General features: G+C 73.6%; 99 protein-coding genes and 1 tRNA gene (2 of these 100 running past the window's edge). 39 read left to right on the forward strand and 61 right to left on the reverse strand.

Annotated elements, in window-relative coordinates; all coding sequences use genetic code 11:
- Positions 1–1,789, forward strand: the 3' portion of a protein-coding gene (locus ACHZ99_RS01725; RefSeq protein ID WP_420302486.1) for an ATP-dependent RNA helicase. 887 nt of this gene lie to the left of the window's left edge; only the last 1,789 of its 2,676 coding nucleotides appear in the window; its start codon lies beyond the left edge, outside the window; it ends in the stop codon at positions 1,787–1,789.
- Positions 1,790–1,856: 67 nt separating this feature from the next.
- Here the strand turns inward: ACHZ99_RS01725 and ACHZ99_RS01730 are convergent, their stop codons facing one another.
- The 3 genes from ACHZ99_RS01730 to ACHZ99_RS01740 form a co-directional block, all read right to left on the reverse strand.
- Entirely contained in the window at positions 1,857–3,284 is a 1,428-nt protein-coding gene (locus ACHZ99_RS01730; RefSeq protein ID WP_420303176.1) for a lytic transglycosylase domain-containing protein, read from the reverse strand.
- A gap of 396 nt (positions 3,285–3,680) precedes the next feature.
- Complete coding sequence (locus tag ACHZ99_RS01735) at positions 3,681–4,463, reverse strand: transcriptional regulator (RefSeq protein ID WP_420302487.1); 783 nt, start codon at positions 4,461–4,463, stop codon at positions 3,681–3,683.
- A 76-nt stretch (positions 4,464–4,539) separates the two neighbouring features.
- Positions 4,540–4,612 (reverse strand) — tRNA-Leu (locus tag ACHZ99_RS01740).
- Between the two features lie 89 nt (positions 4,613–4,701).
- On the opposite strand from ACHZ99_RS01740, the gene ACHZ99_RS01745 reads away from it, so the two are divergent.
- On the forward strand, positions 4,702–5,376 hold the full coding sequence (locus tag ACHZ99_RS01745; RefSeq protein WP_420302488.1) for an ANTAR domain-containing response regulator: 675 nt from the start codon (positions 4,702–4,704) through the stop codon (positions 5,374–5,376).
- A gap of 138 nt (positions 5,377–5,514) precedes the next feature.
- Here the strand turns inward: ACHZ99_RS01745 and ACHZ99_RS01750 are convergent, their stop codons facing one another.
- The 13 genes from ACHZ99_RS01750 to ACHZ99_RS01810 form a co-directional block, all read right to left on the reverse strand.
- Complete coding sequence (locus ACHZ99_RS01750) at positions 5,515–6,231, reverse strand: ABC transporter ATP-binding protein (protein WP_420302489.1); 717 nt, start codon at positions 6,229–6,231, stop codon at positions 5,515–5,517.
- Positions 6,228–7,139 carry an ABC transporter ATP-binding protein gene (locus ACHZ99_RS01755; protein WP_420302490.1) on the reverse strand — a complete coding sequence of 304 codons (912 nt, stop codon included), beginning with the start codon at positions 7,137–7,139 and terminating at the stop codon, positions 6,228–6,230. Before ACHZ99_RS01755 ends, ACHZ99_RS01750 begins: the two co-directional genes overlap by 4 nt.
- Before the next feature lie 5 nt (positions 7,140–7,144).
- Positions 7,145–8,938, reverse strand: coding sequence for a branched-chain amino acid ABC transporter permease (locus ACHZ99_RS01760; protein ID WP_420302491.1), 1,794 nt, complete (start codon positions 8,936–8,938; stop codon positions 7,145–7,147).
- A 5-nt stretch (positions 8,939–8,943) separates the two neighbouring features.
- A complete protein-coding gene (locus tag ACHZ99_RS01765) occupies positions 8,944–9,873 on the reverse strand; it encodes a branched-chain amino acid ABC transporter permease (RefSeq protein ID WP_420302492.1) in 930 nt (309 codons plus the stop codon).
- 108 nt (positions 9,874–9,981) lie between these two features.
- Positions 9,982–11,223 (reverse strand): branched-chain amino acid ABC transporter substrate-binding protein, encoded by a 1,242-nt coding sequence (locus ACHZ99_RS01770; protein ID WP_420302493.1) that lies wholly within the window; start codon positions 11,221–11,223, stop codon positions 9,982–9,984.
- Positions 11,224–11,388: 165 nt separating this feature from the next.
- A complete protein-coding gene (locus ACHZ99_RS01775) occupies positions 11,389–12,102 on the reverse strand; it encodes a hypothetical protein (RefSeq protein WP_420302494.1) in 714 nt (237 codons plus the stop codon).
- A 205-nt stretch (positions 12,103–12,307) separates the two neighbouring features.
- The gene (locus ACHZ99_RS01780; protein WP_420302495.1) at positions 12,308–13,663 is read right to left on the reverse strand and encodes a sulfate adenylyltransferase subunit 1; all 1,356 of its coding nucleotides are present in this window, start codon (positions 13,661–13,663) and stop codon (positions 12,308–12,310) included.
- Between the two features lie 2 nt (positions 13,664–13,665).
- Positions 13,666–14,592, reverse strand: a complete 927-nt coding sequence (cysD, locus tag ACHZ99_RS01785) for a sulfate adenylyltransferase subunit CysD (RefSeq protein ID WP_420302496.1) — start codon at positions 14,590–14,592, stop codon at positions 13,666–13,668.
- Positions 14,589–15,158, reverse strand: a complete 570-nt coding sequence (gene cysC, locus ACHZ99_RS01790; protein WP_420302497.1) for an adenylyl-sulfate kinase — start codon at positions 15,156–15,158, stop codon at positions 14,589–14,591. The genes cysD and cysC overlap by 4 nt, the downstream gene beginning before the upstream one ends.
- Positions 15,151–16,332 (reverse strand): glycosyltransferase family 4 protein, encoded by a 1,182-nt coding sequence (locus ACHZ99_RS01795; protein ID WP_420302498.1) that lies wholly within the window; start codon positions 16,330–16,332, stop codon positions 15,151–15,153. The genes cysC and ACHZ99_RS01795 overlap by 8 nt, the downstream gene beginning before the upstream one ends.
- Positions 16,329–17,693: a sulfotransferase family protein gene (locus ACHZ99_RS01800; protein WP_420302499.1), complete on the reverse strand. Its 1,365-nt coding sequence runs from the start codon at positions 17,691–17,693 to the stop codon at positions 16,329–16,331. The genes ACHZ99_RS01795 and ACHZ99_RS01800 overlap by 4 nt, the downstream gene beginning before the upstream one ends.
- Before the next feature lie 399 nt (positions 17,694–18,092).
- Positions 18,093–18,545 (reverse strand): PaaI family thioesterase, encoded by a 453-nt coding sequence (locus ACHZ99_RS01805; RefSeq protein ID WP_420302500.1) that lies wholly within the window; start codon positions 18,543–18,545, stop codon positions 18,093–18,095.
- 29 nt (positions 18,546–18,574) lie between these two features.
- Positions 18,575–20,902 (reverse strand): FdhF/YdeP family oxidoreductase, encoded by a 2,328-nt coding sequence (locus ACHZ99_RS01810; RefSeq protein WP_420302501.1) that lies wholly within the window; start codon positions 20,900–20,902, stop codon positions 18,575–18,577.
- Positions 20,903–21,049: 147 nt separating this feature from the next.
- On the opposite strand from ACHZ99_RS01810, the gene polA reads away from it, so the two are divergent.
- Positions 21,050–23,725: a DNA polymerase I gene (gene polA, locus ACHZ99_RS01815; protein WP_420303177.1), complete on the forward strand. Its 2,676-nt coding sequence runs from the start codon at positions 21,050–21,052 to the stop codon at positions 23,723–23,725.
- Between the two features lie 584 nt (positions 23,726–24,309).
- On the opposite strand, the gene pyk is transcribed toward polA, so the two are convergent.
- The 5 genes from pyk to pepN all read right to left on the reverse strand — a co-directional run bounded on the left by pyk (position 24,310) and on the right by pepN (position 32,314).
- The gene (pyk, locus tag ACHZ99_RS01820) at positions 24,310–25,743 is read right to left on the reverse strand and encodes a pyruvate kinase (RefSeq protein WP_420302502.1); all 1,434 of its coding nucleotides are present in this window, start codon (positions 25,741–25,743) and stop codon (positions 24,310–24,312) included.
- Positions 25,744–25,877: 134 nt separating this feature from the next.
- The gene (locus tag ACHZ99_RS01825) at positions 25,878–26,582 is read right to left on the reverse strand and encodes an SIMPL domain-containing protein (protein WP_420302503.1); all 705 of its coding nucleotides are present in this window, start codon (positions 26,580–26,582) and stop codon (positions 25,878–25,880) included.
- Positions 26,579–27,997 carry a lysine N(6)-hydroxylase/L-ornithine N(5)-oxygenase family protein gene (locus ACHZ99_RS01830; protein WP_420302504.1) on the reverse strand — a complete coding sequence of 473 codons (1,419 nt, stop codon included), beginning with the start codon at positions 27,995–27,997 and terminating at the stop codon, positions 26,579–26,581. The genes ACHZ99_RS01825 and ACHZ99_RS01830 overlap by 4 nt, the downstream gene beginning before the upstream one ends.
- Complete coding sequence (locus ACHZ99_RS01835) at positions 27,987–29,477, reverse strand: pyridoxal phosphate-dependent decarboxylase family protein (protein ID WP_420302505.1); 1,491 nt, start codon at positions 29,475–29,477, stop codon at positions 27,987–27,989. The genes ACHZ99_RS01830 and ACHZ99_RS01835 overlap by 11 nt, the downstream gene beginning before the upstream one ends.
- A 218-nt stretch (positions 29,478–29,695) precedes the next feature.
- Entirely contained in the window at positions 29,696–32,314 is a 2,619-nt protein-coding gene (gene pepN, locus ACHZ99_RS01840) for an aminopeptidase N (protein WP_420302506.1), read from the reverse strand.
- 125 nt (positions 32,315–32,439) lie between these two features.
- On the opposite strand from pepN, the gene ACHZ99_RS01845 reads away from it, so the two are divergent.
- Positions 32,440–33,300, forward strand: coding sequence for a hypothetical protein (locus tag ACHZ99_RS01845; RefSeq protein ID WP_420302507.1), 861 nt, complete (start codon positions 32,440–32,442; stop codon positions 33,298–33,300).
- A 37-nt stretch (positions 33,301–33,337) separates the two neighbouring features.
- On the opposite strand, the gene ACHZ99_RS01850 is transcribed toward ACHZ99_RS01845, so the two are convergent.
- Entirely contained in the window at positions 33,338–33,697 is a 360-nt protein-coding gene (locus ACHZ99_RS01850) for a chorismate mutase (protein ID WP_420302508.1), read from the reverse strand.
- Between the two features lie 56 nt (positions 33,698–33,753).
- Between ACHZ99_RS01850 and ACHZ99_RS01855 the strand changes: the two genes are divergently transcribed.
- The 5 genes from ACHZ99_RS01855 (at position 33,754) to ACHZ99_RS01875 (ending at position 39,130) form a co-directional block, all read left to right on the forward strand.
- Positions 33,754–34,779, forward strand: coding sequence for a DMT family transporter (locus ACHZ99_RS01855; protein WP_420302509.1), 1,026 nt, complete (start codon positions 33,754–33,756; stop codon positions 34,777–34,779).
- Positions 34,780–34,907: 128 nt separating this feature from the next.
- Positions 34,908–35,867, forward strand: a complete 960-nt coding sequence (locus ACHZ99_RS01860) for an ATP-binding cassette domain-containing protein (protein WP_420302510.1) — start codon at positions 34,908–34,910, stop codon at positions 35,865–35,867.
- A complete protein-coding gene (locus ACHZ99_RS01865) occupies positions 35,864–36,694 on the forward strand; it encodes an ABC transporter permease (protein ID WP_420302511.1) in 831 nt (276 codons plus the stop codon). Before ACHZ99_RS01860 ends, ACHZ99_RS01865 begins: the two co-directional genes overlap by 4 nt.
- Complete coding sequence (locus ACHZ99_RS01870; RefSeq protein ID WP_420302512.1) at positions 36,684–38,465, forward strand: sensor histidine kinase; 1,782 nt, start codon at positions 36,684–36,686, stop codon at positions 38,463–38,465. Before ACHZ99_RS01865 ends, ACHZ99_RS01870 begins: the two co-directional genes overlap by 11 nt.
- Positions 38,462–39,130 carry a response regulator gene (locus ACHZ99_RS01875; protein WP_420302513.1) on the forward strand — a complete coding sequence of 223 codons (669 nt, stop codon included), beginning with the start codon at positions 38,462–38,464 and terminating at the stop codon, positions 39,128–39,130. Before ACHZ99_RS01870 ends, ACHZ99_RS01875 begins: the two co-directional genes overlap by 4 nt.
- Positions 39,131–39,169: 39 nt before the next feature.
- Here the strand turns inward: ACHZ99_RS01875 and ACHZ99_RS01880 are convergent, their stop codons facing one another.
- The gene (locus ACHZ99_RS01880) at positions 39,170–40,072 is read right to left on the reverse strand and encodes a helix-turn-helix domain-containing protein (protein WP_420302514.1); all 903 of its coding nucleotides are present in this window, start codon (positions 40,070–40,072) and stop codon (positions 39,170–39,172) included.
- A 160-nt stretch (positions 40,073–40,232) separates the two neighbouring features.
- On the opposite strand from ACHZ99_RS01880, the gene ACHZ99_RS01885 reads away from it, so the two are divergent.
- Positions 40,233–42,005, forward strand: coding sequence for a glycoside hydrolase family 35 protein (locus tag ACHZ99_RS01885; RefSeq protein ID WP_420302515.1), 1,773 nt, complete (start codon positions 40,233–40,235; stop codon positions 42,003–42,005).
- A gap of 30 nt (positions 42,006–42,035) precedes the next feature.
- On the opposite strand, the gene ACHZ99_RS01890 is transcribed toward ACHZ99_RS01885, so the two are convergent.
- Positions 42,036–42,506 carry a PPOX class F420-dependent oxidoreductase gene (locus ACHZ99_RS01890; RefSeq protein ID WP_420302516.1) on the reverse strand — a complete coding sequence of 157 codons (471 nt, stop codon included), beginning with the start codon at positions 42,504–42,506 and terminating at the stop codon, positions 42,036–42,038.
- 80 nt (positions 42,507–42,586) lie between these two features.
- Here ACHZ99_RS01890 and ACHZ99_RS01895 point away from each other — a divergent pair, with 80 nt between their 5' ends.
- Positions 42,587–43,504 carry a hypothetical protein gene (locus ACHZ99_RS01895; RefSeq protein WP_420302517.1) on the forward strand — a complete coding sequence of 306 codons (918 nt, stop codon included), beginning with the start codon at positions 42,587–42,589 and terminating at the stop codon, positions 43,502–43,504.
- Positions 43,505–43,546: 42 nt separating this feature from the next.
- Here the strand turns inward: ACHZ99_RS01895 and ACHZ99_RS01900 are convergent, their stop codons facing one another.
- The 19 genes from ACHZ99_RS01900 to hisI all read right to left on the reverse strand — a co-directional run bounded on the left by ACHZ99_RS01900 (position 43,547) and on the right by hisI (position 65,897).
- Positions 43,547–44,374, reverse strand: coding sequence for a carbohydrate ABC transporter permease (locus ACHZ99_RS01900; RefSeq protein ID WP_420302518.1), 828 nt, complete (start codon positions 44,372–44,374; stop codon positions 43,547–43,549).
- Entirely contained in the window at positions 44,371–45,363 is a 993-nt protein-coding gene (locus ACHZ99_RS01905; protein ID WP_420302519.1) for a carbohydrate ABC transporter permease, read from the reverse strand. Before ACHZ99_RS01905 ends, ACHZ99_RS01900 begins: the two co-directional genes overlap by 4 nt.
- Positions 45,364–45,394: 31 nt before the next feature.
- Positions 45,395–46,699 carry a sugar ABC transporter substrate-binding protein gene (locus tag ACHZ99_RS01910; protein ID WP_420302520.1) on the reverse strand — a complete coding sequence of 435 codons (1,305 nt, stop codon included), beginning with the start codon at positions 46,697–46,699 and terminating at the stop codon, positions 45,395–45,397.
- Between the two features lie 284 nt (positions 46,700–46,983).
- Entirely contained in the window at positions 46,984–48,552 is a 1,569-nt protein-coding gene (locus tag ACHZ99_RS01915) for a PQQ-dependent sugar dehydrogenase (RefSeq protein ID WP_420302521.1), read from the reverse strand.
- A gap of 267 nt (positions 48,553–48,819) precedes the next feature.
- Positions 48,820–50,280, reverse strand: a complete 1,461-nt coding sequence (locus ACHZ99_RS01920; protein WP_420302522.1) for a glutamate synthase subunit beta — start codon at positions 50,278–50,280, stop codon at positions 48,820–48,822.
- Entirely contained in the window at positions 50,273–54,868 is a 4,596-nt protein-coding gene (gltB, locus tag ACHZ99_RS01925) for a glutamate synthase large subunit (protein ID WP_420302523.1), read from the reverse strand. The genes ACHZ99_RS01920 and gltB overlap by 8 nt, the downstream gene beginning before the upstream one ends.
- Positions 54,869–55,204: 336 nt before the next feature.
- On the reverse strand, positions 55,205–55,930 hold the full coding sequence (locus tag ACHZ99_RS01930; protein ID WP_420302524.1) for a VIT1/CCC1 transporter family protein: 726 nt from the start codon (positions 55,928–55,930) through the stop codon (positions 55,205–55,207).
- Positions 55,931–56,212: 282 nt separating this feature from the next.
- Positions 56,213–57,256: a prolipoprotein diacylglyceryl transferase gene (gene lgt, locus ACHZ99_RS01935; RefSeq protein ID WP_420302525.1), complete on the reverse strand. Its 1,044-nt coding sequence runs from the start codon at positions 57,254–57,256 to the stop codon at positions 56,213–56,215.
- A gap of 97 nt (positions 57,257–57,353) precedes the next feature.
- Positions 57,354–58,127, reverse strand: a complete 774-nt coding sequence (locus tag ACHZ99_RS01940) for a DsbA family protein (protein ID WP_420302526.1) — start codon at positions 58,125–58,127, stop codon at positions 57,354–57,356.
- A gap of 39 nt (positions 58,128–58,166) precedes the next feature.
- Positions 58,167–58,496: a hypothetical protein gene (locus ACHZ99_RS01945; protein WP_420302527.1), complete on the reverse strand. Its 330-nt coding sequence runs from the start codon at positions 58,494–58,496 to the stop codon at positions 58,167–58,169.
- A 92-nt stretch (positions 58,497–58,588) separates the two neighbouring features.
- A complete protein-coding gene (trpA, locus tag ACHZ99_RS01950) occupies positions 58,589–59,419 on the reverse strand; it encodes a tryptophan synthase subunit alpha (protein ID WP_420302528.1) in 831 nt (276 codons plus the stop codon).
- Positions 59,416–60,657 carry a tryptophan synthase subunit beta gene (gene trpB / locus ACHZ99_RS01955; protein ID WP_420302529.1) on the reverse strand — a complete coding sequence of 414 codons (1,242 nt, stop codon included), beginning with the start codon at positions 60,655–60,657 and terminating at the stop codon, positions 59,416–59,418. The genes trpA and trpB overlap by 4 nt, the downstream gene beginning before the upstream one ends.
- A complete protein-coding gene (gene trpM / locus ACHZ99_RS01960) occupies positions 60,632–61,276 on the reverse strand; it encodes a tryptophan biosynthesis modulator TrpM (protein ID WP_420302530.1) in 645 nt (214 codons plus the stop codon). Before trpM ends, trpB begins: the two co-directional genes overlap by 26 nt.
- 6 nt (positions 61,277–61,282) lie before the next feature.
- Positions 61,283–62,092, reverse strand: a complete 810-nt coding sequence (gene trpC / locus ACHZ99_RS01965) for an indole-3-glycerol phosphate synthase TrpC (protein ID WP_420302531.1) — start codon at positions 62,090–62,092, stop codon at positions 61,283–61,285.
- A gap of 154 nt (positions 62,093–62,246) precedes the next feature.
- A complete protein-coding gene (locus ACHZ99_RS01970; RefSeq protein ID WP_420302532.1) occupies positions 62,247–62,729 on the reverse strand; it encodes a DUF2752 domain-containing protein in 483 nt (160 codons plus the stop codon).
- A gap of 193 nt (positions 62,730–62,922) precedes the next feature.
- Positions 62,923–63,147 (reverse strand): HGxxPAAW family protein, encoded by a 225-nt coding sequence (locus tag ACHZ99_RS01975; protein ID WP_420302533.1) that lies wholly within the window; start codon positions 63,145–63,147, stop codon positions 62,923–62,925.
- A 92-nt stretch (positions 63,148–63,239) separates the two neighbouring features.
- Entirely contained in the window at positions 63,240–63,851 is a 612-nt protein-coding gene (locus ACHZ99_RS01980; RefSeq protein WP_420302534.1) for a TIGR02234 family membrane protein, read from the reverse strand.
- A 79-nt stretch (positions 63,852–63,930) separates the two neighbouring features.
- Positions 63,931–65,523 (reverse strand): anthranilate synthase component I, encoded by a 1,593-nt coding sequence (locus tag ACHZ99_RS01985; protein WP_420302535.1) that lies wholly within the window; start codon positions 65,521–65,523, stop codon positions 63,931–63,933.
- Positions 65,520–65,897 (reverse strand): phosphoribosyl-AMP cyclohydrolase, encoded by a 378-nt coding sequence (gene hisI / locus ACHZ99_RS01990; RefSeq protein ID WP_420302536.1) that lies wholly within the window; start codon positions 65,895–65,897, stop codon positions 65,520–65,522. Before hisI ends, ACHZ99_RS01985 begins: the two co-directional genes overlap by 4 nt.
- 115 nt (positions 65,898–66,012) lie before the next feature.
- Between hisI and ACHZ99_RS01995 the strand changes: the two genes are divergently transcribed.
- Positions 66,013–66,678, forward strand: a complete 666-nt coding sequence (locus tag ACHZ99_RS01995; RefSeq protein WP_420302537.1) for a hypothetical protein — start codon at positions 66,013–66,015, stop codon at positions 66,676–66,678.
- Positions 66,679–66,733: 55 nt separating this feature from the next.
- Entirely contained in the window at positions 66,734–67,366 is a 633-nt protein-coding gene (locus tag ACHZ99_RS02000; RefSeq protein WP_420302538.1) for a TIGR03085 family metal-binding protein, read from the forward strand.
- 18 nt (positions 67,367–67,384) lie between these two features.
- On the opposite strand, the gene ACHZ99_RS02005 is transcribed toward ACHZ99_RS02000, so the two are convergent.
- Positions 67,385–68,077: a response regulator transcription factor gene (locus tag ACHZ99_RS02005; RefSeq protein WP_420302539.1), complete on the reverse strand. Its 693-nt coding sequence runs from the start codon at positions 68,075–68,077 to the stop codon at positions 67,385–67,387.
- Positions 68,078–68,163: 86 nt separating this feature from the next.
- On the opposite strand from ACHZ99_RS02005, the gene ACHZ99_RS02010 reads away from it, so the two are divergent.
- The 3 genes from ACHZ99_RS02010 to ACHZ99_RS02020 all read left to right on the forward strand — a co-directional run bounded on the left by ACHZ99_RS02010 (position 68,164) and on the right by ACHZ99_RS02020 (position 71,973).
- On the forward strand, positions 68,164–68,835 hold the full coding sequence (locus ACHZ99_RS02010) for a M15 family metallopeptidase (RefSeq protein ID WP_420302540.1): 672 nt from the start codon (positions 68,164–68,166) through the stop codon (positions 68,833–68,835).
- Between the two features lie 176 nt (positions 68,836–69,011).
- Entirely contained in the window at positions 69,012–69,911 is a 900-nt protein-coding gene (locus ACHZ99_RS02015) for an endonuclease/exonuclease/phosphatase family protein (protein ID WP_420303178.1), read from the forward strand.
- A 193-nt stretch (positions 69,912–70,104) separates the two neighbouring features.
- Complete coding sequence (locus tag ACHZ99_RS02020) at positions 70,105–71,973, forward strand: glycoside hydrolase family 3 protein (RefSeq protein WP_420302541.1); 1,869 nt, start codon at positions 70,105–70,107, stop codon at positions 71,971–71,973.
- A 63-nt stretch (positions 71,974–72,036) separates the two neighbouring features.
- Here the strand turns inward: ACHZ99_RS02020 and ACHZ99_RS02025 are convergent, their stop codons facing one another.
- Positions 72,037–72,930 carry a LysR family transcriptional regulator gene (locus ACHZ99_RS02025; RefSeq protein WP_420302542.1) on the reverse strand — a complete coding sequence of 298 codons (894 nt, stop codon included), beginning with the start codon at positions 72,928–72,930 and terminating at the stop codon, positions 72,037–72,039.
- A 94-nt stretch (positions 72,931–73,024) separates the two neighbouring features.
- On the opposite strand from ACHZ99_RS02025, the gene ACHZ99_RS02030 reads away from it, so the two are divergent.
- The 9 genes from ACHZ99_RS02030 to ACHZ99_RS02070 all read left to right on the forward strand — a co-directional run bounded on the left by ACHZ99_RS02030 (position 73,025) and on the right by ACHZ99_RS02070 (position 83,971).
- Positions 73,025–73,756: a succinate dehydrogenase gene (locus ACHZ99_RS02030; protein ID WP_420302543.1), complete on the forward strand. Its 732-nt coding sequence runs from the start codon at positions 73,025–73,027 to the stop codon at positions 73,754–73,756.
- A 2-nt stretch (positions 73,757–73,758) separates the two neighbouring features.
- Entirely contained in the window at positions 73,759–75,708 is a 1,950-nt protein-coding gene (locus tag ACHZ99_RS02035) for a fumarate reductase/succinate dehydrogenase flavoprotein subunit (RefSeq protein WP_420302544.1), read from the forward strand.
- A complete protein-coding gene (locus ACHZ99_RS02040; RefSeq protein ID WP_420302545.1) occupies positions 75,705–76,448 on the forward strand; it encodes a succinate dehydrogenase/fumarate reductase iron-sulfur subunit in 744 nt (247 codons plus the stop codon). The genes ACHZ99_RS02035 and ACHZ99_RS02040 overlap by 4 nt, the downstream gene beginning before the upstream one ends.
- Positions 76,449–76,638: 190 nt before the next feature.
- Positions 76,639–77,529: a ketopantoate reductase family protein gene (locus tag ACHZ99_RS02045; RefSeq protein WP_420303179.1), complete on the forward strand. Its 891-nt coding sequence runs from the start codon at positions 76,639–76,641 to the stop codon at positions 77,527–77,529.
- Positions 77,530–77,896: 367 nt separating this feature from the next.
- Positions 77,897–79,267 (forward strand): glycoside hydrolase family 6 protein, encoded by a 1,371-nt coding sequence (locus tag ACHZ99_RS02050; RefSeq protein WP_420302546.1) that lies wholly within the window; start codon positions 77,897–77,899, stop codon positions 79,265–79,267.
- A gap of 337 nt (positions 79,268–79,604) precedes the next feature.
- The gene (locus ACHZ99_RS02055; protein ID WP_420302547.1) at positions 79,605–81,635 is read left to right on the forward strand and encodes a glycoside hydrolase family 48 protein; all 2,031 of its coding nucleotides are present in this window, start codon (positions 79,605–79,607) and stop codon (positions 81,633–81,635) included.
- Positions 81,636–81,796: 161 nt separating this feature from the next.
- Entirely contained in the window at positions 81,797–82,909 is a 1,113-nt protein-coding gene (locus tag ACHZ99_RS02060; RefSeq protein WP_420303180.1) for an LLM class flavin-dependent oxidoreductase, read from the forward strand.
- On the forward strand, positions 82,906–83,556 hold the full coding sequence (locus tag ACHZ99_RS02065) for an FMN reductase (RefSeq protein ID WP_420302548.1): 651 nt from the start codon (positions 82,906–82,908) through the stop codon (positions 83,554–83,556). The genes ACHZ99_RS02060 and ACHZ99_RS02065 overlap by 4 nt, the downstream gene beginning before the upstream one ends.
- A 1-nt stretch (position 83,557) precedes the next feature.
- Positions 83,558–83,971 carry a tetratricopeptide repeat protein gene (locus ACHZ99_RS02070; protein ID WP_420302549.1) on the forward strand — a complete coding sequence of 138 codons (414 nt, stop codon included), beginning with the start codon at positions 83,558–83,560 and terminating at the stop codon, positions 83,969–83,971.
- 363 nt (positions 83,972–84,334) lie between these two features.
- Here the strand turns inward: ACHZ99_RS02070 and ACHZ99_RS02075 are convergent, their stop codons facing one another.
- A complete protein-coding gene (locus ACHZ99_RS02075) occupies positions 84,335–85,507 on the reverse strand; it encodes a thiolase family protein (RefSeq protein ID WP_420302550.1) in 1,173 nt (390 codons plus the stop codon).
- Positions 85,508–85,620: 113 nt separating this feature from the next.
- Between ACHZ99_RS02075 and ACHZ99_RS02080 the strand changes: the two genes are divergently transcribed.
- Positions 85,621–86,271, forward strand: coding sequence for a TetR/AcrR family transcriptional regulator (locus tag ACHZ99_RS02080; RefSeq protein WP_420302551.1), 651 nt, complete (start codon positions 85,621–85,623; stop codon positions 86,269–86,271).
- Between the two features lie 49 nt (positions 86,272–86,320).
- Positions 86,321–87,424 carry an ABC transporter substrate-binding protein gene (locus ACHZ99_RS02085; protein WP_420302552.1) on the forward strand — a complete coding sequence of 368 codons (1,104 nt, stop codon included), beginning with the start codon at positions 86,321–86,323 and terminating at the stop codon, positions 87,422–87,424.
- A 39-nt stretch (positions 87,425–87,463) separates the two neighbouring features.
- Here ACHZ99_RS02085 and hisF read toward each other — a convergent pair whose 3' ends face one another.
- The 8 genes from hisF to hisD are packed head-to-tail and all read right to left on the reverse strand — an operon-like array spanning position 87,464 to position 93,291.
- The gene (gene hisF, locus ACHZ99_RS02090; protein WP_420302553.1) at positions 87,464–88,297 is read right to left on the reverse strand and encodes an imidazole glycerol phosphate synthase subunit HisF; all 834 of its coding nucleotides are present in this window, start codon (positions 88,295–88,297) and stop codon (positions 87,464–87,466) included.
- The gene (locus ACHZ99_RS02095) at positions 88,294–88,716 is read right to left on the reverse strand and encodes a RidA family protein (protein WP_420302554.1); all 423 of its coding nucleotides are present in this window, start codon (positions 88,714–88,716) and stop codon (positions 88,294–88,296) included. Before ACHZ99_RS02095 ends, hisF begins: the two co-directional genes overlap by 4 nt.
- Positions 88,716–89,456 (reverse strand): bifunctional 1-(5-phosphoribosyl)-5-((5-phosphoribosylamino)methylideneamino)imidazole-4-carboxamide isomerase/phosphoribosylanthranilate isomerase PriA, encoded by a 741-nt coding sequence (gene priA / locus ACHZ99_RS02100; protein ID WP_420302555.1) that lies wholly within the window; start codon positions 89,454–89,456, stop codon positions 88,716–88,718. Before priA ends, ACHZ99_RS02095 begins: the two co-directional genes overlap by 1 nt.
- Positions 89,456–90,094: an imidazole glycerol phosphate synthase subunit HisH gene (hisH, locus tag ACHZ99_RS02105; RefSeq protein ID WP_420302556.1), complete on the reverse strand. Its 639-nt coding sequence runs from the start codon at positions 90,092–90,094 to the stop codon at positions 89,456–89,458. The genes priA and hisH overlap by 1 nt, the downstream gene beginning before the upstream one ends.
- A complete protein-coding gene (locus tag ACHZ99_RS02110; protein WP_420302557.1) occupies positions 90,091–90,255 on the reverse strand; it encodes a hypothetical protein in 165 nt (54 codons plus the stop codon). The genes hisH and ACHZ99_RS02110 overlap by 4 nt, the downstream gene beginning before the upstream one ends.
- Positions 90,255–90,848: an imidazoleglycerol-phosphate dehydratase HisB gene (hisB, locus tag ACHZ99_RS02115; protein ID WP_420302558.1), complete on the reverse strand. Its 594-nt coding sequence runs from the start codon at positions 90,846–90,848 to the stop codon at positions 90,255–90,257. The genes ACHZ99_RS02110 and hisB overlap by 1 nt, the downstream gene beginning before the upstream one ends.
- Positions 90,845–91,951, reverse strand: a complete 1,107-nt coding sequence (locus tag ACHZ99_RS02120; RefSeq protein ID WP_420302559.1) for a histidinol-phosphate transaminase — start codon at positions 91,949–91,951, stop codon at positions 90,845–90,847. The genes hisB and ACHZ99_RS02120 overlap by 4 nt, the downstream gene beginning before the upstream one ends.
- Positions 91,948–93,291, reverse strand: a complete 1,344-nt coding sequence (hisD, locus tag ACHZ99_RS02125; protein WP_420302560.1) for a histidinol dehydrogenase — start codon at positions 93,289–93,291, stop codon at positions 91,948–91,950. The genes ACHZ99_RS02120 and hisD overlap by 4 nt, the downstream gene beginning before the upstream one ends.
- 161 nt (positions 93,292–93,452) lie before the next feature.
- On the opposite strand from hisD, the gene ACHZ99_RS02130 reads away from it, so the two are divergent.
- From ACHZ99_RS02130 to ACHZ99_RS02155, 6 genes are all read left to right on the forward strand, one after another.
- A complete protein-coding gene (locus ACHZ99_RS02130; protein ID WP_420302561.1) occupies positions 93,453–95,054 on the forward strand; it encodes an oxidoreductase in 1,602 nt (533 codons plus the stop codon).
- A gap of 30 nt (positions 95,055–95,084) precedes the next feature.
- Positions 95,085–95,822 carry an LON peptidase substrate-binding domain-containing protein gene (locus ACHZ99_RS02135; protein ID WP_420302562.1) on the forward strand — a complete coding sequence of 246 codons (738 nt, stop codon included), beginning with the start codon at positions 95,085–95,087 and terminating at the stop codon, positions 95,820–95,822.
- Positions 95,823–95,839: 17 nt separating this feature from the next.
- Positions 95,840–96,343, forward strand: coding sequence for a Cys-tRNA(Pro) deacylase (ybaK, locus tag ACHZ99_RS02140; protein ID WP_420302563.1), 504 nt, complete (start codon positions 95,840–95,842; stop codon positions 96,341–96,343).
- 363 nt (positions 96,344–96,706) lie between these two features.
- Positions 96,707–97,711 (forward strand): ABC transporter ATP-binding protein, encoded by a 1,005-nt coding sequence (locus ACHZ99_RS02145; RefSeq protein WP_420303181.1) that lies wholly within the window; start codon positions 96,707–96,709, stop codon positions 97,709–97,711.
- The gene (locus tag ACHZ99_RS02150; protein ID WP_420302564.1) at positions 97,708–98,676 is read left to right on the forward strand and encodes an ABC transporter permease; all 969 of its coding nucleotides are present in this window, start codon (positions 97,708–97,710) and stop codon (positions 98,674–98,676) included. The genes ACHZ99_RS02145 and ACHZ99_RS02150 overlap by 4 nt, the downstream gene beginning before the upstream one ends.
- A 77-nt stretch (positions 98,677–98,753) precedes the next feature.
- Complete coding sequence (locus ACHZ99_RS02155; RefSeq protein WP_420302565.1) at positions 98,754–99,434, forward strand: hypothetical protein; 681 nt, start codon at positions 98,754–98,756, stop codon at positions 99,432–99,434.
- 103 nt (positions 99,435–99,537) lie between these two features.
- Here ACHZ99_RS02155 and ACHZ99_RS02160 read toward each other — a convergent pair whose 3' ends face one another.
- The gene (locus tag ACHZ99_RS02160; protein ID WP_420302566.1) at positions 99,538–100,806 is read right to left on the reverse strand and encodes an NYN domain-containing protein; all 1,269 of its coding nucleotides are present in this window, start codon (positions 100,804–100,806) and stop codon (positions 99,538–99,540) included.
- 236 nt (positions 100,807–101,042) lie between these two features.
- Here ACHZ99_RS02160 and ACHZ99_RS02165 point away from each other — a divergent pair, with 236 nt between their 5' ends.
- Entirely contained in the window at positions 101,043–101,234 is a 192-nt protein-coding gene (locus tag ACHZ99_RS02165; RefSeq protein WP_420302567.1) for a hypothetical protein, read from the forward strand.
- A 6-nt stretch (positions 101,235–101,240) separates the two neighbouring features.
- A complete protein-coding gene (locus tag ACHZ99_RS02170) occupies positions 101,241–101,423 on the forward strand; it encodes a hypothetical protein (RefSeq protein ID WP_420302568.1) in 183 nt (60 codons plus the stop codon).
- A 45-nt stretch (positions 101,424–101,468) separates the two neighbouring features.
- On the opposite strand, the gene dnaE is transcribed toward ACHZ99_RS02170, so the two are convergent.
- Complete coding sequence (gene dnaE, locus ACHZ99_RS02175; RefSeq protein ID WP_420302569.1) at positions 101,469–105,011, reverse strand: DNA polymerase III subunit alpha; 3,543 nt, start codon at positions 105,009–105,011, stop codon at positions 101,469–101,471.
- 155 nt (positions 105,012–105,166) lie between these two features.
- On the opposite strand from dnaE, the gene ACHZ99_RS02180 reads away from it, so the two are divergent.
- Both ACHZ99_RS02180 and ACHZ99_RS02185 read left to right on the forward strand, forming a co-directional pair.
- On the forward strand, positions 105,167–105,838 hold the full coding sequence (locus ACHZ99_RS02180; protein ID WP_420302570.1) for a hypothetical protein: 672 nt from the start codon (positions 105,167–105,169) through the stop codon (positions 105,836–105,838).
- Between the two features lie 64 nt (positions 105,839–105,902).
- Positions 105,903–106,694 carry a DsbA family protein gene (locus tag ACHZ99_RS02185; RefSeq protein WP_420302571.1) on the forward strand — a complete coding sequence of 264 codons (792 nt, stop codon included), beginning with the start codon at positions 105,903–105,905 and terminating at the stop codon, positions 106,692–106,694.
- Positions 106,695–106,715: 21 nt separating this feature from the next.
- Here the strand turns inward: ACHZ99_RS02185 and ACHZ99_RS02190 are convergent, their stop codons facing one another.
- On the reverse strand, positions 106,716–107,309 hold the full coding sequence (locus tag ACHZ99_RS02190) for a dienelactone hydrolase family protein (protein ID WP_420302572.1): 594 nt from the start codon (positions 107,307–107,309) through the stop codon (positions 106,716–106,718).
- Positions 107,310–107,361: 52 nt separating this feature from the next.
- Here ACHZ99_RS02190 and ACHZ99_RS02195 point away from each other — a divergent pair, with 52 nt between their 5' ends.
- Positions 107,362–108,444: a mechanosensitive ion channel family protein gene (locus ACHZ99_RS02195; protein WP_420302573.1), complete on the forward strand. Its 1,083-nt coding sequence runs from the start codon at positions 107,362–107,364 to the stop codon at positions 108,442–108,444.
- On the opposite strand, the gene ACHZ99_RS02200 is transcribed toward ACHZ99_RS02195, so the two are convergent.
- The 4 genes from ACHZ99_RS02200 to ACHZ99_RS02215 form a co-directional block, all read right to left on the reverse strand.
- The gene (locus ACHZ99_RS02200; protein WP_420302574.1) at positions 108,400–110,001 is read right to left on the reverse strand and encodes a Na+/H+ antiporter; all 1,602 of its coding nucleotides are present in this window, start codon (positions 109,999–110,001) and stop codon (positions 108,400–108,402) included. The genes ACHZ99_RS02195 and ACHZ99_RS02200 overlap by 45 nt on opposite strands.
- Before the next feature lie 22 nt (positions 110,002–110,023).
- The gene (locus tag ACHZ99_RS02205) at positions 110,024–110,965 is read right to left on the reverse strand and encodes an RluA family pseudouridine synthase (protein WP_420302575.1); all 942 of its coding nucleotides are present in this window, start codon (positions 110,963–110,965) and stop codon (positions 110,024–110,026) included.
- 35 nt (positions 110,966–111,000) lie between these two features.
- Positions 111,001–111,744, reverse strand: a complete 744-nt coding sequence (gene lspA, locus ACHZ99_RS02210) for a signal peptidase II (RefSeq protein ID WP_420302576.1) — start codon at positions 111,742–111,744, stop codon at positions 111,001–111,003.
- Positions 111,745–111,857: 113 nt separating this feature from the next.
- Positions 111,858–112,859 (reverse strand): TraR/DksA family transcriptional regulator, encoded by a 1,002-nt coding sequence (locus ACHZ99_RS02215; protein WP_420302577.1) that lies wholly within the window; start codon positions 112,857–112,859, stop codon positions 111,858–111,860.
- Between the two features lie 515 nt (positions 112,860–113,374).
- Here ACHZ99_RS02215 and ileS point away from each other — a divergent pair.
- Positions 113,375–115,092, forward strand: the 5' portion of a protein-coding gene (gene ileS / locus ACHZ99_RS02220) for an isoleucine--tRNA ligase (RefSeq protein ID WP_420302578.1). 1,474 nt of this gene lie beyond the right edge of the window; the window shows 1,718 of its 3,192 coding nt (coding positions 1–1,718); its start codon is at positions 113,375–113,377; its stop codon lies off the right edge, out of view.

Consider the following 115,092-nt stretch of genomic DNA (forward strand, 5'->3'; position numbering starts at 1 on the left):
CTCCACCGCCGTCGCCGAATCAAGCCTCACCGTCCCCGGCGTACGAACCGTCGTCGACGCCGGACTCGCCCGCGAACCACGCATGGACCACGCCCGCGGCCTCGGCGCCCTCACGACCGTACGAGTCTCCGCCGCCACCGCCGCCCAACGACTCGGCCGGGCCGGACGAGAAGCCCCCGGACTCGCCCTCCGCTGCTGGCCCCAGGCCGAAGACGACCGGCTCCCCCGCCACCCCTCACCCGAAATCGCTGTCGCCGACCTCACCACCTTCGCCCTCCAGACCGCCTGCTGGGGCGACCCCGACGCCACCGGCCTCGCCCTCCTCGACACCCCGCCACCCGGCGCCATGGCCGCCGCCCGCGACGTCCTCCGCGCAATCGGCGCCGTCGACACCACCGGCCGCCCCACCCCCCGCGGCACCCACCTCGCCCGGCTCGGCCTCCACCCCCGCCTCGGCCGCGCCCTCCTCGACGCCGCCGCCGAAGCCGACCCCCGGGCAGCCGCGGAAGCCGTCGCCCTCCTCAGCGAAGAACCGCCACGCTCATACGGCGACGACCTCGCCGCCGCCTGGCGCCGCGCCCGCCGCGGCGGCGACCCCTACGCCCCCCGCTGGCGCCGCGAAGCACAACGCCTCCGCCGCGCCCTCGCAACCACCGGACCCAGCCCCGCAGCCCACGCCGAACCACCCGGCCCCGACCCCCGGCCCCGCGACCCCGCCGAACGCAGGAACGCCACCCCACCCCCGGAACCCGCCCGAGACACCCCGCCACCCCACACCACCGCACCCCAGACCAGCACCCCCGAGACCAGCCGCACAACCGGCGACGACGCCGTCGCCGGACTCGTCGCCGCCCTCGCCTTCCCCGAACGCGTCGCCCGCGCACGCGGCCAGGACTCCTACCTCATGGCATCCGGCACCCGCGTCGAAACCGGCACCGCATCCACACTCCGCGGCCAGCCCTGGCTCGCCGTCGCCGCCGCCGACCGCCCCCTCGGCGCCGCCGGAGCCCGGCTACGCCTCGGCGCCCCCATCGACGAGGCCACCGCCCTCCGCGCCGCCGAAACCCTCCTCGACACCACCGAAGAAATCACCTGGTCCACCACCCGCCACGACGTCACAGCCCGCCGCGTCACCCGCCTCGGCGCCGTGGAACTCCACACACAACCCCTCCCCCACCCCGACCCCACCCGCCTCCGCGCCGCCCGCCTCGACGGACTCCGACGCACCGGCACCACCCTCCTGACCTGGACCGACTCCGCCCACGCACTCCGCCGCCGGCTCGCCTTCCTCCACCACACCCTCGGCGCCCCCTGGCCCGACGTCACCGACGACGCCCTCCTCGCCCGCGCCGACGACTGGCTCGACGACGACCCGCGCCACACCGACGCCCGCCGCGTACTCCAAGGACTCCTCCCCTGGACCCACGGCGAAGCCACCCGCCTCGACGAACTCGCCCCCGAACGCATCGACGTACCCAGCGGCTCCCACATCCGCATCGACTACACCGACCCGCAGCAACCCGTACTCGCCGTCAAACTCCAAGAACTCTTCGGACTCGACGAGACACCGCGGATCGCCGACGGCCGCGTACCACTCCTGGTACACCTGCTCTCCCCCGCCGGCCGCCCCGCCGCCGTCACCGCCGACCTCAAGTCCTTCTGGCGCCACGGCTACCCCGCGGTCCGCGCCGAACTACGCGGCCGCTACCCCAAACACCCCTGGCCCGACGACCCGGCCACCGCCACACCCACACGCCACACCACCCGCCGCACGCACACGGACCGCTGAAACACCGACCGCCCGGCCACCAACCGGCAGCCGGGCGGGAGTACGGGCGGGAGACACCCGGCGGCGCCTACTCCACCGTCAACTCCAGCGTCAGCGTCACGCCCTCGTTCGTCGTCAACAGCAGCAGGAACGTCCCCGCCGCATCACCCGCGTGAATGGTCGGCAACGCCACCGTGCCGTCATCGGCCGTCGTCAGATTCAGCTTCCGGACAGGATTGCCGTCCGCGTCCGTGAAGTACGGGCCCTTGTCGTTCTGCTCGCCCGCCTCCGTGACCATCGCCGCCGTCACCGGCGCCTTCACGGCCGGACCGCCCCGATACGTCACCTTCGCCTCGACAGCACCGAACTCGCCGCCCGCCGCCGCCGTCAACGCCGCGTCACCCATACGCGCCAGCCCGTACGACGCCTCCACCTCGGCCGCGAAGTCCACCGGGCTCACACCACTCCCCGCCGTCGCGCGGATCGTGAACTCCCCCGTCAGCTTGCCCGCACCGACCACCGGCGCAGTCGCATAACCCGACGAGTTCGTCGTCACCGACGCGGTCTTCCCACCACCGTCGAACACCGCGCCCGTCTGACCCTGAATACTGAACGTCACCGTCTTGGCCGACACCCCCGCACCCCGCGACGTCACCGCCCGCACCTTCGGACGCTCGGCAAAGTCGGCACCGGTATACGCGGTGGACGACTGCGCACTCGCCACCCGCAGATCCGCAATCGTCGGCACCGGCTCACCCGGAGTGTCGTCCCCGTCATCCGGCGGCGAGGGCTCCTCACCCCCGGGATCCTTACCGTCACCGCCGACGTTCCCGTCGACGTTCCCGTCGCCCTTGCCACCGCCCTTGCCGTCCTCGCCGTCCTTGCCCGGCTTGCCGTTCCCCGAACGGTCCGGCGGCGGAGTCGGCGTACTGATGCCGTCGCTCCGGTCACCCGGATCGGCCCCGGAACCATCCGGCACCGGGTCGGCGCCACCCTCCTTGTAGAAGTCGTACCAGGTCAGAACCGTACGCAGATACGACTCCGACTGGTTGTACCCCAGGATCGCCGCTTCCAGATCCGCCTGCGACGACAGATCACGCCCACCCGCACACAAATACCGCCCCGCCGCAAGCGCCGCGTCATAGACGTTGTCCGGGTCCCGCTCCCCGTCATCGTTGCCATCGCTGCCCCACGTCGCCCACGTCGACGGAATGAACTGCATCGGACCCACGGCACGGTCATGACTCGTGTCCCCGTCGTACTCGCCGCCGTCCGTGTCCGTGATGTTGGCGAACCCGTTCCCGTTCAGCACGGGCCCCAGGATCGGATTGTGCGTCGTACCATCCGACGTCACATCCCCGCCACGCGCATGCCCCGACTCCACCCGGCCGATGGCCGCCAGCAGCTCCCACTCCAGATTGCACCCGGGACTGCTGCGCGCGAGCCGACTCTCCGCCCGCTTGTACGCGTCCAGCACCGTCGCCGGGATACCGGACTCGTCGGCCTCGTCCCCCAGATCGTCCCCCGGCAAGGGATTGGCGCTCTCCAGCGGCGGCAAGTCGGTGTAGTAAGGAGAACCACCCGTGATCGAGTCCTCCCCGCCCCCCGGCGCCTGATCGGGAGCACTCTTCCCCGGAGCCTCCGACCCCGCCTCCAGCCCCGGCGCCTGCGACGCGGTCAACGCCGCCATCGCGGCAGCGGCCACCGCCGCGGTCATCGCACCCTGGCGCAGTCGTCGTCGCGTCGGCGCAGACATCGCCTAGCCGTCCCCTCCCGTAGGTCTGCAGGCTCCCCCGCACAGCAATGCTCGCGACCATACGTCAAGTTGATGCCGCGTTCTACTGCCTGTGGATGAACGGTGACAGCGCCCGAACGCCGCCCGGACACCTCCAGGACACCGGGGAGGTGAGGGTCAGTACTTGGGCCCGACGTGGGCGTCCATGAGGGCGACGGAGGCGCGTCTGGCGACGGAGATGTTCTTGACACCGCGAGTCCGCTGTCTGCCGTGCGCCCACTCGACCCCGACCCGGTCGAGGGTGTCGGTGAACAGTTTGCGGATGTCGTCGGACTTGTTGCTGAAGAAGTAGCGCGGGTACTCGTAGCGCTTGCGTTGACCCGCGACGAGGCGCGTGGTCCAGTTCGTGATGCGGCAGCCGTCGGAGTGGATCAGCCCGCGGATGAAGGGCCAGGGGTGGCGGTCGAGGATCTCCTGCTGCCAGGCGTCGGTGGCGATCCGCCGCTCGTGCTTCTTGCCTGCACCGTGCTGGGGAAACAGGCACGGCCAATGGACGCTCCAGCTGGTCACTGCCACACACCCCTCGCGTTGCACGCGGCAGACCTTGCTCTCGGGCCGGACTGCGCGGATGGCATCGGCACAGGCGGCAATAAGCCCCGGCCACGCGTCCGCACAGGCGATTCGCAGGGAGAAGTTGCCACGGTGATGGCGGCTGACGCAGCCATCACCCAGGTACAGCCCGAACAAGTAGGCGTACGCCCCGGGTGCCGTGGGCATACCCGGCTGCGGTCGGCAGCGCACGCACTGCTCCCGCTTCACCACGGAGGGGAGCGGGTCGAGCCGGATGAGCCAGCTGCGGATCGACGCCCGGGACACCCCCAGCTGCTTGCTGACGGAGTTCAGACTGCGTCCCTCAGCGACCAGGTTCAATGCGCGCCTGCGCGTCTCAAGATCGTACACACATACGAACATGATCGAAGCGCTGGCCTGGGCGAGCGGAAATCCCCGCCCATCACCGGATCGCATGAAGATCAAGTGCCCCGGGTGGGATTCGAACCCACGCTGTCGGTGGTTTGAGCACCGGGCCTCTACCTCTGGGCTACCGGGGCATACCGGAGTGCGGCGACGCCTAGCTTACAAGAGGTCGGTACCCTCGTGGGTGCCCCTACCGCAGCCAGGCAATACCCCGAGGAGCCCCGTGAGCGCCCCCGAGACCCCCGAAACCCCGGAGGACATCGCCGCCGCCACCGCCGGCGGCGACGAGCACGTGCCGCCGCAGACCACCCGGGTGGTCATCGCCGAGGATGAGGCTCTCATCCGGCTCGATCTGAAGGAGATGCTGGAGGAGGAGGGCTACACCGTCGTCGGGGAGGCGGGGGACGGGGAGACCGCGGTGCGGCTGGCGCGGGAGCACCGGCCGGATCTGGTGATCCTGGATGTGAAGATGCCGGTGCTCGACGGTATCTCCGCCGCCGAGCAGATCGCCGCCGACTCGATCGCGCCGGTGCTGATGCTGACCGCGTTCTCCCAGCGGGAGCTGGTGGAGCGGGCGCGGGATGCCGGGGCCATGGCGTATCTGGTGAAGCCGTTCAGCAAGGGTGATGTGGTGCCGGCCATCGAGATGGCTGTTTCGCGCTATACGGAGCTGAAGACGCTGGAGAGTGAGGTCGCCGACCTTACGCAGCGGCTGGAGACGCGGAAGCTGGTGGACCGGGCGAAGAGCATTTTGCAGACGGAGTACGGGCTGTCGGAGCCGGCGGCGTTCCGGTGGATTCAGAAGACGTCGATGGACCGGCGGTTGTCGATGCAGCAGGTGGCCGAGGCGGTCATTGAGGATGATGCGGAGAAGAAGGCGAAGAAGAAGCAGGGTTAGTCGTGGGGGCGCCCGTGGCGCCTGCTCCCTCACGACGCCCCCACGACGCCCCGCGACGCCCCTCCCGCGACGGCATGCGGCCCGCGCCCCCCTCCCCGGGGCGCGGGCCGCTGCCGTTTGTGTGGTGTCGGCGTGGGTTCAGTCTTCGCCGAGGTATGCCTTTCGTACGGATTCGTCGTGGAGGAGTTCGTCTCCGGTGCCCGAGAGGACGATCTTGCCGACCTCCATGACGTGACCGTGGTCGGCGATGGAGAGTGCGGCCTGGGCGTTCTGTTCGACGAGCAGGATGGTGGTGCCCTGGGACTTGAGTTCCTTGATCGTCTCCATGATCTTCTGCATCATGATCGGCGAGAGGCCCATGGAGGGTTCGTCGAGCATGAGCAGTTTGGGGCGGGACATGAGTGCTCTGCCCATGGCGAGCATCTGCTGTTCGCCGCCGGAGAGGGTGCCGGCCGCCTGTTTGCGCCGTTCGCCGAGGATGGGGAACAGGTCGTAGCACATCTTGATGTCCTGCTCGATGCCGGCCGCGTCTTTGCGGAGGAAGGCGCCGAGTTGCAGGTTTTCGGTGATGGTGAGGCGGGGGAAGAGCCGGCGGCCTTCCGGGGAGTGGGCGAGGCCCATGGCGACGATTTTGTGGGCGCCGATGCCGTTGAGGGGGATGCCGTCGAAGAAGATTTTGCCGCCGACGGGTTTGAGCAGTCCGGAGAGGGTGCGGAGGGTGGTTGTTTTGCCGGCGCCGTTGGTGCCGATGAGGGTGACGGCTTCGCCCTGCTGGACGCTGAAGGAGATGCCTTTGACGGCTTCGATTTTGCCGTAGGCGACTTTGAGGTCGTCGACCTGGAGTAGCGGGGTCACGCGTCGCCCTCCTTGCTTGTCTGGGGGTTGCTGTGGCTCCCGGTGCTCTTGGAGGCGGCGTCCTCGGCGGCGGCGACTTCTTCGACGGCTTCGTCCTCGGGGATGCCTTCGAAGGGGGTGCCGAGGTAGGCGGCGACGACGCGGTCGTCGCTTTGGACGACTTCGGGGGTGCCTTCGACGAGTTTTTCGCCTTGGACGAGGACGGCGACGCGGTCGCAGAGTCCGAAGATGAACCGCATGTCGTGTTCGATGACGAGGACGGAGATGCCTTGGTCGCGGACGGCGAAGACGAGTTCGCGGGTGGCCCGGGTTTCTTGTGGGTTCATGCCCGCGGTGGGTTCGTCGAGGAGCAGGAGCCCGGGCTGGCTGGCGAGGGCTCGGGCGATCTCCAGTTTGCGTTGTTCGCCGTAGGGGAGGTTGCGGGCGAGGTGGTCGCGTTTGGCGGCCAGTCCGGTGAATTCCAGCAGTTCCATGGCGTGTGCTTCGGAGGTCGCTTCCGCGCGTTTGAAGCCGGGGCCGCGCAGGAGCGCGGACCAGAGTCCTTCGCGGGTGCGCGTGTGCCGGCCGACGAGGACGTTTTCGAGGACGGTCATGTTGGCGAAGAGCCGGATGTTCTGGAAGGTGCGTGCGATGCCGGCTTCGGTGACCCGGTGGGAGCGGCTGGGCAGGACCGTGCCTTTGTAGGAGACGGTGCCTTCGGTGGGGGTGTAGAGCCCGGTCATGCAGTTGAAGAGGGTGGTTTTGCCGGCGCCGTTGGGGCCGATGAGGCCGACGATCTCACCTTGGTCGACGGTGAGGTCGACGTCGCGTACGGCGGTGAGGCCGCCGAAGCGCATGGTGACGCCGCGGGCGTCGAGGACTGTGGCTCCGGTTGCGGGTCCCTTGGCGGGGATGGTTTCGCTGGCCATCGGTGTCACACCCCCGCCTTGTTGAGGTCGCTGTTTTCCTTGGGCACGTCGAGTTGGCCGGTGTCGTGGAATTCGAGTTGCTTGCGGCGGTCGGCGATGAGTCCTTCGGGGCGGAAGCGCATGAGGAGGATGAGCGCCACGCCGAAGAGGAGGAGTTGGTATTCCTGGACGAATTGCAGTTTGGCGGGGATGAGGTAGAGCAGTGCGGCGCCGATGAGGGGGCCGCTGACGGTGCCCATGCCGCCGAGGATGACGGCTGCGAGCAGGAAGGCGGAGTTGGGCGGTACGGCTTCGACGAATTGGTACTGCTCGGGGGTGACGGTGTACTGGACGTGTGCCTGGACGGTGCCGGCGACGCCGGCGAGGGTGGCGCCGAGTGCGAAGGCGAGGAGTTTGAGCCGGAAGGCGTTGATGCCCATGGCTCGGGCTGCGGTTTCGTCTTCGCGGATGGCGACCCAGGCGCGGCCGATGCGTGACTGGTCTGCTCGCCGGAAGATGGTGACGACGATGATGGTGCAGACGAGCATCAGCAGGAAGTAGTTGGAGAACCGGCCGAGTTCGAATCCGAGGATGGTGTGTTCTTCGCCGAGGTTGAAGCCGAGGATTTCGACTTCCGGGATGTTGGGGATGCCGTTGGGCCCGTTGGTGATGTCGGGTCCGGAGGTGCCGTCGAGGTTCTGGACGCCGATGCGGAAGATTTCTCCGAATCCGAGGGTGACGATGGCGAGGTAGTCGCCGCGGAGCCGGAGGGTGGGGGCGCCGATGAGTACGCCGAAGACCAGTGATGCGGCGGCGCCGGTGAGGACGGCGGCCCAGAAGGGGAAGGTGACGCCGATGCTGGAGGTGGGTGCGCCGGAGACGAGGGCGGCGGTGTAGGCGCCGACGCCGAGGAAGGCGACGTATCCGAGGTCGAGGAGGCCGGCGAGGCCGACGACGACGTTGAGGCCGAGGGCGACGGTGGAGAAGATGAGGATGTTGGTGCCGATGGTGGCGTAGGCGTCGTTGCTCTGGGTGAACGGGAAGACGAACGCGGCGACGAAGGCCGCGGTGACGGTGACGTTGCGGTGTTTGGCGGTGAGCTGGCCCAGCCGTCCGGTGAGGCCGGCGCGGCCGAGGGCGGGGAAGAGGAAGGCGACGAGCACCATGAAGCCGACGAACAGTTCGGGGTATTCGGTGTCGATGCCGAAGGTGAAGAGGTAGAGGCCGACGGCGAAGGAGGCGGAGATGATGAGGATCTCCGCGGTGCCGGGGAGGTCTCTGAGCCGCTCGGGGGCGGGTGCCTTGAGCGAGTGGACGATGCGTTCCCAGGGGTTGGCCGGGGGGTTGTCGGGGTTGTCGGGGAGGTCGGAGGGGAGGCCGAGGGCGCCGATGGCTCCGATGAGGGCCATGGTGACGGCGATGTAGCCGCCGGGGTCGACGTTGATGAGGCCGCCGAGGTTTTTGATGATGGCGCCGACGGTGTAGCCGGTGACGCCGAGGGTGCCGAGGGCGAGGAGTCGTACGGCGCCGTTGGGTCCGCCGGGGGTGAGCCAGCGCAGTCCGCGGAGTCCTTGTCCGGAGAGCAGGAACGCCAGGGTGAGGAGTGCTCCGGTGAGGGTGAGCAGCTGGAGGCCGCCGGGGTATCCGTAGACGGTGAGGTTGCCGGGGAATTCCTCTGTGTAGGTCCAGGAGAGGAAGGTGGAGATGAGGGTGCCTGCGGCGCCGGCGTAGGCGAGGGCCCTGGCGGTGCCGGGGGGCAGGGGCAGTGCGCCGGGGGTGGGCGCGGGTGCGGGAGCGGTGTTCTTGGTCATCGTGGTCATGGTTCTCACGCCCTGTCCGAGACGCGTTCGCCGAGGATTCCCTGTGGCCGCAAGAGCAGGACGAGGATCAGCAGCGCGAAGGCCCAGACGTCCTTCCAGGAGCCGCCGCCGAGTTGCTCCATGCCGGGGATGTTCCCGACGTACGCGGTGGCCATGGCTTCGGTGAGGCCGAGGACGATGCCGCCGATCATGGCGCCGTAGATGTTGCCGATGCCGCCGAGTACGGCTGCGGTGAACGCCTTGAGGCCGGCGATGAAGCCCATGCGGAAGTCGACGTTGCCGTAGCGGAGTCCGTGGGCGATGGCCGCGATGGCGGCGAAGGCGCCGCCGATGGCGAAGGCCATCACGATGATGCGGTCGGTGTTGATGCCCATGAGCTTGGCGGTGTCGGGGTCCTGCGAGGTGGCCTGCATGGCGCGGCCGGCGCGGGTCTTGGAGACGAAGAAGCCGAGGGCGATCATGCAGACGGGGGCGGCGATGAGGAGGAACAGGTCGCCGCGCTGGATGGAGAAGGAGCCGAAGTCGATCCGGGAGCCGCCGAACTCGGGGAAGGGCCGGGCCTTGGTGGCGTCGGGGTACCAGGCCCAGATGGCCTGCTGGAGGGCGATGGACAGGCCGATCGCGGTGATGAGGGGCGCGAGGCGGGGGGCGCCGCGCAGGGGGCGGTAGGCGAAGCGTTCGGCGCCGACGGCTATGAGGACGGAACAGGCGACGGCCATGAGGATCATCAGCGGCAGGGCGACGGCGAGGCTGGTGCCGTCCGGCATCCAGAGCCACATCGTCAGGGCGCCGAAGCCGCCGATCATGAATATCTCGCCGTGGGCGAAGTTGAGGAGCTGGACGATGCCGTAGACCATCGTGTAGCCGATGGCGATGAGCCCGTACAAGGCGCCGAGTAGCAGGCCGTTGGCAAGTTGCTGCGGCAGATCGTTCACCGCGGGGCCTCCGAGTGGGTGTCAGATATGGCCGCGCGGGGGGCGCTGTGTGCGCCCCCCGCGCCGCTTGCGGTTTGTGTGATCAGTGGGCGGTGGTGGTCGCCCCGGTCAGCCTTCGAACTCGCCGCTGGTCAGCGGAACGTGCTTGCCGTCCTGGACCTGGTACAGCGACAGCTGCTTGTTGGTGGTGTCGCCGTACTCGTCGAAGGCGACGCTGCCGGTCACACCCTCGAAGGAGACGTTCTGCATGGCTTCGGTGATGGCCAGGCGGGCCTCGTCGGTGTCGCCGGGCAGCTCGCCGTCGTTCTCCTCGACGACGGCCTTGACGGCCTGGATGATCGCCCAGGTGGAGTCGTAGGAGTAGCCGCCGTACGCCTCGTACGCGTCCTCGTAGCCGGCCGCCTCGTAGTTCTTGATGAACTCCTTGGCGGTGTCGAGCTCCTCCAGCGGGGCGCCCACGGAGCTGGCGATGTCGCCCTCGGCGTTCTTCTTGGCCAGCGAGATGTACTCGGCGCTGAACAGCGCGTCGCCGCCGACGGTGGGGATCTTCGCGCCGGTCTCCTTGATCTGGGCGGCCAGCGGGGCGCCGGCGGGGTACTCGCCTCCGTAGTAGACGAAGTCGGCGCCGGAGTTCTTCACCTTGGTGGCGACGGCGGAGAAGTCCTTGTCGTCGGGGTTGACGTGGTCGGTGCCGACGACCTTGCCGCCGAGCTTCTTGAACTCCTTGGCGAAGGTGCCGGCGAGGCCGGCGCCGTAGGTCTTCTTGTCGTCGATGACGAAGACCTTCCGCCGCTTTTCCTCGTTGTAGAGGTACTGGGCGGCGAAGGGGCCCTGGATGGCGTCGGTGGTGGAGGTGCGGAAGTAGGTGTCGAAGGGCCGTTCCTTGTCGCCGGACTGCCAGTTTTCGCCCTGGGTCAGCGCGGGGTTGGTGTTGGCGGGCGAGACCTGGACGAGGTCGGCGTCGGCGAAGACCTTCTGCATGGACTGGCCGACGTCGGAGTTGAGCGGGCCGACGACGCCCATGACGTCCTGGTTGCCGACGAGCTTGGTGGCGTTCTGCTGGCCCTGCTGGGCCTGGGCGACGTCGTCGAGGGCTTCGAGTTCGAAGGTGACGCCCTTGACCTCTTCGTTTTCGTTGGCCGTCTTGACGGCGAGCTCGGCGGAGTTCTCGATGCCGATGCCCAGGGCCGAGAGGTCGCCGGTGAGCGGGGCGTCGAGGCCGATGACGACGGTCGTTCCGTCGCCACCGCCCCCGTCTTCGCTGTCGTCGTCGCGGGAACCGCAAGCGGACAGCGTGAGGGCCCCTGCGGTGACCGCAGTGGTGAGTATGAGCAAGGAACGGTGACGCACGATCAGTCCTTTCCCCTGGCGCGGCCTCGACTGCGCAGAGTGGGCCGGTGCACGCGGCAGGCGTCGGAAGGTGACCTGCTGCGCGGTGACTGGGCGTGACTCTAAGCCGCACCGGGGCGGGGGGGCAGAGGTGCAGGCAATGCTGTGACTCTCTTGTTATGACCCTTACAGCCACGGGCCGGGGCGGTGGGGGTGGTCTGGGCCGGATCGGCGGAGTCCGGACGCCCGAACGGGCGTGAACCCGCTGCTGGTGTCCTGTGTGCCCCGGGCGGCCTTCCGGGCGGGTTCGCATATCGTACGCAGCGCCCGGGACAGTTCGGCGGCGTAGGTGTCGCCGGGGATGGAGCTGTAGTCCTGTATTGCGCGCGCGTTACGGAGCGTTACGTGCAGGGAGGGCAGGCCCGCGTCGAGGGGGAGGCCGGCGCATCGTACGACCTCGAACCGGACGGTGACCCGCGTGGGTTGGCCCTGGGGAAGCCGCAGCGGGAGCGGGGGGTGGGCGGACAGTTCCAGGCCGCCGTAGCCCTGGGTGATCTTCTCCAGCGAGGCGCCGGTCTCCGAGACGGCGGTGAGCTGGGCGTCGAAGGCGGTATCGCCCGCTTTGGGGGCTTCTATCCTGACAAAGGAGAAGTCGGTCGAGTGGATGGGGTACGGGACCGCCGCGGGCAGCTCCGGCTCCGGCCGTGTGGCCAGCGCGTATGCGCCGAGCACGGCCAGCGCGGCGAGGCCCGCGCCGGCGGCGGTGCGCCGGCGGCGCCGGGCCGGCAGCGCGGCCCAGCGCTCGCCGAGGCGCGGTCCGGCCGAGCCGCCGCCGAGGACCTCGGCGGGCGGGGCGGGGTCCGGCTCGGGGCCGGGCTCGGGCCGGGCGGGCGCGCTCATGGCGGACAGGGTAAGGGCGTAGGCCCGCGAGGAGCAGGGTGCCGGGCGTACCTTCGTGCGACTACCGAACGTACGCGCCAGCGGCGGGACTTGGGCCCGCGGGTCCCCTGCACGCCGCCGTACCGGGCGCGTTACGGCGCCGTGTACGCGGCCGGCCCGGCGGACGCGGTCGGCGTCCCCGGGCCGGCGGGCGGCCGTCGTACGGTCAGAAATCCCACTCGGCGTCGTCGAGTTCGGCCCGCTTCGCGCTGTCGGCGCCGGCGAACGCGGCGCCCGCCATGCCGGCGGCGAGGGTGGAGCCGTCGGCGGGGTCGATCAGCAGGAAGGAGCCGGTGCGCCGGCAGTCGCCGTAGGCGTCCATGGGCAGCGGCTCGGAGGTGCGGAGCACGACCCGGCCGATGTCGTTGGCCGCCAGCGACCCCGGGGCGGGGTGGTGGGAGAGGTCGTCGAGGGTGAGCCGGTCGGGGATCTCCTTGACGATCGCCTTGACGGTGCGGGTGGTGTGCTTGAGGAGGACCCGGGCGCCGGGGGTGAGCGCGGTGTCGTGCAGGTGGCAGACGGTGGCCTGGATGTCCTGCGTGGCCTGCGGGGCCTGCTCGGTGGGGGCGATCATGTCGCCGCGGGAGATGTCGATGTCGTCGGCGAGCCGGACGGTGACCGACTGGGGCGCCCAGGCGGCGTCGACGCTCTCGCCCAGCACGTCGATGCCGGCGACGGTGGAGGTGTGGCCGGAGGGCAGCACGGTGACGGCCTGGCCGACGTGGAAGATGCCGGAGGCGATCTTCCCGGCGTAGCCGCGGTAGTCGCGGTGCTCGGCGGTCTGGGGGCGGATCACGTACTGCACGGGGAAGCGGGTGACGCGGCCGCGCGGGTCGTGGTCGATCTGCACGGTCTCCAGGTGCTCCAGCACCGTGGGGCCCGCGTACCAGTCCATGGTGGCCGAGGGGGTGACGACGTTGTCGCCCTCCAGCGCCGAGATCGGGATGGTGGTCACGGCGGGCACGCCGAGGGCCTTGGCGTACTTGGTGAACTCGGCGGCGATCTGCGCGAAGGTGTCCTCCGCATAGCCGACGAGGTCCATCTTGTTGACGGCCAGGACGACGTGCGGCACGCGCAGCAGCGCGGCGACCGCGGCGTGCCGGCGGGTCTGCTCGACGACGCCGTGCCGGGCGTCGACGAGGATCACCGCCAGCTCGGCGGTGGAGGCGCCGGTGACCATGTTGCGGGTGTACTGCACGTGGCCCGGGGTGTCGGCGAGGATGAAGCGGCGCCGGGGGGTCGCGAAGTAGCGGTAGGCCACGTCGATGGTGATGCCCTGCTCGCGCTCGGCGCGCAGCCCGTCGGTCAGCAGCGCCAGGTCGGGGGCCTCCTGCCCACGGCTGGCGGAGGCGCGCTCGACGGCCTCCAGCTGGTCGGCGAGGACCGACTTGGAGTCGTGCAGCAGCCGGCCGACGAGCGTCGACTTGCCGTCGTCGACGCTGCCCGCGGTGGCGAAGCGCAGCAGGGAGACCTCGGTGAGCGCGGCCGGCTCCGTGGCGGGGGCGGGTGGGTTCACAGTCATGATCAGAAGTAGCCTTCGCGCTTGCGGTCTTCCATGGCGGCCTCGGACATCTTGTCGTCGGCCCGGGTGGCGCCGCGCTCGGTGAGCCGGGTGGCGGCGATCTCGGCGATGACCTTCTCGATGGTGTCGGCGTCGGAGTCGACGGCGCCGGTGCAGGACATGTCGCCGACGGTGCGGTAGCGCACGGTGCGGGTCTCGACGCGCTCGCCGTCCTTGGCGCCGCCCCAGTCGCCGGGGGCGAGCCACATGCCGTTGCGCAGGAACACCTCGCGGCTGTGCGCGTAGTAGATCTCGGGGAGCACGATCTTCTCGCGCGCGATGTACTGCCAGACGTCCAGCTCGGTGAAGTTCGACAGCGGGAAGACGCGGACGTGTTCGCCGACGGCGTGCTTGCCGTTGTAGAGCTGCCACAGCTCGGGCCGCTGCCGGCGCGGGTCCCAGCCGCCGAACTCGTCGCGCAGGGAGAAGATGCGCTCCTTGGCGCGGGCCTTCTCCTCGTCGCGGCGGCCGCCGCCGAAGACGGCGTCGTAGCGGCCCTCCTCGATGGCGCGCAGCAGCGGCACGGTCTGCAGCGGGTTGCGGGTGCCGTCGGCGCGCTCCTTGAGCTCGCCGCGGTCGATGAACTCCTGGACGGACGCCACGTGCAGCCGCAGGTTGTGCTGCGCGGCGACGCGGTCGCGGTACTGCAGGACCTCGGGGAAGTTGTGCCCGGTGTCGACGTGCAGCAGCGCGAACGGCGGCGGCGCCGGCGCGAACGCCTTCAGCGCCAGGTGGACCATCACGATGGAGTCCTTGCCGCCGGAGAAGAGAATGACCGGACGCTCGAACTCCCCCGCCACCTCGCGGAAGATGTGCACCGCCTCGGACTCCAGCACGTCCAGGTGGGGCAGCTGGAAGTCCTGGGCGGTGGCCTTCTCGAACTGGCTCATGCGAGACCTCGTTCCACCAGTGCGGCGTGAAGCATCGCCGCGGATTCTTCGACACTCTGCTCGTGTGTGGGGATGCGCAGATCGGGGTCCGCGGGGGGTTCGTACGGGTCGTCGACGCCGGTGAGGCCGGAGAGCTCGCCGGCCGCCTGCTTGGCGTAGAGGCCCTTCACGTCCCGTTCGGCGCAGACGTCGACGGGCGTGGCCACGTGCACCTCCACATACGTCGTCCCCTCCGTCTGGTGGCGCTTGCGCACCGCCTCCCGGCTGTCCGCGTACGGGGCGATCACCGGTACGAGGACCTTCACGCCGTGTGAGGCGAGCAGCTCGGCGACGAAGCCGATGCGCTGCACGTTCGTGTCGCGGTCCTCGCGGGTGAAACCGAGGCCGGCGGTGAGGAATTCCCGGATCTCGTCGCCGTCCAGCACCTCCACCCGGTGGCCGGCGTCCCGCAGGCGCTCGCCGAAGGCGCGCGCCAGGGTGGTCTTGCCGGCGCTGGGCAGGCCGGTGAGCCAGATCGTGGCGCCGCGCGTGTATACGCCGCCGGCGCCGGGTGCGTTGTCAGGCACTCCCACTCCCGTGAATCTCCTCGAACAGTGCCTCCCACTGCGGATGGACCGCCTCGGGAGTGTAGGAACGCGACGTCTGCAGCGCCGCCGCTCCCATGTCGGCCCTGAGGCCCTCGTCGTCCATCAGCTGTCCCATGGCTTCGGCGAGCCCGGCCACGTCTCTGCGGCGCACCAGCAGGCCGTCCTTCCCGTGGGTGAGCACGTCGGCGGGCCCCGTCGGACAGTCGAAGCTGACCACGGGGAGTCCGTGGGTCATCGATTCGATCATCACCATGGGCAGGCCCTCGAACCGTGAGCTGAGCACATAAAAGGATGCTCTCGCAAGTTCGTCGTCCAGTTTGTGCGTGTGCCCCATCAGAAAGACGTGGTTGTACAGGTGGTGCTCGTTGATCAGGCGGCGCAGTTCGGCCTTCTTCTCGCCGGTGCCGAAGATGCGCAGCTGCCAGTCGGGGAACTTGTCCACGAGCTGCGCCCACGCCGGGATCAGCAGGTCGAAGCCCTTCTGGGGGAAGAGCCGGCCGGCGGCGACGGCGACGTGGTCGGCGTAGGTGGTGAGTTTCTTGGCACCGGTGTGCACGGCGTTGGGGATGCGTACGACGCGGGTGCCCGGCAGCAGCCCCTGGTAATCCTCCCGGTCACCGTGGGTGAGCACGGCGACGGCGTCGAACCGGGGGTACTCGCGCTGGATGGCGGCGCGGATGTCCGGCGGGTGGGTGCCCAGGTTCATGTGCTCCTGGGCGATCTTGTGGCAGCTGCGGGGGGTGAACCGGGCGGTGAGGAAGTTCAGCCCGGGGCGGGTCGGGACGATCACGGCGTCGCGCTGCTGCTCCAGCCAGCCGATGACGGTGTCCTCGACGTAGCGGTTGTAGCGCTCGTAGGCGAACTCGCCCGCGGGGATGTACCGGGGCGGCTGCTTCTCGCGCTCGGTCCGCCGCTCGGCGGCCCGGGGGGCGGCCTCGGCCAGCTCCGCCTCGCGGGCGCCGGGCCGGTGGTCGACGAGGGGGGTGACCCTGACGTCGGGGTGGAGGGGGAAGTGCGGCTCGTCGCGGCCGCGCTGCATGCTGGCGATCTCGACGTCGTGGCCCGCGGCGGCCATGGAACCGGCCTGGTTGAAGACGGTGCGGATGGTTCCGCCGGTGCCGTAGGCGTGCATCAGCAGGTAGCGGATCTTCATGAGGCCGGCAGGATCTCGACGGAGAGGTTGTCCTTGACCGTGTAGTACGGCTTGACCTCGACGTCGGCGCCGTCGACCCGCGCGGGCTGGCCGGGGAAGACCATGATGTTCTTCTTGCCGGTGATCCCGTCGAGGTGGCGGCCGGCGCGCAGCCGGACCTCCGCACCGCCCGTGCCCGCGGCCAGGTGGATGTCCCACTGGGCCGGAGGGGTCAGCCCGTCCGGCGCCAGGTCGGCCACGGGTACGGTGACGTCGAACGCGCCGTCCGCCAGCTCCGCCGGGTAGCGCAGCTGCTGGTCCTCCTGGTCGCGGCGGACGAGGAGCAGCGACCAGGGGCCGTCGCCGGCGGCGTCGGCGACGCCGTGGAGGCTGCCGGTGAGGCGTACGGCGCCGTCCCGGGGCCAGACCTCGGCGATCTCGGCGTGCGGCTCCCGGGCGGCCTTCGCGGTGCCGGGGGCGGCCTCGCCCTCGGTGTAGCCCCAGGCGGCGCTGATCTCGCGCAGCGGCTCGGGGATCTCGTCGGCGGCGGGCAGCGCCCGGCCGGCCTGCACCTGGCCGCTGCGGATCTTGTCCTTCCAGTCGCCGAGGCCCTTCTGGTAGCTGCTCTGGGTCCGGGAGCCGTAGTCGAGCATGCCGGGCTCGAAGTCGATCTCCAGGTACGAGCAGATGGCCTTCATGGCGGCCTCGGGGTCGTCGGTCATCTCCTCGTAGCGCACGACGTGCCCCGGGAGCGCCTGGCGGGCACGCTCGGTGGCGCGCATGTAGCGCAGCGCGTCGAGGGCCGCCTCCTCCTCGGTGCGCTTGTCCGGGTCGGCCTCGTACCAGGAGCAGGCGATGGACGCGGGGTGGCGGAGCAGGAAGATGAACCGGGCGTCGGGCCAGCAGGCGGCGATGCGCTTGTACGCGAAGGTGTTGCTGGGGGTCTTCTCGACCAGGAAGTCCTTGCCGGAGCGGACGAGCTCGCGGTGCAGGACGCGGTCCCAGATGAGGTGCTCCAGGTCGCCGCGCTCCAGGCCCAGCTCGGCCATGGCGCGCTCGGCGAGCTTGGTGCCGGTGCTGACCTCCAGCCGGCGGAAGTGGAGTTCGTGCGCGGAGTGCAGGCGGGAGTGCGCGTTGAGGAGCAGGCGGAGCAGGGTGGAGCCGGAGCGTACCGGCGACATGATGAACACCGGCCGCCGCAGCAGCCGGTCGACTTCGGGGTCCTCCGGGGGGCGGTACGCGACCTGCGCGGCCGGCTTCGCCGCGGTGCCCCCTCTGGCGCGCCCGGTCTGCGCGGCAGGGGCGTACGGCAGCCCGGCCTTACGGATCTCGAAACCCGTGGTCGCGCCGAGCTTGTGATTCAGCTTCCGGAGGAGGTTCATGCGCCCCGAGGCTAGAAGGCGTTGGCGGGACGAGCAACGTACCCGTCCGGCATGTTCATTAAACGTGCAGGTCATAGCTAGTTTGATTGAGGCCGGGTGGTGCTGGTCACAGCGACCGCCAGGGGCCGCCGGAGAGCCGGTGGGACCCGTATCGGGCACTGCCTCACATCGCCCGGACGGGTGAATTCCGCACGGGACGCAGGTGCCGCCGGGGGTGAGCGGGTGCGGAGAACCGTGGGAGGGGGATGTGGGGGTCGGCCCCGGGGGCGGCCGGTTCCGAGCGTACCGGGTGGGGGTCCCCGGGGGCTTCTCATCCCCGGGTCGCGCGCTGCGGCGCGGCGGGCGCTGCGGTGCGGCGGGGCGCGGGCGGGCGGCCGCGGGTGCGGCCGCCGGCGCGGGTCAGGCGTCGCGGAGCAGGCAGGTGAGCCGGGCGGTGCACACCCGGCGGCCCTCCTCGTCGCTGACGACGACCTCGTACGTCGCGGTGGTCCGGCCGCGGTGCACGGGGGTGGCCACGCCGGTGACCACGCCGGCGCGCAGGCCGCGGTGGTGGGTGCAGTTCAGGTCGACGCCGACCGCGAGCTTGGCCGGGCCGCCGTGCAGCATCGCGCCGACGGAGCCCAGGGTCTCGGCGAGCACCGCGGAGGCGCCGCCGTGCAGCAGCCCGTACGGCTGCGTGTTGCCCTCGACCGGCAGCGTGCCCACGACCCGCTCGGGGGCCGCCTCCAGCACCTTCAGGCCCATGCGCTGCCCGAGGGCGCCGGCGGAGAACAGCTTCTCCAGGTCGACGCCGACGCCGGCGAACTCGTCGAGGATCTCCTGGGGGAACTTCGTGGTGGTGTGCTCGCCCATGTCGCGCCCGGCTCCGTCCTTTGCCCCGCCTACACCGTGTCGGGCTCCACCGTAGACGCGGCCGCCTCCAGCCTGACCACCAGGGACTTGCTCGTGGGGGTGTTGCTCGTGTCGGCGGTGGAGTCGAGCGGCACCAGCACGTTGGTCTCGGGGTAGTACGCGGCCGCGCAGCCGCGCGCGGTCGGGTAGTGCACGACGCGGAAGCCGTCCGCGCGCCGCTCGACGCCGTCGCGCCACTCGCCGACGATGTCGGCGTACGCCCCGTCGGCGAGGCCGAGGTCCGCGGCGTCGTCGGGGTGGACGAGGACGACGCGCCTGCCGCCGCGCACGCCGCGGTAGCGGTCGTCCAGGCCGTAGATCGTGGTGTTGTACTGGTCGTGGCTGCGGAGCGTCTGCAGCAGCAGCCGTCCCTCGGGCACCTCGGGGTACGTCACCGGGCCGGCGGTGAAGTTCGCCTTGCCGGTGCTCGTGGGGAAGCGGCGCTCGTCGCGCGGGGCGTGCGGGAGGGTGAAGCCGCCGGGGCGGCGGGCGCGCGCGTCGAAGTCCTCGAAGCCGGGCACCACGCGCGCGATGCGGTCGCGGATGCGCGTGTAGTCGCTGGTGAACTCCTCCCAGGGCGTCGCGCTGTCCTCGCCCAGCACGGCGCGGGCGAGCCGGCAGACGATCGCGACCTCCGACAGCAGCGCGTCGCCCGCGGGCGCGAGCCGGCCGCGGGAGGCGTGCACGACGCCCATGGAGTCCTCGACGGTGACGAACTGGTCGTGGCCGCGGCCGTCGGGGCCGGGCTGCCGGTCGCGCTCGGTGCGGCCGAGGGTGGGCAGGATCAGCGCGCGGGCGCCGGTGACGACGTGGCTGCGGTTGAGCTTGGTGGAGACGTGCACGGTCAGCCGGGCGCGGCGCATCGCGGCCTCGGTGACCTCGGTGTCCGGGGAGGCGGAGACGAAGTTGCCGCCGACGGCGAAGAAGACCTTGGCGTCGCCGTCGCGCAGGGCGCGGATGGCGCGTACGACGTCGTAGCCGTGGTGGCGGGGCGGGTCGAAGCCGAACTCCTTCCCCAGCGCGTCGAGGAAGGCGGGCGCGGGGCGCTCGAAGATGCCCATGGTGCGGTCGCCCTGGACGTTGCTGTGGCCGCGCACGGGGCAGACGCCGGCGCCGGGGCGGCCGACGTGGCCGCCGAGGAGGAGGAAGTTGACGATCTCCTTGATGGTCGGCACGGCGTGCTTGTGCTGGGTGAGGCCCATTGCCCAGCAGACGACGATCCGCTCGGCGCCGAGGACCAGCTCGGCGGCGCGGTCGATCTCGGCGGCGGTCAGGCCGGTGGCGCGCTCCGCCTCGGCGTCGCCGTAGGCGCGGGCGGCGGCCGCGTACTCCTCGTAGCCGTGGGTGTGCCCGGCGACGAACTCCTCGTCGACGGCCTTCGCGCCGGCGTCGTGCGCGGCGAGGACGCGGCCGGCGAGGGCGCGGAAGAGCGCCTGGTCGCCGCCGACGCGGACCTGGAGGAAGAGGTCGGTCAGCGGGGTGCCGCCGCGGGCGAGGCCGCGGACGGTCTGCGGGTTCTTGAAGCGGACCATGCCGGGCTCGGGCAGCGGGTTGACGGTGACGATGCGGGCGCCGTTGTCCTTGGCGCGCTCCAGCGCGCTGAGCATCCGCGGGTGGTTGGTGCCGGGGTTCTGGCCGGCGACGATGATCAGGTCGGCGCGGTGGAGGTCGTCGAGGAGGACGCTGCCCTTGCCGACGCCGAGGGTCTCGGTGAGCGCGGAGCCGGACGACTCGTGGCACAGGTTCGAGCAGTCGGGCAGGTTGTTGGTGCCGAACTCGCGGGCGAAGAGCTGGTAGAGGAACGCGGCCTCGTTGCTCGTGCGCCCGGAGGTGTAGAAGACGGCCTCGTCGGGCGAGTCGAGGGCGGTCAGCTCCTCGGCGACGATCGCGAAGGCCCGCTCCCAGGACACCGGCTCGTACGTCGCGGCGCCCTCGGCGAGGTACACGGGGTGGGTGAGGCGGCCCTGCTGGCCCAGCCAGTAGCCGCTGCGGCCGGCGAGGTCGGCGACGGGGTGGGCGGCGAAGAACTCCGGGGTGACGCGGCGCAGCGTCGCCTCCTCGGCGACGGCCTTGGCGCCGTTCTCGCAGAACTCGAAGGTGTGCGGCCTGTCCGGCTCGGGCCAGGCGCAGCCGGGGCAGTCGAAGCCGTCGTGCTGGTTGACGCGCAGCAGGGTGCGGGCCGTACGCCGTACGCCCATCTGCTCCTGGCCGGTGCGCAGCGCGTGGGCGATGGCGGGGGCGCCGACGGCGGACTGCTGGGGCGGGGTGACCTCGGGGGCGTCCTGCACGGGGTCTCCGACGGGCGGTTTACCGGCCATGGCGGTCACCCTTTCCGGTGCGGGTTCTCGTGGACGGCGTACGGTCCGATCCTGCCATGCCGCACCGTCACGGGACCGTTGTCGGTGGGGCATGGCAGGATCGGTGCCGTGGCTGAGAACGCATCGAAGAACCAACGCCCCCGCCTGATGCTGCTGGACGGACACTCCCTGGCATACCGGGCATTCTTCGCGCTGCCCGCGGAGAACTTCTCCACCGTCGACGGGCAGGTCACCAATGCGATCTACGGCTTCACGTCGATGCTGTCGAACACGCTGCGTGACGAGGCGCCGACACATCTGGCCGTCGCCTTCGACGTCTCCCGCAAGACCTGGCGCTCCGCCGAGTTCGCGGAGTACAAGGCGAACCGCACCACCACCCCCGACGACTTCCGGGGCCAGGTCGAGCTGATCGGCGAGCTGCTGGACGCGATGAACGTGCCGCGGTTCGCCGTCGAGGGCTTCGAGGCCGACGACGTGATCGCCACCCTGGCCACGCAGGCGGAGGCCGCCGGGTTCGACGTGCTGATCGTCACCGGCGACCGGGACTCCTTCCAGCTCGTCTCGGACCACGTGACGGTGCTCTATCCGACGAAGGGCGTCTCCGAGCTGACCCGCTTCACCCCGGAGAAGGTCGAGGAGCGGTACGGGCTGACGCCCGCGCAGTACCCGGACTTCGCCGCCCTGCGCGGCGACCCCTCCGACAACCTGCCCGGCATCCCGGGCGTCGGGGAGAAGACCGCGGCCAAGTGGATCAGGCAGTTCGGCTCGTTCGCGGAGCTGGCCGAGCGGGCCGAGGAGGTCAAGGGCAAGGCCGGGCAGAACCTTCGCGACCACCTGGACGCGGTCAAGCTCAACCGCCGGCTGACCGAGCTGGACCGCGGCGTCGAGCTGCCCACCGGCCCGGAGGGCCTGGAGCGCCGGGCGTACGACCGGACGGCGCTCCAGGTCGTCATGGACGCCCTGGAGTTCCGCAACCCCAACTTCCGCGAGCGGCTGCTCAACGCGGACCCGGGCGCCGGCGAGGTGGAGGCCGAGCCGGAGCCGGGGGTGCAGGTCGACGGCCGGGTGCTGGAGACCGGCGAGCTGGCCCCGTGGCTCGCCGAGCACGGCGCCGGACCGCTCGGCATGGCCACCGTCGACACCTGGCGGCTCGGCGCCGGCGGCGTCACCGAGGTCGCGCTCGCGGCCCCGGAGGGGCCGGCCGCCTGGTTCGACCCGGCCCGGCTCGACGCCGGTGACGAGCAGGCGTTCGCGCGCTGGCTCGCGGACCCCGGCAGCGCCAAGACGGTGCACGACGCGAAGAGCGCCCTGCGCGTCCTCGCCGAGCACGGCTGGACGGTCGAGGGCGTGGCGGTGGACACCGCCCTCGCCGCGTACCTGGTCACGCCCGGCCGGCGGACGTTCGCGCTCGACGCGCTGTCCATCGCCTACCTGGGCCGCGAGCTGGAGCCCCCGGCGGCCGACGGGCAGCTTCAGCTGGGCCTCGACGGCGCGGAGGGCGACCAGGAGGCGGCCGAGCGGGACGCGCTGATGCGCACGGCCCGTACGGTCCTGGACCTCGGCGAGGCGCTCTCGGAGAAGCTGGCGCAGGTCGGTGCGGCGGAGCTGCTGCGCGACATGGAGCTGCCGGTCTCGGCGGTGCTGGCCGGGATGGAGCGGGCCGGCGTCGCCGTCGACCGGGCCCATCTGGAGGCGATGGAGGAGCAGTTCGCCGGCGCGGTGCAGCAGGCCGTCCAGGAGGCGCACGACGCGGTGGGGCACGAGTTCAACCTCGGCTCGCCCAAGCAGCTCCAGGAGGTGTTCTTCGGCGAGCTGGGCCTGCCGAAGACGAAGAAGACCAAGACGGGCTACACGACCGACGCCGACGCGCTCGCCTGGCTCGCCACCCAGACCGAGCACGAGCTGCCGGTCATCATGCTGCGCCACCGCGAGCAGGCCCGGCTGCGCTCCACCGTCGAGGGGCTGATCAAGACGATCGCGGCGGACGGCCGGATCCACACCACGTTCAGCCAGACCGTCGCCGCCACCGGCCGGCTGTCCTCCACGGACCCGAACCTGCAGAACGTGCCCATCCGTACGGACGAGGGCCGGGCGATCCGCCGCGGCTTCGTCGTCGGGGAGGGATACGAGTCGCTGCTGACCGCCGACTACAGCCAGATCGAGCTGCGGGTGATGGCCCACCTGTCGGAGGACGAGGGCCTGATCGAGGCGTTCGCCTCCGGCGAGGACCTGCACGACACCGTCGCCTCGCAGGTGTTCTCGGTGCCGCGCGCCGACGTCGACCACGAGATGCGGCGCAAGATCAAGGCGATGTCGTACGGGCTGGCCTACGGGCTGTCGGCCTTCGGCCTCTCCCAGCAGCTGGGCATCGAGGCCGCCGAGGCCCGCAAGCTGATGGAGAACTACTTCGAGCGCTTCGGCGGCGTACGGGACTACCTGCGCCGCGTCGTGGACGAGGCCCGGGCCACGGGCTACACGGAGACGATGTTCGGCCGCCGCCGATACCTTCCCGACCTCAACAGCGACAACCGCCAGCGGCGCGAGATGGCCGAGCGGATGGCGCTCAACGCGCCGATCCAGGGCACCGCGGCGGACATCGTGAAGCTCGCGATGCTGCGGGTGGACCGGGCGCTGGCGGCGGCGGGGCTGGAGACCCGGCTGCTGCTCCAGGTGCACGACGAGGTCGTGCTGGAAGTGGCCCCGGGCGAGCGCGAGCGGGTCGAGGAGCTGGTGCGGCGCGAGATGGCGGGTGCGGTGTCCCTGCGGGCGCCGCTGGACGTGGCCGTCGGCGTGGGGACGGACTGGGAGTCGGCGGCCCACTGAGCGCCTCTCGGCCGGCGCGGGGCGGGGAGCGCGGCCCGACGGCGCAGCCCGGCGAGCCGGGCGGGATGCGGTGCGGGGCCGTTGCGGCGGGCCTCGCCGCCTGCGGCGAGCGGCGGCGGCCGATCACGGCCAGCGGCGGCCGGTCACGGCGAGCGGGGGGCCGATCGGGGCCAGCGGGGGCGGCCAATCGCCAGCGGCGGCCGGTCACCGAGCGGGGGCGGGCAATCGCGGCCAGCGGCGGCCGGTCACGGCCGTCACGGCGGTGTACACCCGGGCCCCGGACCGGTCGGGCCGGGCGCGGTCGGCAGCCACAGGGCGGCACGTGCCGCCGCCACCCGCGGCGCAGCCGCGGACGGTCGCGAGCCGACGCGCACATCCGCCACCGCCACGCCGCCCGGCCCCGGGCGGCTGCCGCAAACGGGGTGCGGGCCGTCAAGTCGGCGCACGGCGGGGCGGGCAGCCGCTGTGCGCACGCGGCCGGGTTCGCCTCCGCCGGGCCACGGCGCCCCGCCCTGCGGGACGGGCCGGGGACGCCGTTCGGCGTGGTGCGCGGGCGTGCCGGGTGCCGTGGCCGCCGGCGGCCGTCAGTGCGCGGTGTCGGCCTCGCCGATGTGGTGGACGCGGACCAGGTTGGTCGAGCCGGGGACGCCCGGCGGGCTGCCGGCGGTGATCACGACCACGTCGCCGCGGCGGCAGCGGCCGATCTTCAGCAGCTGCTCGTCGACCTGCGCCACCATCTCGTCGGTCGTCTGCACCACGGGCCCGAGGAAGGTCTCCACGCCCCACGTCAGGTTCAGCTGGCTGCGCGTGGCCCGGTCCGGCGTGAAGGCCAGCACCGGGATCGGCGAGCGGTAGCGCGAGAGCCGCCGCACCGTGTCGCCGGACTGCGTGAACGCGACCAGATAGCGCGCCCCGAGGAAGTCGCCGATCTCCGCCGCGGCGCGCGCCACCGCGCCGCCCTGCGTGCGCGGCTTGTTGCGCTCGGTCAGCGGCGGCAGGCCCTTGGCGAGCATCTCCTCCTCCGCCGCCGAGACGATCCGGCCCATCGTCCGCACCGTCTGGACCGGGTACTTGCCGACGCTCGTCTCCCCCGAGAGCATCACGGCGTCCGTGCCGTCCATGACCGCGTTGGCGACGTCGGACGCCTCCGCGCGGGTCGGCCGGGACGCCTCGATCATCGAGTCGAGCATCTGCGTGGCGACGATCACCGGCTTGGCGTTCCGCTTGGCGAGCTTCACCGCCCGCTTCTGCACCATCGGCACCTGCTCCAGCGGCATTTCCACGCCGAGGTCGCCGCGCGCCACCATGAGCCCGTCGAAGGCGTCGACGATGCCCTCCAGGTTCTCCACCGCCTGCGGCTTCTCCACCTTCGCGATCACCGGGACCCGCCGGCCCTCCTCGTCCATGATCCGGTGGACGTCGCGGACGTCCTGCCCGGAGCGTACGAAGGAGAGCGCGATGATGTCCGCGCCGGTGCGCAGCGCCCAGCGCAGGTCCTCGCGGTCCTTCTCGGACAGGGCGGGCACGGAGACGGCGACGCCGGGCAGGTTCAGGCCCTTGTGGTCGGAGACCATGCCGCCCTCGATGACCATGGTGCGGACCCGGGGCCCGTCCACCGCGGTCACCTCCAGGGTGACGCGGCCGTCGTCGACGAGGATCCGCTCGCCGCGCCCGACGTCGGCGGCCAGCCCGGCGTACGTCGTACCGCAGCACTGGCGGTCGCCCTCGACCGGGTCGACGCTGATGGTGAATTCATCGCCCCGTTCGAGAAATACAGGACCTTCGTGGAAGGTGCCCAGCCGGATCTTCGGGCCCTGAAGGTCGGCGAGCACGCCGACGCTGCGCCCCGTCTCGTCAGCCGCCTTGCGCACCCGTGCGTAACGCTCCTCGTGCTCAGCGTAGGTGCCGTGGCTGAGGTTGAACCTGGCGACGTCCATTCCCGCCTCGACCAGCCCCTTGATCTGGTCGTATGTGTCGGTCGCGGGTCCCAGGGTGCAGACAATCTTCGCTCGGCGCATGTATTCGACTCTATGACTTACCGGCAGGTAGGGAACCGGGTATTGCCGACTCTCCAACGACTTTTGATTGAAGGGTTATTGAGAGCGAGCTGACAACTTATAAAACGTGCGCGCCGCTGCTCTGATGAGCGCAATCAGAGTTGCGGGCGGGTCATGACGAACCTCGCGTTCACCCGGGCGTAAACCGTCTGTCGCTGGGGTTCGAGGTCGAGCGCGGGTGCCGGCTCGGCCGCCGCGGCGACCCCGCCGAAGCCGCGGGACGCCTCCCGCGCCATCCACATCTCCGGGTGCTCCGCGCCCTCGTCGGCGACCTCCACGACCGCCGTCAGGTCGGCGCCCAGCGCCGCCGCGTACTCGCGGGCGCGCGTCACCGCCTCCCGTACCGCCTGCTGCCGCGCCTCGCGGTGCACCGGCGAGTCCGGACGCAGGCCCCACCACGGGCCCTCGACGGTCGCCAGGTCGAGGTCGGCGGCCCGGGTGCTCAGCTCGCCGAGCGCGGTGAAGTCGCCGAGGGTGGCGGTGAGCCGGACCCGGCCGTGGTAGCGGCGGACCCGTTCGCCGCGGCTGTGCCGGCCCAGCTCGGGCGTCACCAGCAGCGCCCCGGTCTCCAGCTTCTCCACCGCCTCGCCGTACGACCTGATCAGCTCCCGGGCCTCGGTGTTGCGGCGGGTCAGGTCCGCCAGCGCGTCGCGCCGGTCGGTGCCGCGGACGGCGACGGTGACGGCGATCCGGGCGATCTCCGGGTCGACTTCGAGGCGGGCCTCGCCGCGGACGGCGAGGCGCGGCTCCTCGGGGGTGCCGTACGGCGGCGGGGAGGGTACGGGCGGCGGGTTCGTCATGCCTTCACTGTGCCAGGGTCCGGCGCGCGGGGGACCCCGTGCGCCGGCTCGTCGGGCTGTCCGCGCCGGAGCGGCGGCAGCCCGAAGGTGGTGAAGGCGGTGCGGCGCGGCAGCGGGTACGGCTCGGCGCCGGTGACGTCGTTGAGGATGACCGCGCCGCGGTGGGCGGCCAGGCCCAGGTCGGGGGCGCCGACGCCGTGCGTGTGGCGCTCGGCGTTCTGGACGTAGATCCGGCCCGTGACCTCGGGGTCGAGGACGAGGCGGTGGTGCTCGTCGACCCGCGGGCGGCCCGCGGCGTCGCGGCGCAGCAGCGGCTCCAGCGGCGCGAGGAGGCCGTCGAGCGGGCGCTCCCGGTAGCCGGTGGCGAGCACGACGGCGTCGGTGCGCAGCGTCTCGCGGGTGCCCTGCGCGGCGTGCTCCAGGTGCAGTTCGATGCGGTGCGAGCCGAAGCGCCCGGCGGTGCGTACGGTGACGCCGGGGGTGAGGACGGCGTCGGGCCAGCCGCCGCCGAGGGTGCGCCGGTACAGCTCGTCGTGGACGGCGGCGATGGTCCCGGCGTCGATGCCCTTGTACAGCTGCCACTGCCGGGGCAGCAGTTCGTCCCGTACGTCCTCGGGCAGCCCGTGGAAGTAGCGGGCGTAGTCGGGCGTGAACTGCTCCAGGCCCAGCTTGCTGTACTCCATCGGCGCGAACGCCGGGGTACGGGCCAGCCAGTGCAGCCGCTCCGCGCCCGCCGGGCGGGCCCGCAGCAGGTCGAGGAAGACCTCCGCGCCGGACTGCCCGGCGCCGACCACGGTGACGTGCCGGGCGGCGGCGAGGCGGGTGCGGTGGGCGAGGTAGTCGGCGGCGTGCACGACGTCGGCGGTGGGCGACGCGGCGAGCGGCCGCAGCGCCTCCGGCACGTACGGCTCGGTGCCGACGCCGACGACGAGGTGGCGGGCGTGGGCGCGGCCGAGCGCCGCGGCCTCGCCGGAGTCGTCGAGCTGGGTGAAGTCGGCCTCGAAGAGGCCGCGTCCGGCGTTCCAGCGGACCTTCTCGACCTGGTGGCGGAAGTGCAGGCCGGGCAGCCGGCCGCTGACCCAGCGGCAGTACGCGTCGTACTCGGCGCGGTGGGCGTGGAAGCGCTCGGCGAAGTAGAAGGGGTAGAGCCGCTCGTGGGCGCGCAGGTAGTTGAGGAAGGTGAAGGGGCTGGTGGGGTCGGCGAGCGTGACGAGGTCGGCGAGGAAGGGCACCTGGAGGGTGGTGCCCTCGATGAGGAGGCCGGGATGCCAGCGGAACTCGGCGCGGCGCTCGTAGAAGGCGGTGCTCAGGCCGCGGACGCGGGCGGCGAGGGCGGCGAGGGAGAGGTTGAACGGCCCGATGCCGATGCCGGCGAGGTCGAGGGGGCGGCGGGGGCCGGGGAGCTCAGCGGGCATCGGGCGCGGTTCCGTTCTCGCGGTGCTGCCGGTGCGGCGGGTACGCACCCTGCGGCCGGTGCGGGGCGGCCGGTGCCGTCCGGTGGGCCTCGGTGACGAGCTTGAGCAGGTTGCGCAGGTCGCCGTGCTGGACGTGCGGGTTGAGCAGGGTCGCCTTCAGCCAGCGCCGCCCGCCCGCCTCCGCGCGCCCGAGCACCGCGTGCCCGTCCACCAGCAGCCGCCGCCGCAGCGCCGCGACCGCGGCGTCGTCGGCGCCGGCGGGCCGGAAGAGGACGGTGGTCAGCGTCGGCGGCGCGTACAGCTCCAGCTCCGGGTCCGCCCCGACCAGCTCCGCGAGCCGCGCCGCCGCGGCGAACGTCCCCTCCACCAGCTCCGCGACGCCCGCGCGCCCGAGCGCGCGGAAGGTCACGGCGACCTTGAGCACGTCGGCGCGGCGCGTCGTGCGCAGCGAGCGGTGCAGCAGGGCCGGCAGCCCGGCGGCGGTGTCGTCGTCGGCGCTGAGGTAGTCGGCGCTGTAGGCGAGCGGCGCCAGGTCGGCGTCGTCCCGTACGGCCAGGAAGCCGGCGGCGATCGGCTGCCAGCCCAGCTTGTGCAGGTCGAGCGCGACGGTGTGGGCCCGGTCGAGCCCGGCGACGAGGTGCGCGCGGCCCGGGGCGAGCAGCAGCAGCCCGCCGTACGCGGCGTCCACGTGCAGCCGGGCGCCGTGCGCCGCGGCGGCGTCGGCGAGTGCGGGCAGGGGGTCGACGGCGCCGGTGTCGGTGGTGCCGGCGGTGCCGACGACCAGCGCGGGGCCCGGCGCCCCGCCGGGGCCGGGCCTGAGGAGCCCCAGGGCGTCCCGTACGGCGGCGGGGTCGAGGACGCCGCGGGGCGTGGGGACGACGTGCGGGGCGCGCAGGCCCAGCAGCCAGGCGGCGCGGTGGACGCTGTGGTGGGCGTTGGCGCCGGTGACGACCTGCACGCCGGGGCCGAGGAGTTCGCGGGCGAGCAGCAGCGCGAGCTGGTTCGCCTCGGTGCCGCCGGTGGTGACCAGCGCGTCGGCCCGGGCGGCGCCGGGGTGGACCTCGGCGGCGACGGCGGCGGCCACCTCGGCCTCCAGCTCGGCGGCGGCCGGGGCCTGGTCCCAGGAGTCCAGCGACGGGTTGAGCGCGCCGGCCGCGAGGTCCGCGGCGGCGGCGAGGGCGAGCGGCGGGGCGTGCAGGTGGGCGGCGCAGTGCGGGTCGGCCGGGTCGGCGGCGCCGGCGGCGAGGAGGCGTACGAGGCCGCTGAGCGCCGCCTCCGCCCCCACGCCGGCGTCGGGCAGCACGGGGCGGGCGGCCTCGCGTACCCGCGCGGCGACGGCCCGGGGGCCGCCGGGGGGCAGCGGGCCGGCGCGGCGGGCGGCGCCGTCCGCGAGGGCGGCGAGGACGAGGTCGAGGTACGGGCGGAGGGCGCGGGGGCCGGCGGGGCCGCCCGCGAGGGCGGCTTCGGCGGCAGCGGGCATGCAGGCTCCTGGGGGCGCCGGTCCGGGCGGACCGCTGAGGTGAGGTGAGGCGCGCCTAACCTACTTCCGACTTTTCCCCGAAACGTGCCGTTCTGCCCGGGAGTTCGCCCGTACGTGGGAACGCGGAGGGCGGCGTGGCCCGGTCTGCTAGGGCCGGGCACGCCGCCGCTCCGCCGCGGGGCCTCGCGCCGCGGGGCCTCGCGCCGCGGAGCCCTTCGCTACGGGGTCCGGGACCCCGCCGCCTCCCGTACGCGCAGCGCCCGGCGGAGGTCGTCGAGCTGGTCGGCCAGCTTCCGCCGCAGCGCCGGCACCGGCTCGCCCCGCTCCAGGCACTCCTCGCCGAGCCGCAGCGTCTCCGCGTCCACGAACCCCCGCGGGAACCCCGCCCGCCCCGCCGCCGCCGCGATGGCCGGGCCGCGGCGCGCGGCGAGCGCCGGGGTCTCGGCGAACCAGCGCGGCACGTACGGCGCCAGCACGTCGCGGTGCTCCGGCTGCCAGAAGCCGAGGGCGGCGGCGGTGAAGAGGTAGTTGGAGAGCTCCCCGGCGCCGGCCGCGCCCGGGGCCCCGTCGCCGTCCCCCTGCCCGTCGCCGTACATCGCCGCCCAGGCCGTCGCCTTCGCCTCGGCCCCCGGCAGCGCCGCCAGGCACCGCGCCGCGCCCTCCTGCGCCGAGGCGCCGGGGTCGCGGGCGACCTCCGCCTCGATCCGGTCGGGCCCGGCGGCGCCGAGGACGGCGAGCCGGGTGAGGCAGCGCCAGCGCAGGTCGGGGTCGAGGGCCGGGCCGCCGGGGACGGTGCCGGCGGCGAGCCAGTCGCGTACCTCGTCCGGCTCGTCGGCGCAGTCGATGAGGGCGCGGAGCGCCGCGAGCCGGAGCCCGGGGTCGGCGTTCTCGTCGGTGCGGCGCAGCAGTTCGCGGCAGATCGCGGCGACGGTCGCGCGGGCCGCGGGCCGGTCGGCGTCGGGTACGTAGACGTCGGCGACCGGGCCGCGGGCGAAGGCCAGCACGGCCTGGACGACGGCGAGGTCGGCCTCGGCCGGCAGGTGCGCGGCGGCGGCCCGCAGGTAGTCGGCGGGCGGGAGTTCGGCGTCGCGGACCATGTCGCGGGCGGCGTTCCAGAGGACGGCGCGGCTGAGCGGGTCGGGGATGCCGGACAGGCGGCGCAGGGCGGTGTCCCGGGAGCGGTCGTCCAGGCGGATCTTGGCGTACGTGAGGTCGCCGTCGTTGAGGAGGACGAGGTCGGGCGTGCGGCCCGCGGCGGACACGGACTTCAGCCCGAGGTCCGCGGTGAAGTCGTGCTCCAGCCGCTCGCGCAGCACCATGCGGCCGGGCCCGCCCGGGGCCCCGTCCCCGTCCGCGGCCTCGTCCCCGTCCTCGTCGGCGACCTCGTCGTAGAGGCCGACGGCCAGCCGGTGCGGCCGGCGCCCCGCGTGCTCGACCTCCAGCACCCACACGTCCCCGTCGCCCTCCCAGGTCTCCGGGCGGAAGGTGTCGACGCCCGTGGTGCGCAGCCAGGCGTCGGCCCACTCGGGCACGTCCCGGCCGGAGGCGCGGGCCATGGACTCGATGAAGTCGGCGAGGGTGGCGTTGCCGAAGCGGTGCCGGGCGAAGTAGTCGTCGATCCCGGCGAAGAAGTCCTTCTCGCCCATCCAGGCGACGAGCTGGCGGAGCGCGCCGGCGCCCTTGGCGTACGAGATGCCGTCGAAGTTCTGCAGCGCGGAGGCGCTGTCCTCGACGCGTGGCGGGGCGACGGGGTGGGTGGAGGGCCGCTGGTCGGCGTCGTAGCCCCAGCTCTTGCGGGCGACGGCGAAGTCGGTCCAGATGCCGGTGAAGCGGGTGGCCTCGGAGAGGGTCTGGTAGCCCATGTACTCGGCGAAGGACTCGTTCAGCCAGATGTCGTCCCACCAGCGCAGCGTGACCAGGTCGCCGAACCACATGTGCGCCATCTCGTGCGCGATCACCATGGCGCGGGTCTGGCGCTCGGTGTCGGTCACGGCGGAGCGGTAGACGAACTCGTCGCGGAAGGTGATCAGGCCCGGGTTCTCCATCGCGTTGGCGTTGAACTCCGGGACGAACGCCTGGTCGTACGAGTCGAAGGGGTACGGCTCGGCGAACCGCTCGTGGTAGCGGTCGAAGCAGCGGCGGGTGACGTCGAACAGCTCGTCGGCGTCGGCGTCGAGGTGGGCCGCGAGCGAGCGGCGGCAGTGCAGGCCGAAGGGCAGCCCGGCGTGCTCGGTGCGTACGGAGTGCCAGGGGCCGGCGGCGACGGCGACGAGGTAGGTGGCGATGGGCGGGGTGGCCGTCAGCCGCCAGCGGACGCCGGCTTCCGGACCGGCGTCCGCGTCCCGCCCGCGGTGCGGGACGCCGTTGCCGAGGACGGTCCAGCCGGCGGGCGCGGTGACGGAGACGTCGAAGACGGCCTTGAGGTCGGGCTGGTCGAACGCGGGAAAGACGCGCTGCACGTCGTCCAGGAAGAGCTGGGTGTAGACGTACGTCTCGCCGTCGGCGGGATCCGTGAAGCGGTGCATCCCCTCGCCGGTGCGGGAGTAGCGCATGACGGCCTCGACGCGCAGCTCGTGCTCGCCGGCGTCGAGTTGCAGCGGGAGGCGGTTGTCCGCGAGCGCGCCGGTGTCCAGGTCCCGTCCGTCGAGCGTGACCCGTACCAGCTCGGCGGGCTTGACCTCGACGAACGTCTCCCCCGCCGCGCGTGCGGCGAAGGCGATGACGGTGCTGCTGCCGAAGACCTCCTCGCCGCGCGTCAGGTCGAGGTCGACGGCGTAGCGGTGGACGTCGAGAAGGCCGGCGCGGAGCTGCGCCTCGGCGCGGGTGAGTGCGGGCATGGGCCATATGCTGCCTCACCACCTGCGGGTACGACGACACCCCGGGGGCGCCGGGCCGCGAACCCGCGCCCGGGGCGGGCGCGCGGCGCCCGGCCGCCCGGACCCGCGCGGCTACGCTGCTGCGCGTGCCGGACAGAACCCTGGAGGCGCTGGGCCTCGCGACCGTGCCGCTGCTGGAACCGCTGACGTACCCGGGGCCGCCGGCGCCCGGCCCGTCGCTGCTCGCGGGCGACCGGCTGCTGCCGCTGCGGCCCGCGGCGGGCGGCGTGGGGCGGTGGCGGGTGGCCGGGGAGGGCGGCGGCGGTACGGACCCGGGGCGGCACCCGGAGCGGGGGACGCTGGACGAGGCGCTGGCGTCGCTGGGACAGGCGCCGGCCGCGGAGCGGTACCCGGTGCTGGCGCTGGGGTCGAACGCGGCCCCGGGGCAGCTGCGCCACAAGCTGACGCACCTGGGGCTGCCCGCGGTGGTGCCGCTCACGCCGGCCGCCGTCGGCGGCGTCGGCGTGGGCGTCTCGGGGCACATCAGCCGCCCGGGGTACGTCGCGGCGGCCCCGTACGCGGCCGGGGACGTCGAGTCACGGCTGTGGGTCACGTGGCTGGACGAGGACCAACTGCGCGCCGTGGACGGCACGGAGATGCCGAACTACGGGCGCGCGCTGCTGCCGGCCGTGGAGTTCCCGGCGCGGCTCCCCACCGGCGAGCGGCTGCCGGGCACGTACGTCTACTTCAACGCCCGCGGCGTCCTGTCCGGTCCCGGCGGCGGCCCGCTCCCCCAGCCCCCGGACCAGTCCGCCCTGCTGACCCGCCTCCTCACCGCCTCCCCCCGGCTGCGCGCCCTCCTCGGCCCGACGCCCCGCCACTGGGTCGCCCGCGCGGCGGCCGACGCGGCGGCGCGGGAGGCGGGGACGCGGATCTTCCACGAGGAGGGCTGGCTGCGGCCGGAGCGGGTCTTCGCGGCGTACGACGCGGGGCCGGGCGGAGGGTAGGGGCGGAGGCAGTCCACCCTCACGCGGGGCCGGACGCTCAACGGGCCGGCGGGGGCTCCGGGGCGGCGGAGTTGGCGATGGTCTCGTGGTGGCGGATGACCTCGGCGATGATGAAGTTCAGCAGCTTCTCGGCGAAGGCCGGGTCGAGCTTCGCGCTCTCCGCCAGCTCGCGCAGGCGGGTGATCTGGCGGGACTCGCGGTCGGGGTCGGCCGGGGGCAGGTGGTGGGTGGCCTTGAGACGGCCCACCTGCTGAGTGCATTTGAAGCGTTCGGCGAGCATGTGCACGACGGCCGCGTCGATGTTGTCGATGCTGTCGCGGAGCCGGGCGAGCTCGGCTCGTACGGCGGAGTCGGAGAGGCCGTCCATGGCCGACGGGGACGTGGAGTGGTCGGTCATGCGGCCACCGTAACAGGGGTCGGGGCGTTGTCAGTGCCGGCTGTTAGGTTCCCGGCATGGAGGGAAACGTGCAGGCGGGGACGGACCGGCGGGCGGTGGCCGCGGCGGCGGTGACGGTGGTGCTGTGGGCGTCGGCGTTCGTGTCGATCCGGGACGCGGGGGAGCACTTCAGCCCCGGCGCGCTGGCGCTGGGGCGGCTGCTGGCGGGCTCCGCCGCGCTGGCGCTGATCCTCGTGGTGCGCCGCGAGGGGGTGCCGCCGCGGGCGGCGTGGCCGGGCATCGCCGTCTCGGGCGCGCTGTGGTTCGGGGTGTACATGGTCGCGCTCAACTGGGGAGAGCAGCTGGTCGACGCGGGCACGGCCGCGATGGTCGTGAACGTCGGGCCGATGCTCATAGCGCTGCTCAGCGGCTGGCTGCTGAAGGAGGGCTTCCCGCCGATGCTGCTGGCCGGCCTGGCGGTGGCGTTCGCGGGCGCGGTGGTGGTCGGGATATCCACGTCCGACGGCGGCAGTTCCTCGCTGGGCGGGGTGCTGCTGTGCCTGCTGGCCGCGGCGACGTACGCGAGCGGCGTCGTCAGCCAGAAGCCGGCCCTCGCGCACGCCTCGCCGTTGCAGGCCACGGCGTACGGCTGCATGACGGGCGCGGTGCTGTGCCTGCCGTTCGCGGGCCAGCTGGCCGGGGACCTGGGCGACGCCCCGCTGTCGGCCACGGCCAACATGCTGTACCTCGGCGTCTTCCCGACGGCGCTGGCGTTCACGACCTGGGCGTACGCGCTGGCGCGGACCACGGCGGGGAAGATGGGCGCCACGACGTACGCGGTGCCGGCGCTGGTGGTGCTGATGTCCTGGGCGGCGCTGGGCGAGATACCGGAGGCGCTGACGCTGGTGGGCGGTGTGCTGTGTCTGGCGGGGGTGGCGGTCTCGCGGCGGCGGGGCGGCGCGGGCCGCGGCCGGGGCGTCGTCGCCGCGTCGGGCGGTGCGGTGCCGGCGGGCGGTGAGGGCTCCGCGGGCGGGTCCGGGTCGGCCGGCGCGCCCGGGGGCGGCGGTTCCGGGGAGCCGGCGCGGGAGGAGAAGCCCTCCTGAGCGGGGGCGGACGGGCCGGGGCGTAGGCCCTGCCTGCCCCGGCGGGTCCTCCCGTGGTACTACGGCCGCCCGCAGATGCGGGCCGTGGTCGGACGATCGGCGTGGTCGCGCGGCCTAGCGTCGCCGGTATGACGATCGAAGTACGCGGGCTCACCAAGCGGTACGGCGAGAAGACCGCCGTCGACGACCTCACCTTCACCGTGCGCCCGGGGACCGTGACCGGTTTCCTCGGGCCCAACGGCGCCGGCAAGTCCACCACGATGCGCCTCATCGTGGGCCTGGACGCGCCGACCCGCGGCTCCGTCACCGTGAACGGGCGCCACTACGCGCGGCATCCGGCGCCCCTCGCCGAGATCGGGGCGCTGCTGGAGGCTCGGTCCGTACACACCGGGCGCAGCGCCTCCAAGCACCTGCTCGCGCTCGCCCTGACCCACGGCATCCCGCGCAGCCGGGTGGAGGAGGTGATCGAGGCGGTGGGGCTGGGCGGCGCGGCGCGCAAGCGCGCCGGCGGGTTCTCGCTGGGCATGGGGCAGCGGCTCGGCATCGCCGCCGCGCTGCTCGCCGACCCGGCGGCCGTCGTGCTCGACGAGCCGGTCAACGGCCTCGACCCCGAGGGCGTGCTGTGGATCCGCACCCTGCTCAAGGACCTGGCGGCGCAGGGCCGCACGGTGTTCGTCTCGTCGCACCTGATGAGCGAGATGGCGCTGACCGCCGAGCATCTGATCGTCGTCGGGCGCGGACGGCTGCTCGCGGACACGACGGTGGCGGAGTTCGTACGGTCCGCCGGGCGCGACGAGGTGTCGCTGAGGTCGCCGGAGGCGGGCCGGCTGCGGGAGCTGCTGGCCGGCCCCGGTGTCGAGGTCGCCTCGGACGCGCCGGGCGAGCTGCGCGTCCGCGGTGTCGGCGCGGAGGACATCGGCCTGACGGCCGCCGCGCACGGCGTGCCGCTGTTCGAGCTGACACCCCACCGGGTGTCGCTGGAGGAGGCGTTCATGGAGCTGACCCGGGACGCCGTCGAGTACCACGCCCACCCCCACGTCGCGGAGGAGCGGGGCGGGCAGGACCGGCACGAGGAGGTCGCCGCATGAGTACCCCGTCGCTGACCGCGCCCGGCCCCGGCGGTACGCGCGCCGGCGCCGCCGGCGGCGCGGGCTACCGCGTGACGTACCCGCGCGTGCTGCGCTCGGAGTGGTCGAAGCTGTGGTCGCTGCGCTCGACCTGGTACGCGCTGACCGCCGTCGTCGTGCTGGCCCTCGGCCTCGGTCTCGCGATCGGCGCCGCGTTCACCGACGGCGGCGACGACGGCCCGGGCGACCCCGTCGACACCACCCTGCTGGGCCTGAACTTCGGCCTGCTGATCCTGCCCGTGCTGGGCATCCTCACCACCGCCGGCGAGTGGTCGACGGGGATGGTGCGGGCCACGATGGCGGCGGTGCCGCGGCGGCTGCCGGTGCTGTGGACCAAGGCGGCGGTCTTCGGCGCGGTGAGCTTCGTCCTGACGCTGGCGACGGCGCTGGTGACGTTCCCGGCGGCGCAGGCGTTCCTCGCGGACACGCCCCTCGCCGCCCGCCTCGGCGACCCGGGGGTGGCGCGGGCGCTGGTCACCACGGCCGCGGGGGCGGCGCTCATCGCCGTGCTCGGGGTGGCGGTGGGGGCGCTGCTGCGCAGCGTTCCGGCGTCGATCGGGGTGTTCGTGGCGGTGCTGATGGTGGTGCCGGGCGTGGTTCCGCTGCTGCCGTACGGCTGGGCCGAGGACATCGTGGCGTACACGCCGCTGGCCGCGATGGAACCGCTGATGGCCGCCCACCCGGAGCCGGACCTGCCGACGGTCGGCGCCGCGCTCGTCAGCATGGTTCTCTGGACGGCGGCGGGGCTGGCCGCGGCGGCGCTGCGGCTCCGGCGCAGTGACGTCTGAGCGCCCGCCGGGCGAGGATGGCCGGGGGCGGAAGTCGGTACGGACGGCGGTGGCGGCGGTGGGGGCGGTGGCGGCGGTGACGGCGAAAGTGGCGCGCACGGCGCGAGCGGCGGCGGCGCGGACGGCGGCGGAGCCGACCGCGGGCCGGGGCGCGGCAGACGGCGGCCCGGGGGCGGTGCCCCCGCCGCCGCCCACGCACCGCATCCACGCCGCCGCCCAGCGCGTGCGGGCCTTCGACACCCGCCACCCCGCGGTGTGGGACGCGTCGCTGGCCGCCCTCGTCGCCCTGCCGGGGCTGGTGCAGCTCACCCTCGGCGACTGGCGCGAGGACTCCCGGGACCAGCCCGGTGCGGACCCCGCCGAGCTGGCGTCGCTCCCGGTGGCCGTGCCGTGGCTGATCTGGGCGGGCCTGGTGCTGGCGATGCCGTGGCGCCGGCGGCACCCGTTCGCGGTGTTCTGCGGCGTGGCCGCGCTGGTCTTCGTCCACGACGCGTACGACCTGGCGCTCGCGTCCGTGATGGCTGTCGGCGTGGCCCTGTACAACGTGGCGCTGCGGCTGCCGCTGTCCCGGCTGGCGTGGGTCTCCGCCATCCTGGCGGCGAACATCGGCGCGGAAGCGCTGCGCGAGCCGCCGGAGAACTTCCTCCGCGCGTACGTGCCGGTGGTCGCCATCGCCGCGACCATCGTCATGAGCGGCATCACCGCACGCACCAGACGCGACTACGTCGCCTCGCTGCTGGACCGCGCCGACCGGCTGGAGGTCGAGCGCGACCAGCGCGCCCGGCTCGCCGCCGCGGCCGAACGCGCGCGGATCGCGCGCGAGATGCACGACATCGTGGCGCACAACCTCTCGGTGATCGTCGGCCTCGCGGACGGCGGCGCGTACGCGGCCCGCGGCAGGGGGTACCGCCCACGCGCGCAGCGCTGTGGGGGAGGCCGCCCCGGGCCGGGCGGCACCGGCGCCCCCGGGGCGCGGCCCGGCGACCGTTCCGCCGACCGGCCCGCGCAGGCGCTGGACGCGATCTCCGCCACCGGCCGGGAGGCCCTGGGCGAGCTGCGCCGGCTGCTGGGCGTCCTGCACGAGCCGGGCCCCGGCTCCGGCCCGGACCCCGGCCCCGCGCACCTCGCGCCGCAGCCGGGGCTGGCCGAGCTGGAGCCGCTGTTGCAGCGGGTGCGGGAGGCGGGGCTGCCGGTGCGCTGTACGGTGCGCGGGGACTCGGGAACGCTCTCGGAGGGGCGGCAGTTGGCGGTCTACCGGATCGTGCAGGAGGCGCTGACGAACACGCTGAAGCACGGCGGCGAGGGCGCGACGGCGGCGGTGCGGCTCGACTGCGCGGCGGGCGGGGCGGAGATCGAGGTGACGGACACGGGGACGCCCTCCGGGCGGGTCGGCGGGGACCAGGGCGGGAACGGGGGTGGGCGCGTGCGGCGGGAAGCGCGACCCGGGAGCCGGCGGGAGCCCGAGGCCGCAACCGGCGGCGGATCCGCGGGCGAGGAGACGTCTCCGTACGGCGCCGCGTCGACCGCCGGTCCCGCCGCCCCGGCCGCGGCGGGCGGCGGCCGGGGCATCGCGGGCATGCGCGAGCGCGCCGCGGTCTACGGCGGCACCCTCGACGCGGGCCCCGCCCCCGGCGGCTGGCGCGTGTACGCCGTGCTGCCGCCCGCGCACGAGCCGTCGCTCCCCGCCGGGACCCCGCCGCCCTCTTCCTCCTCGCCGCCCGCCGGCCCGCCCCCCGCGTCCGGCCGTCCCCCGGCGGAGCCGGCCCCGTGACCAGCGTGCTGATCGCCGACGACCACGCCCTCCAGCGGCTCGGGTTCCGGATGCTGCTGGAGAGCCAGGAGGACATGGCCGTCGTCGGCGAGGCCGGCGGCGGGGCCGAAGCAGTGCGGCTGGCGGCCGAGTTGCGGCCGGACGTGGTGCTGATGGACGTCCGCATGCCCGGCCTCGACGGCATCGAGGCCACCCGCCGCGTCGCCGCCTCCGGCGGCCGTACCCGGGTGCTGATCCTGACGACGTTCGACCTCGACGAGTACGCGTTCGCGGGGCTGCGCGCCGGCGCCAGCGGCTTCCTCGTCAAGGACGCGATGCCGGACGAGCTGCTGGCCGGCATCCGGGCGGTGGCCTCCGGCGAGGCGGTCGTCGCCCCCGCGCTGACCCGCCGGCTCATCGAGCGCTACGCGCACCTGCTGCCCGCCCACGGCGAGCCCGCCCCGGCGGGCCCGGACCCGCGGCTGGCGGTGCTCACCGACCGGGAGCGCGAGGTGCTGCGGGTCGTCGCGCTGGGCTGGACGAACGGCGAGATCGCCGAGCGGATGCACCTGGCCGAGTCGACGGTCAAGACGCACGTCGGCCGGATCCTCGGCAAGACCGGCGCCCGGGACCGGGTGCAGGCGGTGATCTTCGCGTACGACACCCGCCTGGTACGCCCCGACTGAGCGGGCCCGTACGGGACACCTCTGCGCGCCCACAGCCCCCTACGCCGGTCCCCCGCCCGGCGCGCCCTCCGCCACCGGCGGGTCCCCCGGCTCCGGCGCCCGGTCGCTCCAGCCGCCCGGCGCCGTACGCCCCTGCTGGTCGCGGAAGCGCACCGGCGCGACCCCCACCCGGCGCGTGAACAGCCGCGAGAAGTACGCCGGGTCGTCGTACCCGACCCGCCGGGCCACCGCCGCGATGGGCAGCTCCGTGGCGGCCAGCAGCTCCTTCGCCCGCCCGAGCCGTATCCCCAGCAGGTAGTCCTTCGGGCTGCACCCCGCCGCCCGCCGCACCGCGGCGCGCAGCTCGGCCGTCGTCATGCCGTGCCGCGCCGCGTGCTCGGCGACGGACAGCGGCAGGAAGGCGTCGCGGGCCAGCGCCGGCAGCACCGGGTCGCCGTCCGGGGCCATGTCCGCGCGCGACCGGCGCAGCGCGACGAGCAGGTCGTGCACGGCGGCGGACGTCTCGACCTCCAGCATCGGGTTGCCGCGGCGGGCGGCGCGGGCGATGCGGGTGACGACCGTACGCGGCCCGGTGGCGTCGCTGAGCGGCACCACGGGCCGCTCCGGCTGGACGTAGCCCAGCTCGGTGTACGCGGCCACGGCGGAGCCGGTGAAGTCGACGAACGCCTCGTCCCAGCCGGTCTCCGGGTCCGGCCCGTAGTGGTGGACCGCGCCGGGGACGAGCCACAGCAGCGCGGGCGCCGCGACGTCCCGCACCGGCCCGTCGCCGCCCCGGAACCAGCCGCGCCCGCTGCTGACGACGACGGCGACGTGGTGGTCGAGCGTGCGCGGCCCGACGACCGGCAGGCGGCCGTACTGCAGCCCGACGCCGAGGCAGACCAGGCCGAGCCTGCGGTGCACCGGGCCGGGGGTGAAGTAGCGCATCCAGGTGTGGTGACTCATCGATGCCGCCCGCCCTCCTTGCTTCGCCACCGCCGGGGCCGTCGGCGCCCCCGCGCCGCCGCCGAGTCCAAGCACCGCCGATCTTTGTCCATGGACGCGCGGGTGACCAGGGGGCAAGAGTAGGTGCCCGGCGGGATCGGCGAGGAACGGCGGGAATCGGGTGCCGGAGTTCACGGTGGAAGGCGACTCCTTCGCGCTGGACGGGCGGCCGGTGCGGCTGCTGTCGGGGGCCGTGCACTACTTCCGGGTGCACGAGGCGCAGTGGGGCCACCGGCTCGCGTCGCTGCGCGCGATGGGGCTGAACTGCGTGGAGGCGTACGTTCCGTGGAACCTGCACGAGCCCTCCCCCGGCTGCTACGAGGACGTGGCGGCGACCGGCCGGTTCCTCGACGCCGCGCAGGCGGCGGGGCTGTGGGTGATTGTCCGCCCGGGCCCGTACATCTGCGCGGAGTGGGAGAACGGGGGGCTGCCGCACTGGCTGACGGGGCGGCTGGGGCCGCGGGTGCGCACCCGCGACCCGGAGTTCCTCGCCGCGGTGGACGAGTGGTTCGACACCGTGCTGCCGCAGGTGGTGGCCCGGCAGGTGACGCGGGGCGGCCCGGTGCTGCTGGTGCAGGTGGAGAACGAGTACGGCTCGTACGGCAGCGACCGCGCCTACCTGCGCCACCTCGCCGACGGCCTGCGCGCCCGCGGCGTGACCGTGCCGCTGTTCACGGCGGACGGGCCCGAGGACCACATGCTCACCGCGGGCGCCCTGCCCGGCGTCACGGCCGCGGTGACCTTCGGCTCGGGTGCCCGGGAGGCGTTCGCGACGCTGCGCCGGCACCGGCAGGCCGGGCCGCTGATGTGCGCGGAGTTCTGGTGCGGCTGGTTCGACCACTGGGGTGGGGAGCACGTCGTACGGGAGCCGGCGGACGCGGCGGAGACGCTGGCGGAGATCCTCGGCAGCGGCGCGTCGGTGAACCTGTACATGGCGCACGGCGGCACCAGCTTCGGCGGATGGGCGGGCGCCAACCGCGCCGGGGACCTGCACCGCGGCGCGCTGCGGCCGGACGTGACGTCGTACGACTACGGCGCCCCGGTCGACGAGTACGGACGCCCGACGGCGAAGTTCGAGGCGTTCCGCACGGTGCTCGCCCCGTACGCGGACGGCCCGCTGCCCGAGCCGCCGCCGGCGCCCCCGGCCCTGCCGGAGCCTGTCCCGGCGCCCGTCGACGGCCGGGTGCCGGCGGCGGCGGTGCTGGCGGCCCTGGGCGGGCCGGGGCCGGCGGCGGCGGAGCCGGTGTACGGGGTGCCGCCGACGTTCGAGGAGCTGGACGTGGACCGCGGGCTCGTCCGCTACCGCTTCCGTGTACCGGGCCCGCGGCGGCCGTACCCGCTGCTGGTCACCGGGCTGCGGGACGTAGCGGTGGCGTACGTACGGGACGCGGCCGGCGAGCGGCGGATCGCGCTGGCCGGCGAGGAGGCGCCGCTCGGGGACGTGGCCGGGCCGGCGGAGGTGGAGGTCTGGGTGGAGTCCCTGGGGCGGGTCAACTACGGCCCGCGGCTCGGGGAGCCGAAGGGCATCACCGGCGGGCTGCTGCACGAGCGCCAGTACGTCCACGGCGTACGGGCCCGGGGGCTGCGCCTCGACGCCTTCGACGACGCCGAGGCGGTGGCGGCGCTGCCGTACGGCCCGCCCGGGGCGGGCGGCGCGGGGCTGTACCGGGCGGCGGCGCAGGTGCCCCGGCCGGGGGACGCGGCGCTGGCGCTGCCGGGCTGGGGGCGGGGCTGGGCGTGGGTGAACGGCTTCTGCCTGGGCCGCTACTGGGCGGCGGGCCCGCAGGAGTCGCTGTACGTCCCGGGCCCGGTGCTGCGCGCGGGCGGCAACGAGGTGCTGCTGCTGGAGCTGGTCGAGGGGGGCGGCGAGCCGCGGCTCCGCCCGCCGCCGTAGCCCCGGGACTCCGGCCGCGGCGCCCGCGCGCTACGACCCCTCGGCCAGCCGCGCCGGGAAGCCCCCGGTGGCCACCGGGCCCCACCGCTCCGGGGTGATCCGGATCAGCGACTTCCCCTGCCGCACCATGGCCTCGCGGTACTCGTCCCAGTCCGGGTGCTCCCCCGAGATGTTGCGGAAGTACTCCACGAACGGCTCCACGTCCTCCGTCGCGTCGATCACCTCCGCCGCGCCGTCGACCTGGACCCACGGCCCGTTCCACTCCTCGGACAGCACCACGATCCCGACCCGCGGGTCCCGCCGCGCGTTGCGCGTCTTGGCCCGCTCCGGGTACGTGGACACCACGATCCGCCCCGCGTCGTCGACCCCGCAGGTCAGCGGCGACGCCTGCGGCGAGCCGTCGGCCCGGCGGGTGAGCAGCAGGGCCCGGTGCCGGGGCCGGACGAAGTCGAGCAGCCCGGCGAGGTCGACCCGGGTGTTGGTGGCGATGTTCGGACTCATGCGGGTCACGATACGTCGCCCGGGGCCGCGGCGCGGCGGCCCGTAGAGTGGGCTGGAGTCGGACACCCTGGGGGTCGCCGGTGGACAGCGCAAGCGCGGTCGTGCACGGTTTTCCGCATCTGCGGACCGTGCGGTCGGCCCTGACGGCGCTCTACCGGCGGATCACCGCGGACGTCCTGCACGCCGACTTCGCGGTCAGCGTGCCGGCCGCGGACGTGGCCCTGGCTCCCGGCGAGGACCTGCACCTGGGCGTTCAGCGGGTGGCCCGCGCGCTGGTGACGCACCTGGAGCTGCCGGACGCGCGCATGATCGTCTCCTTCCGCGACATGCCGGAGGCCGCGGTCGTGGAGCTGGCCGCGGGCCCCGAGTACTTCGTCGAGCTGAACCACCGCTTCCGCGACCACCGCCAGGACGTCGGCGGGGCGCTCGCGCACGAGGTGATGCACGTCTACCTCGACCGCCTCGGGCTGTCCTTCCCCGGCACCGCCGACAACGAGATCCTCACCGACACCGCGACGGCCTACCTCGGCGCCGGCTGGCTGCTGCTGGACGCCTTCCGCGAGGGCGGCGGCGCGTCGCAGCGGTTCGGCTACCTCACGCCGGAGGAGTTCGGCTACGTCGTCGCCAAGCGCGCCCTCGCCTTCGGCGAGAGCCCCGAGACCTGGTTCACCAGCCCGCAGGCGTACGAGGCGTACACCGCCGGCATGCGCCTGGCCCGCCGCGACGCCCGGCGCCCGCCGCTGGCGGCGAGCGGGCGGCTCGGGCGGCACCGGTACACGCGGGACCGCAGGAGGGCGCAGGAGCTGTTCGCGGGCGCGGGCGGCGGGGCCCTGACCACGACGGCCGCCCCCACCGACGGCTACGCCTTCGAGGACGGCTCCCCGCTGCGGGTGTCGTTCCCGTGCCCCGTCTGCCACCAGCGGATCCGGGTGCCGGTGCGCGGGCACGTACGGGCGCGCTGCGGGCTGTGCAGGGCGGTGCTGGAGTGCGAGACGTGACCGGCCGGGCGGCGGTGCCGCCGCCCGGCCGGTCCGCGGGTCTCAGCCCTTGACCGCGCCCGCCGCCAGCCCGGACGCCAGCCGCCGCTGCACGATCACGAAGAAGATCAGCACCGGCAGGGTGACCAGCGTGGAGCTGGCCATGACCGGCCCCCACGCGGTGTCGTTCTCGCCGAAGAACTGGTAGATCCCGACGGCCGCCGTGTACTTGTCGCTGTCCTGCATGAAGACGTACGCGAAGATGAACTCGTTCCAGGCGGTGATGAACGCGAACACGCTGGTCGCCACCAGTCCGGGCGCCACCAGCGGCAGCAGCACCGACCAGAACATCCGCGGCCAGGAGCAGCCGTCGATGTACGCCGCCTCCTCGACCTCCTTGGGCACGGTGGCGACGAACCCGCGCAGCGTCCAGATCGCGAACGGCAGCGACAGGGCGATGTACACGATCGTCAGCCCGAGCAGGCTGTTGAGCAGCTCGTAGTCGCGCATCTGCAGGAAGAGCGGGATGACCAGCGCCTCCAGCGGCACCATCTGCACGATCAGGATCATGATCAGTACGGAGGTGCGGAACCGGAACCGGAAGCGCGCCACGGCCACCGCCGCGAAGAGCGCCAGCACGCCGGCGGCGAGGATGGTGCCGAGGCCGACGATCGCCGAGTTCAGCAGGTAGCGGTCGAAGTTGCCCTCGTCCCACACCCGGCTGAAGTGCTCGAAGGACACCCCGCTGGGCAGCACGTCCGAGCCCCGGGAGGTGGCCCGCGGGTCGAACGCGGTGCTGACCATCCAGTAGACGGGGAAGAGGGTGAAGATCAGCAGGCCCGCGACGGCGGCCGGGAGGCCGACGCGCGAGGCGATCGAGGCGCGCTTCACAGTTCCTCCTCCCCCTGCCGGAAGAGCGTGCGGATGTAGACGAGGGTGATGGCGATGAGCAGCAGCGTGAGCATCACGGCCGCGGCGGCGCCGGATCCGTAGTCCTTCTTGGCGAACGCCTCGATGTACGAGTACACGCCGAGGTTGATGACGTCCTCGTTGCTGCCGCTGCCGCCGGGCATGAGGAAGATCTGGGTGAAGACCTTGAAGTCCCAGATGGTCGAGAGGATGGTCACGACCAGGAAGATCGGCCGCAGCGCGGGCACGGTGATGCGCCAGAACCGCTGCCAGGCGTTCGCGCCGTCGATCATCCCCGCCTCGTACAGCTCCCTGGGCACCGTCATCAGGCCCGCGAGCACGGTGACGGCGACGAACGGGAAGCCGTGGTGGACGACGTTCAGGGTGGCGATGGCGTAGAAGCCGAGCCGGTCGGTGAACCAGTTGGTGGTCTCCGGGTCGATCAGCCCGAGCCCGCCGGCGATCCGGCTCATCAGCCCGTCCTCGGGCGCGAAGAGCCAGACCCACACGTACGTGCCGGTGACCGCCGGCATCGCCCAGGCGGCCATGATCGCGGTCGAGCAGATCACCCGCCACGTGGTGCCCAGGCGGTTGAGCAGCAGCGCGACGGCGGTGCCGAAGGCGACGGTGAGGACCACGCAGGCGAACGCGAAGAACGCCGTGTTCGGCAGCACCGTGCGCCACAGCAGCTCGTTGGAGAGCAGGTCGGCGTAGTTGTCGAAGCCGGTCCAGGTGCCGACGCCGCCGCCGAACTTGACCTCGTACTCCTGCAGCGACAGCTTGCCGACCTCGACCAGCGGCCACAGCAGCAGCCCGGCGAGCACCGCGAGGGCGGGTGCCAGGAGCAGCCACGGACGCGTCAGCGTCACCAGCCGCTTGCGGCGGCGCGCGGCTTCGGCGGAGGTGCGGCCGGGCCGCGACGGCTCCTTGGGGGGAGCGATCGCGGCCTCGGCGGTAAGCGATTCCTTCACGGTGTTTCCGGGTCCTTGTCCGAAACGCGGTCTACTCGGACTTGGCGAAGATGTCGTCCATCTCGCCGGCGGCCTTGTCCGCCGCCTCCTGGACGCTCGCGTCGCCCTTGAGGACGGACTGCACCAGCTTGAGGATCACCTGGCTGGCCTGGATCTCGCCGTACGCGGTGGTCTTCGGGACGGTCGCCCCGGCCTCCATCATCTGCGTGGCGAACGGCTCGACCAGCGGGTCGCCCTCCTCGGCGATCTTCTTCAGCTCGGAGTTGGTGCCCGGGAAGTAGTTCGTCTGCTTGGCCCACTCGGCGGCGAACTCGCCGGTGGTGGCCATCTTGACGTACTCCCAGGCCAGATCCTTCTTGTCGCTGTTGAAGGTCGACAGGTAGGAGCCGCCGAGGAACGACGGGCTCAGGCCGCCGTCCTGGCCGGGGATCGGCGCGGCGCCGAGCTTGCCCTCCAGCTCGGGGGCCTCGTCGAGGAAGGTCTTGATGGTCCAGTTGCCGGAGAGCGTCATGGCGACGTTCCCCTTGGTGAACTCCTGGGCCACCTCGTCCTCGCGCCAGGTGGTGACCTTCGCCGGGGAGAGGTCGTCCTTGGTCGCCAGGTCGGTGTAGAACTCCAGGCCCTCGACGGACTCCGGCGAGTTGATGGCGGACTTCCAGGTGCCGCCCTCCTCCACGGCCGGCTCGCCGCCCGCGCCCCAGACGAAGGGCATCGCGAACATCTCGGCCCCGCCGGGGACGGGGAAGGAGATCATGTCCGGCTCCTTCTCCTTGAGCGTGAGCGCGACGTCGCGCAGCTCCTCCCAGTTCGTCGGGGGCTTCAGGCCGTGCTTCTCGAAGATGTCCTTGCGGTAGACCAGGCCGCGCACGCCGGCGTACCAGGGCATGCCGTACTGCTTGCCGTCCAGCGTGCCCGCGTCCTTCAGGCCCTCGACCAGGTCCTGGTCGAGCCCGGCCTCCTTCACCTCGTCGGTGACGTCCACCAGGCCGCCGGTCTCGGCGAACTGCGGCACCCAGGTGGTGCCGACCTCGGCGACGTCCGGCACCTGGTCGGGGCCGCCCTCGATCGCGGTGGTGAACTTGCGCTGGGCGCTCTCCCACTGCTGGTACTCGACGTTGACCTTGGCGCCCGTCTTCTTCTCGAACGCCTTGTTCAGCTTGGTGAAGAACGGGTCGGCGTCGGGGTTGGTCCCCTTCATGATCCAGACGTCGAGGGTCTTGCCCTTGCCGTCCAGAGCGTCGCTGCCGCCACCGCCTTCATCATCGGAGTCGCTGCCACAGGCGGCGAGCCCCAGCACCATTGCGGCGCTCACTGCGCCGATGACGAACTTCCGCATGAACCGCTCCCGCTCCTCAGTGAGCCGAACTGAACTTGTCTAGACCAGCAGGACGGTATGGAGTGGTTTAACCAGGGTCAAGGGTGGTTTCGAGGTGATGCCGAACCGTTGTCTGAGCCGTCGCCGAAACGTCCACCCGACAATTGTCCGACCATTGGCGTTGCGCGCTGTGCAGCTGATGGCGTTGCACATGGTGCAGCCGAAACTATCATCGCCCTTTTCGCCCCGCACGCCCCCGGCGTACGACCGGGGGCGTGTGTGAAGCGCTTGCTATCCCGACGGGGTCAGCCGACCGGGACCTCCGAGGTGGTCAGCGCGCATGCCTCGCCGTTGAGGTTGGCGCGTTTCGGCGGCGAAACGTCACCCGTATGGCTGGCCAGATAGCCCAGGGAAATACTCTCACCCGGTTCGATAACCGCGTTGTGGGTGCCGTTGGACGCCCTGACCATGTTGCTGAGCTGCACGAGGTCGGTGTTCCAGTCCGAGATCACGGTCTGGTCCAGGGCGAGGGGGAAGGTCAGCGTCCAGCCGTCGACCGGCGTGCTGCCCGTGTTGGTGACCGTCAGATCCGCGGTCAGGCCGCCGCCCCAGGTCGTCGAGGTGAGGTCGATCCGGCAGGTCGGCTGCTGCTGCTCGAAGGCGACCTTGTGCAGCCCGCCCGGCAGGTCGTTGACGAGGTAGAACTCGCCGTCGACCGTCTCGCCGACGTCCGTGATCTGGGTGGGGAACCGGCCGATCTCCGCCTGCTCGTAGCCGCCCTCGCCGTCCTCGCGCAGCGCCCAGACGGCGGAGGAGCAGTAGTCGGTGCCGATGTACGTGCCGCCGAGCAGGTCGGCGTACTGCTCGCCGCGGTAGACCCGGCCGCCGACGACGGCGCAGCCGCCGGTGTACGGGGAGTAGGTGAAGACGGGGTCGGTGTACTCGGCGCCGTCGGCGCACTGCGCCTCGTCGAAGACCACGAGGCCCTCGCGGCAGGACCAGCCGAAGTTCGCGCCGGCCTGCTCCGTACGGGCGACGTGGTTGATCTCCTCCCAGGTCCCCTGGCCGACGTCACCGAGCCACAGCGAGCCGTCCGCGGAGTCGAAGGAGAAGCGCCAGGGGTTGCGCAGCCCGTACGCCCAGATCTCCGGGCGGGCGTCCGGGACGCCCACGAACGGGTTGTCGTCGGGCACGCAGTACGGCAGGTCGCCGCAGGTCCGGCTGACGTCGATGCGCAGCATCTTGCCGAGCAGGGTGTCGAGCCGCTGGCCGCTGTCGTACGGGTCGCCGGCGCCGCCGCCGTCCCCGATGGTCCAGTACAGGTAGCCGTCCGGGCCGAAGGCGATCGTGCCGCCGTTGTGGTTCCACTGCTCGGCGTGCTCCTGGGAGAGCAGCACCTCCAGGCCGCCGTCGTCGAGCCCGTAGCGGGCCAGGGTGACCGCGCCGTCGGGCAGGGCGGTGTAGACGACGTACAGGTCCCGCACCTCGGGGAAGGCGGGGTCGGGAAGGATGGAGAGCAGCCCGCGCTCGTTGCCGGACTCGTCGACGACGTCGGTGAGGTCGGCGACGAACTCCTCGGCCAGGCCGGTGTCCGGGTGGTACGCGCGCACGGTGCCGCGCTTCTCGGCGATGAAGAGCCGGCCGCTGCCGTCGTCGGGCGCGGCGATGTCGATGGGCCGGCGCAGGCCGAAGGCGACCTGGGTGGTGGTGACCGCCAGCTCCTCCAGCGGGACTTCGGCGGCCGCGCCGCCCGAACCGGTGACGGTCGGTTCGGTGGCGGACGCCGTCAAGGGGACGGTCAGGGGGACGAACAGGGCTAGCACTGCTACCAGGAACAGCGGTGCGGTCCAGCGACGTCTGAGCAAGTGGAGCATGTGGACTCCTGGGGTACGTACGGGAGTTGCATGACCGCGCACCACCCCGGAAGGTATCCGTTACGCCGCCGGCGCACCAGACCGCATCCGCACCTCCGGCCCCCCTGGTCCCCCTGGCCCCTCTGGACTCTCCCGTCCTGCCAGCCCCACCGGCCTCTCCGCGCTCCTCCGGACACGCCGTAGCGCCCGCCTCAACGGTCGGGGAGAGGCAGGCGCCACGGGTCTTGCTGTTCCGTACCTCGTTGTACGGGACATCTGAAGCGCGCGTCAGACCGCCAGCGCCCGGTCCGTCGGCCGGATCGGCGCCGGCAGGTCGCTCGCGCCCGTCAGCATACGGTCCACGCCGCGCGCCGCCGAACGGCCCTCGGCGATCGCCCAGACGATCAGGGACTGGCCGCGCCCCGCGTCGCCGGCGACGAAGACGCCGGGGACGCTGGTGGCGTAGTCGGCGTCGCGGGCGACGTTGCCGCGCGCGTCCAGCTCCAGGCCCAGCTGCTCGACCAGGCCGTTCTCCCGGTCCACCCCGATGAAGCCCATCGCGAGGGTGACCAGCTCGGCCGGGATCTTCTTCTCGGTGCCGGGCACCGGCTGGAAGCCGCCGTCCGCGAACTCCACCTCGACCAGGTGCAGGAAGGCCACATTGCCTTCCTCGTCGCCCTCGAAGTGCGTGGTGGAGACGGAGTAGACGCGCTCCCCGCCCTCCTCGTGCGCGGAGGTGACCTTGTACGTCATCGGGTATGTCGGCCACGGCTGGCCCTCGGGGCGCTCCTCCGACGGCCGCGGCATGATCTCCAGCTGGGTGACGGAGGCGGCGCCCTGCCGGTGCGCCGTGCCGACGCAGTCGGCGCCGGTGTCGCCGCCGCCGATGACCACGACGTGCTTGCCCTCCGCCGTGACCGGCGGGGCGACGTAGTCGCCCTCCTGCACCTTGTTGGCCAGCGGCAGGTAGTCCATCGCCTGGTAGACCCCGGTCAGCTCGCGGCCGGGCACCGGCAGGTCGCGCGCGGTGGTGGCGCCGGCGGCGATGACCACCGCGTCGTACCGCTTGCGCAGCTTGGCGGCGTCGATGTCGCGGCCGATCTCCACGCCGGTACGGAACTTGGTGCCCTCCGCGCGCATCTGCTCGACGCGCCGGTTGATGTGCCGCTTCTCCATCTTGAACTCGGGGATGCCGTACCGCAGCAGCCCGCCGATCCGGTCGGCGCGCTCGTACACCGCGACCGTGTGCCCGGCGCGGGTGAGCTGCTGCGCGGCGGCCAGCCCCGCCGGGCCGGAGCCGACGACGGCGACCGTCTTGCCCGACAGCCGCTCCGGCGGCTGCGGGGTGACGGCGCCGGCCTCCCACGCCTTGTCGATGATGGTGACCTCGACGTTCTTGATGGTCACCGCGGGCTGGTTGATGCCCAGCACGCAGGCCGTCTCGCACGGGGCCGGGCACAGCCGCCCGGTGAACTCCGGGAAGTTGTTGGTCGCGTGCAGCCGCTCGCTGGCGGCGGTCCAGTCCCCGCGGTAGGCGTAGTCGTTCCACTCGGGGATGAGGTTGCCGAGCGGGCAGCCGCTGTGGCAGAAGGGGATGCCGCAGTCCATGCAGCGGCCGGCCTGCTTGCTGATGACGGGCAGCAGCGAGCCCGGGACGTAGACCTCGTTCCAGTCCTTGACCCGCTCGTCGACGGGCCGGGTCTCGGCGGTCTCGCGGCCGGTGGTCAGGAAGCCCTTGGGGTCAGCCATGGAGCGCAGCCTCCATCATCTTCTCGTGGGTCTGGACCTCGGTGAGGCCGGCCCGCTCAGCGGCGTCCTTGGCGGTGAGCACTGCCTTGTACGTGGACGGGTAGACCTTGCTGAACCGGGCCACCCCGGCGTCGGGGGCGTCCCACTCGGCGAGCAGCTTCTCCGCCACCGTCGAGCCGGTCTCCTCGTGGTGGCGGCGCACCACGTCGTGCAGCCACTCCCGGTCGGTCCCGTCCAGCTTCTCGACGGCGGCGAGGTTGCCCTCGTTGACGTGGTCGGGGTCGAGGTCGAGGACGTACGCGACGCCGCCGGACATGCCGGCCGCGAAGTTGCGCCCGGTCTCGCCCAGCACGACGGCGTGGCCGCCGGTCATGTACTCGCAGCCGTGGTCGCCGACGCCCTCGGCGACGACGAGCGCGCCGGAGTTGCGGACGCAGAACCGCTCGCCGACCTTCCCGCGCAGGAAGACCTCGCCGCCGGTGGCGCCGTACGCGAGGGTGTTGCCCGCGATGACGCTGTACTCGGCGAGGTGGTCGGCGCCCCGGTCGGGGCGCACGACGAGCCGGCCGCCGGACAGGCCCTTGCCGACGTAGTCGTTGGCGTCGCCCTCCAGCCGCAGCGTCACGCCGCGCGGCACGAAGGCGCCGAACGACTGGCCGGCGGAGCCGGTGAAGGTGATGTCGATGGCGTCCTCGGGCAGTCCGCCGCCGCCGAACTTCCTCGTCACCTCGTGGCCGAGCATGGTGCCGACCGTGCGGTTGATGTTGCGGATCGCGACCCGGGCCCGTACGGGCTGGGCCTGGTCGGCGGAGGGCGCGTTGAGCGCGTCGGCGGCGAGCTTGATCAGCTCGTTGTCGAGCGCCTTCTCCAGGCCGTGATCCTGGCCGGTGACCCGGTGGCGGGCGGCGCCGTCCGGCAGCTCCGGGACGTACAGCAGCGGCGCCAGGTCGAGGCCGCGGGCCTTCCAGTGGTCGACGGCGCGGGTGACGTCGAGCATCTCGGCGTGGCCCACGGCCTCGTCCAGGCTGCGGAAGCCCAGCTCGGCGAGGAGTTCGCGGACCTCCTCGGCGATGAACTCGAAGAAGTTCACGACGTGCTCGGCCTTGCCGGCGTAGCGCTCGCGCAGCACCGGGTTCTGGGTGGCGATGCCGACCGGGCAGGTGTCCAGGTGGCACACGCGCATCATCACGCAGCCGGACACCACCAGCGGCGCGGTCGCGAAGCCGAACTCCTCCGCGCCCAGCAGCGCGGCGACGACCACGTCGCGGCCGGTCTTCAGCTGGCCGTCGGTCTGCACGACGATGCGGTCGCGCAGCCCGTTGAGCAGCAGCGTCTGCTGGGTCTCGGCGAGGCCCAGCTCCCAGGGGCCGCCGGCGTGCTTGAGCGACGTCAGCGGGGAGGCGCCGGTGCCGCCGTCGTGGCCGGAGATCAGCACCACGTCGGCGTGCGCCTTGGACACCCCGGCCGCGACCGTGCCGACGCCGACCTCGCTGACCAGCTTCACGTGCACGCGGGCCTGCGGGTTGGCGTTCTTCAGGTCGTGGATGAGCTGCGCCAGGTCCTCGATGGAGTAGATGTCGTGGTGCGGCGGCGGCGAGATGAGGCCGACGCCGGGCGTGGAGTGCCGGGTCCTGGCCACCCACGGGTACACCTTGTGGCCGGGCAGCTGGCCGCCCTCGCCGGGCTTGGCGCCCTGCGCCATCTTGATCTGGATGTCGTCGGCGTTGACCAGGTACTCGCTGGTGACGCCGAAGCGGCCGGAGGCGACCTGCTTGATCGCCGAGCGCCGCCGCGGGTCGTACAGCCGGTCGGCGTCCTCGCCGCCCTCGCCGGTGTTGGACTTGCCGCCGAGCTGGTTCATCGCGACGGCCAGCGTCTCGTGCGCTTCCTTGGAGATGGAGCCGTACGACATGGCGCCGGTGGAGAACCGCTTGACGATCTCGCTGGCCGGCTCGACCTCGTCCAGCGGCACCGCCGGGCGGTCGGAGGCCAGCCGGAACAGGCCGCGCAGCGTCATCAGCCGCTCGGACTGCTCGTCCACGCGCTGCGTGTACTGCTTGAAGATGTCGTAGCGGCGGGTGCGGGTCGAGTGCTGGAGCCGGAAGACCGTGTCCGGGTCGAACAGGTGCGGCTCGCCCTCGCGGCGCCACTGGTACTCGCCGCCGATCTCCAGGTTGCGGTGCGCCGGGGCGATGCCGGAGGCCGGGTACGCCTTGGCGTGCCGGGCGGCGACCTCCGCGGCGATCACGTCGAGGCCGGCGCCGCCGATCTTCGAGGTGGTGCCGTGGAAGTACGTGTCCACGAACTCCTGGTCCAGGCCGATCGCCTCGAAGACCTGCGCGCCGCGGTACGAGGCGACCGTGGAGATGCCCATCTTGGACATCACCTTCAGCACGCCCTTGCCCAGCGCCTTGATCAGGTTGCGGATGGCGGCCTGCGAGTCGCCGTCCGGGCCGCCCTCGATGAACGTGCCCGCGCGGACCAGGTCCTCGACGGACTCCATCGCCAGGTACGGGTTGACCGCGGCGGCCCCGTAGCCGATGAGCAGCGCGACGTGGTGCACCTCGCGCACGTCGCCGGCCTCGACCAGCAGGCCGACCTGGGTGCGCTGCTTGGTGCGGATCAGGTGGTGGTGGACGGCGGAGGTGAGCAGCAGCGACGGGATCGGGGCGTGCTCGGCGTCGGAGTGCCGGTCGGAGAGGACCAGCAGCCGGGCGCCGGACTCGATCGCCGCGTCGACCTCGGCGCAGACCTCCGCCAGCCGCTCGGCCAGCGCCGGGCCGCCGCCGTGCACGCGGTACAGCCCGGAGAGCGTCACGGACTTGAAGCCCGGCATGTCGCCGTCGGCGTTGACGTGGATGAGCTTGGCCAGCTCGTCGTTGTCGAGGACGGGGAAGGGCAGCGTGACGGTGCGGCAGGACGCGGGCGTGGGCTTCAGCAGGTTGGCCTGCGGGCCCAGCGCGGAGTGCAGCGAGGTGACCAGCTCCTCGCGGATCGCGTCCAGCGGCGGGTTGGTGACCTGCGCGAAGAGCTGGGTGAAGTAGTCGAAGATCAGCCGGGGGCGGTCGGAGATGCCCGCGAGCGGGGTGTCGGAGCCCATGGAGCCGATCGGCTCGGTGCCGGTGCGCGCCATGGGCGCGAGCAGCACCCGCAGCTCCTCCTCGGTGTAGCCGAAGGTCTGCTGGCGGCGGGTGACCGAGGCGTGGGTGTGCACGATGTGCTCGCGCTCGGGCAGCTCCGGCAGCGCGACGATGCCGGCGTCCAGCCACTCCCCGTACGGGTGCTCCGCGGCCAGCTCCGCCTTGATCTCGTCGTCCTCGACGATGCGGTGCTGCGCGGTGTCGACCAGGAACATCCGGCCGGGCTGCAGCCGGCCCTTGCGCACGACGCGGTCGGGGTCGAAGTCGAGCACGCCGACCTCGGAGGCCAGCACGACCAGGCCGTCGTCGGTGACCCAGTAGCGGCCGGGGCGCAGGCCGTTGCGGTCCAGGACGGCGCCGACGAGGGTGCCGTCGGTGAAGCTGACGCCGGCCGGGCCGTCCCAGGGCTCCATGACGGTGGAGTGGTACTGGTAGAAGGCCCGGCGCGCCGGGTCCATGGAGTCGTGGTTCTCCCACGCCTCCGGGATCATCATCAGCATCGCGTGCGGCAGCGAGCGCCCGCCCAGGTGCAGCAGCTCCAGCACCTCGTCGAAGGAGGCGGTGTCGGAGGCGTCCGGGGTGCAGACGGGGAAGACCCGCTCCAGGTCGTGCTCCCCGAACAGCTCCGAGTACAGCTGGGACTCGCGCGCGCGCATCCAGTTGCGGTTGCCCATGACCGTGTTGATCTCGCCGTTGTGCGCGATGTAGCGGTACGGGTGCGCCAGCGGCCAGCTCGGGAAGGTGTTCGTGGAGAACCGCGAGTGCACCACGGCGATGGCGGTGGTCAGCCGGCGGTCCGACAGGTCGGGGAAGAACGGCTCCAGCTGCCCGGTGGTCAGCATGCCCTTGTAGACGAGGGTGCGCGAGGACAGCGACGGGAAGTACACGTCGGTCTCCCGCTCGGCGCGCTTGCGCAGCACGAACGCGGACCGGTCGAGGTCGATGCCGGACTTGCGGGCGGAGGCGTCGGCGCTCCCGGCGCTCTCGACGAAAAGCTGGGCGAACGACGGCATGGTCGCGCGGGCGCCGCTGCCGAGCAGCTCGGGCGCGACGGGCACCTCGCGCCAGCCGAGCACGGCGAGGCCCTCCTCGGCGGCGATGGCCTCGACCCGCTCCCGTACGGCGGCGGCCTCGTCCTCGGCGACGGGCAGGAAGGCCATGCCGACCGCGTACGAGCCGGCGGCCGGCAGCGGGAAGCCCGCGACGTCCCGCAGGAAGGCGTCCGGGACCTGGAGCAGGATGCCGGCGCCGTCGCCGGTGTCCGGGTCGGAGCCGGTGGCACCGCGGTGCTCCAGGTTGCGCAGCACCGTCAGCGCCTGCTGAACGAGTGCGTGGCTGGCCTGGCCGCTGAGCGTGGCGACGAAGCCGACCCCGCAGGCGTCGTGCTCGTACCGGGGGTCGTACAGCCCCTGCGCTGCAGGGCGGGCCGCCTGGGATGCGTGCCGCATCGGCTCTCCCGTCGTCGTCGTGGCAGTGATGCGTGCCGAGGGACGACGTTGGCCCTGGCCGAAATTTCGTGCAGGTTACATGATGACCTGCAGCTCAGGAAGCGGATACTCCGTATCAGTATCCGGACAGCCCCGGTCGGGGCGGTGCGCCCCGCGGCGCGGGGGACCTGCACGGTTCGTGCAGCAGAGAGCACGGGCGGCACTGCCCGCGGTCCTCGACACATGCCCACGAAGGTCCGGGTCGAAACGCGGCGGTAATGGATCAGAAGTGCGGGCCGGTCGCTTTCGAGGATACGGGATCCAGCCGGACCCGCAGCCAGGGACGCCGGCGGCCCGTCAGCCGACGGCGGCCCCGAAGAGCGCGCCCAGGCCGTACGTGACCGCCGCCGCGGCGCCGCCGAGCCCCAGCTGCCGCAGCCCGCTGAACCACCAGCTCCGGGCCGTGATGCGGGCCACCGCGGCCCCGCAGGCGAAGAGCCCGGCCAGGGCCAGCAGCACCGCGGGCCACAGCGACGTGACGCCCAGCAGGTACGGCAGGACCGGCAGCAGGGCGCCCACGGCGAACGAGCCGAACGACGACAGCGCCGCCACCGCCGGCGACGGCAGGTCGCCCGGGTCGACGCCCAGCTCCTCGCGCGCGTGGATCTCCAGCGCCTGCTCCGGGTCCCGCATCAGCTGCCGCGACACCTCGGTGGCCAGCTCCGGGTCCACCCCGCGGGACTCGTACAGCTCGCTCAGCTCGCGCAGCTCGTCCTGCGGGTGGCGGCGCAGCTCGCGCCGCTCCACGTCCAGCTCGGCGAGGACCAGCTCGCGCTGGGAGGCGACCGAGGTGTACTCCCCCGCGGCCATCGAGAACGCGCCGGCGGCGAGCCCAGCGAGGCCGGTCAGCACGATGGTGGTCGACGAGACCGAGCCGCCGGCCACGCCGGTGATCAGCGCGAGGTTCGACACCAGGCCGTCCATCGCGCCGAAGACGGCCGGCCGCAGCCAGCCGCCGGTGACGTCGCGGTGGGTGTGGCCGTGCCGCTCGGCGGGCCGCCCCGCCGTCAGGCCGGCGGACATGGATCGCGCTCCCCTCGTCGATCTTCAGTTCGACCATACGCGGGGGACGGGAGGCCCGCCAGCAAGGCAGGCCGTACTGACCTCGCACGGGGCGGGCGCACAGGCCGGGTCCGCGGGGTTCCGTCGCCGGACCGGCCGGACAGACTCCAGAGGTGACGATCCGGGCGGGACATCCGGGCCGGACACGGGCAGGGCGGTCGCCGCGGGTACGGTGACGGCCCTGCCGTTGCGCGGAGCGCTCCCGGCGGTCAGGTGTCCCGGGGCCCGGGGGTGCCGGGTGACCTAGGCGTGCCGGCCGCCGCGCTCGGCGGCCGGGGCGTCCCCGGCGGCCTTGGCCTCCGCCGCGGGCTCGGGCGCGTCGGCCCCGCCCGCCTCCCCGGGATCGCCGGTCTCCCGGGGCCCGCCGTCCACGGCGGTGTCCGTACGGGCCGCGCCGTCCTTGCCGACCGACTTCGCCAGGGCGTCGTCACCGTCCCCGGGCTCACCGTCCCCGGGTTCGCCGTCAGCCGCGGCCGGCTCCACGACCTCCTCGCGGCCGGGCCGCTTCTTCGCCGACACCACGATGTAGGCCACGGCGGCGGCGAAGACGAGCATCGAGGTCCAGACGTTGAGCCGCAGCCCCAGGAGCTCGTGCGCCTCGTCCACGCGCATGTACTCGATCCAGCCGCGGCCCGCGGTGTATCCCGCGACGTAGAGCGCGAAGGCCCGGCCGTGGCCGAGGCGGAAGCGCCGGTCGGCCCAGAGCACCAGCAGCGCGACGCCGACGCACCACAGCGACTCGTACAGGAAGGTCGGGTGGAAGGTGTCGGCGGCGCCGGTGACGGAGTGCTCGGCGTCGATCTCGACGGCCCAGGGGACGTCGGTCCGATCGCCGTACAGCTCCTGGTTGAACCAGTTGCCCCAGCGGCCCAAAGCCTGCGCGAGCACGATGCCGGGGGCGACGGCGTCGGCGTAGGGCGGCAGCGCGATGCCGCGCCGGCGGCAGCCGATCCACACGCCCAGCGCACCCATGGCGATGGCGCCCCAGATGCCGAGGCCGCCCTCCCAGATCTCGAACGCCTTGACCCAGTCGCCGCCTTCGCCGAAGTACGGCTCGGGGGTCGTCACGACGTGGTAGAGCCGACCGCCGACGAGCCCGAAGGGCACGGCCCAGATGGCGATGTCCGCGACGGTCCCCGGCCGGCCGCCGCGCGCGATCCAGCGACGGTTCCCGAGCCAGATGGCGGCGAAGATGCCGAGCAGGATGCAGAGGGCGTAACCCCGCAGCGGGAAGGGTCCGAGGTCCCACACGCCGTCGGAAGGGCTGGGGATAGATGCGATCTCCATAGCAGCATCGACGGTACCGTGCCGCGGCGTGGCGCGGGGGCCCCCTGGGACAACCGTTCCGTAACTCTCCGCGAGTGCGGCGCTCCGCGCCGGGTTCTCAGCTCCGGCCGGCGTCCTCGACGAGCCGCTTCAGGATCGCCGGGGTGAGGTTCGCGCCCTGGCCGTAGATGTTCTCGCCGTCCAGCAGGACGGTGGGCGTGGAGTTGTGGCCGGAGTCGCCGAACGCGTCGTCGGAGGCCTGGACCCAGCCGTCGTACGTGCCGTCGTCGACGCAGGAGTCGAAGCGCTTGCCCCGCAGCCCGTCGACCTTGCCGCCCAGCTCCTTCAGCCGGGCCTTGTCGGCGAAGGCGTCGTCGGTCTCCGGCGGCTGGTTCGCGAAGAGCACGTCGTGGTACGCGACGAAGGCGCCGGCGTCCTTCGCGCAGGCGGCGGCGTTGGCGGCGTTCAGCGAGCCGGAGCCGCCGAGGTTGCCGTCGATGAGGGTGACCAGCCGGTACTCGACGCGCAGCTTCCCGGCGTCCGTCAGCTCGTGGATGGTGCCGCTGAAGCCGGACTCGAACTGGCGGCACGCCGGGCAGCGGAAGTCCTCGTACACGGTGAGGGTGGCCGGGGCGTCCGCCTCCCCCGCGGGCAGCGCGAGGCGGTCCTCGCCGACGGCGCCCTGCGGGTACGCCACGGCCTTGCCGTCGTCCTCGTCGTCGCCGAGGCCGCCGGCCAGGAGGCCGACCACCGTGACCACGGCGAGCACCCCCACCACCGCGGCCAGCGCGATCAGCGTGCGCCGCTGCCTGTCCTTGGCCCGCCGCCGCTCGCGCTCGACCTGCATCCGGTCCCGGGCGGCGCGCTTTCCCTCAGGGTTGTTCTGGCTCACGCCCGGCTATAACGAGGGACCGGCCGCCCGGTGACGGGATCAGAAGACGCGCCCGTACTGGAGGTACGCGGCGGCGGCGGAGAGCAGCAGCACGACGGAGACGAGGACGAGGCCCGTGGTGAGGGCGCGGGGCACCGGCGCGTGCCGCAGCCGGGAAACGCGGCGGGGGCGGCGCGACCGGCGCGGGCGGGGGGCGGCCGCGCGCCGGGCGTCTTCGGCGGCGAGCCGCTCGGTGACCTCGTACCACCGCGCGGAGTGCTCCTTCGGCGCGGACTGCTCTATCCGGCCCAGGGAGTCCTTCTGGAACCGTTCCCATATGTCGTCGGGCAGCCGCGGTTCGTCATCGGCGCCGGACTGCTTCCCGGCCATCGGGCCCTCCCCAGTGCGTACTGACTGCTCCCCTCCAGGATCGCACGTCCGTACGCACCGCGGAGGGCCCTGTGGACAACCTCAAGAGGCGGTCAGGCCCCGCGGCGCACGCCCTCGGCCAGCTCGCCGGCGAGCGCCCGCACGCCCGCGAGACCGGCCTCCACGTCGTCCCCGGCGGCCAACAGCCGCTGGACGAAGGCCGACCCGACGATCACCCCGTCGGCGAACCCGGCGACCTCCGCCGCGTGCTCCGCCGTCGAGACGCCGAGGCCGACGCAGACGGGCAGCCCGGCCCGTACCGCCTCGGTCGCGCGGGTGCGGCGGACCAGGTCCTTCGCCTCGCGGCCCACGGACTCGCGGGTGCCGGTGACGCCCATCAGCGACGCGGCGTAGACGAAGCCGCTGCCGGCCGCCGTGATGGTCGCGAGCCGCTGCTCGCGGCTGCTGGGCGCGACGACGAAGACCGTGGCCAGCCCGTGCTTGTCGGCCGCCTGCCGCCACGGGCCCGACTCCTCGACGGGCAGGTCGGGCAGGATGCCGCCGGCCCCGCCCGCCGCGGCGAGGTCCTCGGCGAAGCGCTCGGGGCCGTAGCGGTCGACGGGGTTCCAGTACGTCATGCAGAGCACCGGGGCGCCGGTCGCGGCCTGCACCTCGCCGACGGTCCGGACGACGTCCTTGATGCGCAGCCCGCCGCGCAGCGCGATGTCGTCGGCGGTCTGGATCACCGGGCCGTCCAGCACGGGGTCGCTGTGCGGCAGGCCGACCTCGATCGCGTCGCAGCCGCCCTCGACCATGGCGGTCATGGCCCGTACGCCGGTGTCGACGTCGGGGAAGCCCGCGGGCAGGTAGCCGACGAGGGCCGCCCGGCCCTCCGCCCGGGCGGCGGCGAACACGGCGTCGAGCCGCGCGATGTTACCCGTCACCGGTCCGCCTCCTCGGTGTCGTAGAGCCCGAAGTAGCGGGCGGCGGTGTCCATGTCCTTGTCGCCGCGGCCGGAGAGGTTGACCACGATCAGGCCCTCGTGCCCCAGCTCGCGGCCGATCTCCAGGGCGCCGGCGAGCGCGTGGGCGCTCTCGATGGCGGGGATGATGCCCTCGCTCCGGGACAGTAGCCGCAGCGCCCGCATGGCCTCGTGGTCGGTCACCGCCCGGTACTCGGCGCGCCCGGCGTCCTTGAGGTAGGCGTGCTCGGGGCCGACGCCGGGGTAGTCGAGGCCGGCGGAGATCGAGTACGGCTCGGTGATCTGGCCGTCCTCGTCCTGGAGCACGTACGACCGGGAGCCGTGCAGGATCCCGGGGTCGCCGACGCTGAGGGTGGCGGCGTGCTCGCCGCTGGTCACGCCGTGCCCGGCCGGCTCGCAGCCGACCAGGCGCACGTCGGGGTGCGGCAGGAAGGCGTGGAACAGGCCGATGGCGTTCGAGCCGCCGCCGACGCAGGCGACGGCCGCGTCGGGCATGCGGCCGGTGCGGTCGAGGAGCTGCTGGCGGGCCTCGATGCCGATGACCCGGTGGAAGTCGCGGACGAGGGCGGGGAAGGGGTGCGGGCCCGCGACGGTGCCGAAGAGGTAGTGGGTGTGGGCGACGTTGGCCACCCAGTCGCGGAACGCCTCGTTGATGGCGTCCTTGAGCGTGCGGCTGCCGGACGCCACCGGGACGACCTCGGCGCCGAGCATCCGCATGCGGGCGACGTTGAGCGCCTGCCGCTCGGTGTCGACCTCGCCCATGTAGACGGTGCAGTCCAGGCCGAGGAGGGCGCAGGCGGTGGCGGTGGCCACGCCGTGCTGGCCCGCGCCGGTCTCGGCGATGACGCGGGTCTTGCCCATGCGGCGGGTGAGCAGGGCCTGGCCCAGCACGTTGTTGATCTTGTGCGAGCCGGTGTGGTTGAGGTCCTCGCGCTTGAGGAAGACGCGGGCGCCGCCGGCCTGTTCGGCGAACCGCGGCACCTCGGTGAGCGGGCTGGGGCGGCCGGTGTAGTTGACGAGCAGGTCGTTCAGCTCGGCGACGAACGCCTCGTCGGCCTTGGCCTTCTCGTACGCGACGGCGACCTCGTCGACGGCGGCGCGCAGCGCCTCGGGGATGAACTTGCCGCCGTACGCGCCGAAGTAGCCCTCGGCGGTCGGCACCTGGCCGGCTGGGTCAGGGATGAAGAAGTCGGTGGGCATGGCTGATCCTCGGTCGGAACGGATGGTGGACGGCGTGAAGACACGCCGGCTGCCATCGCCTGCCGTTGATCTGACCGGGCTCGGCCCCGATGTGGTAGCGGACGCGCCGCCCGTGCACGCGCCGCGCCGGCGCGCGGCAGCCCCGCGGCCGGCACCCGGGAGCGAGGGCGCCTCCCGCTGCGGGGACACCGGTGCGCACGGTGCGGCGGGGGCCCGCCGCCGCGGCGCCGAAGCCGCGGGGGCGGGACGGGGGCGCGGACGCGAGACCGCGGAGCCGGGCGGGAGGTGTTTGCGCCGCGCGCCGACCGGTACGGAGCGCGGGTTTCCCGCCCGGGTCGGCCTCCACCGGGACCGGGCACCCGCCCGGCGCCACGGCGGCGAAGCCGCCCGGCGGGGCGGGGGTCGAAGGCGCCGGGCCGTGGCGGCGGGCGGGAGCTTCCGCCCGGGCCCCAGGCGCTGTGCACGGGCCGAGGACGGCTGCGAAGACCCCCCGCGCACCCCCCGCCGCGGCGGCGGGGCCGTCCGGCCGGGGCCGCGGCGCCGTGGCGGCCGGATGTCCCGCGCGCGGGCCCGGGGCCGCGGAGAGCCCGCCCGCGCCGGGCGGGAGGCGCTTCGTCACCGGGGGTCAGCCCCGGCCGTGGCGCAGCGCGGGGTGGGCGCCGGCGGCCACGAGGTCGGCCACGGCGGCGCGCGGCTCCTTGCCGGTGACCAGGGACTCGCCGACCAGGACGGCGTCGGCGCCGTCGTTGGCGTACGCGATGAGGTCGTGCGGGCCGCGGACGCCGGACTCGGCGATCTTGACGATGTGGCCGGGGATCTCCGGCGCCACCCGGCCGAAGTTGCCGCGGTCCACCTCAAGCGTCCGGAGGTTGCGCGCGTTCACGCCGATGATCTTCGCCCCGGCGGCCACCGCGCGCTCGGTCTCCTCCTCGTCGTGCACCTCCACCAGCGGCGTGAGCCCGATGGACTCCGCCCGCTCCACCAGCGAGACCAGCGCCTCCTGGTCCAGCGCGGCGACGATGAGCAGCACCAGGTCGGCGCCGTACGCCCGCGCCTCCCACAGCTGGTACGACGTGACCACGAAGTCCTTGCGGAGCACCGGCAGGTCCACCTTGGCCCGTACGGCCTCCAGGTCGGCCAGCGAGCCGCCGAAGCGGCGCTTCTCGGTCAGCACGCTGATCACGGCGGCCCCGCCCGCCTCGTAGTCCGCGGCGAGCGCGGCCGGGTCGGCGATGGCCGCGAGCGCGCCCTTGGACGGGCTGGAGCGCTTGACCTCGCAGACGACGGTGACGCTGTCGCCGCGCAGTGCGGCGACCCCGTCCCGGGCCTCGGGGGCCCTGGCGGCACGTTCCTTCAGCTCGTCGAGGCTGACCCGGGCCTGCCGCTCGGCGAGGTCCTCGCGCACGCCGTCAATGATCTCGTCGAGCACACTCACGCGAGCGGACCCCTTTCTGCTGGCGCCGGTCCGGCGCCGGTGCGTGGCGCCGGGCGCCGGTGGGCGGCTGTTCGGGCATCTGCGATGGTATCCGGCACCCGGCGGAAGCCCCGAATCCGGACCTTCTCCGTCGCACCAGCCGGACGCCGTGCCGCTACGGGGCGAGGGCCGCCCCGAACGGCAGGTTCCGCAGCAGCGTAAACGCCGCGACCAGGGCGAACAGCGCCCGCCCCGGTGCCGGCAGCGGAACCGGGGGCCGCCGGCGGGGCGGGTGGGCCGCGGCGCCCGGAGGCGGCGGGCCCGGCGCGGGGTACGGGCCCGGCGGCGCGGGCCGGAGCGCCACGCGGACCCACCACAGCAGCGCCACGGCGGCGACCGCCGCCCCGGCGGTCACGAGGGCGTTGGCGCCCAGCGCGGCGGTCACGTCGCCGTGGGCGAGCGCATGGGCCGCGCGCAGGCCGCCGCAGCCGGGGCAGGCCAGCCCCGTGTACGCCGCCACGGGGCACGGCGGGTAGCGGCCGGGTTCGTTGGGGTCGACGGCGCCGACCGCGGCGAAGGCGGCGGCGGCGCAGGTCAGCGCGGCGAGCGGGGCCGCAAGGCGCCGCAGGGGGACGGCCGTGGCGGTATGGTCGGACACACCCGAATTGTCCCGGCGGCGGGGCGCGGGCGCATCTGCGGGACGGGCGCTCGCACGGAGAGCCGGCGCGGCGCCGTGGCGGGCGGCCCCGCGCGTCCCGGGCCCCTCGTTGTCCCGGGCTCCCTCGATACCGCACCCCGCGGCGCCGCCGCCCGGGGGCGTCGCCGCCGGGCGGGGCGCGGCCCGTACCGCGTCAGTCGCCGGCGACGCGCACCGGCGGCGTCGGCTTCTTGCCCATCCCCATGCCGCGCATGATGGCGCCGACCACGCCGCCGATGGGGATGATGATCAGGCTCAGCCAGAAGGCCAGCGGCTGGTCCATCACCATCAGCGCGCCCGACACGCAGAAGCCGATGAAGATGATGACCACCGCGGTCCATGCGGCCGGCGTGTGTCCGTGGTCGTGGCCTTCCGCCATCACTGCGCTCCTTGGAAATACGGGTTACCGGTCATATCACCAGACGCCGCCATTCTCCCCGATCGGTCCGGACTCCCGTCCCCGGGGGCGGGTCAGCCCCCGCGGGTGGGGTCCTCGCCGCGGTCGAGGGCCTTCCACAGCTCCTCCGGCCGCTCCGGGTCCGCGGGGGCGGCCCGCCGCGGGCGCGCGGCGGCGGCGCCGGCGCGCTCGTACCGCCCGGACATCGCCGGCCAGCCGGCGCCGTAGCGCAGCGCGAGCAGCCCGGCGACGAGCAGCAGCACGCCGCCGGCGAGGCTCACCCAGGGCCAGGCGGTGTGGCCGACCGCGTGCACCGCGGTGTCCGCGAGGCCGGCGGCCTCGGCGGCCTGGTCGCCGAGGGCGTCGGTGTCGGAGGCGCCGGCCGCGGAGGCGGCGACCACGCCGGCGCCGCAGAGCGTGAGCAGCGCGGCGACGACGGTGCGGCCGGCGCGGCGTACGGCGAAGACGGCGACGAGGGCGGCGAGCCCGACGATCGCCAGCGCGGACGGCAGGCCGGTGACGTCCCGGCCGCCGGCGGTGACGGGCAGCGCGGCGTCCGCGACGGGGGTGGCGGCCTCGCCCTCGGCCCAGGTGCGGCCCGCGGAGATGAGGACGACAGCGGCTCCGAGCGCGCCGGAGAGCAGGGCGGCGGCGAGGGGGGCACGGGAACCGGACTGATTTGTCACCCGGCAAGTGTCTCGCACCCGATGTGCCCCCGGCCGGCAGGGGGGCGCGGGCACCCGCGCGTCCGGCGTCCGCCCCCCGCTATCCCCCGGCTTCCCGCGCCCCGGTCCGGGGCCCCGCGCCCGGCAGGTGCTCCGCCGCCGCCACCGCCCGCAGCACCGCCGCCGCCTTGTTGCGGCACTCCACGTCCTCCGCCACCGGGTCGGAGTCCGCCACGATGCCCGCGCCCGCCTGCACGTACGCCGTGCCGTCGCGGAGCAGCGCCGTGCGGATCGCGATCGCCGTGTCGGCGTCGCCGGCGAAGTCCAGATAGCCGACGCAGCCCCCGTACAGCCCGCGCCGCGTCGGCTCCAGCTCCTCGATGATCTGCAGCGCCCGCGGCTTCGGCGCCCCCGACAGCGTCCCGGCGGGGAAGCAGGCGGTGAGCACGTCGAACGCGGTACGTCCCGGGGCGAGCCGGCCGGTGACGGTGGAGACGATGTGCATGACGTGGCTGTAGCGCTCGACCGACATGAAGTCCACGACCTCGACGCTGCCGGGCTCGCAGACCCGCCCGAGGTCGTTGCGCCCGAGGTCGACGAGCATCAGGTGCTCGGCGCGCTCCTTCTCGTCCCCGAGCAGCTCCTCGGCCAGCGCCGCGTCCTCCTGCGGCGTCGCGCCGCGCGGGCGCGTACCCGCGATGGGGTGCAGCAGGGCCCGCCCGTCCTCGACCTTGACGAGCGCCTCCGGGCTGGAGCCCACGATGTCGAACGCTCCCGCGCCGGGCGCCGTCTCCGGCAGCCTGATCAGGTACATGTACGGGCTGGGGTTGGTGGCCCGCAGCACCCGGTAGACGTCGAGGGCGCTCGCGGCGCACGGCGTCTCGAACCGCTGCGACGGCACGACCTGGAACGCCTCGCCCGCCCTGATCCGCTCCTTGATGTCCTCGACGGCCGCCCGGAACTCCGCGCCGCCCCACAGCTCCCCGTACTCCGGCAGCGCGGCCGGCGGCAGCGGCGCCGCGCTCGCGGCGGCGGGGCGGGCGAGGTCGGCGGTCATCGCGTCGAGCCGGCGGACCGCGTCCTCGTACGCCTCGTCGACGCCCGTGTCGAGGTCGTTGTGGTTGATGGCGTTGGCGATCAGCAGCACGCTGCCGTCCCGGTGGTCGAGGACGGCGAGGTCGGAGGTGAGCAGCATGGTCATCTCCGGCAGCCGCAGGTCGTCGCGGGCGCTGTCGCCGATGCGCTCCAGCCGCCGCACGGCGTCGTACCCGAGGTAGCCGACCATGCCGCCGGTGAAGGGCGGCAGCACGTCCCCGCCGCCGGTGCGCTCGTGCAGGTCGCGCGGGGTGTGCAGGGCCTCGACGGTGGCGCGCAGCGCGGCCAGCGGGTCGCCCCCGGCGGGCAGGCCGACGGGCGGGGTGCCGAGCCAGTGCGCCCGGCCGTCGCGCTCGGTGAGGGTCGCGGCGCTGCGCACGCCGACGAAGGAGTACCGCGACCAGGTGCGGCCGTTCTCCGCGGACTCCAGCAGGAACGTGCCCGGGCGCTCGCCGGCGAGTTTGCGGTAGAGCCCGACGGGGGTGTCGCCGTCGGCGAGCAGCCGGCGCACGACGGGGATGACGCGGCGGTCCTTCGCCAGCGTGCGGAAGGTCTCCGGGTCGGGGGCGGCGGTGACGCCGGCGGTCGTGGCGGTCACGCGGCACCGTCCAGGGGCAGTTCGCGGCCGTCGAAGCAGGTGCGGGTGCCGGTGTGGCAGGCGGGGCCGACCTGGTCGACCCGGACGAGCACGGTGTCGGCGTCGCAGTCGAGCGCGACCGACTTCACGTGCTGCACGTGACCGGACGTCTGTCCCTTGACCCAGTACTCCTTTCGGCTGCGGCTGTAGTACGTGCCGCGGCCGGTGGTCAGCGTGCGGTGCAGCGCCTCGTCGTCCATCCACGCCAGCATGAGCACTTCGCCGCTGTCGTACTGCTGCACGACCGCGGGCAGCAGGCCGTCGGCGGTCCGCTTCAGGCGCGCGGCGACGGCGGGATCGAGGCCGGAGGGGCGCGGGGGCAGGTTGCCGGTCATGGGGGCCATTGTGCCAACACGGACCGGCACACCACCGTGCCAGACGGCGCGGCGCGCGCGGGCCCGGATGGCCCTTCCCGTACAACGGAACGCGTCGATAGGGCATGCTTCGCCCATGACCTACGCTCCACCGGACCCGCCCGCGGCGCCCCGCGGGCCGAAGCCCGCCGTCGCCGCCGCCCTCGCGGCGGCGCTGCTCGTCGCCGTCGCCGTCGCCGCCTTCCTCGCGCTGCGCGGGGGCGACGGCGGCGGGGCACCGGCCGGCGGGCCGGCGCCGCAGGGCAGCGCGCAGCGGCCGGCGGCGGAGGGCGGGGCGGACGGCGCCGGCGTCGCGGGCAGCCCGGGCGGCGGCGCGGAGACGACGAGCGACCGCGCGGGCCGGGCGGACCCGCCGGGGGCCCCGGCGCCGGGCGAGTCGCACATCCCGTACGTGGTGCTGCGGCCCGGCGAGTGCTTCGACCACCCGTCGCTGGACACCGCCGTCGAGTCGGTCGAGACGCGCCCCTGCGACGGCCCGCACGACGGCGAGGTCATCGGCAACCGCACGCTCGCCGGCGACTTCGCCGACGGCGACGCGCTCGACGAGCAGGCGCTGGGGCTCTGCCGGCGGGCGGCGGAGGAGAAGCTGGAGACGATGCCGGCCGACGGGCGGCACTACTTCTACTACGCGCTCTACCCGACGCTGACGACGTACGAGTACCAGAGCCAGGACGAGGTCTCCTGCGCCCTGACGCTGAGCACCGAGCCCGACGGCCCGAAGCTGACCGCGCCGCTGCCGTGAGGCTCCGGCGCGGCAATCCCCTCCCGCGCGCCTCCCACCGCCGTAGGGTGGCCGCATGACGACCCATGCGAAGCGTGAACGGCTGCTGCTCGCCGATCTGCTGGAGAGCGCCGGCCCCGAGGCGCCGACGCTGTGCGCGGGCTGGACGACGTACGACCTGGCCGCGCACGTGGTGGTGCGTGAGCGCCGGCAGGACGCGGCGGGCGGCCTCCTCTTCAAGCCGCTGCAGAACCGGTTGGAGCGCGTGCAGGCGGAGTTCCGGCAGAAGCCGTACGAGGAGCTGGTGCAGCTCATCCGCAGCGGGCCGCCGCGGTTCTCGCCGTTCGCGGTGAAGCAGGTCGACGAGGCCGCGAACGTCGTGGAGTTCTACGTCCACGCCGAGGACGTCCGCCGCGCCCGGCCCGACTACGCGCCGCGGGAGCTGGACCCGGTCTTCTCCGACACGCTGTGGCAGCGGCTGGAGCGCGGCGCCCGCGTGATGGGCCGCAAGTCGCCCGTGGGGCTGGTGCTGCGCCGGCCGGACGGCCAGACCGCGGTGGCCCACCGGGGCACGCCGGTGGTCACGGTGACCGGGGAGCCGGCGGAGCTGCTGCTGTTCGCCACGGGGCGGCAGGACGCGGCGAAGGTGGAGCTGACGGGCGACGACGACGCGGTGGCGCAGGCGCGGTCGGCACCGCTCGGCATCTGACGCCGCGCCCCCGGCGGGCTACGTTCCGGCCGCGTCCTCGCCGGTGCCGGACGTCGTGTCGATGCGGTAGCCGACGCCGGGCACCGTGGCGATCAGCCAGGGCCGGCCGAGCCGTTTGCGGAGCGCCGAGACCGTGATGCGCACGGCGTTCGTGAACGGGTCGGCGTTCGCGTCCCAGGCGCGTTCCAGCAGCTCTTCGGCGCTGATCACGCCGCCCTCGGCGGCGACGAGGACGTCGAGCACCGCGAACTGCTTCCGGGTCAGCGCGACGTACCGGCCGTCCCGGTAGACCTCCCGGCGGAACGGGTCGATGCGCAGCCCCGCGATCTCCCGTACGGGCGGGCGGACGTGGGCGCGCCGGCGGTCGAGGGCGCGGAGCCGGAGCACGAGTTCGCGTATGTCGAAGGGCTTGGTGAGGTAGTCGTCGGCGCCGAGGCCGAAGCCGGTGGCCTTGTCGTCGAGCCGGTCGGCCGCGGTGAGCATCAGGATCGGCATGCCGGTGCCGGAGTCCACGATGCGCCGGGCGATCTCGTCGCCGGAGGGGCCCGGGATGTCGCGGTCGAGGACGGCGATGTCGTACGTGTTGACGCCGAGCAGTTCCAGGGCGGTGTCCCCGTCGGCCGCGATGTCGCCCGCGATCGCCTCCAGGCGGAGGCCGTCGCGGATGGCCTCCGCCATAAAGGGCTCGTCTTCGACGATCAGCACACGCATACGCTGATTTTACGAGCCGTCGCATATCGCCCGCGTATCGAAATCCGGATACGCGCCGGCAACGCCCCGCCGCCTTGACTGGCGCAATGACACCCCACCCGATTCGCACGCTTCTGGGTCTCGGCCTGATCGTCCTCGCCGTGGCGGTCGTCGTACCCCTCGGCTACCGGTCGATGCAGCCGCCGTCCGGCGACGCCGCCGCGGCGACCCCGCCCACCTCGGCCTCTCCGGCAGCCCCGGACTCACCGGACTCGCCGGACTCGCCGGACCCGGCGCGCCGGGACCGGGAGCGCGGCGGGCCGGTCGGCGAAGCCGACGGCGTCGTCCGCGACGGCACGACGGTATTCGACGACTCCGTTCCGGCCGTCGCGGAACTCGACGCGGAATTGCTCGACGCCCTGCGCCGGGCGGCGACCGACGCCTCGGCCCACGGAGTCGATTTCCGGGTGAATAGCGGCTGGCGTTCTCCCGCGTACCAGGAGCAGCTGCTGCGCGAGGCGGTCGGGAAATACGGCTCCGCCGAGGAGGCCGCCCGGTGGGTGGCCACCCCGGAGACCTCCCCGCACGTGTCCGGCGACGCCGTCGACATCGGCGGGACCGACGCCACCGCGTGGCTCTCCGGGCACGGCGCCGCGTACGGGCTGTGCCAGGTCTACGAGAACGAGCCCTGGCACTACGAGCTGCGCCCCGAAGCGGTCGCCGGCCGCTGCCCGCCCCTGTACACCGACCCCGCCGAGGACCCGAGGATGCAGAGTTGAGCGAGCGACTTCCCACCCTGACCCGGCCGGGCCCGGCGCCTGCCGCGGACACCCCGGACGCCCCGGACACGCCGGACCCCGCACCGGACACCCCGCCCGCGCCGTCCACCCCCGCCGCCCGCCTCCGCGGCGCGGCCCGCGGCCTCCGCCGCCCCGGCCCCTGGCGCCGCGGCCGCGTGCTCGCCGTGTCCGCGCTGCTGCTCGGCCTGCTCATGGCGCTGCACGCGCGGATCCCGGACGGGGCGATGAACGCCGGCAGCCTGGTGGAGACCTTCCTGCCGTGGTTCGGCCTGCCCGTCGTCCCGCTGCTCGCCGCGGCCCTGTGGCGCCGCTCGGCGTCCGCCGTGGTCGCGCTGGTGCTGCCGGTCACGGTGTGGCTGGGCCTGTTCGGCGGGCTGCTCGACGACAAGTCCCGGCCGGGCGGCGACCTCACCCTGGCCGGTCACAACGTCGGCGCCGCCAACCCCGACCCGGCCGGGACCGCCCGCGAACTCGCCGCCTCCGGCGCGGACGTGCTGGCGCTCCAGGAGATCACCCCGGCCGCGATGCCGCTGTACGAGACGGAGCTGGCGCGGACGTACCCGTACCACGTGGTGCAGGGCACCGTCGGGCTCTGGAGCAGGACCCCGCTGTCGGGCACCCGGCCCGTCGACATCGCGATGCACCCGACCCGCGCGCTGCGCACCACGGTGGCCACCGACCACGGCCCGCTGGCGGTGTACGTCGCCCACCTGGGGTCCGTACGCGCGAACCCCCGGGCCGGCCTGACGACCGCCCAGCGCGACGACGGCGCGCGGGCGCTCGCGGCGGCCGTCGCCGCCGAGCCGAACGAGCGGGCGGTGCTGCTCGGCGACCTCAACGGCACCGTCGACGACCGCGCCTTCGACCCCCTCACCGGCCGCCTGCGCTCCGTCCAGGAGGAGGCCGGCGACGGCTTCGGCTTCAGCTGGCCGGCGGACTTCCCCGTGGCGCGGATCGACCAGATCCTCGTGCGCGGCGTGGACCCGAGGAGCGCGTGGCTGCTGCCGGCCACGGGGAGCGACCACCTGCCGGTGGCGGCCAGGGTCGCCTGGTGAGCGCCGCATAAGCATTTTTGAGGTGATGAGACAGGAAAACGGCGCCGCACGCGCAGAAGTATTGACGTGCCCGTACGCCGTTGCCAGACTCCGCGGCCGAGTTCTCCTCGGCGGCCTCCACAGGGGGAGCAGCCCCGTCGGCCGGCCTCCGATGCCCACGCAGCACACCCGACGGCTGAGGAGCGTTCACATCATGCGGTTCACGCGGTCCACCACCACGCGCAGACAGGCGGTCACCGGCCTGGTCGGCACCGCGGCGGCGCTCGGCGCCGGCGCGTCCGCCGCCGGCCCCGCCGCGGCCCGCTCCGGCGGCGCGGCCGGCTCCGGTTCGTACACCCGGCTGCTGGCCCGGGCACTCGCCCGGCGGATGTCCCTGGAGGAGAAGGTCGGCCAGCTCTTCGTGGTCGAGGTAGCCGGCCAGGACGCGTACGACGTCACCGACGCGGCCGCCGCCGTCAACGAGCGGCGCTACGGCGTCCGGACCCCGGCCGACGTGGTGCATAAGTACCGCCCGGGCGCCGTCATCTACTTCAGCGGCCGCAGCGACGACAACCTCCGCGACCCCCGCCAGATCGCCCGCCTCTCCAACGGCCTCCAGCACGCCGCGCGCACCCGGCGCCCCGGCGTGCCGCTGATCATCTCCACCGACCAGGAGAGCGGCCTGGTCCGCCGGCTGCCCGTCCCGCCGGCCACCGAGCTGCCCGGCAGCATGGCGCTGGGCGCCACCCACGCCACCGCCGACGCCCACCGCGCCGCCGAGATCACCGGCCGCGAGCTGGCCGCGCTGGGCATCAACCAGAACTACGCGCCCGTCGCCGACGTCAACGTCGACCCCGACAACCCCGTCATCGGCCTGCGCTCCTACGGCTCCGACCCGCGGCAGGTCGCGCGCATGGTCGCGGCCGCCGTGCGCGGGCAGCGCCGCGGCGGCGTCGCCTCCGCCGCCAAGCACTTCCCCGGCCACGGCGACACCGGCGAGGACAGCCACTTCCGGCTGCCGCGCATCGACCACACGCCGGCGGAGATCCACGCGCTCGACCTGCCGCCGTTCCGGGCCGCGATCGCCGCGGGCCTGGAGACGGTGATGACCGCGCACATCCTCGTCCCGGCGCTGGACGACGGCGTGCCCGCCACCATGTCGTACCGCATCCTGACCGGGCTGCTCCGCGAGGAGCTGGGCTTCGACGGGCTGATCGTGACGGACGCGCTGGACATGCGCGGCGCGACGTCGCAGTACCCGCCGGAGCGGGCGTCGGTGGCGGCGTTCGCGGCGGGCGCGGACATGCTGGTGCTGCCGCCGGAGATGGACGTCGCGTACGGGTCGGTGCTCGCGGCCGTGCGCGGCGGCGAGATCAGCGGGCGGCGGCTGGAGGAGTCGGTGGTACGCATCCTGGCGCGCAAGCTCGACGAAGGGCTGTTCTTCCGCCCGTTCGTCGACGAGCGCCGGGCGGAGCGGGTCACCGGGAGCGACGCGCACGTCGCGGACGCCCGCGCGATCACCGGGCGGGCGGTGACGCTGGTGAAGAACGACGCCGGGCTGCTGCCGCTGGCGGCGGGGGCGCGGCGGGTGCTGGTCGCCGGGTGGCAGAGTTCGTCGACGCCCGTGCTGGACCGGCTGGCGGAGGCCGTGGCGGCGCGCAGCGGGCAGACGGCGACGGTGCTGGCGACGGGCGGCACCCCGTCGCCGGCGGTGATCGACGCGGCGGTGGCGGCGGCGCGGGAGCACGACCTGGTGCTGGTCGGCGCGCACGCGGGGGCCGGCGGGGAGCCGGCGGCGGAGCGGGGCGCGGCGCAGGCGGCGCTGGTGCGGGCGCTGCTGGCGTCGGGGACGCCGGTCGCGGTGGTGGCGGTACGGAACCCGTACGACCTGCGGCGGTTCCCGGAGGCGCCGGTGTATCTGTGCACGTACGGCACGGGGGCGTCGGTGCTGACGCGGCTGGTCGACGCGCTCTACGGCGACCTGCGGCCGACGGGCCGGCTGCCGGTGGCGATCCCGGAGCTGGGGGCGCCGGGGACGGACCTGTACCCGCTGGGGCACGGTCTGACGTACCCGGCGCGCTGAGGCGGGGGCCGCGGACGTTTCCGTACGGGCCGGGGGCGCCCCCGGCCCGTACGCCCGCGGCGCTCAGCCGCCGCCCGCCGCGCTGACCAGCAGCCGGCGCAGCTCCCGCGCCGCCCGGGGCGGCGACACGTCGCCCCGGTGCGCCACGGAGATCGTCCGGTGCAGCCCCGGCGGCGCGAACGCCGTCGTCACCAGCCCCGAGCGCTCCGCGACCATGCTCGGCACCACCGCCACCCCCAGCCCCGCGCGCACGAACCCCAGCACCGCGTCCATCTCCCCGCCCTCCACCCCGAACTCCGGCTCGAAGCCCGCCTCCCGGCACGCCGCGACGGTCAGTTCGCGCAGGTCGTACCCGTGCCGGAACATCGCCAGCGGCCGCCCGCGCAGATCCCCGATCCCGATCCGGCGGGCGCCCGCGGCCGTGACCGGCGGTCCGTCCGGCGACGAGACCACGACCAGCTCCTCCCGCAGCAGCTCCGTCGTCGTCAGCGCCGGCGCCTGCCCGGCCAGCGGCGTGATCACCAGCGCCAGGTCCAGTTCGCCGGCCGCCAGGGTCCGTACGAGGTCCTGCGAGCCGTCCTCGTGCACGTGCAGCTCGATCCCGGGGTAGCGGGCGTGGAACGCGCGCAGCGCGTCCGGCACCAGGCTGGCGCACAGGCTCGGCGTGGCCCCCAGCCGCACCCGTCCCCGCCGCAGCTGCGCGACCTCCTGGACCTCCCGGCGCGCGGTCTCGGTGTCGGCGAGGATGCGCCGCGCCAGCGGCAGCAGCGCCTCGCCGGCGTCGGTGAGGGTGATGTGCCCGCGGGCCCGGTGGAACAGCTCGGCGCCCAGCTCCCGCTCCAGCGCCCGTACGGACTGCGAGAGCGACGGCTGCGCGACGTGCTCGCGCTCGGCGGCCCGGGTGAAGTGGCGCGTCTCGGCGACGGCGGCGAAGTAGCGGAGCTGTTGCGGGTGCATGGGGCCCAGCGTAGGTGACGATAGCCATTGCCTATCGAAATCAGCGGTTTCATGTCTTGGACGGATGCCCCTCGCCCTCCTTACCGTCACAGTCATGGCCCTGACCACGAAGTCGGCGTCGAAGCCACCCGCCGGCAAGCCGCCCTACCCGCCGTCGCTCCCCGCGCTGCTGTGGCGCTCCACCGTCGGCAAGAAGACGGTGCTGGCCGTCAGCGGCCTGATCATGCTGGCCTACCTCGTGGCCCACCTGGTCGGCAACCTCAAGATCTTCTTCGGCGCGGACGAGTTCAACGACTACGGCCACTGGCTGCGCACCCTCGGCGGCCCGGTCCTCCACTACGAGTGGGCCCTGTGGATGATCCGCGTCGTGCTGCTGGCCGCCGTCGTGCTGCACGGCGTGACCGCGTACCAGCTCAGCCGCCGGGACATCGCCGCCCGCCCGGTCGCGTACGTGCACAAGCGCCGCCGCACCAGCTACGCCACCCGCACGATGCGCTGGGGCGGCGTGATCCTCGGCCTCTTCGTCGTCTGGCACATCCTCGACCTGACGACGCTGACGGTGAACGAGAACGCCCAGGGCGGGCACCCGTACGAGAACACCGTCGCCACCTTCTCCACCTGGTACGGCAACGCCATCTACATCACCGCGATGCTCGCCCTCGGACTGCACCTGCGGCACGGTTTCTGGAGCGCCGTGCAGACCCTCGGCGGTGCGAGCCCGGCCCGCGAGCGCGCGCTCAAGGCCGTCACCAACATCCTTGCGCTGGTGCTCACCTGCGGCTTCCTCTCCATCCCCGTGGCCGTCATGACGGGAGTAGTGAACTGACGATGTCACCGGCCTACGCGCAGTACACCGAGGGCGAGCCCGTCGCCGACGCCGCCGCCCCGCCCGGCGACATCGCCGAGCGCTGGGACCGCCGCCGCTTCACCGCCCGGCTGGTCAACCCCGCCAACCGCCGCCGCTACACCGTCATCGTCGTCGGTACGGGCCTCGCCGGCGGCGCCGCCGGCGCCACCCTCGCCGAGCAGGGCTATAACGTCGTCCAGTTCTGCTACCAGGACTCCCCGCGCCGCGCCCACTCCATCGCCGCCCAGGGCGGCATCAACGCCGCCAAGAACTACCGCAACGACGGCGACTCCGTACACCGCCTCTTCTACGACACCGTCAAGGGCGGCGACTTCCGCGCCCGCGAGTCCAACGTGCGCCGCCTCGCCCAGGTCTCGGTCGAGATCATCGACCAGTGCGTCGCGCAGGGCGTGCCGTTCGCGCGCGAGTACGGCGGCCTGCTCGACACCCGCTCCTTCGGCGGCGTCCAGGTCTCGCGCACGTTCTACGCCCGCGGGCAGACCGGCCAGCAGCTCCTCCTCGGCGCGTACCAGGCGCTCTCCCGCCAGATCGACGCCGGCAACGTCGAGATGCGCGCCCGCACCGAGATGCTCGACCTGATCGTCATCGACGGCCGGGCCCGCGGCATCGTCGCCCGCGACCTGGTCACCGGCCGCATCGAGACCCACCTCGCCGACGCGGTCGTCCTGGCCACCGGCGGCTACGGCAACGTCTTCCACCTCTCCACCAACGCCAAGAACTCCAACGCCACCGCCGTCTGGCGGGCCCACCGGCGCGGCGCGTACTTCGCCAACCCCTGCTTCACCCAGATCCACCCCACCTGCATCCCGCGCTCCGGCGACCACCAGTCGAAGCTGACGCTGATGAGCGAGTCGCTGCGCAACGACGGCCGCATCTGGGTGCCGAAGGCGCACGGCGACACCCGCCCGCCGAACGCGATCCCCGAGGACGAACGCGACTACTACCTGGAGCGCCTCTACCCCTCCTTCGGCAACCTCGTGCCCCGCGACATCGCCTCGCGCGCGGCGAAGAACGTCTGCGACGAGGGCCGCGGCGTCGGCCCCGGCGGGCAGGGCGTGTACCTCGACTTCGCCGACGCCATCCGGCGGATGGGACGCCCGGCGGTCGAGGAGCGGTACGGCAACCTCTTCGAGATGTACGAGCGGATCACCGCGGAGGATCCGTACCAGGTGCCCATGCGCATCTACCCCGCCATCCACTACACGATGGGCGGCCTGTGGGTCGACTACGACCTCCAGACCTCCGTCCCCGGCCTCTTCGCCATCGGCGAGGCGAACTTCTCCGACCACGGCGCCAACCGCCTCGGCGCCTCCGCGCTCATGCAGGGCCTCGCCGACGGCTACTTCGTCCTCCCCGCCACCCTCGGCGACTTCCTCGCCCGCCACCGCCCCGAACAGGTCTCCCCCGGCCACCCGGCGGTCGCCGAGGCCGTCGCGGACACCGAGGACCGCCTCCATCTCCTGCTCTCCGTCGACGGCGACCGCACCCCCGACTCCTTCCACCGCGAGCTGGGCGAACTGCTGTGGGACGAGTGCGGCATGTCCCGTACGGAGGCGGGGCTGCGGAAGGCGCTGGAGCGGATCCCGGCGCTGCGGGACGAGTTCTGGCACCGGGTGAAGGTGCCGGGAAGCGGCGCGGAGCTGAACCAGTCGCTGGAGAAGGCCAACCGCGTCGCGGACTACCTGGAGCTGGCCGAGCTGATGTGCCTCGACGCGCTGCACCGCACCGAGTCCTGCGGCGGCCACTTCCGCGCGGAGAGCCAGACCCCGGACGGCGAGGCGGCGCGCGACGACGAGCACTTCTCGTACGCGGCGGCCTGGGAGTTCACGGCCACCGGCGAGGCACCGGTCCTCCACCGCGAGGACCTCGCATTCGAGTACGTCATTCCCACGCAACGGAGCTATCAGTGAAGGTGACCCTGCGGGTCTGGCGGCAGCCGGGCCCCGACGCGACCGGCGAGATGGTCTCGTACGAGGTGGAGAACGTCACGCCGGAGATGTCGTTCCTGGAGGTGCTGGACGCCCTCAACGAGCGGCTGATCCTCACGGGTGCCGAACCCGTCGCCTTCGACCACGACTGCCGCGAGGGCATCTGTGGCGCGTGCGGCGTGGTCATCAACGGACGGGCGCACGGCCCGGAGCGTACGACGGCGTGCCAGCTGCACATGCGCTCCTTCGCCGACGGCGACGTCATCGACGTCGAGCCGTGGCGCGCGGCGGCGTTCCCGGTGGTGAAGGACCTGGTCGTCGACCGCTCCGCGTTCGACCGCATCATCGGCGCCGGCGGCTACATCACCGCCCCCACCGGCAGCGCCCCGGACGCCCACGCCACCCCGGTCCCCAAGCCGGCGGCGGAGACCGCCTTCGAGCACGCGGAGTGCATCGGCTGCGGCGCCTGCGTGGCGGCCTGCCCCAACGGCTCGGCGATGCTGTTCACGGCGGCGAAGGTCGTCCACCTGAACTCGCTGCCGCAGGGCGGGCCGGAGCGGGAGTCGCGGGTGCTGGACATGGTCGGCCAGATGGACGAGGAGGGCTTCGGCGGCTGCACGAACACCGGCGAGTGCGCGGTGGCCTGCCCGAAGGGCATCCCGCTCCAGGCGATCTCGTCCCTGAACCGCGAGTTCCTGCGGGCGGCCCGGAAGTCGGCCTAGCGCCGGCGCCGCGCCGGCGTCCACCGCGACGGGACCATGCGGCCTGCCAGGTGAAAGTGGGACGCGGGGGCGGCTGCGGCCTCAGCGGCGTGCCGGTCGGCCTCGTCGTGGTCCTCCGGTGCCGCGTTCGTCGCGGCGAGCGGTGTGGACGGCGCCGGTCAGGTGGCCTTTACTGCTCCGCATGGACACGTTGAACGCTGCCGTACTCGGTCCCGGTGGGGTGGGCGGGCTGCTCGCCGGGCTGCTGGCCCGGGCCGGGCACCGGGTCACCTGCCTGGCCGGCGACGGGACCGCGAGCGCCCTGCGGTCCGGCGGGATCACCGTCAACAGCAGGCAGTTCGGGGACTTCGCCACGCACGTGGCCGGCGACACCGAGCTGCGCGAGCCCGTGGACCTGTGCGTCGTCGCCGTCAAGGCGACCGCCTTCGACGCCGCGCTGGAGCGGGTGCCGCCGGCGGCGCTCGGGGGCGGGCTCGTGGTGCCGCTGCTCAACGGCGTCGACCACATGGCCGCGCTGCGGGAGCGCTACCGGCCGGAGCAGGTCGCCGCCGGCACGATCACCGTCGAGTCCACCCGGGTCGCACCCGGGCTCATCGAGCACGGCAGCCCGTTCACGAAGGTCTCGCTCGCCTCCGCCACCGCGCCGCGCGAGCGGCTGGAGGCGGCCGCGCGGGCGCTGGGCGGCGCGGGCGTGGAGACGCAGGTGCTCGACGACGAGGCGGGCGTCCTGTGGACGAAGATGGCCTTCCTCGCGCCCATGGCGCTGCTCACCACCCGCCACCGGCTGCCGGTCGGCGGCGTGCGGACCGCGCACCGGGAGGAGATGCTGGCGCTGCTGGCGGAGACCGCGGCGGTCGCGAGCGCGTGCGGGGCGCGGGTGGACGCGGACGGGGTCGCGGCGATGTACGACGGCTTCCCGGCCCGCACGAAGTCCTCGATGCTCCGCGACGCCGAGGCGGGCCGCCCCCTCGAACTCGACGCCATCGGCGGCGCCCTGCTGCGCGGCGCGCGGGCGCACGGCATCGCGGTGCCGGTGGCGGAGCGGCTGGTGGCGGAGATCGGGGCGCGGCCGGGCGCGTAGCGCGGCGCAGACCGGGAGGGGCCGCGGCGCCGAAGTGCCGTGGCCCGCCCGGCCGTTCACCGCCCGGCCCGTCTTCGTCTACGACCAGTAAAGACGCCCGTCCTCGTGGGCGGACCCTTCACAACACTTCTTTGAGCTGTTAGCCTCGCAGCGCGGTATGGGAGCGCTCCCATATTCGCGACCTTCAACGCACGGCCGCCACCGGACGGGACGCCGGCGAGGCCGACTGACACGCACGCACCACCGCACGGGACGCGCGAAAGGAAGGTCAAGAATTGACAGGTACTCGTCAGTAACCGCGTCCTCACGGCACACCCCCCGCATCCCCCCACATCCAACGCCCCCCACAGGCGTGGAAGGAGAGCCGATGAGAAAGTCACGCAAACGTGTCGCCGGAGTCAGCGCGGCGGCGCTGGCCGGCGCCGGCGCCCTGCTGGCCACCTCGCTGTCCGCACCCCCCGCGGCGGCCGACGTCGCGGCCCCCGGCGACAACCCGTACGAGGGCAGCCAGCTCTACGTGAACCCCGACTGGTCCGCCTCGGCCACCGACGGCGGCGGCGCAGCCATCGCCGACACCCCCACCGCCGTGTGGCTCGACAGCATCGACGCGATCACCAGCGGCTCCGACGGCAACAACAACATGGGCCTGCGCGAGCACATGGACGAGGCGCTGGCGCAGGGCGCCGACGCCATCCAGATCGTCACGTACAACCTGCCCGGCCGCGACTGCGCGGCGCTCGCCTCCCGGGGCGAGCTGGGTCCGGACGAGATCGACCGGTACAAGAGCGACTTCATCGACCCGATCGACGCGATCCTTGAGGACCCGGCGTACGCGGACCTCAAGGTCATCAACATCGTCGAGATCGACTCGCTGCCCAACCTCATCACCAACGTCGGCAGCCGGGAGACGGCGACGCCCGAGTGCGACGAGATGAAGGCGAACGGCAACTACGTCAAGGGCGTGGGCTACAACCTCGGCGCGCTCGGCGACAACGGCAACGTCTACAACTACATCGACATCGGGCACCACGGCTGGATCGGCTGGGACGACAACTTCCAGGCGACCGCCGACCTGCTGTACGAGGCCGCCAACGCCGAGGGCGCCTCGCCCGAGGACGTCACCGGCTTCGCCGCCAACACCGCGAACTACGGCGCCACCGTGGAGCCGTACTTCTCCATCGACGACGTGGCCGGCGACGGGCCCATCCGCGAGGGGCACAGCTCGTGGGTGGACTGGAACCGCTACGTGGACGAGCAGTCCTTCGCGCAGGCGTTCGTGACGGAGGCGGCCCCGGCCGCCGGGTTCCCGTCCGGCATGGGCGCGATCATCGACACCTCGCGCAACGGCTGGGGCGGCCCCGACCGGCCCACCGGCCCCGGTGACATCTCCGGTCCCGCCGAGGACTACGTCAACGACAGCCGCACCGACCGCCGGATCCACCTCGGCAACTGGTGCAACCAGTCCGGCGCCGGCCTCGGTGAGCGGCCGACCGCTTCACCGGCGCCCAGCATCCACGCCTACGCCTGGATCAAGCCGCCCGGCGAGTCGGACGGCGCCAGCGAGGAGATTCCGGACGACGACAAGGGCTTCGACCGGATGTGCGACCCGACGTACGAGGGCAACGCGCGCAACCAGTACAACATGTCGGGCGCCCTGCCCAACGCCCCGACCTCCGGCCACTGGTTCCAGGCTCAGTTCGAGGAGCTGATGGCCAACGCCAACCCGCCGGTCAACTAGCGGGTTCTCCCACCCTCCGCCGCCGGCCGCCGGATCCCCGGCGGCGGAGCGGCCCGGTGGCGGCCCCCGGGACGGCCGCCACCGGGCATCCAACCGGCTTCCGCCGGGCTTCCCGCCCGGCACCGCCCACCGGGCACCCGCCCGGGCGCCACGGGCCCCCGCCCGCCGGCGCCCGGCGGGAGCCCCGCCCGACCCGCACGGTTCACCGCCGGCGGCCGCGGCCTGCCCCACCTCGCCGCCCCCGTCCGGCGGTCACCCCCCGCAGCCGCGCACCTCCATCCCGCACCCCCCACCACCCCGCCGGGCCGCGCCCGCGGGATCCCCGAGGAGACCCCCCATGTCCAAGTCACTGTCCCGCCGGCGCTTCGCCGCCGCGGCCGGCGGCGCCGCCTTCGCGACGGCCGCCGGTGTCCACACCGCCGCCCGGGCCGGCACGGCCCCCGAGGCGGCGGCGCCGGCCGCCCCCCAGGGCCCGTACGACGACCTCTTCCTCGCCCAGTACGAGAAGATCAAGGACCCCGCCAACGGGTACTTCAGCCCCGACGGCATCCCGTACCACAGCGTCGAGACGCTGATGGTCGAGGCGCCCGACCACGGCCACCAGACCACCTCCGAGGCGTTCAGCTACTGGATGTGGCTGGAGGCCGCCTACGGCAGGGTCACCGGCGACTGGGGGCCGTTCAACACCTCCTGGGAGGCGGCCGAGCAGTACATCATCCCCACCCAGGCCGACCAGCCCACCAACGACTCGTACAACCCGAGCGCGCCCGCGACGTACGCGCCCGAGCACCCCGACGTCTCGCTGTACCCCGCCCAGCTCGACCCCGACGTGCCGGTCGGGCAGGACCCGCTCGCCGCCGAGCTGGCGTCCGCGCACGGGACGATGGACATCTACGGCATGCACTGGCTGCTCGACGTCGACAACACCTACGGCTACGGGAACACCCCCGGCACCGGCGGCCAGAACGGCCCCGGGCCCGGCCCGTCGTACATCAACAGCTACCAGCGCGGCTCGGAGGAGTCGGTCTGGGAGACCATTCCCCAGCCGACGACCGACCTCTTCGAGTTCGGCGGGCCGAACGGCTACCTCGACCTCTTCGTCGGGGACGCCTCCTACGCCCAGCAGTGGAAGTACACCAACGCCCCGGACGCCGACGCGCGCGCCGTGCAGGCCGCGTACTGGGCGCTGACCTGGGCCACCGAGCAGGGCAACGAGGGCCAGATCTCCGCCTCGGTGGAGCGCGCCGCGAAGATGGGCGACTATCTGCGCTACGCCATGTTCGACAAGTACTTCAAGGAGATCGGGGACTGCACCAGCCCCACCGGCTGCCCCGCCGGCTCCGGCCGCAGCTCCCAGCACTACCTGCTGTCCTGGTACTACGCCTGGGGCGGGGCGGCGACCGGCGGCAGCTGGGCGTGGCGCATCGGCGACGGCGCCTCCCACCAGGGCTACCAGAACCCCTTCGCCGCCTGGGCGCTGTCCACCGTCCCCGAGCTGACCCCCAAGTCCCCCACCGCGAAGAGCGACTGGTCGACCTCCCTGACCCGCCAGATGGAGTTCCTGCGCTGGCTCCAGTCCGCCGAGGGCGGGATCGCGGGCGGCTGCACCAACAGCTGGGAGGGCCAGTACGGCTCCCCGCCGGCCGGCACGCCCACCTTCTACGGCATGGCCTACGACTGGCAGCCCGTCTACCACGACCCGCCCAGCAACAACTGGTTCGGCATGCAGTGCTGGGGCATGGAGCGGGTCGCGGAGCTGTACTACACCTCCGGCAACGCGACGGCACAGGAGCTGCTGGAGAAGTGGGTGGCCTGGGTCACCCCGGAGATCACCGCCGAGGCCGACGGCACGTTCAGCATTCCGGCGACGCTGTCCTGGGACGGCGCCCCGGACACCTGGGACCCGGCCAGCCCCGGCGACAACGCCGGGCTGCACGTCTCGGTCGCGGAGTACGGCACGGACGTGGGCGTCGCCTCGGCGCTGGCCAAGACGCTCACGTACTACGCGGCCAAGGCCGGTGACACCGCGACCGCCGAGCTGGCCAAGCGGCTGCTCGACGCGCTGGCCGCGAACGCCGACGGCATGGGCATCGCGGTGCCGGAGACGCGCGCCGACTTCGGGCGCTTCGCCGACGAGGTGTACGTTCCGGACGGCTGGTCGGGGACGATGCCGAACGGTGACACCATCGAGCCGGGCGTGACGTTCATCGGGCTGCGCTCGTGGTACCGCGACGACCCGGACTGGGAGAAGGTGCAGGCCCACCTGGACGGCGGGCCGGCGCCGGAGTTCACGTACCACCGGTTCTGGGCGCAGGCGGGGCTGGCGATCGCGTTCGCGGTGTACGGGGAGCTGTTCCCGTCCGGCTGACGCGAGCCGGCCTGCCGGCCGGGCCCGGTGCGGGAGGCCGGGCCCGGCCGGCGGTGTGCTGACGGGGCTCCGACCTGCCCGAACGAGGTCGGGGAATAGGGTTGCGCGGGTGCACGTTCTCCGGTGTGATTGAGCTTTCAACAATGGAGAAGGTGAGACCGGTGCAGTTCGGGATCTTCAGTGTCGGCGACGTCACCCAGGACCCCACCACGGGCCGGGTGCCGAGCGAGCACGAGCGGATCAAGGCGATGACGGCGATCGCGCTGAAGGCCGAGGAGGTCGGCCTCGACGTCTTCGCCACCGGCGAACACCACAACCCGCCGTTCGTCCCCTCGTCCCCCACCACCATGCTCGGCTGGATCGCGGCGCGCACCGAGCGGCTGATCCTGTCCACGTCCACCACGCTGATCACCACGAACGACCCGGTGAAGATCGCCGAGGACTTCGCGATGCTCCAGCACCTGGCGGACGGCCGGGTGGACGTGATGATGGGCCGTGGCAACACCGGGCCGGTCTACCCCTGGTTCGGCCAGGACATCCGGCAGGGCATCCCGCTGGCCGTCGAGAACTACGCGCTGCTCCACCGGCTGTGGCGCGAGGACGTCGTCGACTGGGAGGGCCGCTTCCGCACCCCGCTGCAGGGCTTCACCTCCACCCCGCGCCCGCTGGACGGCGTGCCGCCGTTCGTCTGGCACGGCTCCATCCGCTCGCCGGAGATCGCCGAGCAGGCCGCGTACTACGGTGACGGCTTCTTCGCCAACAACATCTTCTGGCCGAAGGAGCACTTCCAGCGGCTGATCGACCTGTACCGCACGCGCTACGCCCACTACGGGCACGGCACCGCCGAGCAGGCGGTCGTCGGCCTCGGCGGGCAGGTGTTCATGCGGAAGAACTCGCAGGACGCGGTCGCCGAGTTCCGGCCGTACTTCGACAACGCGCCGGTGTACGGGCACGGACCGTCGATGGAGGAGTTCACCGCGCAGACGCCGCTGACGGTGGGCAGCCCGCAGGAGGTCGTCGAGAAGACGCTGACGTTCCGCGAGTCCTTCGGGGACTACCAGCGGCAGCTGTTCCTCCTCGACCACGCGGGGCTGCCGCTGAAGACGGTACTGGAGCAGCTGGACCTGCTCGGCGAGGAGGTCGTGCCGGTGCTGCGCGAGGAGTTCGCGAAGGGCCGCCCGGCCGGGGTGCCCGAGGCTCCGACCCACGCGGCCCGCGTGGCGGAGGCCGCGACGGCCGCCGGGCAGAGCGAGAAGGAGGAGGTGGCGCGATGACCGCGCTGAAGCTGACGGTGGTGTCGGCCGGGCTGAGCGTGCCCTCGTCCACCCGGCTGCTCGCCGACCGCCTGGCCGAGGCGGTACGGCGGCAGCCGGCCGACGACGGCCGGGCGGTCGAGGTGCGGGTGGTCGAGCTGCGCGACCTGGCGGCCGACATCGCCCACAACATGGTCACCGGCTTCCCGTCCGCGCCCCTCGCCGAGGCGGTCGAGGCGGTCACGGACGCGGACGGCCTGATCGCCGTGACGCCGGTCTTCTCCGGTTCGTACAGCGGACTGTTCAAGTCGTTCTTCGACGTGATCGGCGCGGCGGACGACGGGGCGCTGACCGGGAAGCCGGTGCTGGTCGCGGCGACCGGCGGGACGGCGCGGCACTCGCTGGTGCTGGAGCACGCGCTGCGGCCGCTCTTCGCCTACCTGCGGTCCGTCGTCGTGCCGACCGCGGTGTACGCGGCGGCCGAGGACTGGGGCGGCAGCGGCGACCCGCTGACCGACACCCTGCCCACCCGCATCGCCCGGGCGGCGGGCGAGCTGGCCGAGCTGATGCACGGCCGGCAGCCGCGCCCGGCGGGCGGCGGTCCCGAGCAGGTGGTCCCGTTCGAGCAGCAGCTGGCCGCGCTGCGGCCGGAGAACCGGAAGGAGTGAGATGACGACCGAGGAGTTCCGTGGCTTCAACGCCTACGGCCCGGGCGGCGAGCCGGCCGCGAGCCGCTGGAGCGACGCGCTGACGCTGTTCGCGGCGCCGGAGGCGGCGGACGCGGCGTCCCGCTGGGAGCGGGCCGGGGCGCTCTTCGACGGCAAGGACTACGCCGGGGCGGCGAAGGTGCTGGCCACGGTGGTCGAGGAGTACCCGGAGCAGGTCGCGCCGCGGCTGCTGCTGGCCCGCGCCTACTACCACTCCGCGCAGCTGCGCCGCGCCGAGACGGAGCTGCGCGCGGTGCTCGACCGCGATCCCGTCGAGCACTACGCCCACCTGATGCTGGGCCGTACGCTCCAGCGCCAGGGCCGCGACGAGGAGGCCGCGGGCGCGCTGCGCACGGCGGCGGCGCTGGGCGCGTAACGCCTGGCGGCGGGCACCGGACAGGGCAGCAGCGGGCCGGGGCCGCACGGCGGTCCCGCCTGCGGCAGGCGGGCGCCGGGACGCGCATCGCCGTCGGCCCGGCTGCCCGCCGGACGGCGGGTCGGCGCCCGTACGACCTGCCGCCGGTGACGCCGTCACGCGGGCGGCCGCGGAGCGGACGTCTCCGCACCGGTGCCCCGAGACGCCTGCCGGTACGCCCTGGCGGGCCGGGCGGGGAGCCCTCGCGGCACCTCCGCCGGGGCGCCGCAGCGGCCCCGGCCCCGCCCGACACCGCTCGGCGCCCGGCGCTCGGCGCCCGGCGCTCGGCGCCCGGCGCCCGGCGCCCGGCGCCCCGCGCGGCGGCTACCGCAGCCGCTCCACGACCGTCGCGTTCGCCAGGCCGCCCGCCTCGCACGTCACCTGGAGCCCGTACCGCCCGTCCACCGCGTCCAGCGCGCCGAGCAGCGTCCCCAGCAGCCGCGTCCCCGACGCGCCCAGCGCGTGGCCCAGGGCGATCGCGCCGCCGTGGACGTTGACGCGGTCCGGGTCGGCGCCCACGTCGCGCTGCCACGCCAGCGGCACCGGCGCGAACGCCTCGTTCACCTCGAAGGCGTCGATGTCGGCGACCGTGAGCCCCGCCTTCGCCAGCACCTTCCGGGTCGCCGGCACGATCCCCATCAGCATCAGCACCGGGTCGTCGCCCGTCACCGCGAAGGAGTGGAACCGCGCCCGCGGCGCGAGGCCCAGCTCCGCCGCCCGCTCCTCGCTCATGATCAGCACGGCGGAGGCGGCGTCGGTGAGCGGCGAGGAGTTGCCCGGCGTGATGTGCCAGCCGATCTCGGGGAAGCGCTCGGCGACGGCCGGGTCGTAGAAGGACGGCTTGAGCGCGGCGAGGCCGTCGAGGGAGGTCGACGGGCGTACGGTCTCGTCCCTGCGGTGCTCGGCCACGGGTACGACGTCCGCGTCGAAGACGCCGTCCGCCCAGGCCCGTGCCGCCAGCCGGTGCGAGCGCTCCGCGAACGCGTCCAGCTCCGTACGGCCCAGCCCCCACCGCGCCGCGATCAGCTCCGCGGAGTGGCCCTGGGCGATCAGCCCGCCGGGGTAGCGGGCGGCGAGGCGCTCGCCGAACGGGTCCCGGCCGACGGCGGCGGTGCCCATCGGCACCCGGCTCATCGACTCGACGCCGGCGGCCACGGCGATGTCGTACGCCCCGGCCATGACCCCCTGCGCCGCGAAGTGCGCGGCCTGCTGGGACGAGCCGCACTGCCGGTCGACGGTGGTGGCGGGGACGGACTCGGGGAGGCCGGCGGCGAGCACGGCGCTGCGGGCGACGTTGAACGACTGGTCGGCGGCCTGGGTGACGCAGCCGGCGATCACGTCGTCGAGCTGCCCGGGGTCGAGGGCGCTGCGGTCGACGAGCGCGCGCAGCGCCTCGGCCAGCAGGTCGACGGAGTGGACGCCGGACAGGGCGCCGCCGGGCTTGCCCTTGCCCGAGGCGGTGCGGACGGCGTCGACGATCACTGCGGTGGTGGTCATGGGCGGCGGGCCCCTCTCTCGACTCTTCGCGTGCCGGCCGGCGTGCTCCTGCCCTTGCAGCGTTACATACCGGGAGTACGTATGTACAGCGTGAGCCCGCTTACAATGCGCACATGAAGGCCCGCAGAACGCAGCAGGAGCGCACGGCGACGACGACGAAGGACCTGGTCGGCGCCGCCCGGGCGCACTTCGCCCGGGACGGCTACACCGCCGCGTCCCTCGACGCGATCTGCGCCCGGGCGGGCATCACGAAGGGCGCGCTCTACCACCACTTCCGCAACAAGCAGACCCTCTTCCACGCCGTCTACGCGGCCGAACAGCACCGGCTGCGCGACGCCATCGCCGCCGCCTTCCGCGCGTGCGCGGACCCGTGGGACGGGCTGCGCGCGGGCCAGCGCGCGTTCCTCACCGGCTCCCTCGAACCGGGCACCCAGCGGATCACGCTCCTCGACGCGCCGGGGGCGCTGGGCTGGGCGGTCATGCGCGAGGTGCAGGCGGACTGCCGGGCGATGACGCGGCGCGGGCTGGCGGCGGCCGTGGGCGGCGACGGCGCGGTGCCCGCGGTGGAGCTGGACGCGATGGCGTCGGTGGTCTTCGGGGCGCTGTGCGAGTGCGCGATGGCGGTGGTGCACGCGGACGACCCGGACGCGGCGCTGGCGGCGTCGCTGCGGCAGGTGGACCGGCTGGTGGCGACGCTGCCGGGGGCACTTGTGGACGCGCGGGCGGACGCGCCGCCGGAGCGGGCGGGCGATCCGGTCCCGTAGAGCGATACCCGGTTGCCGACGGCCGCGCCACCGGGGTGCAATGAGCGCCATGACGACCCAGGCGCGCCCCCCGCGACCGGACGACGAGCCCCTGCGCATCGGCGCCCTCGCCCCGCTCACCCCGCCCGGCTGGACCGCGGCGGGCCGGCACCTGGTCGCCGGGCTCGGCCTGGCCGCCGACGAGGTCAACGACGCCGGCGGGATCGCCGGACACCCCCTGGAACTGGTCATACGCGACACCGCCGCCGACCCGGACCGCGCCGCGGCGGCCGTGGACGAGCTGGCCGGCCTGGGCGTCGCCGCGCTGGCCGGGGAGTACCACAGCGTCGTCGCCCGCGCCGCCGCCGCCCGCGCCGACGCCCTCGGCGTGCCGTTCCTGTGCTCGTCGGCCGTCCTCGACGCGCTCACCGACGGGCCGGCGGACGGCGTCGCGCGGCTCGCCCCGGCGCAGTCCCACGGCTGGCGGCGCTACGCGGACTTCCTCCTCGGCGCCGGCCACCGCCACGTCGCCGTGGCGACCCAGCCCAGCGTGTACTGGGCGTCCGGCACCCGCCTCCTGCACGACCGGCTCGCCCCGCACGGCGGTACGGTCACCGAACTCGACACCGGCGCGCTCACCCCCGAGACCCTGTGCGGCGCCCTCGCCGGCAGCGGCGCGACCGCCCTGCTGCTGCTGGTCGGCCAACCGGAGCCGGCCGTCCCGATCGTCCGGGCCGTACGCCGCGACCCGCACCTCGCCGGGATGCTGATCGGCGCCCCCGCCGGGCAGCCGGAGTTCGCCGAGTGGGCGGAGCTGCTGGGCGACGACGGCGCGGCGATCCCGTTCCTGCGCTATCTGCCCGAGCGGCTCACGCCCCTCGGCGCGCGGGTCGGGGCCGCCCTGCGCGACCGGCTCGGCGAGGAGCCGTCCTTCGTCGCCTTCGAGGGCTACGACACGGTCGCCGTGCTCGCCGACGTGCTCCGGCGCCGGGGTGCGGGGGCCGCGCGTACCGACGTGGCCTGGGCGGACGTCGAGGTCGACGGGACCCGCGGACCGGTGCGGTTCTCCCGGGTGCCGGAGACCGGGGTGTGGCAGTGGGCGTGGCCGCCGGTCCAGGTCGTCGACCGGGATCCGGCGGAGCCCGGCCGCTTCCGGGTCCTGCACACCGGCTGAGGCGGCACCCGGGGGCCCGGGCGGCGGCGCCGGTCCGGCTCAGGGCCGCGCCGCGCGCGCTCCCCGTACCGCACGGCCCGACGCGCGCAGCGTCTCCTTCACCTCGCCGATCCGCAGGTCGCCGAAGTGGAACACCGACGCCGCCAGCACCGCGTCCGCGCCCGCGTCGACCGCCGGGGGGAAGTCCTCCAGCCGGCCCGCGCCGCCGCTGGCGACGACGGGGATCGTCACGTGCTCGCGTACGGCGGCGATCATCTCGGTGTCGTAGCCGTCCTTCGTGCCGTCGGCGTCCATCGAGTTGAGCAGGATCTCGCCCGCGCCCAGCTCCGCGGCCCGCCGCGCCCACTCGACCGCGTCGATGCCGGTGCCGCGCCGCCCGCCGTGCGTCGTCACCTCGAAGCCCGAGGGGGTCGCCGCCCCCTCCGTGCCGTCCGCGCCCTCCGCGCCGTCCGCCGCCGGCCGGGCGCCGCTGCGCCGCGCGTCCACCGACAGCACCAGCACCTGGCGCCCGAAGCGCTCGGCGATCTCGCGGATCAGCTCCGGCCGGGCGATCGCCGCGGTGTTCACCCCGACCTTGTCGGCGCCCGCGCGCAGCAGCCGGTCCACGTCCGCCACCGTACGCACGCCGCCGCCGACCGTGAGCGGGATGAAGACCTGCTCCGCCGTGCGGCGCACCATCTCGTACGTCGTCTCGCGGTCGCCGGAGGACGCGGTGATGTCGAGGAACGTCAGCTCGTCGGCGCCCTCCGCGTCGTAGACCCCGGCCATCTCGACCGGGTCGCCGGCGTCGCGCAGGTCGCGGAAGTTGACGCCCTTGACGACCCGGCCGCCGTCCACGTCCAGGCAGGGGATCACCCGTACCGCCAGGGTCATGCGCCGACCGCCTCCCCCGGGCTGCCGGGGCGGTACGCCTCGACCTCGACCTCGACGACGAGGCGGGGGTCGACGAAGCCGGAGACGATGATCAGCGACGCGGCCGGGCGGATGGCGTCGAACAGCTCCTTGTGCGCCGCGCCGACCGCCTCCACGTCGCGGGCGTGGGTGAGGAACATCCGGGTGCGCACCACGTCCTCGCGCTCCAGGCCGAGCTGCTTCAGCGCCTCGAACGCGACCCCGAAGGCGTTCATGGCCTGGGCGTGCGGATCGCCCTCGCCGGAGATCGCCCCGTTGACGACGGACGTGCAACCGGCCACCAGCACCAGGCCGTTCGGCAGCTCCACCGCGCGCGAGTAGCCGAACTCCTCCTCCCAGGGAGCACCGGACGAGATTCGACGTACGCCGCCAGCTGCCATCAGGACACCGCCTCCAACGCCTCTTCCATGGTGAACGCCTTCGCGTAGAGGGCCTTGCCCACGATGGCGCCCTCGACACCCTCGGGGACCAGCGTGGCGATGGCCCGCAGGTCATCGAGGGAGGAGACGCCGCCGGAGGCGACGACGGGGCGGTCGGTGGCGGCGCAGACGTCGCGCAGCAGTTGCAGGTTGGGGCCCTTGAGGGTGCCGTCCTTGTTGATGTCGGTGACCACGTAGCGCGCGCAGCCCTCGGCGTCGAGGCGCGCCAGCGTCTCGTACAGGTCGCCGCCGTCGCGGGTCCAGCCGCGGCCGCGCAGCGTGGTGCCGCGGACGTCGAGGCCGACGGCGACGCGGTCGCCGTGCTCGGCGATGACCCCGGCGACCCACTCCGGGGACTCCAGGGCGGCGGTGCCGAGGTTGACGCGGGTGCAGCCGGTGGCGAGGGCGGCGGCCAGGGAGTCGTCGTCGCGGATGCCGCCGGACAGCTCGACCTTGATGTCCATGGCCCGGACGACCTCGCCGATCCGGGCGCGGTTGTCGCCGGTGCCGAAGGCGGCGTCGAGGTCGACGAGGTGCAGCCACCCGGCGCCGGCGCGCTGCCAGGCGAGCGCGGCGTCCAGCGGGTCGCCGTAGCCGGTCTCGGTGCCGGACTCGCCGTGCACGAGGCGTACGGCCTGGCCGTCGCGGACGTCGACGGCGGGCAGCAGCTCCAGGGCGGCGGGGGTCTCGCGGGGCGTCATCAGAGGGTCTCGATCCAGTTCTTCAGCAGCTGGGCGCCGGCGTCGCCGGACTTCTCGGGGTGGAACTGGGCGCCCCACAGGGGGCCGTTCTCGACGGCGGCGACGAACGGCTCGCCGTGGGTGCTCCAGGTGACCGCGGGCGGGGTGATGGCCGGGTTGTGCACCTCGAACTCCCAGCGGCGGACGGCGTAGGAGTGGACGAAGTAGAACCGCTCGCCGGGGTCGATCCCCGCGAACATCCGGGAGCCGGCCGCGGTCTCGACGGTGTTCCAGCCCATGTGCGGCACGACGCCGGCCCGCAGCGCCTCGACCGTGCCGGGCCACTCGCCCATGCCGTCGGTCCGTACGCCGTGCTCGACACCGCGCTCGAAGAGGATCTGCATGCCGACGCAGATGCCCAGCACCGGCCGGCCGCCGGCGAGGCGGCGCTCGACGACCCAGTCGCCGCGGGCCTCCTTCAGGCCGCCCATGCAGGCGGCGAAGGCGCCGACGCCGGGGACGAGGAGGCCGTCGGCGGCCATGGCGCGGTCGTAGTCACCGGTGATCTCCACAACGCCGCCGGCGCGGGCGGCGGCGCGCTCGGCGGAGCGGACGTTGCCGAAGCCGTAGTCGAAGACGACGACGCTCTTGTCGCTCAATCCCACACCCCCAGCCGCAGGATGCCGGCGGCGAGCGCCATCGCGGAGCCGATGGCGAGCACGGCGATCACGTTCTTCGACTGGCCCTGCTTGACGAAGGAGATCACCCCGCCGAGCAGGAACAGCCCCACGAAGAGCAGCAGTATCGACAGGCCGCTCATCAGAGGGCGCCCTTGGTCGACGGGATACCGGTCTGCCGCGGGTCGATCTCCGAGGCGTGGCGCAGGGCCCGGGCCAGGGCCTTGAACTGGCACTCCACGATGTGGTGCGCGTTGCGCCCGTACGGGACGCGGACGTGCAGCGCGACCTGCGCCTGGGCGACGAACGACTCCAGGATGTGCCGGGTCATCGTGGTGTCGTAGTCCGCGCCGATCATCGGGGCCATGCCCGCGGGCTCGGAGTGCACCAGGTACGGACGGCCGGAGAGGTCCACGGTGACCTCGGCCAGCGACTCGTCCAGCGGCACGGAGGCGTCGGCGAACCGCACGATGCCGCGCTTGTCGCCGAGGGCCTGCCGGAAGGCGGCGCCCAGGGCAAGCGCGGTGTCCTCCATGGTGTGATGGCTGTCGATGTGCAGGTCGCCGTCGGTCTTGACGGTGAGGTCGAAGAGGCCGTGGCGGCCCAGTTGGTCGAGCATGTGGTCGAAGAAGCCGACGCCTGTCGACACGGAGACGTCGCCGCGGCCGTCGAGGTTCAGCTCGACGACGACGGAGGTCTCCTTCGTGGTGCGCTCGACGCGGCCCACGCGGGTCATGAGTTGCTCTCCTTCTTCAGCGCGCGCACCGCATCCAGGAACGCGTCGTTCTCGGCCGGGGTGCCTGCGCTGACGCGCAGGAAGCCGGGCACGCCGTTGTCCCGGACCAGCACGCCCGCGGCCAGCAGCCGCTCCCACGCGACATGCGCGTCCGGGAAGCGGCCGAACTGGACGAAGTTCGCGTCGGACTCGGTGACCTCGCAGCCGAGCGCGGTCAGTTCCGACACGAGCCGGTCCCGCTCCTGCTTGAGCTGTTCGACGTACCGGAGAAGCGTATCGGTGTGCTCCAGGGCGGCGAGCGCGGTGGCCTGGGTGACGGCGGACAGGTGGTACGGCAGCCGGACGAGCTGCACCGCGTCGACCACGGCGGGGTCGGCGGCGAGATAGCCCAGCCGCAGGCCGGCGGCGCCGAACGCCTTGGACATCGTGCGGGTGAGGACGAGCCGGGGCCGGCCCTCGATCAGCGGCAGCAGCGACGGGCGGTGGCTGAACTCGCCGTACGCCTCGTCCACGACGACCATCGACGGCTTCGCCGCCTGCGCGGCCTCGTACAGCCTGAGGACGGTCTCGCGGTCGACGGCGGTGCCGGTGGGGTTGTTCGGCGAGCAGACGAAGACCACGTCGGGGCGGTGCTCGGCGAGAGCGCGCTCGGCGGCGTCGACGTCGATGGTGAAGTCCGCGCGCCGCGGTCCGGAGATCCAGCCGGTGCCGGTGCCGCGGGAGATGAGGGCGTGCATCGAGTACGACGGTTCGAAGCCGATGGCCGTGCGGCCGGGGCCGCCGAAGGTCTGCAGCAGCTGCTGGATGACCTCGTTGGAGCCGTTGGCGGCCCACACCTGCGCGGTGTCCACCCGGTGCCCGGCGGTGCGGGACAGGTAGCGGGCGAGCTCGGTGCGCAGCTCGGTCGCGTCCCGGTCGGGGTAGCGGTTGAGCCGGCGGGCGGCCTCGGTGACGCGCTCGGCGATGCGCCGGACGAGGGGTTCGGGCAGCGGGTACGGGTTCTCGTTGGTGTTGAGCCGGACGGGGACGTCGAGCTGGGGCGCGCCGTAGGGGGACTTGCCGCGCAGCTCGTCGCGGACCGGCAGGTCGTCGATCGCGGTCACGGCTGCGGCACCTTCCCCTCGAACCTGGCCTTCAGCGCGGCCCCGTGGGCGGGCAGGTCCTCGGCCTCCGCGAGGGTGACGACGTGCGCCGTGACCTCGGCGAGGGCGTCGCGCGTGTAGTCCACGACGTGAATGCCCTTGAGGAAGGACTGCACGGACAGGCCGGAGGAGTGGCAGGCGCAGCCGCCGGTGGGCAGCACGTGGTTGGAGCCGGCGCAGTAGTCCCCGAGGGAGACGGGGGCGTACGGGCCGACGAAGACCGCGCCGGCGTTGCGCACCCGGGCGGCGAGCGCGGCGGCGTCGGCGGTCTGGATCTCCAGGTGCTCGGCCGCGTAGGCGTCGACGACTCGCAGCCCCGCCTCCAGGTCGTCCACGAGCACGATGCCGGACTGCCGGCCGCCGAGCGCGGCGGTGATCCGCGCCGCGTGCCGGGTGGCGGCCACCTGCGTCCTCAGCTCCGCCTCGACGGCGCCGGCGAGCCGCTCGGAGGGGGTGACGAGGACGGCGGCGGCCAGCTCGTCGTGCTCCGCCTGGCTGATGAGGTCGGCGGCGACGTGCGCGGCGTCGGCGGTGTCGTCGGCGAGGATGGCGATCTCGGTGGGGCCGGCCTCGGCGTCGATCCCGATGCGGCCCTTGAGCAGGCGCTTGGCGGCGGCCACGTACACGTTGCCGGGGCCGGTGACGAGGTCGGCCGGGGCGCACTCCTCGGTGCCGTACGCGAACATGGCGACGGCCTGGGCGCCGCCCGCGGCGTACACCTCGTCGACGCCGAGCAGGGCGCAGGCGGCGAGGATCGTCGGGTGCGGCAGGCCGGCGCCCCACGAGTTCGGCACGTCCTTCTGCGGGGGCGAGGAGACGGCCAGCGACGGGACGCCCGCCTCCTGGGCCGGCACGACGTTCATGACGACGGAGGACGGATACACGGCCTGGCCGCCGGGCACGTACAGCCCGACGCGGGCGACCGGCACCCAGCGCTCCGTGACCGTGCCGCCGGGGACGACCTTCACCGTCGTCTCGCTCCGGCGCTGCTCGCGGTGGACGGTGCGGGCGCGGCGGACGGACTCCTCCAGCGCGGCGCGCACCTTCGGGTCCAGCTCGGCCAGCGCGCGCCGCAGCGCCTCCGCGGGCACCCGCAGCCGCTCCAGCGTCACGCCGTCGAAACGCTCTGTGATATCGATCACCGCCGCCGTGCCGCGATGCCGGACGTCCTCGCACAGCGGCCGCACCTTCTCCAGGGCGGCCTCGACGTCCAGCTCGGCACGGGGCAGCAGGTCGCGGTCGATGCCGCCGCCTGCGTCGGAAGCGGCGGCGGAGCCGCGCAGATCGATTCGGGAGATCACGTGCTCAAGTCTCTCAGACGCCCGGGGCCCCCGGCCCGGCTGTCCACAGGCTGGACCGCGAACTCGTCACTGTCAGTACGTGGTACTAGCGTTCAGTGTGCCGTCCCGAGGGGAATCAGAGCCGTACGGGACGGACGCGGGCCGACCAGGGGAGCGTGTTGTTGACCGCTGCACAGCAGGACCGGGCGGAGCCGCCCGAGGACCTTTCGGCGACGGAACGGGGGCTGTGGGAGGCCTTCCAGGAGGGGGTGACGTACGACCTCCGCTCGCGCGACCCCGCGCAGAACGACCCGGCGGGGCTGCACGTCTGGGGGGCGGAGCGCGGCGTGCGCGCCTCCCTGCTCGCCCGCCTCCTGCTGCACGGCCCACCGGCGCGTCCCGGCCGGGTGGCGTCGCTGAAGCTGGCCGGCGCGCTCGTCACCGGCACGCTCGACCTCGCCGGCGGCCACGTCGACCCGTACGTGGAGCTGCGCAACTGCCGCTTCGAGAACGAGGTGCTGCTGCCCGAGTGCTCCTTCACCACGCTGCGCCTGGTGGAGTGCTCCATCCCGCGGCTGGAGGCCGCCCGGCTGACGACCAGCGGCGACGTGCACATGCCGCGCTGCACCGTCGACGGCGGCATCCGGCTGACCGACGCGCAGATAGGCACGGACCTGCTGCTCAGCCAGCTCACCGTCGGCCGGGACCGGCGCGGCGTGGCGATATCCGCCGACGGCATCGCCGTCGGCCAGGACCTCCAGGCCGACCTGCTCCAGGCGCACGGCGAGGTGCGGCTGCGCGGCGCCACCGTCGGGGTCTCGCTGAACCTGAGCGGCAGCGTCCTGCGCAACCCGTACGGCAGGCGGGCGCTCAACGCGCCGCAGCTGACCGTCGAGCGCTCGCTGCACATGGCCCCGGCGGCGGTCCCCGAGGCCGCGACGGGCGGGGCCACGCCCCCGTACGGCATCAGCGGCCACACCCCGCCGCGCGGCACGCGGATGCAGCGGTTCGAGTGCCACGGCGGGCTGCGGCTGGACGACGGCCGCTTCGGCGACTCCGTCGACCTCGACGGCGCGCGCTTCGTCATGGATCCGGAGCAGGAGCTGTCCATGCGCCGCATCCAGACGCCGGAGCTGCGGTTCATGGGGCGCGAGCCGGAGGGCGGCAAGGTCGTGCTCTCCGGCGCCCGGGTGGTCAACCTCCGCGACAAGTACACGAGCTGGCCCGGCCCCGGCCGGCTGGCGATGGCCGGCTTCTTCTACGAGCACCTCATACCCGTCGGCGCCTTCCCGCTGGCGCACCGGCTGGAGTGGGTGGAGGCGGCCACCCCGGAGTTCTCCCCGGAGCCGTACGAGCTGCTGGCCACCGTCCTGCGCCACAGCGGCGAGGACCACGACGCCCGCGAGGTCATGCTCGCCAAGCACCGCCGGGAGCGCGAGACGCTGTCGCTGACCGGCAAGGCGTGGGGCCTCGTGCAGGACTGGACGGTGGCCTACGGCTACCGCCCCACCCGCGCCGTGGTGTGGATGGCGGTGCTGTGGGCGGTCGGCTCGCTGTACTTCGCCCGGCAGGAACCGCGGGAGCTGCGCCCCGGCGAGGGCCCGCAGTGGAACCCGCCGCTCTACGTGCTCGACCTGCTGCTGCCCGTCATCGACCTGGGCCAGGACAACGCCTGGCACCAGTCGGGGCATTACCAGTGGACGGCCGCGGTGCTCGTGCTCGCCGGCTGGGTCCTCGCCACCACGGTGGCGGCCGGCGTCTCCCGTACGCTGCGCCGCCAGTGAGGTACCGGCCGGGACCGTTAGGATCCGCCTGTGACCACCGCACGCCTTCCTCTCTTCCCGCTGAACGCGGTGCTGTTCCCGGGGCTCGTCATGCCCTTGAACGTCTTCGAGGAGCGGTACCGGGCGATGATGCGCGACCTGCGCAAGCTGCCCGAGTCGGAGCGGCGGTTCGGCGTGGTGGCGATCCGCGACGGCCGCGAGGTCGCGCCCACCGGGCCCGGCCTGCCGGACCCGACCGCGCGGCCCGAGCGGGGCCCGGCGGCCGGCTTCGGCGCCGATCCGATGCAGGCGTTCTACGGCGTCGGCTGCGTCGCCGACGCGGCGACGATCCGGGAGAAGGACAGCGGCGGGTACGAGGTGCTGGTCACCGGCACCCGCCGGTTCCGGCTGCTGTCGGTGGACGCCTCCGGCGAGTACCTGACCGCCGAGGTCGAGGCGCTGCCGGAGCAGTCGGGCGAGGGCGCGGGCGTGCTGTCCGCGGCGGTGATACGGGCCTTCAGGACGTACCAGAAGCGGCTGGCCGGCGCCCGCGAGCGGTCGCTGGGCGCGGCCACGGAGCTGCCGGACGAGCCGTCGGTGCTGTCGTACCTCGTCGCCGCGGCGGCGGTGCTGGACACCCCGTCGAAGCAGCGGCTCCTCCAGGCGCGGGACACGGCGGCGCGGCTGTCGGCGGAGCTGAAAATCCTGCGACGGGAGACCGCGGTGCTGGGTAAGCTCCCGTCGCTGCCCGCGGTCGACCTGACCCGGAGCCCGACCAGTCCCAACTGAGCCCCGCACCTCACCACATGGCCAAGAAGAAGCAGACCGGGTCCACCCCGGCCACCGTGGCGCTGACGAAGGCCGGCGCCGAGTTCACCGTGCACGCCTACGCCCACGACCCCGCCGCCGCGTCGTACGGCGAGGAGGCCGCCGAGGCGCTCGGCGTCGACCCCGCCCAGGTCTTCAAGACCCTGCTCGCGGAGGTCGACGGCGCGCTGACGGTGGCGATCGTGCCGGTCTCCGGCTCCCTGGACCTCAAGGCACTGGCCGCGGCGGCCGGCGGCAAGAAGGCCGTCATGGCCGACCCGGCGCACGCCGAGCGCACCACGGGCTACGTCCGCGGCGGCATCTCCCCGCTGGGCCAGCGCAGGCGGCTGCCGACGGTGCTGGACGCCTCGGCCGCCGGGCGGCCGACGGTCTGCGTCTCCGCGGGCCGGCGCGGGCTGGAGGTGGAGCTGTCGCCGACGGTGCTGGCGGAGCTGACGGGCGCGACGCTGGCACCCATCGCCCGCACACCCGCCCCAGGGTAGGCCGCCGCACCGACAGCGCCGGTCCACCGACAGAGCCGGTCCGGAGCCGCGCTCATCAGCCCGCACACCCGCCCCAGGGTAGGTCTCCCCACTGACAGCGCCGGTCCGGAGCCGGTCCCGGAGCCGGTCCTAGGCGGGTCGGCGGCCGTGGTTGGCCCGGCCCTTGCGGGTACGCCACTTGCGCTTGCGCGTCTTCTTCGACATGTCCAGGTCATACCGGAGTGCGCGGATTCCGTCCAGGCTCCGCGCAGCCCTCCCCCCACGGGCCGGGCCGTTCGGCACCGCGTACCCTCGTAGTTCGTGAGTACGCGCACCGAAGCGGCGGGTCCGGCCCCGGCCGGGACCCCCACCCGGCCGGGCGCGGTGGTGTGCGCCGTACGCGATCTGGTGAAGACCTACCCCGCCCCCCGCGCGAAGCGCGCGCGCCGCTCCGCGGGGCGCGGCGGCGCCGACGCGCCCCCCGCCGGGCCGGTGCGGGCCTGTGACGGCGTCGGCCTCGACATCCGCGCCGGCGAGATCTTCGGCCTGCTCGGACCCAACGGCGCCGGCAAGTCCACCCTCGTACGCCAGCTCACCGGCCTGCTGCGCCCCGACTCCGGCGGCATCGAGCTGTTCGGCCACGACCTCGTGCGCCGCCCCGAGCTGGCCGCCCGGCTGCTGGCGTACCTCGGCCAGGAGTCCACGGCCCTCGACGACCTGACCGTGGCGCTGGCCGCCGAGACCACCGCCCGGCTGCGCGGCCTGCCCGCCGCCGCCGCGCGCGCCGAGCGCGACGCGGTCCTGGACGAACTCGGCCTCGCCCCCCTCGCGGACCGCCCGCTGCGCCGCCTCTCCGGCGGCGAGCGGCGGCTGGCGTGCGTGGCGGCGGCGCTGGTCGGCGAGCGGCCGCTGCTGGTCCTGGACGAGCCGACGACCGCGATGGACCCGGTGGCCCGGCGCGCGGTGTGGGCGGCGGTCGACCGGCGCCGGGCCGAGCGCGGCGCGACGGTGCTGCTCGTCACGCACAACGTCATCGAGGCCGAGACCGTCCTCGACCGGGTCGCGGTGCTCGACCGCGGCCGGGTCATCGCCTGCGACTCCCCCGCCGGGCTGAAGACCCTGGTGGGCGGGGAGGTACGGGTGGACCTGGTCTGGCGCGACAAGCCGCCGCTGGACGTGCCGCAGATCGCCGAGCTGGCCCGGACCGCCCGCCGCACCGGCCGGCGCTGGACGCTGCGGCTGCCGGAGGACGCGGCGCGCGCCGCGGTGGCGGCGGTGACGGGCGGGCCGGCGTTCGCCGAACTGGACGACTTCACGCTGACGACGCCGAGCCTGGAGGACGTCTACCTGGCGCTCGGCGGGCGGGACGAGGGACTGGTGAAGGCATGACGGACGGACAGCTCGGCCTCGCGCAGGCCCCGCCCGACGGCTCCGGGCCGCCGGCGGGACCGGCGCCGGCCGGGTCCGCCGCCGCGGGGAGAGAGGCCGGGACCGACGGGATGGCAGGCACCGGGACGCCCGGCACCGACTCGGCGGCGGGCGCCGCGGAAGACCCCGGCGGCCGGGCCCGGCCCGCCGAACCGGCCGCCGTCGCCCTCGCCCCCCGGGTCCCGCTCTTCCCCGCCCTCGCCGCCGTCTACCGCGCCCAGCTCTCCCGCGCCCGGGTCGCCCGGCTGCCGCTGCTCTTCGTCGCCACCTTCCAGTCCATCGGGATCATGGTCCTGATGCGCGGCGTGGTGGACGCCGAGGCGCGCAGCTCCGAGGCCCACGCCGTAGTCGCCGGCTCGACGGTGCTGGTCGTGGCGTTCGTGGCGCTGAACCTGCTGGCGCAGTACTTCGGCCAGCTGCGCGCGACCGGCGGCCTCGACCACTACGCGACGCTCCCGGTGCCGCCGGCCGCCGTCGTCCTGGGGGCGGCCGGCGCGTACGCCTCGTTCACCGTGCCCGGCACGGTCGTCACGGCCGTGACGGGCAGTGTCCTGTTCGAGCTGCCGCTGACGCACCTGTGGATCCTCGTCGCCGTCGTCCCGCTGTCGGGCGCCGCGCTGGCCGGGCTCGGGGCGGTGCTCGGGCTGCTGGCGCCGCGGCCGGAGCTGGCGACGCTCTGCGGCCAGCTGGGCATGTCGGCGGCGCTGCTGCTCGGCGTGCTGCCCGCGGAGCGGATGCCGGGGCCGGTGTCCTTCGCCCGCGATCTGCTGCCGTCCACGTACGGCGTGGAGGCGCTGATGGAGACGTTCGCGGCGGGCCCGGACTGGGCCGCGGTCCTCGTCGACCTGGGGGTTTGCGCCGCGGTCGGGGTGGCGGCGCTGGCCGCGGCGACGTGGGCGTACCGCAGGGCGGCGCTGCGCTCGTGAGAGGCGGCGGTCACGGCGACATTCCGAACGACCGTCCTGGCTACGGCGGGCAGCCCCGGCCCTGGCACGATGACGGGGTGACCGCTCCCCTGACACCGCACGAGCAGCCCCCGCACAATCAGCCGGACCACAACGCCTGGCGCTACCCGTCCCCCTCCGGCGCGGCGGCGGACGGGAGGCATCCGGGGAAGCGGGGTGGCGACGACACCGACCTGGGCACGGAGGTGGGCCAGGCGTTCCTGGTCCTGGTGGGCGTGGCGGCGCTGGGCCTCCTGCTGGGCTTCCTGTGGGCGCAGCTGGCGCCGCGGGTGCCGCTGGTGGTGCGCGACGGCGGCGCCTGGCTGAAGGAGAGCGAGAGCGAGGACGCCATCTCCATCGACGGCTCGTTCGCGCTGCTGGGGCTCGCCTTCGGCGCGGTGACGGCGCTGGCGGTGTTCCTGTGGCGGCGCCGCGGCGGGCTGCCGCTGGTGCTGGGGCTGGCGGCGGGTGCGCTGCTCGGGGCGGTGGTGGCCTGGCGGTTCGGCATCTGGCTGGGCCCGTCGCAGAACGTGGCGCAGCGGGCCGGGGAGGTCGGCGAGGGCGGCTTCCTCGACGCGCCGCTGGAGCTGAAGGCCAAGGGCGCGCTGCTGGCGTGGCCGGCGGCGGCGATGGCGGTCCACCTGGTGCTGACCGGGCTGTTCGGGCCGCGGGACCCGGAGCCGCCGGTGCCTCCGCCGCCGCCGGGCGGCTGGCAGGGCTGGGGCTCGCCGACCCGCTGAGGCGGGTGCGCACGGCGGCGTACGCGCGCGTGCGGGGCCACGGCGGTGTACGCGCGCGTGCGGGACGTGGACGGACAAGGCGGGCCGTGGAGTACGCGCGCGGCTACGACTCCGGCTCCGCCGCCTGCGCGTGCTCGGCGGCCGAGCTGACGTCCACCTCGCGCCAGAACCCGGCACGGATCGCGTACCGGTCGCGCTCGTCGATCTGGTCGTCCTTGTGCGCCAGCAGCCCGAAGCGGGCGGCGTAGCGCAGCAGCTCACCGTCGATGCGGTGCGGGATCCGCGGGTACTGCCCGGCCAGCAGCCGCAGCTTCGCCTGGTCCGCCAGCCGCTCCATCCAGCGCCGGGCGAAGACCTGGCCCACCTCGAAGGGATCGCCGCCGATGACGGTGATGTCCTCCTCGCGGTCCGCCCAGCGCTGCTCGGCGGTGGTGAGCTGGGCGAGGGTGGGCAGCCCGGCGACGTCCGGCGGCTCCGCGCCCGGCCGCTCCACCCAGCCGCGGTCGGACGACCAGCGCAGGGTGGCGCTGCCCGCGGGGGGCCCGGGGCGGCCCTCGGGGACGGCGGGGCGGCCGAGGCTCGCGAGGTCCTTCGGGGTGGGTACGCCGCCCTTGGCGCCGGGGTCCTCCTCGTCGTCGGTTACGGGCGCGGGCGCCGCCGCACCGTCGGGGGCGGCGTGGCCCCGCTCGGTGGCCGGGTCGGCCGGCGCGGTGCCGTTGGCGACGGTCTGCTTGCCGGCGACGGAGGACTCCGAGGGCGGGGCGGAAAGGATCGCGGCGATCTCGGGGCGCGGCACCGGGCTGGGGGCGCAGATGCCGGTGAGGTCCTTGGCCTGCATGGCGCGGGTGATCCAGGCCCGGTCCAGCACGCGCCGCTCGTCGGCCTCGGCGACCAGGTCCTCGGACTGGTTGTAGTCGCCGTCGGCGGCCTGGACCGCCCAGAGGTGCACGGCGACGCCGTGCTCCTTCGCGGACATCATGCCGGGCAGCAGGTCGCCGTCGCCGGTGACGAGCACGACGTCGGCGCAGGCGCGGTTGCGGGCCAGCTCGGTCAGCTCGGCGTGCATCGCGGCGTCGACGCCCTTCTGCGCCCAGCGGCCGTCGCTGCGGGTGAGGGCGCCGAGGCGGACGGTGACGCGGGGCATCACCCGCAGCCGCCGGTGCTCCGGCTGCGGTACGCGGTCGGGGGCGCCGTCGAACCAGTAGATCCGCAGCAGCCGCTGCCCGGTGTCGGCCTCGGCCTGGTCCCGCAGCCCCTGGACGAGCGCGGGGTGGTCGACGGTGATCCGGGAGCGGGCGGGTTCCCCGGCGAGCAGACTCGCGGCGGCGCCCAGCAGGTAGCCGGCGTCCACCAGGACGACGCAGCGGTCCACGATTCACCCTCTTCTCAGCCGGTTCCGGGCCCGAGCCGCGGAGTTCATGTCGGGTTGCCTTCGAGTCTGCCCCACTGCGGGGTGGTTAACAGCAGGGCATCGATCATCGGCGTGGCGGACACCGCTGCCCGGCCATGAACAGCGCGTACTACGCACGGTAATTATCCGACATGCGAGGCATCTCGGGCCGTGCGAGGGTGATCTCCGCGGGGGACCGCGCCTGAAAAGGATCAGTGATGGGTAAGCGCAAGAACCGCGAGAAGAAGCAGCAACAGCACTCCCACCGGGACAAGTACGCCGGTTCCCCGGCCGGCATACCGGACCGCGGCCGGCGGCGGTCCTTCGACGAGATCCCGCCCGGGGACGACACCCGGGCCGAGTCGCCCGCGGGCGGCTTCGAGCGCCGCCCCCGGCCCGGGGAGCGGTGAGCCCCCATGAGCCGTAAGCACCGGAACCGCCAGAACGAACGCGCCGCCGCCCCGCGCGAGGAGCGCGGCGCCGAGCCGGACTCCCCCGCCGACGGGCCGCCGCCCGACCAGGTCAGCGAGGCCGTGAACCCCGGCACCGGCAGCCACAAGACGCAGAAGCACAAGGTGAAGCGCTTCGGGCACAACTGAAGCACGGCCCGGCGGGCGCGCCCCTCGCGGGCGCGCCCGCGCCCGTCAGCCCGCGAGGCAGGACGGCCCGAGCAGTGCCTTGAGGTCGCCGAAGAGCGCCGGGTCCGACGTCACCCGGTGCCGGTCGAGGCGGAGCACGGTGGTGGTGCGGGAGCCCTGGAGCTTCACGCGCACCTCCGTGCCGCCGCGGTGCTGGGACAGCACCTCGCCCAGCTTCTCCACCAGCGGCGGGGTGACCCTGACCGTGGGGATCGTGATCGTCACCGGCGCGTTGGCGGACACCTCGGACAGGTCGGGGACGGAGAGTTCCATGGCGACCAGGCGGGGGACGTCCTCGCGCTTGTCGAGGCGGCCCTTGACGAAGACGATGGCGTCCTCGACGAGTTGGGTGGAGACCAGCTGGTACGTGGCCGGGAAGAACATGCAGTCGATGGAGCCGCCGAGGTCCTCGACGGTGGCGATGGCCCAGGCGTTGCCCTGCTTGGTCATCTTGCGCTGGAGCCCGGAGATGATGCCGCCGATGGTGACGATGGCGCCGTCGGCGTGCTCGCCGCCGTTGAGCGCGGCGATGGCGACGTCGGCCTTGTCGCCCAGGACGTGCTCGATGCCGAACAGCGGGTGGTCGGAGACGTAGAGGCCGAGCATCTCCCGCTCCTGCGCGAGCAGGTACGGCTTCTCCCACTCCTCCTCCGTGAACTGCACGTCCAGCCCGAAGCCCGGCTCGTCGGCGGCGGCCTCGTCGCCCATCCCCCCGAAGAGGTCGAACTGGCCCTCCGCCTCCTTCCGCTTGACCGACACCACGTTGTCGATCATCGGCTCGTACTGCGCGGTGAGGCCCTTGCGGGTGTGGCCGAGGGCGTCGAACGCGCCCGCCTTGATCAGCGACTCGACGGTGCGCTTGTTGCACACGACGGCGTCGACCTTGTCGAGGAAGTCGGGGAAGGACGCGTACCGCCCCTTCGCCTTGCGGTTGCGAACGATCGACTCCACGACGTTCTGCCCGACGTTGCGGACGGCGGTCAGGCCGAACACGATCGTGTCGTCACCGCGGGGGGTGAAGTTGGCGTCGGACTCGTTGACGTCCGGGGGGAGCACCTTGATGCCCATCTTGCGGCACTCGTTGAGGTAGACCGCGGACTTGTCCTTGTCGTCGCGCACGGACGTCAGCAGCGCGGCCATGTACTCGGCGGGATAGTTCGCCTTGAGATACGCCGTCCAGTACGACACGAGGCCGTACGCGGAGGAGTGGGCCTTGTTGAACGCGTACCCGGCGAAGGGGACCAGGACGTCCCAGACGGCCTGGATCGCCTGGTCGCTGTAGCCCTTTTCCCGGGCGCCCTTCTGGAAGTTGACGAACTCGGCGTCGAGTACTTCCTGTTTCTTCTTGCCCATCGCCCGGCGCAGCAGGTCGGCCTGGCCCAGCGAGTATCCGGCGAGGACCTGCGCGGCCTTCTGCACCTGCTCCTGGTAGACGATCAGGCCGTAGGTGATGTCGAGGACTTCCTTGAGCGGCTCTTCCAGCTCCGGGTGGATCGGGGTGATCTCCTGCTGGCCGTTCTTGCGCAGCGCGTAGTTGATGTGCGAGTTCATGCCCATGGGGCCGGGCCGGTACAGCGCGGAGACCGCGGAGATGTCCTCGAAGTGGTCGGGCTTCATCATGCGCAGCAGGGAGCGCATGGGCCCGCCGTCGAACTGGAAGACGCCGAGGGTGTCGCCGCGGCCGAGCAGTTCGAAGGTCTGGGGGTCGTCGAGCGGCAGCGAGAGCAGCTCGATGTCCTTGCCCTTGTTCTGCTTCACCATCTTGACGGCGTCGTCCATGATGGTGAGGTTCCGCAGGCCGAGGAAGTCCATCTTCAGCAGGCCGAGCGATTCGCAGGTGGGGTAGTCCCACTGGGTGATCGTCACCCCGTCGGTGTGCCGCACCCACACCGGGACGTGGTCCACGATCGGCTCGCTGGACATGATCACACCCGCCGCGTGCACGCCCATCTGCCGCACCAGGCCCTCCACACCGCGCGCGGTGTCGATGACCTTCTTCACATCCGGCTCGTTCTCGTACAGCCCGCGGACCTCGCCGGCCTCCGAGTACCGCGGGTGGTCGGGGTCGGTGATGCCGGAGAGCGGGATGCCCTTGCCGAGCACGTCGGCGGGCATGGCCTTGGTGATGCGGTCGCCCATCGCGTACGGATAGCCCAGCACCCGCGCCGAGTCCTTGATCGCGTTCTTCGCCTTGATCGTCCCGTACGTGCCGATCATCGCGACCTTGTCCGCGCCGTACTTCTCCGTGACGTAGCGGATCACCTCCGCCCGCCTGCGCTCGTCGAAGTCGATGTCCACATCCGGCATCGACACCCGCTCCGGGTTCAGGAACCGCTCGAAGATCAGCCCGTGCTCGATCGGGTCCAGGTCCGTGATCCCCATCGCGTACGACACGATCGACCCCGCCGCCGAGCCGCGCCCCGGCCCCACCGCGATCCCGTTGTTCTTCGCCCACATGATGAAGTCCGCGACCACCAGGAAGTACCCCGGGAACCCCATCTGGATGATGACGTCCATCTCGTACTCGGCCTGCTTCTGGCGGTCCTCGGGGACGCCGCCCGGGTAGCGGCGGGCCATGCCGCGGCGGACCTCCTCCTGGAACCAGGTGACCTCGGTGTAGCCGTCGGGGACCTCGAAGCGGGGCATCAGGTCCCGCTTGTCGAACCACCCCGCGGTGTCGATCTGCTCCGCCACCAGCAGCGTGTTCGCACACCCCTCCTGCCACGCGTCCGAGGAATCGATCGCATACATCTCCTCGGTCGACTTCAGGTAATAACCCGTCCCATCGAACCGGAACCGATCCGGATCCGACAGATTCTTCCCCGTCTGAATACACAGCAACGCATCATGCGCACCCGACTCCTGCGCATACGTGTAATGCGAATCATTCGTCACCAGCGGCGGAATCCCCAGCTTCCGCCCGATCTCCAGCAGCCCGTCCCGTACCCGCCGCTCGATCTCGATCCCGTGATCCATCAACTCCAGGAAATACCGCTCCTTCCCGAACACCTCCTGATACCCCGCCGCCGCCGCCAGCGCCTCGTCGAACTGACCCAGCCGCAACCGCGTCTGCACCTCACCCGACGGACACCCCGTCGAAGCGATCAGCCCCTCCGCGTGCTCAGCGATCACCTCCTTGTCCATCCGCGGCCACTTCTGCAGCCACCCCTCCGCATACGCATCCGACGACAACCGGAACAAATTGTACAAACCCGTACGGGACGACGCCCAGATCGTCTTGTGCGTATACCCCCCGGAACCCGACACGTCATCACGCTTCTGATGCGGCTGCCCCCACTGCACCTTCCGCTTGTTCCGCCGCGACTCCGGCGCCACATACGCCTCGATCCCGATGATCGGCGTCACCCCCGCCGCCGTCGCCTGCGCAAAGAAGTCATACGCACCATGCAGATTCCCGTGATCCGTCATCGCGATATGCGACATCCCCATCTCACGACACGCCGCGAACATGTCCTTCAACCGCGCCGCCCCGTCCAGCAGCGAATACTGCGTGTGCACATGCAGATGCGTAAAAGGCGGCTTGGCCACGGCGGAGGACCTCCAGCAGACGGTGGGCGCGAGGGCCCGGGCAGGAACGCTGGGAAGTCTAGGCGCCGGCACTGACAGCCCGGCCCCGGACCGGGGGGAAGCCAGGACCCCCCTTTAGCCGCCGTTTACCGTCGGCCATGGCAGAATCGCGCACGATGGAACATGCGGCCGTAACGATCAGGGCGACGCGCGCGGCGGTCTTCACCGCGCTGTGCATCACCCTGTCCGCGGGCGCCCACGTGCTCCTCTCCGCCACCCCGCTGCCGCTGGGCACCCTGGCCGCGCTCTCCGCCGGCGTCTTCGCCGTCGCCTTCCTGCTCGCCGGCCGCCGCGAGCGCGGCTACTGGGGCATCGCGGCCGTGCTCGTGCCCCTGGAGCTGGCCGCCGACACCGTCTTCACCGCCGGCCAGCACACCTGCTACGGGCGGTCCGGCGGCCCCGTCGCCGGCTCCATGCGCTCGCTGGGCTTCGACCTGCTCTGCTCCGGCGAGATCGGTACCCCGCTGGCCGGGATGACCAGCCGCGGCGAGGCCCTCGCGGGCACCGCCGCAAGCCCGTGGCTGCTGCTCGCCGCCCACGTCGGCGTCGGCCTGCTCGCCGCCGCCTGGCTGCGCCGCGGCGAGGCGGCGCTGGCCGGGCTGCTGCGCGCCGCCGCGGCGGTCGCCTTCCGCCCGCTGCTGCTGGCCGTGGCGAGCGTCACCGTCGCCCCGGTGCGGAGCACCGGCCGCCCCGGCCGCCGGTGGGACCGTACCCGCGCCGTCCTCCCGCGGCCGCACCTGCTGCACTCGGTCCTGCGGCGTGGCCCGCCGTGCCCGGCCGCTGCCTGATCCGGCAGCACCGCCGTCCGGCACGTCACCCGGCCACACCGATCACACACGAGGACCTCCCACCATGAGCAAGCGAAACAGCCAGGAAGCCAAGCGGGCCGCGCGCGAGCGGCTGCGCGCCGAGCGCGAGAAGCAGGCCAAGAAGGAGAAGGTGCGCCGGCAGCTCGCCGTCGGCGGCGCGGTCGTCGGCACGCTGGCCATCGTCGGCGGCATCGCCTTCGCGGTCACCAGCCTCGGCGGCGACGACGGCAGCGACAAGGACTGGGCCGCCGCCAAGAGCGCCAAGCTCGTCCAGCCCGCGAACGCCGAGGGCGACAAGGGCACCTCCGTCGTGCTCGGCGACAAGGACGCGAAGACGACGATCGACGTCTACGAGGACCTGCGCTGCCCCGCGTGCGCGCAGTTCGAGCAGCAGCTGGGCGAGCGCGTCAAGCAGGGCGCCGAGGACGGCAAGTACCAGCTGCGCGTCCACCTCGGCGACATCATCGACGGCAACTTCGGCGGCAGCGGCTCCAAGAACGCCGCGAGCGCCCTGGGGGCGGCCCTGGACGTCAGCCCCGAGGCGTTCAAGGAGTACCACGGCCTGCTCTACTCGACCGAGCACCACCCGCCGGAGAACGAGGACAAGTTCGCCGACAACGAGTACCTGCTGGACGTCGCGGACAACGTCGACGCGCTGAAGGGGAACAAGGAGTTCCGCAAGGCCGTCAACAAGGGCACGTTCGACAAGTGGGCCCTGGAGATGATCGACAGCTTCAACGACGCCGGCATCGAGGGCACGCCGACGATCAAGATCGACGGCAAGCAGGTCGAGGGCTCGGCGCTCCCCGCCGAGCTGACGAAGCTGGGCGCGTAACGCCCCCGCGTCGCCCGCGCGTCACGTGGCGGAGCGCCCGTCCAGCTCCGCCACGAACGCGTCCGCCACCGGCCAGGCGGACCGCGCCGCCTCCGCGTCGTAGTCCGCCAGGCCGGGGTCGGTGAACAGGTGCCCGGCGCCCGGGTAGCGGAAGACCTCCACGTCGGCGCCGGCCCGCCCCATCCGCAGGTACCAGGCCGTCTGCCAGTCGTGCGTCTCGAACGGGTCGGGGTCGGCCACGTGCAGCTGCACCGGAAGCTCGCCGGAGGCGGCCGCGGCCCCGTCGGCGACGTCGGACGTGCCGTGCATCAGCAGCAGCCCCCGCGCGTGCTCGTCGGCCAGCGCCAGGTTCTGCGCCAGTGCGCCGCCCAGCGAGAAGCCCGCGTACAGCACCCCGCCCGCCGAGTGCGGCGCCGCGGCGCGCACGGCCCGCGCCAGCAGCTCGTCCGTGCCGATCCCGTCCCTGACCTCCATGCCCTCCTCCACCGTCGCCGGCGTACGTCCGTCGAAGAGGTCGGGGACGACCACCTCGTGCCCGGCGGCGCGCCAGCGCTCCGCCGTCTCGTGCACGGCCGGACGCACTCCGTATACGGAGTGGAAAAGCAGAATCGTCATGCGCCCATCCTGGCAGATACCGTCAGGAGACCCGCGTTCGAAGGAGGCTCACGTGTCCACGGAGGAGGTGCTCCGGCCCGTCGTGGTCATCGGCGGTGCCGCGGCGGTCACCGCGGTCGCCGGGGTCGTGGTCGACCTGCTGCTCCGCCGGGCCGACGCCCGGCACCCCGAGACCCCGATATGGGGTCTGCTGCGCAGTTGCCGGGTGCCGCTGCAGTTCGTCCTGCTGACGTCGATCCTGCTGGGCACCTACAAGCGCTCGCAGCTGGCCGAGAGCAAGGACGCCCGCGAGGTGATCACCCAGGTCCTGACGCTGGTGCTGATCGCGTCGGTGGCCTGGCTGCTGACGAAGGTGCTCGCGGCCGCCGTGGAGCTGGCGTACCACCACTACAAGACCAAGGCCCGCGACTCCGCCCGCCGCCGGCGGGTGCGGACGCAGCTGACGCTGATCCAGCGCGTGGTGATGTTCGTCATCTGCACGATCGCCGTGGCCGCCATGCTGCTGACGTTCCCGCAGATGCGGGCGGTGGGCACCTCGATGCTCGCGTCCGCCGGCGTCATCGGCATCATCGCGGGCATCGCCGCCCAGTCGACGCTGGGCAACCTCTTCGCCGGGCTGCAGATCGCGTTCGGCGACCTGGTACGTATCGGCGACACCGTCGTCGTCGAGGGCGAGTGGGGGACGATCGAGGAGATCACCCTGACCTTCCTGACGGTGAAGACCTGGGACGAGCGCCGCATCACCATCCCCGTGTCGTACTTCACCAGCCAGCCCTTCGAGAACTGGTCGCGCGGCGGCTCCGAGCTGACCGGCACGGTCTACTTCCACCTGGACCACTCCGCGCCGGTGCCGGCGCTGCGCGAGCGGCTGCACGAGGTGCTGCTCGGCTGCGCCACCTGGGACGGCCGCGGCTGGAGCCTGGTGGTCACCGACACCACGCCGACCACCATGGAGGTACGCGCGCTGGCCACCGCGCGGGACGCGGACGCGCTGTGGGACCTGCGCTGCATGGTGCGCGAGGAGCTGATCACCTGGCTGCGCCAGAAGCACCCGTACGCGCTGCCGAAGGTGATGACGGCGCAGGCGCCGCTAAACGGCGCCGCCGCGCATGCTGCGGACGTCAAGCTGCCGTAGGACCCGGTCCACGATCTCGGGGTCGCAGCCCTCGCTGCGGGCGGCGAGCAGCTCGTGCCGGGCCGCGGACAGCAGCTCCGCGGTGATCTTCCGGCCGGTACGGACCCGCTCCAGCCGCCGGGCGTGCGCCTCGCGGCGCTCCTCGTCCACCAGGTCGGGGTAGAGCCGGGTGGCGATGCCGTACGCGGCCCGCTGCAACTGCTCCGCCATGTCCTCGGGCAGCTCCTGGACCTGCTCGATCTCCGCCAGCCGGGCCCGCGCCGCCTTCGCGGCGCGCAGCGCCAGCCGGCGCTCCAGCCGCCGCTCCGCCTCGGTGTCGGCGCCCACGCCGAGCCACCCGACCAGCCGGGGCAGCGTCAGCCCCTGGCAGACCAGGGTGGTCAGCACCACGGCGAAGGCGATGAACAGCAGGTCGCCGCGGTGCGGGAACGGGGCGCCGCCGTCCACCTCCACCGGGACGGCGAGCACCAGCGCCACCGAGGCCACGCCGCGCATCCCCGCCCACCACATGACGACGGTCTCCCGCCAGGTCGTCGGGATCTCCTCGGCGTCGTCCCGGTGCCCGCCGCGCCGGTGCAGCCGCTGCGCCAGCCACGCGGCGGGCAGCAGCCACAACAGCCGTACGCCCACGACCACGCCCACCACGGCGGCGGCCGCGCCCACCAGCTCTCCGTCGACGTCGCCGGAGCCGACGACAGCGTGCAGCTCAAGGCCGATGAGGCCGAAGGCGATGCCGGTGACGAGGGTGTCCACGACGTCCCAGAAGCTCCGCTCGGCGAGCCGGCCGAGGACGTCGTCGGGGTCCGTGGCGTACTCCGACAGGTACAGCGCGGTGACGAGCACCGCCAGCACCCCCGAGCCCTCGAACTCGTCCGCGATGAGGTACGCGGCGAACGGCACCAGCAGCGTGCAGCCGATCTTCAGCGTGGGGTCGTCGAGCAGCCGCATCAGCCGCTCGGCGGCCCAGCCGAGGGCGAAGCCGACGGCGAGCGCGACGACGGCGGACAGCGCCAGCATGCCCGCGGCGCCGGCGACCGAGAAGGTCCCGGTGACCGCCGCGGCGATCGCCACGTGGTAGAGCACGATCGCCGTGACGTCGTTGAAGAGCCCCTCCCCCTCCAGGATCGACACCAGCCGCCGCGGCAGCCCGAGCGAGCCGGCGATGGAGGTGGCGGCGATCGGGTCGGGCGGCGCCACCAGCGCGCCCAGCGCCACCGCGGCGGCCAGCGGCAGCCCGGGGAGGACGGCGTGCACGGCGGCCGCGACGGCCGCGGTGGTGACGAAGACCAGCGCGACGGCGAGCAGCAGGATGGGGCGTACGTTGACCGCGAACTGCCGCCAGGAGGTGCGCTGGACGGCGGCGTAGAGCAGCGGCGGCAGCACCAGCGGCAGGATGTAGTCGGGCGGGATCTCGACGTTCGGCACGAAGGGCAGCAGCGCCAGCACCCCGCCGAGCAGCGTCATCAGCACCGGCGCGGGCAGCCCCAGCCGCCGGGCGACGGGGACGGTGACGAGCGCGCCGAGCACCAGCGTCAGCAGCAGGGTGAGCTGGTCCATGGCGCTCCCGCCGGCGCGGTCGTCAGGCGCTGTCGGCGCGTACGGTGTCGAGCGCCCGGCGCAGGTCCTCGGGGTAGTCCGACGCGAACTCCACCCACCGGCCGTCCTCGGGGTGCTCGAAGCCGAGCCGTACGGCGTGCAGCCACTGCCGGTCCAGGCCCAGCCGGCGGGCGAGCGTGGGGTCGGCGCCGTACGTGAGGTCGCCGACGCACGGGTGCCGGTGGGCCGACATGTGCACCCGGATCTGGTGGGTGCGGCCGGTCTCCAGCTTGATGTCGAGGAGGCTGGCGGCGCGGAACGCCTCCACGAGGTCGTAGTGCGTGACGCTGGGCTTGCCGTCGGCGACGACGGCCCACTTGTAGTCGTGCACGGGGTGGCGGCCCACGGGGGCGTCGATGGTGCCGCTGAGCGGGTCCGGGTGGCCCTGCACCAGCGCGTGGTAGCGCTTGTCGACCGTACGCTCCCGGAACTGCTGCTTCAGCAGCGTGTACGCGCGCTCCGACTTGGCCACCGCCATCAGCCCCGAGGTGCCGACGTCCAGCCGGTGCACCACGCCCTGCCGCTCGGCGGCGCCGGAGGTGGAGATGGCGTACCCCGCGGCGGCCAGGCCGCCGACGACCGTGGGCCCGCTCCAGCCGGGGCTGGGGTGGGCGGCGACACCGACGGGCTTGTCGACGACGACCACGTGGTCGTCGTCGTGGACGACGGTCATCCCGGGCACCGGCTCCGCGACGATCCGCACCGGCGCCGCGGGCGCCGGCATCTCGACCTCCAGCCACGCGCCGGCCGTCACCCGGTCCGACTTCCCGGCCTCCCGCCCGTCGACGAGGACCTTGCCGGTGCCGGCCAGCTCGGCGGCCTTGGTCCTGGAGAACCCGAACATGCGGGCGAGCGCGGCGTCGAGCCGCTCGCCTTCGAGGCCGTCGGGTACGGGCAGGGTGCGGATCTCGGGAACGGTACTCACCCGGGAAGTATCGCAGGCGCGTGCGGGCGCGCCGGTCAACCGCGGTGGACCGTGCCGTCCGGGTCGAGGCCGCGGAAGGACAGGACGACGATGAGGATGCCGCCGCAGACGATCGCGGAGTCCGCGAGGTTGAACACGGCGAAGTGCTCGGGGGCGATGAAGTCCACGACGTGCCCCTCGAAGAAGCCCGGGGAGCGGAAGAGGCGGTCGGTGAGGTTGCCGAGGGGGCCGCCGAGCAGCAGGCCGAGCGCGACGGCCCAGGGCAGGCTGTAGAGCTTGCGCGCCAGCCGGGCGATGACCCCGATGACGAGCACGGCGATCAGCGTGAAGATGACGGTCATCGACTCGCCGATGCCGAACGCCGCGCCCGCGTTGCGGACGACCTGGAAGCGCAGCAGGTCGCCGACGATCTCGATGGAGCGGTTGTCCGGCTCCAGCTCGGCGACGACGATCAGCTTGGTGACGAGGTCGAGGGCGTAGACGAGGGCGGCGACGCCGAGGAGCACGCCGATGCGGCGGGGGCCGCGGCGCGCGGGCGCGCCGTCCTCCGCCGCGCCGGACTCGTCCGCCTCGCCCTCCCCGTCCGTCCCATCGGCCTTGTCGGCCTTGTCGGCCTTGTCAGCCTTGTCGGCGCCGGGGGCCCCGGGGGCGTCGGCGGTGTCGCGGGCCCGGGGGGCGCCGGCGGATTCCTCCGCGCCCCGCCCGTCCGCCGCGGAGGCGTCCTCGTCCTGCCCGCGGGGCTCCCTGGCGTCCCCGCTGATCCGCTCCGCCTCTGTCACGTGTGCCCTCCGGTGCGCTGACTGGGGTCGAGCGTACGACACACCCGTACGAGCCGTCGCACCACAGCCCGTAACCGCCGCGCACCGGCCCCGTCAGCGCCTCCGGCGCTCCCTCAGCGGCGCTCCTGCCGCTGCTTGCACTCCACGCAGAGGGTCGCCCGCGGGAACGCCTGCATCCGCGCCTTGCCGATCGGCTTGCCGCAGGACTCGCAGAGCCCGTAGGTGCCGTCGTCCAGCCGCACCAGGGCGCGCTCGGTCTGCACCAGCCGCTCCCGGGCGCCCGCGGCGAGCGCCATCTCGTGCTCGCGCGAGATGTTCTTCGTGCCCGTGTCGGCCTGGTCGTCGCCGGCGCCGCCGCCGGAGTCCCGCATGAGCCCGCTCACCGCCTCCTCGGAGGCCCGGATCTCCGAGCGCAGGCTCGCGACCTCGTCGAGCAGGCCCTGACGGGCCTCCGCGACCTCCTCGGGAGTCCAGGGGTCCTCCCCCGGACGCACGGCCAGCTCCCCCGGCCCGGCCGGGGCCGCCCCGCCCGCCGCCTCGGCGACCGGGGACTCCACAACCTGCGTCTTCTTTGCGACCACCGTCTTGGCTCCCGTCTTCTTCCCCGGAGACGTCCTGGCGGACGTCTTCTTGGCCGCCGCCTTCTTCGCCGGCCTGGCGGCCGGGGCGGCGGCCCGCGCCGCGGTTCTCCTCGCGGGCTCGGTCCCTTCGGCCGGCGCCCGGCGGGCCGCGGCCTTCTTCGCGGGCGGCGACTTCCGCGCGGGGGCGGCCCTGCCCGCGGCCGCCCCGGTCGCCGCCGTCTTCTTCCCCGCAGCCTGCTTCTTCGCGGCCGTCTTCTTCGCGGCCGCCTTGGTCGTGGCCGTCTTCTTCGCGGCCTTCTTCGCCGTGGCCTTCTTCGCCGTGGCCTTCTTGGCGGCGGTCTTCTTCCCGGCCGCCTTCGTCGCCTTCGTCGCCTTCGCCGCCCGCTCTCCCGTGGCCTTCGTCCCGGTGGTCCGGCCCGCGGTGGCCTTCTTCGCCGGCGCCTTCCTGGCCGGCGCCTTCTTCGCCGCCTTCTTCGCCGTCGTCTTCTTCGCTGTGGACTTCTTCGCCGCCGGCGCGGTCTTCTTCGCAACCATGGCCGGGACCCCTTCACATATTGTGATCTTGTTCGCGAACGGTGCCGGAACGATAAATCGACACTGCGTCCGCGGCAACAGGCCACGCCATGGCGGTCCGGTCTCCAACCGTTGTGCCCAGCCGTGCGCCCGGTAATCCCGGGCTCCCGCCTCACCCGCCCGGGGCCGCGCTGGGCCGAACCGCCCAGCGCCCCCGCCGCGGAAACCCGGTCGGCGGCCCGTACCGCGTGCCCGTACACTGTCGGGAGCGACAGGCGTGGATGGGGACGAGTAGCTCCGTACGCAGCCGAGGAGCGACCCGGGGACGGTGCGAGCCCGGGCGGCGTGCGCGGCGCGAAGATCACCCCGGAGCCGCCGGAGGAAAGCCCCCGGGCGAGTAGAACCGGCAGCGCTGCCCCAACGAGGGGGCGGTGGGCGCGGCGCGCGCTCCCCGCCAAGGAGGGTGGTACCGCGGGAGCCCCGGCTCTCGTCCCTCCGGTCGGCCGTCAGCACGCCAGCCGGAGGAAGAGCCCCCGATGACCACGCCCCTGTACCGCCCGGTCCCCGCCCAGGTCGACCTGCCCGCCCTCGAACACGCCGTGCTCGACTTCTGGCGGGAGCAGAAGGTCTTCGCCCGCTCCCTGGAGCAGTCCGAGGGCCGGCCCGAGTGGGTCTTCTACGAGGGCCCGCCCACCGCCAACGGCATGCCGGGCGCGCACCACATCGAGGCCCGCGTCTTCAAGGACGTCTTCCCGCGCTTCCGCACCATGCGGGGCTACCACGTTGCCCGCAAGGCCGGCTGGGACTGCCACGGGCTGCCGGTGGAGCTGGCCGTGGAGAAGGAGCTGGGCTTCAACGGCAAGCAGGACATCGAGGCGTTCGGCATCGCCGCGTTCAACGACAAGTGCCGCGCCTCCGTCCAGCGCCACACCGACGCCTTCGCCGCGCTGACCGAGCGCATGGGCTACTGGGTCGACCTCGACGACGCGTACTGGACGATGAACCCGGAGTACGTGGAGTCCGTCTGGTGGTCGCTGAAGCAGATCTACGACAAGGGCCTGCTCGTCCAGGACTACCGGGTCTCCCCCTGGTGTCCGCGCTGCGGCACCGGCCTGTCCGATCACGAGCTGGCGCAGGGGTACGAGACCGTCGTCGACCCCTCCGTCTACGTCCGCTTTCCCCTCACCTCCGGCCCGCTGGCCGGCGAGGCGTCCCTGCTGGTGTGGACGACGACCCCGTGGACCCTGGTGTCCAACACGGCGGTCGCCGCGCACCCCGACGTCACGTACGTGGTGGCCACCGACGGTGACGAGCGGATCGTCGTCGCCGAGCCGCTGCTGGAGAAGGTGCTCGGCGAGGGCTGGGAGCGGACCGGGCGGACCTTCACCGGACGGGAGCTGGAGCGCTGGACCTACCGCCGCCCGTTCGACCTGGTGGAGATCGAGGACGCGCACTTCGTCGTCAACGCGGACTACGTGACCACCGAGGACGGCACCGGCCTGGTGCACCAGTCGCCCGCCTTCGGCGAGGACGACATGCGGACCTGCCGGGCGTACGGCCTGCCGGTGGTCAACCCCGTCCGCTCCGACGGCACCTTCGAGGCGGACCTGCCCCTGGTCGGCGGGCAGTTCTTCAAGAAGGCCGACGAAGCGCTGGTCGCCGACCTGGAGGCGCGCGGCCTGATGTTCCGGCACGAGCCGTACGAGCACAGCTACCCGCACTGCTGGCGCTGCCACACCGCGCTTCTCTACTACGCCCAGCCGTCCTGGTACATCCGCACCACCGAGGTCAAGGACGCCCTGCTCCGCGAGAACGAGCGGACCACCTGGCACCCGGACTCCGTCAAGCACGGCCGCTACGGCGACTGGCTGAACAACAACATCGACTGGGCCCTGTCCCGCAACCGCTACTGGGGCACCCCGCTGCCGATCTGGCGCTGCGCCGACGACCACCTCACCTGCGTCGGCTCGCTCGCCGAGCTGAGCGAGCTGACCGGCGCCGACCAGTCCGGCCTCGACCCCCACCGCCCGTACATCGACGAGGTCGCCTTCCCCTGCCCCGCCGACGGCTGCGCGCTGCGCGCGGAGCGGGTGCCGGAGGTCATCGACGCCTGGTACGACTCGGGGTCGATGCCCTTCGCGCAGTGGGGCTACCCGTACCAGAACAAGGACGTCTTCGAGGCCCGCTACCCCGCGCAGTTCATCTGCGAGGCCATCGACCAGACCCGCGGCTGGTTCTACACGCTGATGGCCAT

The organism is Streptomyces sp. MAR4 CNX-425 (genome assembly GCF_048656465.1).
Taxonomy (GTDB): Bacteria; Actinomycetota; Actinomycetes; order Streptomycetales; family Streptomycetaceae; genus Streptomyces.

Coding starts and splice junctions, on each gene's coding strand:
- ACHZ99_RS02110 (WP_420302557.1), bottom strand. CDS start 90,255: ATGAGCGGCCTGTCGATACTGCTGCTCTTCGTGGGGCTGTTCCTGCTC.
- ACHZ99_RS01855 (WP_420302509.1), top strand. CDS start 33,754: ATGGAGGGAAACGTGCAGGCGGGGACGGACCGGCGGGCGGTGGCCGCG.
- ACHZ99_RS02075 (WP_420302550.1), bottom strand. CDS start 85,507: ATGACCACCACCGCAGTGATCGTCGACGCCGTCCGCACCGCCTCGGGC.
- ACHZ99_RS02065 (WP_420302548.1), top strand. CDS start 82,906: ATGACCGCGCTGAAGCTGACGGTGGTGTCGGCCGGGCTGAGCGTGCCC.
- pyk (WP_420302502.1), bottom strand. CDS start 25,743: ATGCGCCGAGCGAAGATTGTCTGCACCCTGGGACCCGCGACCGACACA.
- ACHZ99_RS01760 (WP_420302491.1), bottom strand. CDS start 8,938: ATGACCACGATGACCAAGAACACCGCTCCCGCACCCGCGCCCACCCCC.
- ACHZ99_RS01805 (WP_420302500.1), bottom strand. CDS start 18,545: ATGGGCGAGCACACCACCACGAAGTTCCCCCAGGAGATCCTCGACGAG.
- ACHZ99_RS01865 (WP_420302511.1), top strand. CDS start 35,864: ATGAGTACCCCGTCGCTGACCGCGCCCGGCCCCGGCGGTACGCGCGCC.
- ACHZ99_RS02005 (WP_420302539.1), bottom strand. CDS start 68,077: ATGCGTGTGCTGATCGTCGAAGACGAGCCCTTTATGGCGGAGGCCATC.
- ACHZ99_RS02010 (WP_420302540.1), top strand. CDS start 68,164: ATGACACCCCACCCGATTCGCACGCTTCTGGGTCTCGGCCTGATCGTC.
- ACHZ99_RS01910 (WP_420302520.1), bottom strand. CDS start 46,699: ATGCGGAAGTTCGTCATCGGCGCAGTGAGCGCCGCAATGGTGCTGGGG.
- ACHZ99_RS02000 (WP_420302538.1), top strand. CDS start 66,734: ATGACGACCCATGCGAAGCGTGAACGGCTGCTGCTCGCCGATCTGCTG.
- trpB (WP_420302529.1), bottom strand. CDS start 60,657: ATGCCCACCGACTTCTTCATCCCTGACCCAGCCGGCCAGGTGCCGACC.
- ACHZ99_RS02170 (WP_420302568.1), top strand. CDS start 101,241: ATGAGCCGTAAGCACCGGAACCGCCAGAACGAACGCGCCGCCGCCCCG.
- ACHZ99_RS02095 (WP_420302554.1), bottom strand. CDS start 88,716: ATGGCAGCTGGCGGCGTACGTCGAATCTCGTCCGGTGCTCCCTGGGAG.
- ACHZ99_RS01825 (WP_420302503.1), bottom strand. CDS start 26,582: ATGACGAACCCGCCGCCCGTACCCTCCCCGCCGCCGTACGGCACCCCC.
- ACHZ99_RS01860 (WP_420302510.1), top strand. CDS start 34,908: ATGACGATCGAAGTACGCGGGCTCACCAAGCGGTACGGCGAGAAGACC.
- ybaK (WP_420302563.1), top strand. CDS start 95,840: ATGGCCAAGAAGAAGCAGACCGGGTCCACCCCGGCCACCGTGGCGCTG.
- polA (WP_420303177.1), top strand. CDS start 21,050: ATGCTGCTGGACGGACACTCCCTGGCATACCGGGCATTCTTCGCGCTG.
- ACHZ99_RS01920 (WP_420302522.1), bottom strand. CDS start 50,280: ATGGCTGACCCCAAGGGCTTCCTGACCACCGGCCGCGAGACCGCCGAG.
- ACHZ99_RS01880 (WP_420302514.1), bottom strand. CDS start 40,072: ATGAGTCACCACACCTGGATGCGCTACTTCACCCCCGGCCCGGTGCAC.
- ACHZ99_RS02165 (WP_420302567.1), top strand. CDS start 101,043: ATGGGTAAGCGCAAGAACCGCGAGAAGAAGCAGCAACAGCACTCCCAC.
- ACHZ99_RS02085 (WP_420302552.1), top strand. CDS start 86,321: ATGACGACCCAGGCGCGCCCCCCGCGACCGGACGACGAGCCCCTGCGC.
- ACHZ99_RS01975 (WP_420302533.1), bottom strand. CDS start 63,147: ATGGCGGAAGGCCACGACCACGGACACACGCCGGCCGCATGGACCGCG.
- gltB (WP_420302523.1), bottom strand. CDS start 54,868: ATGCGGCACGCATCCCAGGCGGCCCGCCCTGCAGCGCAGGGGCTGTAC.
- ACHZ99_RS01945 (WP_420302527.1), bottom strand. CDS start 58,496: ATGGCCGGGAAGCAGTCCGGCGCCGATGACGAACCGCGGCTGCCCGAC.
- ACHZ99_RS01795 (WP_420302498.1), bottom strand. CDS start 16,332: ATGAAGATCCGCTACCTGCTGATGCACGCCTACGGCACCGGCGGAACC.
- ACHZ99_RS01780 (WP_420302495.1), bottom strand. CDS start 13,663: ATGACTGTGAACCCACCCGCCCCCGCCACGGAGCCGGCCGCGCTCACC.
- ACHZ99_RS02025 (WP_420302542.1), bottom strand. CDS start 72,930: ATGCACCCGCAACAGCTCCGCTACTTCGCCGCCGTCGCCGAGACGCGC.
- ACHZ99_RS02030 (WP_420302543.1), top strand. CDS start 73,025: ATGGCCCTGACCACGAAGTCGGCGTCGAAGCCACCCGCCGGCAAGCCG.
- ACHZ99_RS02055 (WP_420302547.1), top strand. CDS start 79,605: ATGTCCAAGTCACTGTCCCGCCGGCGCTTCGCCGCCGCGGCCGGCGGC.
- ACHZ99_RS02150 (WP_420302564.1), top strand. CDS start 97,708: ATGACGGACGGACAGCTCGGCCTCGCGCAGGCCCCGCCCGACGGCTCC.
- hisI (WP_420302536.1), bottom strand. CDS start 65,897: ATGACCGGCAACCTGCCCCCGCGCCCCTCCGGCCTCGATCCCGCCGTC.
- ACHZ99_RS02215 (WP_420302577.1), bottom strand. CDS start 112,859: ATGGTTGCGAAGAAGACCGCGCCGGCGGCGAAGAAGTCCACAGCGAAG.
- ACHZ99_RS02020 (WP_420302541.1), top strand. CDS start 70,105: ATGCGGTTCACGCGGTCCACCACCACGCGCAGACAGGCGGTCACCGGC.
- ACHZ99_RS01810 (WP_420302501.1), bottom strand. CDS start 20,902: ATGGCCGGTAAACCGCCCGTCGGAGACCCCGTGCAGGACGCCCCCGAG.
- ACHZ99_RS01775 (WP_420302494.1), bottom strand. CDS start 12,102: ATGAGCGCGCCCGCCCGGCCCGAGCCCGGCCCCGAGCCGGACCCCGCC.
- ACHZ99_RS02080 (WP_420302551.1), top strand. CDS start 85,621: ATGAAGGCCCGCAGAACGCAGCAGGAGCGCACGGCGACGACGACGAAG.
- ACHZ99_RS01890 (WP_420302516.1), bottom strand. CDS start 42,506: ATGAGTCCGAACATCGCCACCAACACCCGGGTCGACCTCGCCGGGCTG.
- ACHZ99_RS02180 (WP_420302570.1), top strand. CDS start 105,167: ATGGAACATGCGGCCGTAACGATCAGGGCGACGCGCGCGGCGGTCTTC.
- hisB (WP_420302558.1), bottom strand. CDS start 90,848: ATGACCCGCGTGGGCCGCGTCGAGCGCACCACGAAGGAGACCTCCGTC.
- ACHZ99_RS01830 (WP_420302504.1), bottom strand. CDS start 27,997: ATGCCCGCTGAGCTCCCCGGCCCCCGCCGCCCCCTCGACCTCGCCGGC.
- ACHZ99_RS01800 (WP_420302499.1), bottom strand. CDS start 17,693: ATGAACCTCCTCCGGAAGCTGAATCACAAGCTCGGCGCGACCACGGGT.
- ACHZ99_RS02200 (WP_420302574.1), bottom strand. CDS start 110,001: ATGGACCAGCTCACCCTGCTGCTGACGCTGGTGCTCGGCGCGCTCGTC.
- pepN (WP_420302506.1), bottom strand. CDS start 32,314: ATGCCCGCACTCACCCGCGCCGAGGCGCAGCTCCGCGCCGGCCTTCTC.
- priA (WP_420302555.1), bottom strand. CDS start 89,456: ATGACGCCCCGCGAGACCCCCGCCGCCCTGGAGCTGCTGCCCGCCGTC.
- lgt (WP_420302525.1), bottom strand. CDS start 57,256: ATGGAGATCGCATCTATCCCCAGCCCTTCCGACGGCGTGTGGGACCTC.
- ACHZ99_RS02035 (WP_420302544.1), top strand. CDS start 73,759: ATGTCACCGGCCTACGCGCAGTACACCGAGGGCGAGCCCGTCGCCGAC.
- ACHZ99_RS02190 (WP_420302572.1), bottom strand. CDS start 107,309: ATGACGATTCTGCTTTTCCACTCCGTATACGGAGTGCGTCCGGCCGTG.
- ACHZ99_RS01915 (WP_420302521.1), bottom strand. CDS start 48,552: ATGCTCCACTTGCTCAGACGTCGCTGGACCGCACCGCTGTTCCTGGTA.
- ACHZ99_RS01930 (WP_420302524.1), bottom strand. CDS start 55,930: ATGTCCGCCGGCCTGACGGCGGGGCGGCCCGCCGAGCGGCACGGCCAC.
- ACHZ99_RS02070 (WP_420302549.1), top strand. CDS start 83,558: ATGACGACCGAGGAGTTCCGTGGCTTCAACGCCTACGGCCCGGGCGGC.
- ACHZ99_RS01835 (WP_420302505.1), bottom strand. CDS start 29,477: ATGCCCGCTGCCGCCGAAGCCGCCCTCGCGGGCGGCCCCGCCGGCCCC.
- hisF (WP_420302553.1), bottom strand. CDS start 88,297: ATGACCCTGGCGGTACGGGTGATCCCCTGCCTGGACGTGGACGGCGGC.
- cysD (WP_420302496.1), bottom strand. CDS start 14,592: ATGAGCCAGTTCGAGAAGGCCACCGCCCAGGACTTCCAGCTGCCCCAC.
- ACHZ99_RS01995 (WP_420302537.1), top strand. CDS start 66,013: ATGACCTACGCTCCACCGGACCCGCCCGCGGCGCCCCGCGGGCCGAAG.
- ACHZ99_RS01850 (WP_420302508.1), bottom strand. CDS start 33,697: ATGACCGACCACTCCACGTCCCCGTCGGCCATGGACGGCCTCTCCGAC.
- ACHZ99_RS02050 (WP_420302546.1), top strand. CDS start 77,897: ATGAGAAAGTCACGCAAACGTGTCGCCGGAGTCAGCGCGGCGGCGCTG.
- ACHZ99_RS01755 (WP_420302490.1), bottom strand. CDS start 7,139: ATGGCCAGCGAAACCATCCCCGCCAAGGGACCCGCAACCGGAGCCACA.
- ACHZ99_RS02185 (WP_420302571.1), top strand. CDS start 105,903: ATGAGCAAGCGAAACAGCCAGGAAGCCAAGCGGGCCGCGCGCGAGCGG.